Annotated in this window: 101 protein-coding genes, 1 other RNA gene, 2 pseudogenes and 1 riboswitch (2 of these 105 running past the window's edge); of the genes and pseudogenes, 37 read left to right on the top strand and 67 right to left on the bottom strand. The window is 66.7% G+C overall.

Going from position 1 to position 113941, the window contains the following annotated elements; translation table 11 throughout:
* Positions 1 to 622, bottom strand: partial view of a preprotein translocase subunit SecA gene (gene secA, locus ACYVGE_RS01045; protein ID WP_460726268.1) — the 5' portion only. It extends 2108 nt beyond the left edge of the window; the window shows 622 of its 2730 coding nt (coding positions 1-622); the start codon lies at positions 620 to 622; the stop codon falls past the left edge of the window.
* A gap of 250 nt (positions 623 to 872) precedes the next feature.
* Entirely contained in the window at positions 873 to 1790 is a 918-nt protein-coding gene (locus tag ACYVGE_RS01040) for a peptidoglycan DD-metalloendopeptidase family protein (RefSeq protein WP_430537904.1), read from the bottom strand.
* Between ACYVGE_RS01040 and ACYVGE_RS01035 the strand changes: the two genes are divergently transcribed.
* Positions 1782 to 2264: a DciA family protein gene (locus ACYVGE_RS01035; protein WP_460726265.1), complete on the top strand. Its 483-nt coding sequence runs from the start codon at positions 1782 to 1784 to the stop codon at positions 2262 to 2264. The two genes, ACYVGE_RS01040 and ACYVGE_RS01035, sit on opposite strands and share 9 nt — an antisense overlap.
* Before the next feature lie 316 nt (positions 2265 to 2580).
* On the opposite strand, the gene lpxC is transcribed toward ACYVGE_RS01035, so the two are convergent.
* The 17 genes from lpxC to rsmI all read right to left on the bottom strand — a co-directional run bounded on the left by lpxC (position 2581) and on the right by rsmI (position 21569).
* A complete protein-coding gene (lpxC, locus tag ACYVGE_RS01030; protein WP_460726264.1) occupies positions 2581 to 3492 on the bottom strand; it encodes a UDP-3-O-acyl-N-acetylglucosamine deacetylase in 912 nt (303 codons plus the stop codon).
* Between the two features lie 397 nt (positions 3493 to 3889).
* On the bottom strand, positions 3890 to 5134 hold the full coding sequence (gene ftsZ, locus ACYVGE_RS01025) for a cell division protein FtsZ (RefSeq protein WP_460726262.1): 1245 nt from the start codon (positions 5132 to 5134) through the stop codon (positions 3890 to 3892).
* Between the two features lie 122 nt (positions 5135 to 5256).
* Positions 5257 to 6507 (bottom strand): cell division protein FtsA, encoded by a 1251-nt coding sequence (gene ftsA, locus ACYVGE_RS01020; RefSeq protein ID WP_310050816.1) that lies wholly within the window; start codon positions 6505 to 6507, stop codon positions 5257 to 5259.
* On the bottom strand, positions 6504 to 7247 hold the full coding sequence (locus tag ACYVGE_RS01015; protein ID WP_460726259.1) for a cell division protein FtsQ/DivIB: 744 nt from the start codon (positions 7245 to 7247) through the stop codon (positions 6504 to 6506). Before ACYVGE_RS01015 ends, ftsA begins: the two co-directional genes overlap by 4 nt.
* Positions 7244 to 8227, bottom strand: coding sequence for a D-alanine--D-alanine ligase (locus tag ACYVGE_RS01010; RefSeq protein WP_460727255.1), 984 nt, complete (start codon positions 8225 to 8227; stop codon positions 7244 to 7246). The genes ACYVGE_RS01015 and ACYVGE_RS01010 overlap by 4 nt, the downstream gene beginning before the upstream one ends.
* 2 nt (positions 8228 to 8229) lie before the next feature.
* A complete protein-coding gene (gene murC / locus ACYVGE_RS01005; protein WP_460726257.1) occupies positions 8230 to 9684 on the bottom strand; it encodes a UDP-N-acetylmuramate--L-alanine ligase in 1455 nt (484 codons plus the stop codon).
* Positions 9681 to 10796 carry an undecaprenyldiphospho-muramoylpentapeptide beta-N-acetylglucosaminyltransferase gene (murG, locus tag ACYVGE_RS01000; protein ID WP_460726255.1) on the bottom strand — a complete coding sequence of 372 codons (1116 nt, stop codon included), beginning with the start codon at positions 10794 to 10796 and terminating at the stop codon, positions 9681 to 9683. The genes murC and murG overlap by 4 nt, the downstream gene beginning before the upstream one ends.
* On the bottom strand, positions 10793 to 12100 hold the full coding sequence (ftsW, locus tag ACYVGE_RS00995; RefSeq protein WP_460726253.1) for a putative lipid II flippase FtsW: 1308 nt from the start codon (positions 12098 to 12100) through the stop codon (positions 10793 to 10795). Before ftsW ends, murG begins: the two co-directional genes overlap by 4 nt.
* Positions 12100 to 13185, bottom strand: coding sequence for a phospho-N-acetylmuramoyl-pentapeptide-transferase (gene mraY / locus ACYVGE_RS00990; RefSeq protein ID WP_460726251.1), 1086 nt, complete (start codon positions 13183 to 13185; stop codon positions 12100 to 12102). The genes ftsW and mraY overlap by 1 nt, the downstream gene beginning before the upstream one ends.
* Positions 13175 to 14587 (bottom strand): UDP-N-acetylmuramoyl-tripeptide--D-alanyl-D-alanine ligase, encoded by a 1413-nt coding sequence (locus ACYVGE_RS00985; RefSeq protein WP_460726249.1) that lies wholly within the window; start codon positions 14585 to 14587, stop codon positions 13175 to 13177. Before ACYVGE_RS00985 ends, mraY begins: the two co-directional genes overlap by 11 nt.
* Positions 14584 to 16071 (bottom strand): UDP-N-acetylmuramoyl-L-alanyl-D-glutamate--2,6-diaminopimelate ligase, encoded by a 1488-nt coding sequence (locus ACYVGE_RS00980; RefSeq protein WP_460726247.1) that lies wholly within the window; start codon positions 16069 to 16071, stop codon positions 14584 to 14586. The genes ACYVGE_RS00985 and ACYVGE_RS00980 overlap by 4 nt, the downstream gene beginning before the upstream one ends.
* Positions 16068 to 17837 carry a peptidoglycan D,D-transpeptidase FtsI family protein gene (locus ACYVGE_RS00975; RefSeq protein ID WP_460727254.1) on the bottom strand — a complete coding sequence of 590 codons (1770 nt, stop codon included), beginning with the start codon at positions 17835 to 17837 and terminating at the stop codon, positions 16068 to 16070. The genes ACYVGE_RS00980 and ACYVGE_RS00975 overlap by 4 nt, the downstream gene beginning before the upstream one ends.
* A 166-nt stretch (positions 17838 to 18003) precedes the next feature.
* A complete protein-coding gene (gene ftsL, locus ACYVGE_RS00970) occupies positions 18004 to 18270 on the bottom strand; it encodes a cell division protein FtsL (protein WP_460726245.1) in 267 nt (88 codons plus the stop codon).
* The gene (gene rsmH / locus ACYVGE_RS00965) at positions 18267 to 19184 is read right to left on the bottom strand and encodes a 16S rRNA (cytosine(1402)-N(4))-methyltransferase RsmH (protein ID WP_460726243.1); all 918 of its coding nucleotides are present in this window, start codon (positions 19182 to 19184) and stop codon (positions 18267 to 18269) included. Before rsmH ends, ftsL begins: the two co-directional genes overlap by 4 nt.
* Before the next feature lie 47 nt (positions 19185 to 19231).
* Positions 19232 to 19678, bottom strand: a complete 447-nt coding sequence (gene mraZ / locus ACYVGE_RS00960; protein WP_310050797.1) for a division/cell wall cluster transcriptional repressor MraZ — start codon at positions 19676 to 19678, stop codon at positions 19232 to 19234.
* A gap of 541 nt (positions 19679 to 20219) precedes the next feature.
* Positions 20220 to 20568: RNase P RNA component class A (gene rnpB / locus ACYVGE_RS00955), an RNA gene on the bottom strand.
* Between the two features lie 176 nt (positions 20569 to 20744).
* The gene (gene rsmI / locus ACYVGE_RS00950) at positions 20745 to 21569 is read right to left on the bottom strand and encodes a 16S rRNA (cytidine(1402)-2'-O)-methyltransferase (protein ID WP_460726241.1); all 825 of its coding nucleotides are present in this window, start codon (positions 21567 to 21569) and stop codon (positions 20745 to 20747) included.
* A gap of 60 nt (positions 21570 to 21629) precedes the next feature.
* Between rsmI and ACYVGE_RS00945 the strand changes: the two genes are divergently transcribed.
* The 5 genes from ACYVGE_RS00945 to ACYVGE_RS00925 all read left to right on the top strand — a co-directional run bounded on the left by ACYVGE_RS00945 (position 21630) and on the right by ACYVGE_RS00925 (position 27018).
* A complete protein-coding gene (locus ACYVGE_RS00945; RefSeq protein ID WP_460726239.1) occupies positions 21630 to 23024 on the top strand; it encodes a penicillin-binding protein activator in 1395 nt (464 codons plus the stop codon).
* Between the two features lie 77 nt (positions 23025 to 23101).
* Positions 23102 to 23500: a YraN family protein gene (locus ACYVGE_RS00940; protein ID WP_460726237.1), complete on the top strand. Its 399-nt coding sequence runs from the start codon at positions 23102 to 23104 to the stop codon at positions 23498 to 23500.
* 47 nt (positions 23501 to 23547) lie between these two features.
* Positions 23548 to 24966, top strand: coding sequence for an FAD-binding oxidoreductase (locus ACYVGE_RS00935; protein ID WP_460726235.1), 1419 nt, complete (start codon positions 23548 to 23550; stop codon positions 24964 to 24966).
* Between the two features lie 174 nt (positions 24967 to 25140).
* Positions 25141 to 25854, top strand: coding sequence for a hypothetical protein (locus ACYVGE_RS00930; RefSeq protein ID WP_460726233.1), 714 nt, complete (start codon positions 25141 to 25143; stop codon positions 25852 to 25854).
* 132 nt (positions 25855 to 25986) lie between these two features.
* The gene (locus ACYVGE_RS00925) at positions 25987 to 27018 is read left to right on the top strand and encodes a patatin-like phospholipase family protein (RefSeq protein WP_460726231.1); all 1032 of its coding nucleotides are present in this window, start codon (positions 25987 to 25989) and stop codon (positions 27016 to 27018) included.
* A gap of 47 nt (positions 27019 to 27065) precedes the next feature.
* Here ACYVGE_RS00925 and thiL read toward each other — a convergent pair whose 3' ends face one another.
* The 10 genes from thiL to glyA form a co-directional block, all read right to left on the bottom strand.
* On the bottom strand, positions 27066 to 28034 hold the full coding sequence (gene thiL, locus ACYVGE_RS00920; protein WP_460726229.1) for a thiamine-phosphate kinase: 969 nt from the start codon (positions 28032 to 28034) through the stop codon (positions 27066 to 27068).
* Between the two features lie 29 nt (positions 28035 to 28063).
* Positions 28064 to 28525 carry a transcription antitermination factor NusB gene (nusB, locus tag ACYVGE_RS00915; protein WP_310050777.1) on the bottom strand — a complete coding sequence of 154 codons (462 nt, stop codon included), beginning with the start codon at positions 28523 to 28525 and terminating at the stop codon, positions 28064 to 28066.
* The gene (ribH, locus tag ACYVGE_RS00910; protein ID WP_457095415.1) at positions 28522 to 28989 is read right to left on the bottom strand and encodes a 6,7-dimethyl-8-ribityllumazine synthase; all 468 of its coding nucleotides are present in this window, start codon (positions 28987 to 28989) and stop codon (positions 28522 to 28524) included. The genes nusB and ribH overlap by 4 nt, the downstream gene beginning before the upstream one ends.
* 73 nt (positions 28990 to 29062) lie before the next feature.
* Positions 29063 to 30190, bottom strand: coding sequence for a 3,4-dihydroxy-2-butanone-4-phosphate synthase (ribB, locus tag ACYVGE_RS00905; protein ID WP_460726227.1), 1128 nt, complete (start codon positions 30188 to 30190; stop codon positions 29063 to 29065).
* Positions 30191 to 30314: 124 nt separating this feature from the next.
* The gene (locus ACYVGE_RS00900; protein WP_460726225.1) at positions 30315 to 30920 is read right to left on the bottom strand and encodes a riboflavin synthase; all 606 of its coding nucleotides are present in this window, start codon (positions 30918 to 30920) and stop codon (positions 30315 to 30317) included.
* A gap of 157 nt (positions 30921 to 31077) precedes the next feature.
* A riboswitch (FMN riboswitch) is annotated at positions 31078 to 31238 on the bottom strand.
* 137 nt (positions 31239 to 31375) lie between these two features.
* Complete coding sequence (locus ACYVGE_RS00895) at positions 31376 to 32137, bottom strand: class I SAM-dependent methyltransferase (protein ID WP_460726223.1); 762 nt, start codon at positions 32135 to 32137, stop codon at positions 31376 to 31378.
* Complete coding sequence (gene ribD / locus ACYVGE_RS00890; RefSeq protein WP_460726221.1) at positions 32134 to 33237, bottom strand: bifunctional diaminohydroxyphosphoribosylaminopyrimidine deaminase/5-amino-6-(5-phosphoribosylamino)uracil reductase RibD; 1104 nt, start codon at positions 33235 to 33237, stop codon at positions 32134 to 32136. Before ribD ends, ACYVGE_RS00895 begins: the two co-directional genes overlap by 4 nt.
* A 17-nt stretch (positions 33238 to 33254) precedes the next feature.
* Positions 33255 to 33695, bottom strand: coding sequence for a hypothetical protein (locus tag ACYVGE_RS00885; protein WP_460726219.1), 441 nt, complete (start codon positions 33693 to 33695; stop codon positions 33255 to 33257).
* Entirely contained in the window at positions 33692 to 34210 is a 519-nt protein-coding gene (gene nrdR / locus ACYVGE_RS00880; RefSeq protein ID WP_457095410.1) for a transcriptional regulator NrdR, read from the bottom strand. The genes ACYVGE_RS00885 and nrdR overlap by 4 nt, the downstream gene beginning before the upstream one ends.
* Before the next feature lie 32 nt (positions 34211 to 34242).
* Entirely contained in the window at positions 34243 to 35508 is a 1266-nt protein-coding gene (gene glyA, locus ACYVGE_RS00875) for a serine hydroxymethyltransferase (RefSeq protein WP_460726217.1), read from the bottom strand.
* Positions 35509 to 35702: 194 nt separating this feature from the next.
* Between glyA and ettA the strand changes: the two genes are divergently transcribed.
* The 3 genes from ettA (at position 35703) to pyrF (ending at position 38886) form a co-directional block, all read left to right on the top strand.
* The gene (gene ettA / locus ACYVGE_RS00870; protein ID WP_460726215.1) at positions 35703 to 37364 is read left to right on the top strand and encodes an energy-dependent translational throttle protein EttA; all 1662 of its coding nucleotides are present in this window, start codon (positions 35703 to 35705) and stop codon (positions 37362 to 37364) included.
* Positions 37365 to 37560: 196 nt separating this feature from the next.
* Positions 37561 to 38040, top strand: coding sequence for a cupin domain-containing protein (locus tag ACYVGE_RS00865; RefSeq protein WP_460726213.1), 480 nt, complete (start codon positions 37561 to 37563; stop codon positions 38038 to 38040).
* Between the two features lie 33 nt (positions 38041 to 38073).
* Positions 38074 to 38886 (top strand): orotidine-5'-phosphate decarboxylase, encoded by an 813-nt coding sequence (gene pyrF / locus ACYVGE_RS00860; RefSeq protein WP_460726211.1) that lies wholly within the window; start codon positions 38074 to 38076, stop codon positions 38884 to 38886.
* 44 nt (positions 38887 to 38930) lie between these two features.
* On the opposite strand, the gene ACYVGE_RS00855 is transcribed toward pyrF, so the two are convergent.
* The 13 genes from ACYVGE_RS00855 to gspE all read right to left on the bottom strand — a co-directional run bounded on the left by ACYVGE_RS00855 (position 38931) and on the right by gspE (position 51734).
* Positions 38931 to 39809 (bottom strand): glycosyltransferase family 2 protein, encoded by an 879-nt coding sequence (locus ACYVGE_RS00855; protein WP_460726209.1) that lies wholly within the window; start codon positions 39807 to 39809, stop codon positions 38931 to 38933.
* A 19-nt stretch (positions 39810 to 39828) separates the two neighbouring features.
* Complete coding sequence (locus ACYVGE_RS00850; protein WP_460726207.1) at positions 39829 to 40674, bottom strand: glycosyltransferase; 846 nt, start codon at positions 40672 to 40674, stop codon at positions 39829 to 39831.
* Positions 40675 to 40683: 9 nt separating this feature from the next.
* Entirely contained in the window at positions 40684 to 42984 is a 2301-nt protein-coding gene (gene gspD / locus ACYVGE_RS00845; protein ID WP_460726205.1) for a type II secretion system secretin GspD, read from the bottom strand.
* Between the two features lie 9 nt (positions 42985 to 42993).
* The gene (locus ACYVGE_RS00840; protein WP_460726203.1) at positions 42994 to 43785 is read right to left on the bottom strand and encodes a type II secretion system protein XpsN; all 792 of its coding nucleotides are present in this window, start codon (positions 43783 to 43785) and stop codon (positions 42994 to 42996) included.
* Positions 43775 to 44425: a type II secretion system protein GspM gene (gspM, locus tag ACYVGE_RS00835; protein ID WP_460726201.1), complete on the bottom strand. Its 651-nt coding sequence runs from the start codon at positions 44423 to 44425 to the stop codon at positions 43775 to 43777. Before gspM ends, ACYVGE_RS00840 begins: the two co-directional genes overlap by 11 nt.
* Complete coding sequence (locus tag ACYVGE_RS00830) at positions 44409 to 45578, bottom strand: PilN domain-containing protein (protein ID WP_460726199.1); 1170 nt, start codon at positions 45576 to 45578, stop codon at positions 44409 to 44411. Before ACYVGE_RS00830 ends, gspM begins: the two co-directional genes overlap by 17 nt.
* A gap of 46 nt (positions 45579 to 45624) precedes the next feature.
* Positions 45625 to 46491: a type II secretion system minor pseudopilin gene (locus ACYVGE_RS00825; protein WP_460727252.1), complete on the bottom strand. Its 867-nt coding sequence runs from the start codon at positions 46489 to 46491 to the stop codon at positions 45625 to 45627.
* Positions 46492 to 46511: 20 nt separating this feature from the next.
* Entirely contained in the window at positions 46512 to 47171 is a 660-nt protein-coding gene (locus ACYVGE_RS00820; protein ID WP_460726197.1) for a prepilin-type N-terminal cleavage/methylation domain-containing protein, read from the bottom strand.
* Positions 47168 to 47599: a type II secretion system protein XpsI gene (xpsI, locus tag ACYVGE_RS00815; protein ID WP_460726195.1), complete on the bottom strand. Its 432-nt coding sequence runs from the start codon at positions 47597 to 47599 to the stop codon at positions 47168 to 47170. The genes ACYVGE_RS00820 and xpsI overlap by 4 nt, the downstream gene beginning before the upstream one ends.
* Positions 47596 to 48051, bottom strand: coding sequence for a type II secretion system protein XpsH (gene xpsH / locus ACYVGE_RS00810; protein ID WP_460726193.1), 456 nt, complete (start codon positions 48049 to 48051; stop codon positions 47596 to 47598). Before xpsH ends, xpsI begins: the two co-directional genes overlap by 4 nt.
* A 29-nt stretch (positions 48052 to 48080) precedes the next feature.
* Positions 48081 to 48530, bottom strand: a complete 450-nt coding sequence (gene gspG, locus ACYVGE_RS00805; RefSeq protein ID WP_460726191.1) for a type II secretion system major pseudopilin GspG — start codon at positions 48528 to 48530, stop codon at positions 48081 to 48083.
* Positions 48531 to 48793: 263 nt separating this feature from the next.
* Positions 48794 to 50011 carry a type II secretion system protein XpsF gene (xpsF, locus tag ACYVGE_RS00800; RefSeq protein ID WP_460726189.1) on the bottom strand — a complete coding sequence of 406 codons (1218 nt, stop codon included), beginning with the start codon at positions 50009 to 50011 and terminating at the stop codon, positions 48794 to 48796.
* A 4-nt stretch (positions 50012 to 50015) separates the two neighbouring features.
* Positions 50016 to 51734 (bottom strand): type II secretion system ATPase GspE, encoded by a 1719-nt coding sequence (gspE, locus tag ACYVGE_RS00795; RefSeq protein ID WP_460726187.1) that lies wholly within the window; start codon positions 51732 to 51734, stop codon positions 50016 to 50018.
* Between the two features lie 209 nt (positions 51735 to 51943).
* Here gspE and ACYVGE_RS00790 point away from each other — a divergent pair, with 209 nt between their 5' ends.
* Positions 51944 to 52600: a helix-turn-helix transcriptional regulator gene (locus ACYVGE_RS00790; protein WP_460726185.1), complete on the top strand. Its 657-nt coding sequence runs from the start codon at positions 51944 to 51946 to the stop codon at positions 52598 to 52600.
* A gap of 110 nt (positions 52601 to 52710) precedes the next feature.
* Positions 52711 to 56529, top strand: coding sequence for an HYR domain-containing protein (locus tag ACYVGE_RS00785; RefSeq protein WP_460726183.1), 3819 nt, complete (start codon positions 52711 to 52713; stop codon positions 56527 to 56529).
* Positions 56530 to 56602: 73 nt separating this feature from the next.
* Here ACYVGE_RS00785 and purL read toward each other — a convergent pair whose 3' ends face one another.
* The 4 genes and pseudogenes from purL to xerD form a co-directional block, all read right to left on the bottom strand.
* Positions 56603 to 60535 carry a phosphoribosylformylglycinamidine synthase gene (gene purL, locus ACYVGE_RS00780; protein ID WP_460726181.1) on the bottom strand — a complete coding sequence of 1311 codons (3933 nt, stop codon included), beginning with the start codon at positions 60533 to 60535 and terminating at the stop codon, positions 56603 to 56605.
* 189 nt (positions 60536 to 60724) lie between these two features.
* Positions 60725 to 61189 (bottom strand): annotated as a pseudogene (locus ACYVGE_RS00775) (thioredoxin fold domain-containing protein); the annotation flags it as partial.
* 108 nt (positions 61190 to 61297) lie between these two features.
* A pseudogene (locus ACYVGE_RS00770) lies at positions 61298 to 61411 on the bottom strand (disulfide isomerase DsbC N-terminal domain-containing protein); the annotation flags it as partial.
* 631 nt (positions 61412 to 62042) lie between these two features.
* A complete protein-coding gene (gene xerD / locus ACYVGE_RS00765; RefSeq protein WP_460726179.1) occupies positions 62043 to 62996 on the bottom strand; it encodes a site-specific tyrosine recombinase XerD in 954 nt (317 codons plus the stop codon).
* Positions 62997 to 63020: 24 nt separating this feature from the next.
* On the opposite strand from xerD, the gene ACYVGE_RS00760 reads away from it, so the two are divergent.
* The 4 genes from ACYVGE_RS00760 (at position 63021) to ACYVGE_RS00745 (ending at position 67964) form a co-directional block, all read left to right on the top strand.
* A complete protein-coding gene (locus tag ACYVGE_RS00760) occupies positions 63021 to 63485 on the top strand; it encodes an RDD family protein (RefSeq protein ID WP_460726177.1) in 465 nt (154 codons plus the stop codon).
* A gap of 143 nt (positions 63486 to 63628) precedes the next feature.
* Entirely contained in the window at positions 63629 to 65323 is a 1695-nt protein-coding gene (locus tag ACYVGE_RS00755; protein ID WP_460726175.1) for a hypothetical protein, read from the top strand.
* Between the two features lie 83 nt (positions 65324 to 65406).
* Complete coding sequence (locus ACYVGE_RS00750) at positions 65407 to 67485, top strand: toll/interleukin-1 receptor domain-containing protein (protein ID WP_460726173.1); 2079 nt, start codon at positions 65407 to 65409, stop codon at positions 67483 to 67485.
* Between the two features lie 86 nt (positions 67486 to 67571).
* Positions 67572 to 67964, top strand: coding sequence for a hypothetical protein (locus tag ACYVGE_RS00745; RefSeq protein WP_460726171.1), 393 nt, complete (start codon positions 67572 to 67574; stop codon positions 67962 to 67964).
* 66 nt (positions 67965 to 68030) lie between these two features.
* On the opposite strand, the gene lptG is transcribed toward ACYVGE_RS00745, so the two are convergent.
* Together lptG and lptF are read right to left on the bottom strand one after the other, a co-directional pair.
* Entirely contained in the window at positions 68031 to 69131 is a 1101-nt protein-coding gene (lptG, locus tag ACYVGE_RS00740) for an LPS export ABC transporter permease LptG (RefSeq protein ID WP_460726169.1), read from the bottom strand.
* A 13-nt stretch (positions 69132 to 69144) separates the two neighbouring features.
* Positions 69145 to 70221 carry an LPS export ABC transporter permease LptF gene (gene lptF, locus ACYVGE_RS00735; protein ID WP_460726167.1) on the bottom strand — a complete coding sequence of 359 codons (1077 nt, stop codon included), beginning with the start codon at positions 70219 to 70221 and terminating at the stop codon, positions 69145 to 69147.
* Between the two features lie 212 nt (positions 70222 to 70433).
* Here lptF and ACYVGE_RS00730 point away from each other — a divergent pair, with 212 nt between their 5' ends.
* From ACYVGE_RS00730 to ACYVGE_RS00720, 3 genes are all read left to right on the top strand, one after another.
* On the top strand, positions 70434 to 71912 hold the full coding sequence (locus ACYVGE_RS00730; protein ID WP_460726165.1) for a leucyl aminopeptidase: 1479 nt from the start codon (positions 70434 to 70436) through the stop codon (positions 71910 to 71912).
* A 13-nt stretch (positions 71913 to 71925) separates the two neighbouring features.
* A complete protein-coding gene (locus ACYVGE_RS00725; protein WP_310050691.1) occupies positions 71926 to 72351 on the top strand; it encodes a DNA polymerase III subunit chi in 426 nt (141 codons plus the stop codon).
* 204 nt (positions 72352 to 72555) lie between these two features.
* Positions 72556 to 75333 (top strand): valine--tRNA ligase, encoded by a 2778-nt coding sequence (locus ACYVGE_RS00720; protein ID WP_460726162.1) that lies wholly within the window; start codon positions 72556 to 72558, stop codon positions 75331 to 75333.
* Between the two features lie 37 nt (positions 75334 to 75370).
* Here ACYVGE_RS00720 and ACYVGE_RS00715 read toward each other — a convergent pair whose 3' ends face one another.
* The 4 genes from ACYVGE_RS00715 to pssA are packed head-to-tail and all read right to left on the bottom strand — an operon-like array spanning position 75371 to position 77487.
* The gene (locus ACYVGE_RS00715; protein WP_460726160.1) at positions 75371 to 75853 is read right to left on the bottom strand and encodes a hypothetical protein; all 483 of its coding nucleotides are present in this window, start codon (positions 75851 to 75853) and stop codon (positions 75371 to 75373) included.
* 25 nt (positions 75854 to 75878) lie between these two features.
* Positions 75879 to 76361 carry a ribosomal protein S18-alanine N-acetyltransferase gene (gene rimI / locus ACYVGE_RS00710; protein WP_460726158.1) on the bottom strand — a complete coding sequence of 161 codons (483 nt, stop codon included), beginning with the start codon at positions 76359 to 76361 and terminating at the stop codon, positions 75879 to 75881.
* Positions 76358 to 76717: a hypothetical protein gene (locus ACYVGE_RS00705; protein WP_460726156.1), complete on the bottom strand. Its 360-nt coding sequence runs from the start codon at positions 76715 to 76717 to the stop codon at positions 76358 to 76360. The genes rimI and ACYVGE_RS00705 overlap by 4 nt, the downstream gene beginning before the upstream one ends.
* Positions 76717 to 77487 carry a CDP-diacylglycerol--serine O-phosphatidyltransferase gene (pssA, locus tag ACYVGE_RS00700; RefSeq protein ID WP_460726154.1) on the bottom strand — a complete coding sequence of 257 codons (771 nt, stop codon included), beginning with the start codon at positions 77485 to 77487 and terminating at the stop codon, positions 76717 to 76719. The genes ACYVGE_RS00705 and pssA overlap by 1 nt, the downstream gene beginning before the upstream one ends.
* Before the next feature lie 76 nt (positions 77488 to 77563).
* On the opposite strand from pssA, the gene ACYVGE_RS00695 reads away from it, so the two are divergent.
* The 4 genes from ACYVGE_RS00695 (at position 77564) to ACYVGE_RS00680 (ending at position 80562) form a co-directional block, all read left to right on the top strand.
* The gene (locus tag ACYVGE_RS00695) at positions 77564 to 77971 is read left to right on the top strand and encodes a DUF4124 domain-containing protein (protein ID WP_460726152.1); all 408 of its coding nucleotides are present in this window, start codon (positions 77564 to 77566) and stop codon (positions 77969 to 77971) included.
* Between the two features lies 1 nt (position 77972).
* On the top strand, positions 77973 to 78266 hold the full coding sequence (locus tag ACYVGE_RS00690; RefSeq protein ID WP_460726150.1) for a DUF4124 domain-containing protein: 294 nt from the start codon (positions 77973 to 77975) through the stop codon (positions 78264 to 78266).
* A gap of 118 nt (positions 78267 to 78384) precedes the next feature.
* Complete coding sequence (locus ACYVGE_RS00685) at positions 78385 to 80130, top strand: proline--tRNA ligase (protein ID WP_460727250.1); 1746 nt, start codon at positions 78385 to 78387, stop codon at positions 80128 to 80130.
* A gap of 51 nt (positions 80131 to 80181) precedes the next feature.
* A complete protein-coding gene (locus ACYVGE_RS00680; protein ID WP_460726148.1) occupies positions 80182 to 80562 on the top strand; it encodes an H-NS histone family protein in 381 nt (126 codons plus the stop codon).
* Positions 80563 to 80654: 92 nt separating this feature from the next.
* Here ACYVGE_RS00680 and ACYVGE_RS00675 read toward each other — a convergent pair whose 3' ends face one another.
* Complete coding sequence (locus ACYVGE_RS00675; RefSeq protein ID WP_460726146.1) at positions 80655 to 81944, bottom strand: threonine/serine exporter family protein; 1290 nt, start codon at positions 81942 to 81944, stop codon at positions 80655 to 80657.
* A 190-nt stretch (positions 81945 to 82134) separates the two neighbouring features.
* Between ACYVGE_RS00675 and ACYVGE_RS00670 the strand changes: the two genes are divergently transcribed.
* Genes ACYVGE_RS00670 through ACYVGE_RS00655 form a run of 4 tightly spaced genes read left to right on the top strand, consistent with a single transcriptional unit; the run spans position 82135 to position 85661 of the window.
* Positions 82135 to 83250 carry an ABC transporter permease gene (locus tag ACYVGE_RS00670; protein ID WP_460726144.1) on the top strand — a complete coding sequence of 372 codons (1116 nt, stop codon included), beginning with the start codon at positions 82135 to 82137 and terminating at the stop codon, positions 83248 to 83250.
* Positions 83247 to 84059, top strand: a complete 813-nt coding sequence (locus ACYVGE_RS00665; RefSeq protein ID WP_460726142.1) for an ABC transporter ATP-binding protein — start codon at positions 83247 to 83249, stop codon at positions 84057 to 84059. Before ACYVGE_RS00670 ends, ACYVGE_RS00665 begins: the two co-directional genes overlap by 4 nt.
* A 1-nt stretch (position 84060) precedes the next feature.
* Positions 84061 to 84987 carry an MlaD family protein gene (locus ACYVGE_RS00660; protein WP_460726139.1) on the top strand — a complete coding sequence of 309 codons (927 nt, stop codon included), beginning with the start codon at positions 84061 to 84063 and terminating at the stop codon, positions 84985 to 84987.
* A gap of 41 nt (positions 84988 to 85028) precedes the next feature.
* Positions 85029 to 85661: an ABC-type transport auxiliary lipoprotein family protein gene (locus ACYVGE_RS00655; RefSeq protein ID WP_460726137.1), complete on the top strand. Its 633-nt coding sequence runs from the start codon at positions 85029 to 85031 to the stop codon at positions 85659 to 85661.
* 24 nt (positions 85662 to 85685) lie between these two features.
* Here ACYVGE_RS00655 and ACYVGE_RS00650 read toward each other — a convergent pair whose 3' ends face one another.
* On the bottom strand, positions 85686 to 86273 hold the full coding sequence (locus tag ACYVGE_RS00650; protein WP_460726135.1) for an alpha-ketoglutarate-dependent dioxygenase AlkB family protein: 588 nt from the start codon (positions 86271 to 86273) through the stop codon (positions 85686 to 85688).
* 116 nt (positions 86274 to 86389) lie between these two features.
* On the opposite strand from ACYVGE_RS00650, the gene ACYVGE_RS00645 reads away from it, so the two are divergent.
* The gene (locus ACYVGE_RS00645) at positions 86390 to 88033 is read left to right on the top strand and encodes an electron transfer flavoprotein-ubiquinone oxidoreductase (protein WP_460726133.1); all 1644 of its coding nucleotides are present in this window, start codon (positions 86390 to 86392) and stop codon (positions 88031 to 88033) included.
* Positions 88034 to 88042: 9 nt separating this feature from the next.
* On the top strand, positions 88043 to 90106 hold the full coding sequence (locus tag ACYVGE_RS00640; protein WP_460726131.1) for a glycoside hydrolase family 99-like domain-containing protein: 2064 nt from the start codon (positions 88043 to 88045) through the stop codon (positions 90104 to 90106).
* A 125-nt stretch (positions 90107 to 90231) separates the two neighbouring features.
* Here ACYVGE_RS00640 and ACYVGE_RS00635 read toward each other — a convergent pair whose 3' ends face one another.
* From ACYVGE_RS00635 to ACYVGE_RS00625, 3 genes are all read right to left on the bottom strand, one after another.
* A complete protein-coding gene (locus tag ACYVGE_RS00635) occupies positions 90232 to 92592 on the bottom strand; it encodes an FG-GAP-like repeat-containing protein (protein WP_460726129.1) in 2361 nt (786 codons plus the stop codon).
* 127 nt (positions 92593 to 92719) lie between these two features.
* Positions 92720 to 93349, bottom strand: coding sequence for a CoA transferase subunit B (locus ACYVGE_RS00630; RefSeq protein ID WP_457095363.1), 630 nt, complete (start codon positions 93347 to 93349; stop codon positions 92720 to 92722).
* Between the two features lie 20 nt (positions 93350 to 93369).
* Positions 93370 to 94089 (bottom strand): CoA transferase subunit A, encoded by a 720-nt coding sequence (locus tag ACYVGE_RS00625; RefSeq protein ID WP_460726127.1) that lies wholly within the window; start codon positions 94087 to 94089, stop codon positions 93370 to 93372.
* Between the two features lie 177 nt (positions 94090 to 94266).
* Between ACYVGE_RS00625 and ACYVGE_RS00620 the strand changes: the two genes are divergently transcribed.
* The 9 genes from ACYVGE_RS00620 to ACYVGE_RS00580 all read left to right on the top strand — a co-directional run bounded on the left by ACYVGE_RS00620 (position 94267) and on the right by ACYVGE_RS00580 (position 101660).
* The gene (locus tag ACYVGE_RS00620; protein ID WP_460726125.1) at positions 94267 to 95013 is read left to right on the top strand and encodes an electron transfer flavoprotein subunit beta/FixA family protein; all 747 of its coding nucleotides are present in this window, start codon (positions 94267 to 94269) and stop codon (positions 95011 to 95013) included.
* The gene (locus ACYVGE_RS00615) at positions 95013 to 95960 is read left to right on the top strand and encodes an electron transfer flavoprotein subunit alpha/FixB family protein (RefSeq protein ID WP_460726123.1); all 948 of its coding nucleotides are present in this window, start codon (positions 95013 to 95015) and stop codon (positions 95958 to 95960) included. The genes ACYVGE_RS00620 and ACYVGE_RS00615 overlap by 1 nt, the downstream gene beginning before the upstream one ends.
* Positions 95961 to 96035: 75 nt before the next feature.
* Positions 96036 to 96482, top strand: coding sequence for a hypothetical protein (locus ACYVGE_RS00610; RefSeq protein WP_460726121.1), 447 nt, complete (start codon positions 96036 to 96038; stop codon positions 96480 to 96482).
* Between the two features lie 27 nt (positions 96483 to 96509).
* On the top strand, positions 96510 to 97655 hold the full coding sequence (locus tag ACYVGE_RS00605; protein WP_460726119.1) for a DegT/DnrJ/EryC1/StrS family aminotransferase: 1146 nt from the start codon (positions 96510 to 96512) through the stop codon (positions 97653 to 97655).
* A complete protein-coding gene (locus ACYVGE_RS00600) occupies positions 97640 to 98617 on the top strand; it encodes a glycosyltransferase family 2 protein (protein WP_460726117.1) in 978 nt (325 codons plus the stop codon). Before ACYVGE_RS00605 ends, ACYVGE_RS00600 begins: the two co-directional genes overlap by 16 nt.
* Entirely contained in the window at positions 98614 to 99423 is an 810-nt protein-coding gene (locus ACYVGE_RS00595; protein ID WP_460726115.1) for a WxcM-like domain-containing protein, read from the top strand. Before ACYVGE_RS00600 ends, ACYVGE_RS00595 begins: the two co-directional genes overlap by 4 nt.
* 1 nt (position 99424) lies before the next feature.
* On the top strand, positions 99425 to 100396 hold the full coding sequence (locus tag ACYVGE_RS00590) for a GNAT family protein (RefSeq protein ID WP_460726113.1): 972 nt from the start codon (positions 99425 to 99427) through the stop codon (positions 100394 to 100396).
* A 4-nt stretch (positions 100397 to 100400) separates the two neighbouring features.
* Positions 100401 to 101273 carry a MaoC/PaaZ C-terminal domain-containing protein gene (locus tag ACYVGE_RS00585; RefSeq protein WP_460726111.1) on the top strand — a complete coding sequence of 291 codons (873 nt, stop codon included), beginning with the start codon at positions 100401 to 100403 and terminating at the stop codon, positions 101271 to 101273.
* 9 nt (positions 101274 to 101282) lie between these two features.
* Positions 101283 to 101660: a GtrA family protein gene (locus tag ACYVGE_RS00580; protein WP_460726109.1), complete on the top strand. Its 378-nt coding sequence runs from the start codon at positions 101283 to 101285 to the stop codon at positions 101658 to 101660.
* 23 nt (positions 101661 to 101683) lie between these two features.
* Here ACYVGE_RS00580 and ACYVGE_RS00575 read toward each other — a convergent pair whose 3' ends face one another.
* The 10 genes from ACYVGE_RS00575 to ACYVGE_RS00530 all read right to left on the bottom strand — a co-directional run.
* Positions 101684 to 102499 (bottom strand): class I SAM-dependent methyltransferase, encoded by an 816-nt coding sequence (locus ACYVGE_RS00575; RefSeq protein WP_460726107.1) that lies wholly within the window; start codon positions 102497 to 102499, stop codon positions 101684 to 101686.
* 169 nt (positions 102500 to 102668) lie between these two features.
* Positions 102669 to 104570, bottom strand: a complete 1902-nt coding sequence (locus ACYVGE_RS00570) for a hypothetical protein (RefSeq protein ID WP_460726105.1) — start codon at positions 104568 to 104570, stop codon at positions 102669 to 102671.
* Between the two features lie 86 nt (positions 104571 to 104656).
* Positions 104657 to 105235, bottom strand: coding sequence for a D-glycero-alpha-D-manno-heptose-1,7-bisphosphate 7-phosphatase (locus tag ACYVGE_RS00565; protein WP_460726103.1), 579 nt, complete (start codon positions 105233 to 105235; stop codon positions 104657 to 104659).
* Positions 105232 to 105930, bottom strand: a complete 699-nt coding sequence (locus ACYVGE_RS00560) for a nucleotidyltransferase family protein (protein WP_460726101.1) — start codon at positions 105928 to 105930, stop codon at positions 105232 to 105234. The genes ACYVGE_RS00565 and ACYVGE_RS00560 overlap by 4 nt, the downstream gene beginning before the upstream one ends.
* The gene (locus ACYVGE_RS00555) at positions 105927 to 106508 is read right to left on the bottom strand and encodes a D-sedoheptulose-7-phosphate isomerase (RefSeq protein WP_460726099.1); all 582 of its coding nucleotides are present in this window, start codon (positions 106506 to 106508) and stop codon (positions 105927 to 105929) included. The genes ACYVGE_RS00560 and ACYVGE_RS00555 overlap by 4 nt, the downstream gene beginning before the upstream one ends.
* Positions 106505 to 107536: a GHMP family kinase ATP-binding protein gene (locus ACYVGE_RS00550; RefSeq protein ID WP_460726097.1), complete on the bottom strand. Its 1032-nt coding sequence runs from the start codon at positions 107534 to 107536 to the stop codon at positions 106505 to 106507. Before ACYVGE_RS00550 ends, ACYVGE_RS00555 begins: the two co-directional genes overlap by 4 nt.
* Positions 107533 to 110940 carry a methyltransferase domain-containing protein gene (locus tag ACYVGE_RS00545; RefSeq protein WP_460726095.1) on the bottom strand — a complete coding sequence of 1136 codons (3408 nt, stop codon included), beginning with the start codon at positions 110938 to 110940 and terminating at the stop codon, positions 107533 to 107535. The genes ACYVGE_RS00550 and ACYVGE_RS00545 overlap by 4 nt, the downstream gene beginning before the upstream one ends.
* Positions 110940 to 112358, bottom strand: a complete 1419-nt coding sequence (locus tag ACYVGE_RS00540; protein ID WP_460726093.1) for an ABC transporter ATP-binding protein — start codon at positions 112356 to 112358, stop codon at positions 110940 to 110942. The genes ACYVGE_RS00545 and ACYVGE_RS00540 overlap by 1 nt, the downstream gene beginning before the upstream one ends.
* The gene (locus ACYVGE_RS00535; protein WP_460726091.1) at positions 112348 to 113142 is read right to left on the bottom strand and encodes an ABC transporter permease; all 795 of its coding nucleotides are present in this window, start codon (positions 113140 to 113142) and stop codon (positions 112348 to 112350) included. The genes ACYVGE_RS00540 and ACYVGE_RS00535 overlap by 11 nt, the downstream gene beginning before the upstream one ends.
* A gap of 18 nt (positions 113143 to 113160) precedes the next feature.
* Positions 113161 to 113941: the 3' portion of a cystathionine gamma-synthase gene (locus tag ACYVGE_RS00530; protein WP_460726089.1), read on the bottom strand. It continues 398 nt past the right edge of the window; only the last 781 of its 1179 coding nucleotides appear in the window; the start codon falls outside the window, past its right edge; it ends in the stop codon at positions 113161 to 113163.

The raw sequence follows: 113941 nt of genomic DNA, 5'->3' as shown, positions 1-113941 counted from the left end.
CGATCGCGTAATGCAGGCCGCGCTGGAAGCGGTCTTCCTTCGACAGCGCCATGTTGTCGCGCAGGTAGTCGAAGCCGAATTCGTTGTTGGTGCCGTAGGTGATGTCTGCTGCGTAGGCGGCATGCTTGTCCGAGTGCGGCATGTTGGGGTACACGACGCCGACGCTCAGGCCCAGCCAGTTGTAGAGCTTGCCCATCCAGGCCGCGTCGCGGCGGGCCAGGTAATCGTTCACGGTGATGACGTGGACGCCCTTGCCTTCCAACGCATTGAGATAGGTCGGCAACGTGGCGACGAGCGTCTTGCCCTCGCCGGTGCGCATTTCGGAGATCTTGCCCAGGTGCAGGACCATGCCGCCGATCAGCTGCACGTCGTAGTGGCGCATGCCGAGCACGCGCTGTGCGGCTTCGCGGCAGACCGCGAAAGCCTCGGGCAGGACCTTGTCGAGCGACTCGCCAGACTGGATGCGCTGCTGGAACTCGGGCGTCTTGGCCTTCAGCTCGTCATCGGACAGCTTCTGCATCTCCGCCTCGAGGGCGTTGATCTTGTTGACCGAGCGTTGCAACTGGCGGAGCAGGCGTTCGTTACGGCTACCGAAGACGCGGGTAAGCAGGCTGTTGAGCATGGTTGGGCCGGGAGGACTCGTTAAAAGCGGAATTCTGGGTCGGGTTTCGATGCGGCGTGCGCCGTTCGATCCCGGAAAAGGAAAAAGGGCGCCGGGCGCCCTTTTCTGGCACGTCAATTGTAGCTGGTGGCGACCCTGGACGCTTGCAAGGGTACGGCCGTCACCAATTTGAACCGGCGCACACGGGCGCGGAAGGCCCCAAAGAAAAACGGCGCACCCTGGGGCGCGCCGTTCGAGAAATTGGTTGGCCTCAGCCGTTGACCAGCGGCGAATGCTGGCTCAGGAAATTGCGCGGATTGACCGCCTGACCGTTCTTCCATACTTCCAGGTGCACGTGGGCGCCGGTCGAACGCCCGGTGGAACCGGCCTTGGCGATTTCCTGGCCGGCGCGAATCAGCTCGCCGACGTGGTGTTCCAGGCGCGAGTTGTGCGCGTAACGGGTGACGTAGCCGTTGCCGTGGTCGATCTCGATCACGTTGCCATAACCCGAGCGCACGCCGGCAAAGCTGACGACGCCATCGGCCACGGCCAGCACCGGATCGCCGACGTCGGCTTCGAAATCGATGCCTTTGTGGAACTGGCTGCCGCCGACGATCGGATCGACGCGGCGGCCGAAGCCCGAGGTGATGTAGCTGTCGGCGATCGGTTCGCGCGACGGCACGGAGTTCATGTCGAGCTGGCGGTTGAACAGCATCGATTCCAGCACCGACAGCTGCTCGCCCGACTGGACGAACTGGCGGCTGAGGGTATCGAGCCCTTCGTGCAGTTCCGGCCGGGAAATGTCGCGGACCGGACCGGTACCACCGACGCCGACCGGCTTGTCGAAGTTGAATTCACCGTCCTGCAGCTGGCCGATGCGGGTCAGGCGCTCGCCCAGGGCGTTGAGACGGTTGGCTTCGGCCTGCAGTTCGCCGAGGCGGGCAGCCAGGGCATTGATCTCGCGCTGCGATTCGCGGCGCGACGCGGCCAGCTGCGCCTGCTGGTTGCCCACCTGCATGCGCAGACCGGCCGTACCGAGCAGGCCGGAGGCGCCGCCGGCAATGAAGCCCACACCCAGCAACGCGCAGACGGCCACGGCCGGTCGGCGAGCGCCGAGGCTGCTGATCGAGTCAACGAGCCGAGCAAGGGGCTTCTTGCGGAATTTGTTTACGATAAGTGGATGGGTCATCTGTCCGATTCGGTTCTTGACGTGTCCAAATCTCCAACACCGCGTCGCCCCTCCACCCCGCAGGCCGCGCTCGAAGCGCTGCTTGCGGAACCGGCTGGTGACCCGATCCGTAGAGCCCTCTGGCTCGACGGGTTGGACCGTCAGTTGCGTCCCCTCCTGCCACCGACGCTGGCCCCGCATGCGCGGTTGGCCAACTTCGAGCGCGGCAGGCTCGTTTTTGTCGTCGATGCTCCGGTGTGGCGGGCCAAACTGCGGCTCGCTGCTCCTGAGCTTCTCGACGCAGCCCGATCCCTCGGACTTGAAGCGACCGAACTCGTGGTCAAGACGACCTTGAGTCCGTCGGCCGGTGCGGTCCCGCCACCCCTGGCGAGTGCCAAAACGCGACCGATGTCGAAGACGGCGCACGATGCCCTGCAAGCCGCCCTGGCGTCCCTTCAACAGCCCGACCCTTCGGGCTCCGATGACGCCGATTGACCGGTTCTTTACCCAAACTGCGTTTTAGTGCTGCCTGGGCCAATCATTCGGTCGGGCGCATCCTATCGGCCCACCCCCCTGATTTTGTTAAGAATCAGGAAGCGAGTTGGCAGAAAAACGTTAAGGTTCGGTTAGTCGGGCCGCCAAGGTTCATCTCTGTGACCAAGGTCGCGCTAGGGGGAATCCCCCGGATGGGGCATCGCCGCGGCGATCGCCGCTAGAACGGATTCAGAAGGATGGCCAAGGAGCCGGTTGCTGCATTGCGCCACGGCTCTGGCGAGGATTCGCCAACCCAGCCCTTTCGAAACGGGGCCGATCAGACGATCTGCGGGGAGCCGTAGACCACAGGAGCCGGCTGGCTTTCGTCGGCGAAGCTCACTTCTTCCCAAGCCGAGCGTTCGGCCAGCAGGGCGCGGACCAGCTTGTTATTGAGGGCGTGGCCCGACTTGTAGCCCTCGAAGGCACCGATGATCGGGCGGCCGGCCAGGTACAGGTCGCCCACCGCATCGAGGATCTTGTGGCGGACGAACTCGTCCGCGTAACGCAGCCCGTCGTCGTTGAGGACGCGGAATTCGTCGAGCACGATCGCATTGTCCATCGACCCGCCCAGGCCGAGGTTGCGTTCGCGCATGTATTCGAGGTCGCGCATGAAGCCGAAGGTACGGGCGCGGCTGACTTCCTTTACATAGGAGGCCGTGGAGAACTCGACTTCGGCACGCGACTGCGTGGCCGGGATGGCCGGGTGGTCGAAGACCACGGTGAAACCGATGCGGAAGCCGTCGTGCGGTTCGAAGCGGGCGATCTTGTCGCCGTCGCGCACTTCCACCGGGCGCTTCACGCGGATGAAACGCTTGGGCGCTTCCTGCTCGCGGATGCCTGCCGATTGCAGCAGGAACACGAAGGGACCGGCCGAGCCATCCATGATCGGCACTTCCGGGGCAGACAGATCGATATAGCAGTTGTCGATGCCCAGGCCGGCGAGCGCCGAGAGCAGGTGCTCGACCGTCATCACCTTGCCGGCACCGCTACTCAGGCCGGTGCACAGCACGGTCTCGGTGACGAGGTCCGCACGCGCGGGCACCTCGACGACGGGGTCGAGGTCGATGCGGCGGAATACGATGCCGGCATCCACCGGGGCCGGACGCAAGGTGAGGAAAACTTTCTCACCACTGTGCAGGCCCACGCCGGTGGCGCGGATCACATTCTTGAGGGTGCGCTGGCGAAGCATCGGTCGGTGTCAGCCCTGGGATCGGGGGATCGGGACTTTGTTCTTGTCGGACGTTCCCGAGCGCACAGGGCGCCCTGAAAACGGGGCGGCAAGGTTAACACGCAGCTGGCTGAACCTTAACGAAAAAGACATATCACAAAACCCGTTTTGCGGGGGTGTCGTCACGTTTCCCGCCGACCCGGACCGGACGCCGGGGATGGAAAAAGCCGGTCGGCAGATGCCGACCGGCGCAAGATCTCCGGGCACAGGCGGCCAGGAGCCCAGGGTTCAAGCCGGCCGGGGACGAGTCCGGCCGACCCGGGACCGATTCCTCGGTCCCCTGACACTGAAGCCGCGTCGGTGGCAAACCACCGACGCTTTCGCGGGTACAACAGCGGGTCACAGGCCCGCCTATCAATCAGTCGGCCTGGCGGCGCAGGAACGCCGGGATGTCCAGGTAGCTATCACTGCCGCCGAAGTCGGCCACGGCGGGCGCCGCCGGCTCGCTCACGCGGCTGCCGCCACGCAGGCTGCCGGCGAACGACGGCGGGCCACCCAGGAAGCCATCGGACACCGCATCGATCGGCAGGCCGGTGGTGCCATCGCGCTTGACCTGGGTGCGGACGAGTTCGACCTGCGGACGCTGGCGGGCATCGCTGAAGTCGGCACGCTCGCCATGGCGGATCGGCTGGCGGACCACGGCGCGGTTGAGGCCGGTGGCGACCACGGTGACCTTGACCTCGTCCTGCATGTCCGGATCGAGCACGGTGCCGATGACCACCGTGGCGTCCTCGGAGGCGAAGTTCTCGATCGTGCGGCCGACTTCATCGAACTCGGCCATGGTGAAGTCCGGACCGGCGGTGATGTTGACCAGGATGCCGTTGGCGCCGGACAGGTTGACGTCGTCGAGCAGCGGATTCTGGATCGCGGATTCCGCCGCGGCCTGGGCGCGATCGTCGCCGCGTGCCGAGCCGGTGCCCATCATCGCCAGGCCCATCTCGGACATCACGGTGCGCACGTCGGCGAAGTCGACGTTGATCAGGCCCGGACGCACGATCAGGTCGGCGATGCCCTGCACGGCGCCGAGCAGCACGTCGTTGGCGGCGCGGAAGGCCTGGATCATGGTGGCGTTGCGGCCGAGCACGGTGATCAGCTTCTCGTTCGGGATCGTGATCAGCGAATCGCAGTGGTGCGACAGCTCCTCGATGCCCTTGAGCGCGACCTGCATGCGGCGGCGGCCTTCGAACGGGAACGGCTTGGTGACCACGGCCACGGTCAGGATGCCCATCTCCTTGGCGAGCTGCGCCACGACCGGTGCTGCGCCGGTGCCGGTGCCGCCACCCATGCCGGCGGTGATGAACACCATGTCGGCGCCGGTCAGCGCATCCATGATGCGTTCGCGGTCTTCCAGGGCTGCCTGACGACCAACCTCCGGATTGGCGCCTGCACCCAGGCCCTTGGTGACATTGCTGCCGAGCTGCAACTGCAGCTTCGCGCCGCAGTTCTTGATTGCCTGCGCGTCGGTATTGGCGGTGATGAACTCCACGCCGTCGACGCTGCCGTTGACCATGTGCGCGACGGCGTTGCCACCGCCACCGCCGACGCCGACGACCTTGATCACCGCGTTCGGGGCCATCTTCTCCAACAATTCGAAATGTGCCATGTCCTCGTCCTCTTGTTATGTGTTGCTAGTGATTGATCGGGGGATGCCAAGTTGCTCTCAAGAACTGCAAGTCGCCCTTCCACCTGCCACCGCACCGCCGCGCCTTCGCGGCAGCGCTCGAATCAGAATTCGCCCCGGTACCAGCTCTTCAGCCGGTTGAAGAGGCTGCCGGCACGACCCGCGGAAATCGTCGGGCGCCGCGGGTTTTCGATCTGGCTGCCCATCAGCAGCAGGCCGACGCCGGTGGCATGCACCGGGTTGCCGACCACCTCGCCCAGGCCGGTGACGTGCTGCGGGATGCCCACGCGCACCGGCATCTGCAGCATTTCCTCGGCCAGCTCGACCACGCCTTCCATCTTCGCGGCGCCGCCGGTGAGCACCATGCCCGCACGCACGTGCTGCTCGAAGCCGCTGCGACGCAGTTCGGCCTGGATCATTTCGAAGATTTCCTCGTAGCGGGCCTGCACCGCCTGCGCCAGCGACGCGCGCGGCATGCGCCGCGGCGGGCGGTCGCCCACGCTCGGCACCTGGATCGATTCTTCCGCGGTCGCCATCTGCGCCAGCGCGCAGGCGTAACGGACCTTGATCTGTTCGGCTTCGGGCGTGGGCGTGCGCAGCATGTGCGCGATGTCCTCGGTGACCTTGTCGCCGGCGATCGGCAGGCTCGCGCTGTGCGCGATCGCGCCCTGCACGAACACCGCGATGTCGGTGGTGCCGGCGCCGATGTCGACCAGGACCACGCCGAGCTCGCGCTCGTCGCTGGTGAGCACCGCAGTGCTCGATGCGAGCACGCTGAGCACGAGGTCGTCGACCTGCAGGCCGCAGCGCTGCACGCACTTGCTGATGTTGGCGGCGGCCGACTGCGCGCACACGACCAGGTGCGCATGCACCTCCAGGCGCACGCCGGTCATGCCGACGGGATTGCGGATGCCCTCCTGAGAATCGTCGAGCACGTAATCGCGCGGGATCGCGTGCAGGATCTTCTGGTCGGCGGGGATCGCCACGGCCTTGGCCGCTTCGAGGACCCGGTCGAGGTCGCCGTAGGTCACCTCGCCATCGCGGATCGGCGCGATGCCCTGCGAGTTGCGGCACTGGATGTGGCTGCCTGAGATCGAGGCGTAGACCGAACGGATCTCGCAGCCGGCCATCAGCTCGGCTTCCTCGATCGCGCGCTGGATCGACTGCACCGTCGATTCGATGTCGACCACCACGCCACGCTTGAGTCCGCGCGATTCGTGCGAGCCGATGCCGATGACTTCGATCGGTGCGCCGGGGCGGCCTTCATTGGGCGAATACTCGCCCACCAGCGCCACCACCTTGGAGGTGCCGATGTCGAGTCCCACGATCAGCGATTTGTCGCCCTTGCGATTCATGTATTTCCCTGAACTTGCGGCGCGTCGATGTAGGCCTGGGCCGGAGCCGGCTTCCACGTCAGCGCGAAACCATTGGTGTAACGGAGGTCGGCGCGCGCGAGCTGCTGCGTGTTCTGCGTCAGCAACTGGGGCAGCAGGCGCACGAATCGATCGAGACGGGCGCGCGCTTCGCTGCGGCCGACGATGACGACGGCGCCGTTGGTCAGCCCCAGCGTCCAGCTGCCGCGCGGATCCAGTGCGACTTCGCGCACGTCGATGCCGACCTTGGCGAACAACTCGCGCGACTCGTTGTAGAGCTCGACCACCTCGGCGCTGCGCGCTTCCGGGCCGGAGAATTGCGGCAGGCCGTCCGGCACCACGATCCCCTTGGCGGGAAACAGGCGGCCATGCTCGGAGAGCACGCGGTCGGTGCCCCAGCGTGCGAACGGCTTGTGTTCGACCACGCGCACTTCGAGCACGTCGGGCCAGCGCTTGCGCACTTCGGCGGTTTCGACCCACGGCAGCCTGGCGACGGCATCCTGCGCGGATTCGAGATCGACCGCGAAGAAGCCGCGCTTCGCATAGGGCAGCAGCGTCTTCCGCAACAGCGCACCGTCGACGCGGTGGAATTCGCCCGTGGCCTGCAGTCGCGTCAACGGCCAGTGGCCCGCGCCGACCCAGCCGTTGAGCACGGCCACGACCGGCAGCACGACCAGGGCGACCGCGAGGATCCAACCGGCGATGCGCAGCAGCGCGTTCACTTCGGCGCGGCCTCCGTGGTCGGAGCTTCGACGGCCTGCTCGAGGATCCGCCAGCACAGGTCCTCGAATCCGATGCCGACCTGGCGCGCGGCCTTGGGCACCAGCGAATGGCTGGTCATGCCCGGCGCGGTGTTCACTTCCAGCAGGTAGAACTTGCCGCTATTACGATCCCGCATCACGTCGACGCGGGCCCAGCCCGTGCAGCCGGCGGCGAGGAACGCCGCCAGTGCGATGCGGCGGATTTCCGCTTCGGCATCGCCTTCCAGGCCGGGACACAGGTACTGCGTGTCCTCGGCAATGTACTTGGCGTTGTAGTCGTACCACTCGCCCTTGGGCACGATCCGGATCGACGGCAGCGCCTGGTGCGCCGTGCCATCGCCGAGGATGCCGACGGTGAGTTCGTCGCCGACCACCATCTGCTCCATCAACAACTCGCCGGGATAGCGCGTGGCCAGTTCCACCGCGGAGTCGAGGTCGGCATCGTTGAACACGCGCGAGACGCCGACGCTCGAGCCTTCGCACGAGGGCTTCACGATCACCGGCAGGCCGAGCTCGCGCGCGGCGGCGTGCACGTCGGCACCCTTCTCGAGGCGCACGTAGCGCGGCGTCGGCAGGCCCAGCGACAACCACACCTGCTTGGTGCGGATCTTGTCCATCGCCAGCGCCGAGCCGAGCACGTCCGAACCGGTGTACGGCACGCCCAGTGCTTCGAGCAGGCCCTGCAGCACGCCGTCTTCGCCACCGCCCTTGTTGCCATGGAGGATGTTGAAGACGCGATCGACCCGATCCGCACGGATCGCATCGATCAGCGCGGGTATCCCGTCGACCGCGAACGCGTCGACACCGCGCGAACGCAGCGCTTCCAGCACGTTGCGGCCGGAATCGAGCGAGACCTCGCGCTCGGAACTGGTGCCGCCCATCAGCACGGCGACGCGGCCGAAGACGGCCGGATCGGTGACGCGCGCGGCGGCGAAATTCATGCTCACTTCGTTTCTCCCGCGAATCCATTGGCAGCCAGCTGCTGCGCGGCATGGCCGATGTCGCCCGCCCCCATCATCAGCAGCAGGTCGCCGTCGTTGAGGACATCGGGCAGCACGCCTGCGAGCTCGCCCGCACTGCTCACGACGATCGGATCGATGCGGCCACGCGTGCGGATGGCGCGCGCCAGCGACTTCGCATCGGCGCCGGCGATCGGCGCTTCGCCAGCCGGATAGATTTCCGTCAGCACCAGCGTATCCACCGTCGACAGCACCGCGGCGAACTCGTCGAACAGGTCGCGGGTGCGGCTGTAGCGATGCGGTTGGAAGGCGACGACGAGGCGGCGATCCGGCCAGCCGCCGCGCGCGGCGGCGAACACGGCCTCGAGTTCCTTCGGGTGATGGCCGTAGTCGTCGACCAGCTGCACCGTCGCGCCCTTGGCCGTGGTGAGCTGGGCGAGCAGGTTGAAGCGGCGGCCGATGCCTTCGAATTTCTGCAACGCGCGGGCAATGGCGTTGCTGTCGACGCCCAGTTGCCAGGCCACCGCGGCGGCGGCGAGCGAGTTCTGCACGTTGTGGCGACCCGGCAAGGCGAGCTCGACGGGCGTGCGGGTGCCATCGGGGAGGCACAGCATGTAGCGCATGGCCGGGCCATGCTGGGTCACGTCTTCGGCGCGCACGTCGGCGTTCTCGGCGAAGCCGTACGTCATTACGTGGCGCGTGGTGTTGCTGGCCAGCGCCGCCACTTCGGCGTCGTCGATGCACAGCACGGCCAGGCCGTAGAACGGCAGGTGGTGCAGGAATTCGTCGAACGCGGCCTGGACCTTGGCGAAGTCGCCGCCGTAGTTCTCCAGGTGGTCGGCATCGATGTTGGTGACGATGGCGATCTGCGGATTGAGGCGCAGGAAGCTGCCGTCGCTCTCGTCGGCCTCGGCCACCAGCCAGTCGCCCTTGCCCAGGCGCGCATTGGCGCCGGCGGCGAGCAGCTTGCCGCCGATCACGAACGTCGGATCGATGCCACCCTCGGCCAGCACACTGGCGAGCAGCGACGTAGTGGTGGTCTTGCCATGCGTGCCGGCCACGGCGATGCCGCGCTTGAAGCGCATCAGTTCGGCCAGCATTTCCGCGCGCGGCACGATCGGGATGCGCTGGGAGCGGGCCTCCATCAGTTCCGGGTTGTCGCGGCGGATCGCCGAGGACACGACGACGCAGTCGGCGCCCAGGACGTTGGCGGCGGCATGGCCGCGCATCACGTTGATGCCGAGCGAGGACAGGCGGCGCGTCACGGCGTTGTCGGCCATGTCGGAACCCGATACCACGTAACCCAGCGTGGACAGCACTTCGGCGATGCCGCTCATGCCGACACCGCCGATGCCGACGAAGTGCACGCGCGCGCCGGCACCACCACTGGCGACGAGGTCGCCGGTGTGCTGCATGCGGTGGCGGTTCTGCGGGGTCATGAATGTTCCTTGTTCGATTGTTCGAGCACGATGGTCGCCACGCGCTCGGCGGCATCGGGCCTGGCCAGCGCACGCGCGGCCCGGGCCATCGGCAACAGCAGGTCGCGCTCGCCGAGGATCTCCAGCGTCGCGGACAAGCGCTGCGCGAGTTCGCCGACATCACTGCCCTGCGGCAGCAGCTGCGCGGCATTGCGGTCGACCAGGAACTGCGCGTTCTTGGTCTGGTGGTCGTCGACGGCCTGCGGGAACGGCACCAGCACGCTGCCCACGCCGACCGCGCACAACTCGGCGAGCGTGAGCGCGCCGGCACGGCAGATCACGATGTCGGCCCACGCGTAGGCCGCGGCCATGTCGGCAATGAAGGGTTCGACCGACGCGTGTACGCCGGCCTGTGCGTAGGCCTGCACGGCCTCGTCGCGCATCTTCTCGCCGCACTGGTGGCGCACGTCGAAGCGGAGGTTGCGCGGCAACGAGGCAATGGCCCTGGGCACGGCGCCGTTGAGGGCGCGTGCGCCTTGGCTGCCACCGAGCACGAGCAGGCGCAGCGGGCCTTCGCGGCCGGCGAAGCGCGCTTCCGGCGGCGCGATGGCGGCGATCTCGGCCCGCACCGGGTTGCCTACCACTTCCTCATTCGCAAACGTCTGCGGGAACCCGGTGAGGATGCGGCGCGCGAGCTTCGCCAGCACGCGGTTGGTCATGCCCGGTGCACGGTTCTGCTCATGCACGATCAACGGAATGCCGGCGAGCCGCGCGGCGAGGCCGCCCGGGCCCGCGGCGAAGCCGCCAAAGCTCACCACCGCGCGCGGCTGCCGCTCGCGCAGGGTCTGGCGCGCGGCACTCACCGCGCTGAGCAGCTTGAACGGCGCGGCGAACAGCGTCGCGATGCCCTTGCCGCGCACGCCACGCACCGCGATGGTGTCGATCGCGATGCCGTGCTGCGGAACCAGGCGGGTTTCCATGCCGCCTTCGCTGCCGAGCCAGAGCACGGGAACGTCGCGCGCACGCAACGCCTTCGCGACGGCGAGGCCGGGGAAGATGTGCCCGCCCGTGCCGCCGGCGAGGATCATCACCGGATGCAGGTCGGAGTCGGTGGCGGCGGCTTCGTGGCTCATGCCGTCCTCCCGTAGGCCTTGTCCAACACCGGCTCGACGCGCTGACGCAGGCGGCTGGTGCCACGCGCTTCCGCGGTGACCACGGGCAGCGGTTGCGTGGTCGCGGGCATCGCCGCCGCGGGCGCCTGCGCATCGCCGCGCAGGCGCGCGACCTGGCGCTGCGCGCGGTCCAGTTCGAACGACACGCGCAGCAACACACCGAGCGCGGCACAGGTGAGCAGGACGCTGGAACCGCCCGAGGAAATCAGCGGCAGGGTCAGGCCCTTGGTCGGCAGCAGGCCGAGGTTCACGCCGATCGAGACGAAACTCTGCAGCGACATCCACAGCGCGATGCCGAACGCGCAGTAGCCGGCGAAGTGGCGGCGCATCTCCACGCACTTCAGGCCGATCCAGAATGCGCGGCCGGCCAGGCCCGCGTACAGCGCGATGATCGCGAACACGCCGACGAAGCCCAGCTCTTCGGCGATGACGGCGAGGATGAAGTCGGTGTGCGCTTCGGGCAGGTACGACAGCTTCTGCACCGAAGCACCGAGGCCGACGCCGAACCATTCGCCGCGCCCCACCGCCATCAGCGCGTTGGTGAGCTGGTAACCGCTGCCGAACGGATCGGCCCACGGGTCGCGATAGGAGACCAGTCGCTGCACGCGGTACGGCTCCATCAGGATCATGCCGGCCAGCAGCGGCAGCGCGCACAACACCGGAAAAAGCATGCGCGGCAGGTTCACGCCACCGAGGACGAGCATGCCGGCGGTGATCGCGAGGATCAGCGCGGACGAACCGAAGTCCTTGTGCACGACCAGCAGGATGCCGACCAGCAGCCCGGCGACGCCGAGTGCCTTGATCATCGCGCGCCACGTGGCGCTGACCTCGTCGCGGAAGCGCGCGAGGAAGCTCGAAAGCCACACGATCAGCATCAGCTTGACCGCTTCCACCGGCTGGAACGTGAGCACGCCGAGGTTCAACCAGCGGCGCGCGCCCTTCGCAGTGACGCCGATGCCCGGGACGACGACGAGGATCAGCAGCAGCAGGCACACCAGCGGCAGCCACTGGCTGTGCTGTTCGATGGTCTTCATTTCGGTGCGCATCGCCGCGTACGCGAGGCCGAGGCCGAAACCGAGGAAGACCAGGTGGCGGAACAGATAGTGGAAGGGACCGGCATCGCGGCCCTCGGCAATGGCGATCGAAGCCGAACCCACCATCACCACGCCCAGGCATGCGAGCGTGCAGGCGATACCGAGCAGCCACGGATCGAAGCGGCCCCCAATGTCGTCCAGTCGCGTTGCCTGGCGTGAGAGGTCGTTCATCAGCGCACCTTCAAGGTCGCCAGGCCGACGAGGACGAGGATCACCGAGATGATCCAGAAGCGCACGATCACGCGCGGCTCCGGCCAGCCCTTCAACTCGAAGTGGTGGTGGATCGGCGCCATCCGGAACACGCGCTTGCCGGTGAGCTTGAACGAGGCGACCTGGATCATCACCGACAGCGTTTCGATGACGAAGATGCCGCCCATGATCACCAGCACCAGTTCCTGGCGCACGATGACGGCGATGCAGCCGAGCACCGCACCCAGTGCCAGTGCGCCGATGTCGCCCATGAACACCATCGCCGGATAGGTGTTGAACCACAGGAAGCCCAGGCCGGCGCCGGCGATCGCCGCGCAGATGATCACCAGTTCGCCCGCACCCGGCACCTGCGGGATCTGCAGGTAGTTGGAGAACACCGCATTGCCCGAGGCATAGGCGAACACGCCCAGCGCGCAGGCCACCAGCACGGTCGGCATGATCGCGAGGCCATCCAGGCCGTCGGTGAGGTTCACCGCGTTGGAGAACCCGACGACCCACAGGTAGGCGAGGAAGACGAAGCTGATGCTGACCAGCGGCAGCGCCACCGTCTTGAAGAACGGGATGTAGAAGGTCGTCGCCGCCGGCGCGTCGGCGGTGTAGTACAGGAACAGGCCGACAGCGAGTCCGAACACCGACTGCAGGAAGTACTTGGTGCGCGACTTCATGCCGTTGGGATCGCGCTTGACGATCTTGATCCAGTCGTCCCACCAGCCGATGCAGCCGAACGCGACCATCACCGCCATCACCAGCCACACATAGCGGTTGCGCAGGTCGCCCCACAGCAGCACGGAGGCGAGGATGGTCAGCAGGATCAGCGCGCCGCCCATGGTCGGCGTGCCCGCCTTGGAGAAGTGCGACTGCGGGCCTTCCTTGCGGATCGGCTGGCCACCCTTGAGCTGGGCGAGGCGGCGGATGACCGCCGGCCCCCACCACAGCGACAGGAACAGCGCAGTCAGTGCCGCGAGGATGCCGCGGAAGGTGAGGTAGCCGAACAGGCCGAAGAGGCTTTGCAGCTGTTCGAGCCAGCGGAAGAGTTCAAGCAGCATCGGTAGTCCCCTTAGGCCCTGCCGGGCGTTCTTCGCCGAGCACCGCCTTCACGATCTTGTCCATCGCGCTGCCGCGCGATCCCTTTACCAGGACGCGCACGCCTTCGCGCAGGTCGCCGCGCAGCGAGGCGATGAGCGCATCGTGGCTGTCGAATTGGTAAGCGCCTTCGCCGAAAGCCTTGCCGGCCTCAGCGCTGAGTTCGCCGAGGGCGTACAGGCGCCTGATGCCCGCGGCCTTGGCCCGCCGGCCCATTTCAGCGTGCATCGGGCCGGCATCGACACCGAGCTCGCGCATGTCGCCGAGCACGAGCCAGCCTTCGCCATTGCGGCTCGCTTCCGCGAGCGTGTCGATGGCGGCCGCGAGCGAGCCCGGATTGGCGTTGTAGCTGTCATCGATCAAGACGGCGCCGTCGCGCAGGCGATGGACGATGAGGCGGCCGGCGACGGGCTCGGCGGCGTTGAGGCCCGCGCCGATGATGTCGAGTGGCACGCCCAGGCCCAGCGCGATCGAGGCCGCTGCCAGTGCGTTGCTTACGTTGTGGCGACCGGGCATCGCCAGGTCGATCGCGGTTTCGCCCTGCGGCGCGACCAGCACGAAGCGCGAACCGTTTTCGGTGGGTTGGATGTCGCGCGCGGTGACGTCGGCGCTGGCATCGAGGCCGAAGCGGATCAGGCGGTGGCCATGCGCGCGCTCGGCGAAGAACGGCGCGAAGGCTTCATCGGCGTTGATCACCGCGACGCCGTCCTCGGGCAGCGCGTCATAGACCGCGCCCTTGGTGTCGGCGACGCCGAGCAGGCTGCCCATGCGCTCCAGGTGCGCCGGTGCGATGTTGTTGACGAGCGCCACGTCGGGACGCGCGACCGCGGTCAGGTAGGCGATGTCGCCCGGCTTGCCTGCGCCCATCTCGTACACGGCGAACTGTGCGTCCTCCGGCGCGTCGAGCACTGCCAGCGGCAGGCCGATCTCGTTGTTGCGGTTGCCGGGATTGGCGTAGGCATGGCCAGCCCGCGACAGGATCGCCATGGCGAGCGTCTTCACGCTGGTCTTGCCATTGCTGCCGGTGATGCCGATGACCTTGACGTTGCTGCGGTCGCGCTGCATGGCGCCGGCGAGATCGGCCAGCGCGCGCTCGGTGTCGGCGACGACGATCTGCGGCAGCGGACCGCTGGCGCCGGACGCATCCACCACGCGCGACACCAGTGCGGCGGCAACCCCGCCCTGCGCCGCGACGGCAACATGGTCATGGCCGTCAAAGCGCTCGCCCTTCAGCGCAACGAACAGCGTGCGGCCGCCGGCCGGCAATGCGCGCGTATCGGTCGCGATGGCGTCGATCAGGGTGTTCTCGCCGTGCAGGCGGCCGCCAGTCATGCGGGCGATGTCGGAAAGTTGCAGCGGCTTCATGTACGCACCTCCAGTTGTGCCCGGGCGACTTCCGTGTCATCGAAGGGATGCTGCACGCCGTTGATTTCCTGGTAAGGCTCATGGCCCTTGCCGGCGATGAGCACGATGTCGTTGGGCCCGGCTTCGCCGATCGCGCGCGCGATGGCCGCGGCGCGGTCGCGCTGCACGACCACGGCACCCGGACGGGCGAAACCGGCAAGGATGTCCGCCACGATCTGGTCGCCGTCTTCGCTGCGCGGGTTGTCGTCGGTGACGATCACGGCATCGGCATTGGCTTCGGCGATCGCGGCCATCTGCGGGCGCTTGCCGCGATCGCGCTCGCCACCACAACCGAACACGCAGACCAGGCGCGCCTGCGCATGGGCGCGCAGCGACTTCAGCGCCTGTTCCAGGGCGTCGGGTGTGTGGGCGTAATCGATGACCACCAGCGGCCGGCTCTTGCCCTCGATCCCGCCATCGCCGCCGAGGCGGTTCATGCGGCCATGGATCGGCTGCAACTGCGACAGGGTCGCGGCGATCTGCGCGGGCGTATCGCCCGACGCGTACAAGGCACCGGCCACCGCCAGCAGGTTGTCGACATTGAAGCGGCCAAGCAGCTTCGATCGCACCGGATGCGCCTGCGTGCCCTCGACCAGATCGAAAGCGATACCGGCGCTGTCCAGTTTCAGCGCGTCGGCGCGCAGGGTCGCGCCGGCGGCACCGCGCGAGCTCAGCCCGATCACCTTCACGCCGGTGGGCAAGCGCGTGTGCAGATGAGCACCGTACTCGTCATCGAGGTTGACCGCCGCGGCCTGCAGGCCCGGCCACGCGAACAGGCGCGCCTTCGCGGCGCCGTAGGTGTCCATGTCGCCGTGGTAATCGAGGTGGTCGCGGGTGAGGTTGGTGAACACCGCGACATCGAAGTGCACGCCATCGACGCGGCCTTGGTCGAGCGCGTGCGAACTCACTTCCATCGCCACCGCCTGCGCGCCCGCGTCGTGCATCTGCGCCAGCAGTTCATGCAGCTTGAGCACCAGCGGCGTGGTGAAGCCGGTCGGCGTCACTTGTCCGTACAGGCCCGCGCCGAGCGTGCCGACCGTGCCGCAGCGCAGGCCGCGCAGCGTCCACGCCTGCGCGAGCAACTGCACGGTCGAGGTCTTGCCGTTGGTGCCGGTGACGCCGACCACCGTCATCGCGTCGGTGACGCGACCGTGGAAGCGGTCGGCGAGTTCGCCCAGGCGCGCGCGCAGGTTCGGCACGGCGATGGCATCCGCGGGCGCGGGCAGGTCGACCGGCGCCGGCGCTTCGAACAGGATCGCGCTGGCGCCGCCAGCGCGTGCCTGCTCGACGAACTTCAATCCGTGCGCACCGAAGCCGGCGATGGCGACGAACGCGTGGCCGGGCCTGACCTCGCGACTGTCCATCACCAGGCCGGTGATGCGCAGATCGCCGGGGATGCCGGCGACGTCGGGGAGCAGTTCGCGCAGGAGCATGGCGCGGCTCATTGCGTGCCCCCGTTGACGGGTGCAGGCAGGGTTGCGTCGGCCAGGGGCGCCGCGGCGGAGGCGTCGGGCAGGACCGGACCTTCTTCGCCGCGCAGCTCGTTGGCGTGCTGTGCGTTGTTCTGCGCGGCTATCCAGGTATCGATGTCGTCCGGCGGCACGTCCATCAGGCGCAGTGCGCCGTCCATGACCGTGCGGAACACCGGGGCGGAGACGAGGCCGCCGAAGTAGCCGCGCTCCGGATCGGGATCGTTGACGACCACGACCATCGAGAAGCGCGGGTTCTGCACCGGCACCACGCCGGCGAAGTAGGACAGGTAGCGGCGCGTGTAGCCGCCGGTCTCGCTGTACTTGCGCGCGGTGCCGGTCTTGCCGGCGACGTGGTAACCGAGGATCGCCGCCTGCGTCGCCGTGCCGCCGGTTTCGGTCACCGTCTGCATCATGCGCATGACTTCGTGCGCGACCTGCGGATCCAGTACCTGCCTGGGTTCGTTGCGCTCGCCCTTGACGAAGGTCGGCGTGATCAGCTTTCCGCCGTTGCCCAGGGATGCGTACACCATCGCGATCTGCAGCGGCGTCGCCGACATGCCGTAACCGTAGGCCATGGTGGCCTTGGTCGTGCCGCTCCAGCGCGAGGGCATGGCGAGCACGCCGGCGGACTCGCCAGGGAAGCCGCTGCCCGGCTTCTGGCCGTAGCCGAACTGGCGGATGAAGTCGTAGAAGTACTGGTCCTTCATCCGCGCCGCGAGCTTGGCCGCGCCGATGTTGGAACTCTTGGTGATCACCCCGGTGATCGTCTGTACGCCGTAGTTGCTGTGGTCGCGGATGGTGTAGCGCCCCAACTGCATGTAGCCCGGGTTGAGGTCGATGCGGGTGTCCGGCGTAACGATGTGGGCATTGAGTGCCGCCGCCACCGTGATCGGCTTCATCGTCGAACCCGGCTCGAACACGTCGGTCACCGCGCGATTGCGGTGCGTGTCGGCGTTGCCCATGGCCACGGCGTTCGGGTTGTAGCTGGGCAGGTTCACCATCGCCAGCACTTCGCCGGTGGCGATGTCGAGCACGACCGCCGAACCGCTGCTCGCGCCCGTCTTCACCAGCTGGTTGCGCAGCTCCCGATAGGCGAGGAACTGGATGCGGCGATCGATGGTGAGGGTCAGGTCCTGGCCCGGCTCGGCCGCCTTGATCAGGTCCACGCTTTCGACGATGCGGCCCTGGCCATCGCGGATGACGCGCTTGGAGCCGGGCTTGCCGCTGAGAATGTGGTCGAAGGACAGCTCGAGTCCTTCCTGTCCGCGGTCGTCGACGTTGGTGAAACCGAGCACGTGCGCCATCGCCTCACCCTGCGGGTAGAAGCGGCGAAATTCGCGCTGCGAGAACACACCCGGGATGTTGTGGGCGAGGATGCGGCGCGCCTGCTCGGGACTGATGCGGCGCTTGAGGTAGAGGAATTCCTTGTTCGCGCGCTGGGTGAGCTTGCGCGTGAGCACGTCGGCGGGAACTTCAAGCGCCACGGCGAGTTCCGGGATGCGCGCGGGATTCTCCAGCAGCTCCTTCGGATTGCCCCACACCGATTCGACCGGCGTCGACACCGCGAGCGGCTCGCCGTTGCGGTCGGTGATCATCCCGCGCGAGGTCGGAATGGGAATCTCGCGCAGCGATCGCGCCTGGCCCTGCTGCAGGTAGAAGTCGTTGTTCACGACCTGTACGTCGAAGGCGCGCACGACCAGCGCCACCGAGCCCAACGCCAGCGCGCCACCGACGATCATGAGCCGCTTGCGCAGGTCCAGGCCGCCGCGCTGGTGGCGCGCGCGCGCACTGCTCGCCGAAGGTTGGGCGGCGATGCGGGCGCGCAGCGCGTCGGCGACCTTGCTGACGAGGTGCTGGCGGCGGTCGTTGCGGGCGCTCATGGGCCCAGCCTCGGTGTGAACGCGCTCATGGCCTGATCACCACGGTTTCGGCGCCTTCGGGAAATTTCATGCCAAGCCGGTCGCGGGCGACCTGATCGATGCGATTGCTCTCGGCCCAGGTGGCCTGCTCCAGTTGCAGGCGACCGAACTCGATATTGAGCTCATCACGCGCTTTTTCCAGCCGCGTGGCCTGCACGAACAACTGGCGGTGCTGGTGGCGCGCCAGGACGACCGCGAGCGCGGAGGCCAGGCTCGCCACGACCAGCACGGTGAGCAGGAGGCGCCAGGTCATGCGGCCTCCGCGAGCTTTTCGGCCACGCGCAGGACGGCACTGCGGGAGCGCGGGTTGGCGGCGATCTCGGCCGAGTCGGCCTTGCGCGCAGCGCCAATCGCCATGAGCGTCGGCGTGAAGGCGACTTCCACCGGCATGCGGCGGTTGGCGGGCGGCGCCTTGGCGTGGCGGGCGATGAACTGCTTGACGATGCGATCTTCCAGCGAATGGAAGCTGATCACGGCGAGGCGACCGCCCGGCTTGAGGCGTGCAAGGGCGGCGTCCAGGCCGGCTTCGAGGTCCGCGAGCTCGCGATTGATGAAGATGCGGATGCCCTGGAAGCTGCGGGTCGCGGGATGGATCTTCTGCTCGCCGCGCGGCACGACCGACGCGATGAGGTCGGCCAGTTGCGCCGTGCGCAGCAGCGGTTGTTCCACGCGCCGCGCGACGATGGCGCGCGCGATGCGGCGGCTCATGCGCTCCTCGCCATAGGTCCACAGCACGTCGGCGATGTCCTTCTCGGACGCGCTTGCGAGCCACTGCGCGGCGCTGTCGCCGGTCTCGGGGTCCATGCGCATGTCGAGCGGACCGTCCTTGCCGAAACTGAAGCCGCGCTCGGCGACATCCAGCTGCGGCGACGACACACCGAGGTCGAGCAGCACGCCATCGAGGCCGGCCGCGGTCGCATCCCACTGCGCAAGTTCGGCGAAGCTGCCGCGGAAGATCGCCACGCGCGCATCCGCGCCGAACTCGCGTTCAGCCACGGCGATCGCTTCGGGATCCTTGTCCATCAGCAGCAGCCGACCCCCGGCCCCCAGTAGTTGCAGCACGCCGCGCGCATGGCCGCCGCGCCCGAACGTGCCGTCCAGATACGTTCCATCCGCCTTGACCTGCAGGCCTTCCAGGCACTGCGCGTACATCACCGGTACGTGCATGACGGGAAGGTGGCCGGACGTCCCTTCCCGTCCGCTGCCACCGGCCGTCACAGCTGCAGCTCGAGCAGTTCGTCGCTCAGATCGTCGTCGGTCACCGTCTGACGGATCTGGGCGTGGTGCGCCTGCTCGCTCCACAACTCGAATTTCTCGCCCATGCCCAGCAGCACCGCCTTCTTCTCGATCGCCACCGCCGCGCGATGGCTGGCGGGAATGCTGATGCGGCCGTTGCCGTCGAGTTCGACGAACTCGGCGGCACCGACCAGCTTCAGCTGCATCGAGCGATTGACCTTCTTCGCCTTGGGCAGGGCGTTGACCTGGTCGCGCACGCGCTCCCAGACCGCCAGCGGGTACAGCCAGAGGGAACCGGATTCGAAGGGGTTGTAGGTGATGACCAGGCGGTTGCCGCACTCACGCGCGACGAGGTCACGGTAGGCGGTGGGCACCGCCAGCCGGCCCTTGTCGTCGATCGTAATGGCGGTCTCGCCCTGGAACATTCGCCTGCCTTGCCGCGTTTTCCGCCTCTTCGGGCGGCTTTGGGGTCACCTTCGCATGGAAAAACCACAAAAAACCCGGTTTTCCCTCCGATGCCCACCTTAGCATCGCGCTAGGGCTTGTCAACGCTTTTCTGGAGGCAATTTCACTTTGCGTTTCAATGGCTTGCAGCGAACTTCAGAGTCTTTATGAACAGTTGTTCCCTAAGCTTTGTTTCGTCTCATTTTTTGAGATGGAAGGGCACCTGAAATTGGGGAAACCACCCAAGCGGCAAAGCCCGTCGCCAATGCTGCGCTGCAACACGTGATGAGTGAATCGCCATGGCCGGTCAGCCTCGAGCGGGCAAGCAGGGCCTTCATGAAGTCGGGTTGGCGAAATAGTCGCCACAATGCAGATCGCACCGATCCATCTGGAGAAAAGCCCCCTTGGTAAGGGGGCGCGGCGACAGCCGCGGGGATTGGAAGGACATAGTGGGCCCACGATTTTTATTCGCGCGCGAATAAAAATCGTGGGCCGCCCTTTTCATCGCGGAGCGATGAAAAGGGGCGGAGCCGGCCTGTAAGCCGGGTTCTGTCGTGGACAGTCATTCCTCTAGGCGCATCGTCACCGATACGCTCAAGCAACCTACCCGGAGACACCGCGGGCCGCGGCATTGCCTCCCTATTTGGTCTTGCTCCCGGTGGGGTTTGCCGTGCCGGCCTGTTACCAGGCTCGCGGTGCGCTCTTACCGCACCATTTCACCCTTGCCTGATCTCCGAAGAGCCATCGGCGGTATCTTTCTGTTGCACTTTCCGTCGACTCGCGCCGCCCAGGCGTTACCTGGCACCGTGCCCTGTGGAGCCCGGACTTTCCTCGGCATCCTTTCGAATGACGCGACTGTCCGGCCGACTCCGCCGTGGCGCATTCTACGGCTTCGCCTTCGAATACCCCAAAGTTTGCTGTGCAAACTTCGGGCTACGCACTTCCAATCCCCGCCCCTTCGGGGCGCCCCCTTACCAAGGGGGCTTCACCACCCAGACATTTCCGGCACTGATTGGACCAGCGCACGGGAATCGAAGCTGCTGGGAGCTACTCGCCGCCGTACAGGGCTTTGCGTGGGGCGCCGCTGAGTTCGGCCGCCAACTTCGCGGCCTGGGAAGGCTTCAGGTATTCGCTGAGCTTCGCGTACAGGCGCTGGCCCTCGGCGATCTTCGCGTCGGCATCGTCACCCACGCCTTCGACGATCACCACGAACTCGCCCTTGCGCTGATCGGCTTCGGTGGCAACGCGCAGGTGCAGCGCCGACAGCGGGCCATCCAGGACGGTTTCGAACAGCTTGGTCAACTCCCTCGCGACCACGGCACGGCGCGACGCGCCCAGGACAGTCGCCATGTCGGCCAGTGTTTCTTCGATGCGGTGCGCCGATTCGTAGAACATCAGCGTGCGTGTCTCGCTCGCCAGCCGCGCCAGCCGCTCGCGCCGCGCCGCGGCTTTCACCGGCAGGAAGCCTTCGAACACGAAGCGATCGCTGGGCAGGCCCGCCACGCTCAACGCGGCGATCGCCGCACACGCGCCCGGTACCGGCGACACGCGTACGCCCGCGGCCCGCGCCGCGCTGACCAGGCGGAAACCGGGATCGCTCACCAGCGGCGTCCCCGCGTCGGACACCAGCGCCAGCGAGTCGCCCGCAAGCAGGCGCGCCACCAGTTGCGCCGCCTGTGCATCCTCGTTGTGCTGGTGCAGCGCCAGCAGTGGGCGCTCCAGGCCGAAATGGGACAGCAGTTGCCGCGTATGCCGGGTGTCCTCGGCGCAGACGGCGGCGACATTACGCAGCGTGTCGAGCGCGCGCGGTGAAAGGTCGCCAAGGTTGCCTATCGGCGTCGCGACGACATGAAGGGTGCCGGGAGTGTGCATCGTGAGGAAATCAGCGGGACGGTTAGAATCCTACCCGGTCCCCCAAGGAAAGCCGCGCCGATGCCCCTGCCGATGCCCTCGCCCGCCCGCCCATGGCCCGTTGTTGCCCGGGCGCTGGCCGCATCGTTGCTGCTGGCCACGCTGGCCGGCTGCAGCTCGATGCAGACCACGGGAGGCGCGCCGGCCGGTCGCGGACCGCGCAGTGAAGCGATGGTCCAGGCCGATGCGCTGGCGCGGCAGGCCATGGCACAGGGCGGTGCCGAGCGTGCGCAGACGGACAAGCAGATCGAGACGCTGCTGGCCGCGCTCGACGACCCCACGCTGCAGCGCGAAGCCGCTGCGTTGCCCGCGGGTGACCCGCTGTACAACTACGCCGGCCGCGCGCTGCTGCGTCGTGGCCTGCCGCTACCGCGTCCGTTCGATCGCACTGCGTGGAAGTTCGATGCCGGCAACCGGCCGCCCGCCGAAAGCGACGGCTATCGCCCGCCAATGAAGCTGGCCGTGCTGCTGCCGTTGTCGGGCAATCTCGCCACGGCCGCGGCACCTGTGCGCGACGGTCTCCTGACCGGCTATTACGGTGAAACGCGCCGCCGTCCAGAGGTCAGCTTCTACGACACCTCCACCGGCGCGTCCGCCGCGTACGACCGCGCCGTGTCCGAGGGCAACGATTTCGTCGTCGGCCCGCTCGGCCGCGATGAAGTCGGCACGCTGTTCAACCGCGCCACCCTGCCGGTGCCGGTACTCGCGCTCAACCGCAGCCAACTGCTGCCACCGCCTGGCAATGCGAGCTTCTCGCTGTCGCCGGAGGACGAAGGCATCGCCGCCGCCGATTACCTGGTCGAACGCGGTGCACACCGCGTGCTCGTGGTCAGCGCCGAAGACGACACGCAACGCCGCGCCGTCACCTCGCTGCGCGAACGCCTGGCCGAACGCGGCGGCACCATCACCGACGTCGCAAGCGAGGGCGTCGCCGACTTCGCGCCATTCGCGGCCAAGGAAGGCGGTGTCGACGCGGTGTTCCTCGCCGTCAAGGGCACCGCGGCACGCCAGCTGATGCCGCGCCTCGCCCTGGCGGGCTTGGCCGGCAAGCCGCGCGTGGCGACGTCGCAACTGCTGTCCGGCACCGGCAAGCCCGAGGACGATCGCGTGCTCGACGGCATCGCCTTCCCCAGCGAAAGCTGGACCACGCGCGGGGCGCGTGGCCTGCCGTCGCCCGCGAGCGCAGCGGCGATGCTGCCGAATGCGAAAGGTCCGGCGGCGCGCCTGTTCGCCTTCGGTTTCGACGCCTGGCTGATCACCGCCTACCTCGAGCGCCTGGCCACCTCGTCCGAAGGCATCAATGGCGCTACCGGCGTCCTGCGCATCGACGGCTTCGGCAATGTGCAGCGCACGCCGGCCTGGTCGACCTTCAGCAGCGGCATCGCGGTGCCGCTGGCGGACGCGGCGCGGCGCTGATCTCAACAGCGACGTCTCGACAGGCGCGTCTCAACAGGCGACGTCTCGACAGGCGACACGCGATACGCGACCGGCTTATGGACAAGCCAATCCCACAGCGACGTACCACCGGTGCATCGGTCGAGGCCGCCGCGCTCGCCTATCTGACCCGCGCGGGGCTGCGCGAAGTCGCGACGAATGCCAACTACCGCTTCGGCGAACTCGACCTCGTCATGTTCGACACCGGCACGGGCGCCGAGCCGACGCTCGTTTTCGTCGAAGTCCGCTACCGCCGCGACCCGCGCTTCGGTGGCGGTGCGGCCTCGGTGGATGCGAACAAGCGCCGCAAGCTCGTGCGTGCCGCGCAGGCTTTCCTCGCCGCACATCCGCGCCTCGCCAACGCCGCCTGCCGCTTCGACGTGGTCGAAGCCGACGGCGATCCGCGTTCGCCGCGGCTGCACTGGCTGCGCGACGCGTTCCGTGCCGATGACTGTTGATTCGCCCCTGCCGCCATGATCGCGGGCGTGGCGGATAATCAGCCGGCATGAATGCCCTGCCTGCCGAGCTGCATCGCGAACTCGCCGACCTGCTCGGCGAACGCGGCTGGCTCACCGATCCGGGCGAACGCCTCGCCTACGCCTACGACAACTCGCGCCGCGAATCGCTGCCCGACGCGGTCGCCCTGCCGGTCGCGCGCGAACAGGTACAGGCGCTCGTGCGCGCCTGTTTCCGCCATCGCGTCCCGGTGATCGCGCGTGGTCGCGGCACCAATACCACCGGCGCATCGGTGCCGGTGCAGGGCGGCGTGGTGGTGTCGTTCGAACGCATGGACCACATCCTCGAGGTGCGACCGGGTGATCGCTGCGCGGTGGTCGAACCCGGCGTGCTCAATGGCGACCTGCAAGCCGTCCTGCAGGGGCACGGCCTGTTCTGGCCGCCCGACCCCACCAGCGCCGCGTTCAGCACTGTCGGCGGCAACCTGGCCTGCAATGCAGGCGGACCGCGCGCGGTGAAATACGGCGCGAGCCGCGACAACGTACTGGCGCTGACCGCCGTCACCGGCACGGGCGAGCTGATCCAGTGCGGCACCGCGACGACCAAGGGGGCGACCGGCTACGACCTGCAGCGCCTGCTCGTGGGCAGCGAGGGCACCCTGGCGCTGATCGTGGAAGCCACCCTCAAACTCACGCCACTGCCCCCGCAACGGCGTGTGATACGGGCGCTGTATCGCGATGTCGCGTCGGCCGCGCAGGCCGTGGCGCGGCTGATGGCACAGCCGGTAACGCCATCGATGCTGGAATTCATGGATGGCGACTGCGTGCGGCTGGCGCGCGACGTCCTTCGACAGGCTCAGGATGAGCGGAATGCAGGCCTACCCCACGATGCCGGGGCCTTGCTGATGATCGAAGCCGACGGCGATGCGGAAACTCTGCCGCATGCCATCGAGGCCCTGATGCGCGTGGCCGAAGGCGAAGGCCTGGTCTCGCTCGATGATGCCGCCGACGAAGCGGCGCGTGAAAGGCTCTGGGCCGCGCGCAAGGCGTTGTCGCCGGCATTGCGCACGCTCGCTCCGGGCAAGATCAACGAAGACGTTGTCGTTCCGGTCTCACGCATCCCGCAACTGGTCCAGGGCGTACGCGACCTCGCGTCGGAGTTCGCGCTGCCCATCGTCAGCTTCGGCCATGCGGGCAACGGCAACCTGCACGTCAACATCCTCTTCGACCCCGCCGACGCCGGCCAGAACGGACGGGCGCAGGCCGCTCTCGCCCGCGTGTTCGCGCTGACGTTGTCGCTGGGCGGCACCCTGTCGGGCGAACACGGCATCGGCCTGGCCAAGCGCGAGTTCATGCCGCAGGCGATCGATCCGGCGACGCTCGCCCTGATGCGCCAAGTCAAGGCCGCGTTCGATCCCGCCGGCATCCTCAATCCCGGCAAGCTGCTGCCGCGCCCCGACCAAATCTAGGCGATGAATTTCATCGAAGCCGCCGCAGCGGCTGGCTCGGGCAAACCACGAGCTTTGCGCTTCCAGCCACTTTTAAGTGGCATGTGCAGCCTCGGCAGCGACACCGCCTTGCGCTATCGTGAATGCACTGGACCTGGGAAATGAAAGGCAATGTCGATCCACCGGGTCGTTTGCATGAAATGGGGCGACAAGTTCGCCGCGGATGACGTCAACCGCCTGTACCGCAGGGTGCGCAGCCACCTCGAAGGCGACCTGCGGATGCTGTGCTTCACCGACGACGCGCGCGGTATCGATCCCGAAGTGGAATGCCATCCCCTGCCTGCCGTACCGGTGGTCGGGGACCGCCACGATCGGGGCTGGCGCAAGCTCGGCCTGTTCGGAGCGGAGCTGGCCGCGCTGCTCGAGGGGCCCGTCCTGTACCTCGATCTCGACATCGCCATCGTGCAGCGACTGGAACCGTTCTTCGATTGGCCCGGCAAGTTCCTGATCATCAAGGACTACAAGCCACTGCGTTACCGCCATCGTTTCAGCGGCAACTCATCCGTGATCCGATTCCATGCCGGCGCCCACCAGGGACTGATCGCGGAACTGCTGCAGCGGGGCGCGCGCATCCGCGAGGATTTCCGCGACGAACAGGAATTCGTTTCGGACTACATGCGCCGCCAGGGAGTCCTGCAGTACTGGCCGTCCGGCTGGTGCGCCAGCTTCAAGCACGACTGCGTGCGGCCGCTTCCTCTGGGACTGTGGCAAGAGCCGCAGTTGCCTGACGGGGCCAAGGTGCTGGTCTTCCACGGGCGCCCCAAGCCCGACGAAGCGATCATCGGGATCGGCTCGAAGTGGTATCGGCCGTTGCGGCCGGCCCCGTGGCTGCGGCGCTACCTGGATTGAGGCCGGCACGGCTCGCCAAGGCCCGCCGTCCGCGCCCGCCAGCACACTCCCTGATGACCGGATGCGACCCAGGTAGGCGAAATACCGCCACGCCGACGCTATCCTGCGCGCCTCGCGTTCCTGCCCGTTGCCATGCCCACCCGCGTCCGCCTGCTGTCCTCCCTCGCTACTTTTTCGCTGACTCTCCTGCTGGCCGCCTGCGCCAGCGGCGGTGACGCCCTGCCCACGCCCGAACCCGTGGCGCCCAAGCCCATCCCGGCGCCGGTGAAACCGATCCGCGTCGGCATCGCGCTCGGCGGCGGCGCGGCCAAGGGCTTCGCCCACATCGGCGTGATCAAGATGATCGAAGCCAACGGCATCCGCATCGATGTCGTGTCCGGCACCAGCGCGGGCAGCGTGGTCGGCGCGCTCTACGCCAGCGGCATGGATGCGTTCCAGATGCAGAAGACGGCGTTCGGCCTCGACGAAACGCAGATCCGCGACGTCAGCCTGTTCTCCGGCGGTGTGGTGAAGGGCCAGAAGCTGCAGGACTACGTCAACCAGCTGGTTGGCGGGCGCCCGATCGAGCGCATGAAGAAACCCTTCGCCGCGGTGTCGACGCAGCTGGAAACGGGCGAGCGCACCGTGTTCGTGCGCGGCAACACCGGCCAGGCGGTGCGCGCGTCCAGCAGCATTCCCGGCGTGTTCGAACCCGTCGTGATCGGCCAGATGCATTACGTCGACGGCGGCGTGGTCAGCCCGGTCCCGGTCGACGCGGCGCGCCAACTCGGCGCCGACTTCGTCATCGCCGTGGACATCTCCACCAAGGCCAGCGGCAAGAATCCCGGCAGCCTGCTCGGCACGGTGAACCAGTCGATCACGATCATGGGGCAGAAACTCGGCCAGCAGGAATTGGCGCGCGCCAACGTGATCATCCGTCCGGGCGTCAGCGACATCGGTCCGGCCGACTTCGAGCAACGCAACAACGCGATCCTCGAGGGCGAGCGCGCCGCGCTGGCGGTCATGCCGCAGATCCGCGCGCAGCTGGCCAGGCTGCGTGCCGAACGCGAGGCGGCGGCGCGGCCGCCCGTTCCGGTCACGGCGCCCGTGGAAGCATGCAAGGAAGGCCGCCTGGGCCGCCTGTTCGGCGACAAGTGCGACGACGGCAAGGGCGCGAAGCAGTAGCGCTAATTAGTAGCGCCAATCAGTAGCGCGACTGCGCTTCGTCCGCCTCAGGCGAAGTGGACGAACCCCGTAGTCGGCCCGGACCACTCGCTGCCATCGGCGCGCAGCGCGCGGACGCCGCGCCCGGCGACGATGCGGCCGATGCGCATGATCGGCGTGCGCGTTTCGATCGCGATGTCCTCGACGGCATAGCGCATCGCCGGGGGCGCGGTGAAACACAGTTCGTAGTCGTCGCCGCCCGTGGCCTGCGCCGCCAGCCGGCGTTGCGCATCGAACGCGGCGATGAGCTGCGGCGAAGCCGGCAAGGATTCCAGTTCGACCTCGCCGCCCACTTCGCTGGCGACGCAGATGTGCTGCAGGTCCGCGAGCAGTCCATCCGAGATGTCGATGCACGCATGCGCGACGGCGCCGAGGCGCATGCCCACGGCTACGCGCGGCGTGGGACGGTCGAGGCGCGCGCGCAGGGCCGGATCGACCAACGCGCCACCCCGCCATTGCAGCAACGCGGCCGCTGCTTCGCCGAGCGTTCCCGTCACCCAGACATCGTCGCCGACGCAGGCACCGCCGCGGCGCAGGGCGCGCCCCGGTGCGACGAAGCCGTGCACGGTGACGCTGACCGACAACGGTCCGCGCGTGGTGTCGCCACCGATCAGCGCGATCCGATGCTGCGTGGCGAGTTCGAGGAATCCATCCAGGAACGCGTCCACCCACTCCATGTCGCCCGCCGGCAGCGACAACGACAGCGTGCACCACGCGGGTTCGGCGCCCATGGCGGCGAGATCGGACAGGTTCACCGCCAGCGCCTTCCAGCCGATGTCGGCCGGCGCGGTGTTGTCGGGAAAATGGATGCCGCGGTTGAGGGTATCCGCCGCGATCACCAGCTGCTTGCCAGCGGGGACCTGCACGATGGCGGCATCGTCGCCGATACCGAGGACCACGTCGTCGCGGACCGCGGCGCGGCGGCGGATGCGCTCGATCAGGTCGAACTCGGCGGCGACACGGGATCGTTCGGTCACGATGCGCTCCAGCGCGCCACCGGCTGTGTTCAGCGCGGCCGCGCGGCCTGCACTTCCACCGGACGCCACGCCACGGCGGCATGGTCGAGCACGCCGTTGACGTAGGTGTGGCCGTGCTCGGAGCCGAAGCGTTTCACGGTCTCGATCGCCTCGTTGATCACCACGCGATACGGCACGTCGCGGCGTTCGCGCAGTTCGTATGCTGCGATGCGCAGCACGGCGCGTTCGATCGGATCGACCTGCTCGATGTCGCGATCGAGGAACGGCGCGAGGGCGACGTCCAGCTCCTCGCAATGCTTGTCGACGCCGAGCACGAGGTCCTCGAAATACTCCAGGTCGGCAACTTCGTGCGCCTGCTCGTGGGCGAACTGTGCGATCACCTCGCGCGCGCTGGCGCCGGACATCTGCCAGGCGTACACGGCCTGCAGCGCGCGACGGCGCGAGCGCGAGCGCGCAACGGGATCGATGCCATCGGAACGGCGACGGTTCATGCGAGTTGCTCCAGCAGTTGCGCCATTTCCAGGACCACCAGTGCGGCCTCCTCGCCCTTGTTGCCGTGGCTGCCACCGGCACGGGCCTCGGCATCCTGGAAGCGGTCGACGGCGAGCACGCCGTTGGCCACCGGAATGCCATGGTCGAGGGCGACGCGCATCAGGCCGTCGGAACAGCCATCGGCGACCTGCTCGTAATGGCGGGTATCGCCGCGCACCACGCAACCCAGCGCCACGATCGCGGCATGCGAGCCCTTGCGCGCCAGGCTCGCGGCGGCGAGCGGCAGCTCCCATGCGCCCGGCACGCGGATCACGTCCACCGCATCCTCGGCGACGCCATGGTCGGCGAAGGTGCGGCGTGCACCGGCGACCAGCGCATCGGTGATGCGCGGATTCCAGCGGCTGGCGATGATCGCGAAGCGGGCGCCGGGGGCGGCACGCATATCGCCTTCGTAATGGGGCATGGGCGGGGGTCTCGAAGGGGGGCGCAGTTTACCGCGTCGTGGGGGCCGGGGCCGTCTGCGGTCCCGCGGCCGTTCAGTGCGGCGGTTCGACGTACTCGACCACCTCCAGGCCGAAACCGGCGAGGCCGACCTGCCGGCGCGGCGTGCCCAGCACGCGCAGCTTGCCCAGGCCCAGGTCGGCCAGGATCTGCGCGCCGGCGCCGTTGCGCCGCCACTCCGCCAGTGCGTGGCCGCGGCTGGGGCGTTGCGCCGGCTCCTCGTGGGAAGCCGCTTCAGGATGCGCACGGACGCGGGCGAGCAGTGCGTCGGCATCGGCATGGTCGCCCAGCAGCACCAGCGCACCGCGGCCTTCGCGCGCGATCGCGGCGAGCACGTCGCCCACGGCGGGTCCGAAGTCGGTGCGGCGCCAGTGCAAAGCGTCGGCCAGCGGGTTCTGCACGTGCACGCGCACCAGCGTCGGCGTCGCCGCGTCGACATTGCCGCGCACCAGCGCGAAGTGCAGGCCGTGGCTGAGGCGGTCGCGATAGCTCACCAGGCGGAAGCCGCCGTGTTCGGTGTCGATGTCGCGTTCGTCGACGCGCTCGATCGTGTGCTCGGTGGCGAGGCGGTAGCGGATCAGGTCCTCGATCGAGCCCATCTTCAGGCCGTGCTCGCGGGCGAACGCTTCCAGCTGCGGCCGGCGTGCCATCGAGCCGTCGGGATTGAGGATCTCCACCAGCACGCCCGCCGGCTCCATGCCCGCTAGCAGGGCGAGATCGCTCGCGGCCTCGGTATGCCCGGCGCGGTTGAGCACACCGCCGGGCTGCGCCATCAGCGGGAAGATGTGGCCGGGCTGGCTCAGGTCGGCGGCGCTCGCGTCGGGACGGACCGCGGTGCGCACGGTGTGCGCGCGGTCGTAGGCGGAAATGCCGGTGGTCACGCCCTCGGCCGCCTCGATCGAGACGGTGAAGTTGGTGTGGTGCGGCGAGGTGTTGTCGCGGACCATCGGCGGCAAGCCGAGCTGCTTGCAGCGCTCGCGCGTGAGCGACAGGCACACCAGGCCGCGCGCGTGCGTGACCATGAAGTTGATGTCCTGCGGACGCACCAGTTCGGCGGCCATGATCAGGTCGCCTTCGTTCTCGCGGTCCTCGTCGTCGACGATCACGACCATGCGGCCGGCGCGGATTTCTTCGAGCAGTTCGGGGATGGGGGAAAAGGACATGGTTTTCTGCCTCGGCGTCATTTCTTGCTCGTCACTCCGGCGCACGCCGGGGTCCAGCGGTTGCCCTTGCACGTTGAGGTCAAAGGCTGGATCCCGGCGTACGCCGGGATGACGAAGTGGTTGTTCAGTTGTTGTCGCTACGACCTGTCAGCAATCGCTCGACATAACGCGCGACCAGATCGATCTCGAGATTGACCGTATCGCCGACGCGGGTCTGCGCGAAGGCGGTATGGGAAACGGTGTGCGGGATCAACGCGACCTCGAACCCGTCCGCGTCGACTTCGTTGACGGTGAGGCTGACGCCGTCGACGCAGATCGATCCCTTCTTCGCGACGTAGCGCAGCAGCGCCGCGGGGGCGGCGAAGCGCCAGCGCTGCGCGCGGGCGTCCTCGACGATCGCCAGCACGCGGCCGACGCCATCGACGTGGCCACTGACCAGATGGCCGCCGAGGCGGTCGGTCGGACGCATCGCGCGCTCGAGATTGACCGGCGCGCCGACCTGCAGCCTGCCCAGGGTGGTGAGCGATAGCGTTTCGTTGGAGGCATCGGCCGCGAACGAGCCGGCATCGAATTCGACCACGGTGAGGCACACGCCATTGACGGCGATGCTTTCGCCAGGCTGCACGGCCTCGAAGGGAAGCGTTCCTACTTCTACGCGCAGGCGGACATCGCCGCCACGCGCCTCGAGGACCGCTATCCGGCCGACGCCTTCGATGATGCCGGTGAACATCAGCGCACCTCCGGGACGGAGGCGGCAGGGGCGTCGAACCGGGACGCATGGATCTGGAACTGGGACATGTGAACGTTTCCCGCAGGTAGCTGGCGAACCAGCTGGCGAAAAGCGTCCCCAAGGCATGAGGCACGCGCACGGCTTGGCGCCATGCGGTAGCCGTCTTCTTTCATCCGGACTGTGACCGTCGGCTCCGGCATCGGACCGGATCTGCTGACCCTCCGGTGCACTGGAGGCGCTCGCGGGCTCGTGCGTGCGGTCCGTGGGACCGTCGCACCTACCGCCGGTGGGGAATTGCACCCCGCCCTGAAGACGTTACAAGTTGTGGTGCCGGCGGACCGGCGGCGCATTCTAACACCCGGGTTTCCGGGCTCCGGGCCGCTGTGGGTGCCGGAATTGGAACGCTGCGTCGGGGACCCTCGTGGAATCAGGTCCGAAGCGGATTCGCGACCGCCCTACGGCTTCCTGCGCAGGTGCAGGAACAGCGGCCAGCGGATCGTGCGCAGCTCTTCGGCTTCGCCCCAGGCCGCGGCCAGCGCGGGCGCATGCCGCGCCACCGGGTCTGCGCCGGTATCGGCACGGCACCGCGCCGTTGCCGACATGCTCGAGAGATAACGCAGGAAATGCGGCAGGGTCCACTCCGCCTCCAGCCACAGGGGCGGCGCGGGCAAGGCGGGGAACCGCCAGGCGAAGCCGGCGTAGTGCGTATCGACCAGCACGCGCTCGGGCGGCCAGTACGGATCGATCAGGGCGCGGAAATCTTCCACGGCCTCGACCATCCCCTCGGGCGCGATGAAGTCGCCATAGCCCCACGCCGCCAGCAGGCCGCCGGGTGCGAGCACGCGGTCGCATTCGGCAAAGAACGCGTCGCGGTCGAACCAGTGCAACGCCTGCGCGACCGCGACCAGTTGCACGCTCGCGTCGGCCAATGTCGTGCGCTCGCCGGGTTCGACGGCAACGCTGACGTTGGCCGCGCCCGAGTGCGCCCAATGCTGGGCGATCTGCTGTGCACTCGGATCGGTCGCATGCACATGGGCGAAGCGCATCGCCAGCCCGCGCGTAGCCTGGCCGCTGCCGCAGCCGGGCTCCCACACCCTCGCCTCGCGCGGAACGCACGCGGCGATGAGGTCGAACAGTTCGTCGGCATATTCCGGGCGCGATGCCGCGTACGCGTCGGCGACGCCGGAGAAGTGGTCCTTGAAGCCCGGCGTGGTCACGCCGTGCCCGCGTCCGCCGGCTCGGGACGCAACAGCAGGCGCACGTCATTGCCGATGCGGCGCGATTCCACGATCGACAGGTTCAGGCGCTGGGTCATCTCATCGATATGCAGGCCGTCGAACAACGGCCGCGCGCGATCGCCCAGAATCACCGGAGCGACGTACAACAAGATCTCGTCGACCAGGCCCTGGGCGAGGAAGGCACCGGCCAAGGTCGCACCGGCTTCGATCTGCACTTCATTGATCTCGCGCGCCGCCAGCAGTTTGAGGACTGCCTCGAGGTCGAAGCGGCCTTCATGCACGGGGGCCGCCGCGGTCTGGGCATCGATGCCGCGCGGCGGCTTGGCGTCTGGCGCATGCACGTACAAGGTGGGTGCATCGCCCTCGCGCACGCGGCCGCGGGCGATCGTCGCCAACCCCGGGTCCAGCACCACGCGCAGCGGCGGGACGAAGGCGGCACCGTCGTCGAGTCGCACGGTGAGGCTGGGATCGTCGATCAGCACGGTGCCGGCGCCGGTGAGGATCGCGCCCGCCCGCGCACGCCAGCGCTGCACGTCCTGGCGCGAAGCCTCGCCGCTGATCCACTTCGATTCGCCGCTGGCGAGCGCGCTGCGGCCGTCCAGGCTGGTCGCAAGTTTCACCCGCAGCCAAGGCCGGCCGCGCTCGATGCGCGACAGCCAGCCGCGATTGAGCGCGCGTGCCTGCGCCTCCATCAGGCCGCCTTCCACCGCGATGCCCGCGGCCTGCAGCGTCTTGAATCCTTCCCCGTCGACCTGCGGGAACGGATCGCGCATCGCCGCGACCACGCGCGCCACGCCCGCGGCGACCAGCGCATTGGCGCAAGGCCCCGTCTTGCCGACGTGCGCACAGGGTTCGAGCGTGACGTAGACGGTCGCGCCCTTGGCCCGCTCGCCCGCCGCCTGCAGCGCCAGGACTTCCGCATGCGGCTCGCCGGCCCTGGCATGGAAGCCCTCGCCCACCACTTCATCGCCTTGCGTGATCACGCAGCCGACCATGGGATTGGGCCGGGTGGTATAGGCGCCGCGTTCGGCGAGCCGCAGCGCGCGGGCCATCATCAGATGATCGGTGGAACTGAACATGCCTGTCTCTCGTTTGTCTATTCGGCGACGTAGCGGCCGCGCTCGGCACCGTCTTCCCACGGCCACGCGGGCACGAGGTCCTTGCCGTCGACGCGCAACTGCATGCGCTTGAATGCCAGCCGCGAATAATCCGGCGGCGAACGGAAATCATCCGGCACCAGCACGACCCGATCGCCTTCGCGATGCCAGCGGCCCTTGGCGAGCAGATCCAGCGCGCCATAGCTGAAATACCACTGGAACTGGCCATCGCCGCCCAGCATCAGCTCGGAGCCGGTCTCCATCACGCCCTGCAGGTAGTAGTGCCCCGACAGGGCGGGCTCACTGGCCACGGCCGTCACGGGCTCCTGCTGCGCTTTCGCGGTCTGCGCTTTCGCGGTCTGCGCTTTCGCTGTCTGCGCCTGCACCACCCACGGCACCAGCAGTGCACAGAGGAGTAGCCAGGCGCGCAGCGGGTTCACCGCTTGCGGCTCTTGGTCGGTGGTGGTTCGTCTTCGATGAGCGCCAGCTGGCCTTCGGTGGCGTTGTCGTGTTCGAGGCGGTCGAGCACCTCGCGGAAATCGGCGACGTCCTCGAAGGCGCGATACACCGAGGCGAAGCGCACATAAGCCACGTGGTCGAGCTTGCGCAGTTCCGCCATCACGTATTCACCGACCCGGCGCGAATCCAGCTCACGCTCGGCGGTCATGCGCAGGTGGTGGACCACGGCGCGCACGGCGGCCTCGATCTGTTCCTCCGATACCGGCCGCTTCTGCAGCGCGCGGTCGAAACCGGAGCGCAGCTTGCGCGCATCGAACGCCTCGCGGCGGCCGTCGCTCTTGATGATCAGCGGCAACTTCAGCTCGATGGTTTCCAGCGTGCTGAAACGCTCGCCGCAAGCTTCGCAGACGCGACGACGGCGGATGGTGGCGCCGTCGTCGGACACGCGCGAATCGATCACGCGGGTGTCGAGGTGCTGGCAGAAAGGACAATGCATCGGGTGGCGATCTCCTTTCCGGTGTCGTCAGTTCAACCGTAGACGGGGAACTGCTTGCACTGCTTGGTCACGTTCTCGCGCACCCCGGCGATGACCTTGTCGTCGTTCGGGTGGTCGAGCACGTCGCAGATCCAGTTGGCCAGCGCGACGCAGTCGGCTTCCTTGTAGCCGCGCGTGGTGACCGCCGGGGTACCGATGCGCAGGCCCGAGGTGACGAACGGCTTCTGCGGATCGTTGGGTACCGCGTTCTTGTTCACCGTGATGTGGGCGCGGCCGAGCGCGGCTTCCGCGTCCTTGCCGGTGATGCCCTTGCCGATCATGTCGACCAGCATCAGGTGGTTCTGCGTGCCGCCGGAGACGATCTTGTAGCCGCGGGAAATGATCGTCTTGGCCATCGCCTGCGCGTTCTTCACCACCTGCTGCTGGTAGGCGGTGAATTCGGGCTCCAGCGCTTCCTTGAACGCGACCGCCTTGGCGGCGATCACGTGCATCAGCGGACCGCCCTGGATGCCGGGGAACACGATCGACTGCAGCTTCTTCTCGATCTCGGCGTCGGCCTTGGCCACGATGATGCCGCCGCGCGGGCCGCGCAGGGTCTTGTGCGTGGTCGAGGTGACGACGTGGGCGTGCGGCACCGGGTTCGGGTACACGCCGGCGGCGATCAGGCCGGCGACGTGGGCCATGTCCACGAACAGGTACGCGCCGACCTTGTCGGCGATGGCGCGGAAGCGCGCCCAGTCGATGACCTGCGAGTAGGCGGAGAAGCCGGCGACGACCATCTTCGGCTTGTGCTCGACGGCGAGGCGCTCGACTTCGTCGTAGTCGATCAGGCCCTGCTCGTTGACGCCGTACTGGACGGCGTTGAAGAGTTTTCCGGAGATGTTGACCTTGGCGCCGTGGGTCAGGTGGCCGCCGTGCGCGAGCGACATGCCGAGGATGGTGTCGCCCGGATTCAGCAACGCGAAATACACGGCCTGGTTGGCCTGCGAACCCGAATGCGGCTGCACGTTGGCGTACATCCCTTCCGTGGAGCCTGCGCCGAACAGCTGCTTGCAGCGGTCGATCGCCAGCTGCTCGGCGATGTCGACGTATTCGCAGCCGCCGTAGTAGCGCTTGCCCGGATAGCCTTCGGCGTACTTGTTGGTGAGCTGGCTGCCCTGCGCCTCCATCACGCGCGGGCTGGCGTAGTTCTCCGACGCGATGAGCTCGACGTGGTCTTCCTGGCGGCGGTTCTCGTTGGCAATGGCCTGGGCGAGTTCGGGGTCGAAACCTTCGATACGGGCGTCACGCGGGAACATCGGCTCTCCGGCGGGGTGGTAAGAGGGGAAGAGGCGGCAAGTTTACCCGGCCGGTCGCCTCCCAAGGGCGAAGCGGCCGGTCCGGCCCGCTATAATTGCCCGATCCCGATTCTCCCCGGCCCTGCCCTGCGCAGGTCGCCGCCGCCTGCCCCCGCGGCGCCCCTCCAATGGGCGCCGTTCGAACGAGAGCCCCGATGCAATACATCTACACCATGAACGGCGTCAGCAAGGTCGTGCCGCCGAAACGCCAGATCATCAAGGACATCTCGCTGTCCTTCTTCCCGGGCGCGAAGATCGGCCTGCTCGGCCTCAACGGCGCCGGCAAGTCGACGGTGCTGAAGATCATGGCCGGCGTCGACACCGATTTCGTCGGCGAAGCGCGCCCGCAGGCCGGGATCAAGGTCGGTTACCTGGCGCAGGAACCGCAGCTCGACCCGGCCCACACCGTGCGCCAGGCAGTCGAAGTGGGCCTGGGTGAAATCATCAATGCACAGGCCGCGCTGGACGCGGTATACGCCGCCTATGCGGAAGAAGGCGCCGACTTCGACAAGCTCGCCGCCGAACAGCAGCGCCTGGAAGCCATCCTCGCCGCCGGCGACGCGCACACCCTGGAAAACCAGCTCGAAGTCGCCGCCGACGCGCTGCGCCTGCCGCCGTGGGAGGCCGTGATCGGCAACCTGTCCGGTGGCGAGAAGCGCCGCGTCGCGCTGTGCCAGCTGCTGCTGCAGAAGCCGGACATGCTGCTGCTCGACGAACCGACCAACCACCTCGACGCCGAATCGGTCGAATGGCTGGAGCAGTTCCTCGCGCGCTACACCGGCACCGTGGTGGCCGTCACCCACGATCGCTACTTCCTCGACAACGCCGCCGAGTGGATCCTCGAGCTCGACCGCGGCCGCGGCATTCCGTGGAAGGGCAACTACACCGACTGGCTGGTGCAGAAGGACGAGCGCCTGAAGCAGGAAGAAGGCCAGGAAAAGGCGCGCCAGAAGGCGATCCACAAGGAACTCGAATGGGCGCGCCAGAACGCCAAGGGCGGCCGCTCCAAGGGCAAGGCCCGCCTCGCGCGCATCGAGGAACTGCAGTCGGTCGACTACCAGCGCCGCCAGGAAACCAATGAGATCTTCATTCCGCCGGGCGAGCGCCTGGGCAACAAGGTCATCGAGTTCAAGAACGTCAGCAAGAAGTTCGGCGACCGCCTGCTGATCGACGACCTCAGCTTCAGCGTGCCCGCGGGCGCCATCGTCGGCATCATCGGCCCCAACGGCGCCGGCAAGTCGACCCTGTTCAAGATGATCATCGGCAAGGAGAAGCCGGATTCGGGAACGATCGAATCCGGGCAGACCGTGAAGCTCGCCTACGTCGACCAGAGCCGCGATGCGCTGACCGGCAACCACAACGTGTTCCAGGAAGTCTCCGGCGGCCTCGACATCCTCAACATCAACGGCATCGAGATCCAGTCGCGCGCCTACATCGGCCGCTTCAACTTCAAGGGCCAGGACCAGCAGAAGATGGTCGGTACGCTGTCCGGTGGTGAACGCGGCCGCCTGCACATGGCCAAGACCCTGCTCCAGGGCGGCAACGTGCTGCTGCTCGACGAACCATCCAACGACCTCGACATCGAAACCCTGCGCGCGCTCGAAGACGCGCTCCTCGAATTCCCGGGCAACACCTTCGTCATCTCGCACGACCGCTGGTTCCTGGACCGCATCGCCACGCACATCCTCGCCTTCGAAGGCGACTCGCACGTGGAGTTCTTCCAGGGCAACTACCGCGAGTACGAGGAAGACAAGAAGCGCCGCCTCGGCGCAGAAGGCGCGCAGCCGCACCGCCTGCGGTTCAAGGCGTTGAAGTGACGCATCGGCCCGCACGCGCTTCGGCGCGTGCGGCTTTGCCGATGCGTCATCCCGGCGCGCTTTTAGCCGGGATCCAGCTGTTGCTGTTGCTGTTGTAGTGCCGGGCCCGTCCGGCATGCTTCTCGAATCAAAAGCAAAAGCAAAATGGTTCCCGGCGTTCGCCGGGATGACGAGCAAAAGCAAGGGCAAATCGCCGATGACCGAATCCCGTCCTCGCCCCGCCGCCATCGATGCCAACGCAGTCACGCCGCGCATCGGCTCCGGTTATCCCGAGCCATTCGCGTCACGGGTCGGCGGGCGCGCCAAGCGCGTGCTTGGCGATGCCTTCGGGCTGACCGCGTTCGGCGTCAACCTGACCCGCCTGCCGCCGGGCGCCTGTTCGTCGATGCGCCACGCGCATTCGCACGAGGATGAATTCGTCTACATCCTCGAGGGCACGCCCACGCTGGTGACCGACAAGGGCGAGACCCTGCTGCAACCGGGCATGTGCGCCGGCTTCGCCGCCGGCAGCGGCGACGCGCACCAGCTGGTCAACCACGGCGCGACCGACGTGGTCTATGTCGAGATCGGCAGCCGCCACGGCGACGACAGCGTCGTCTATGCCGACGACGACCTGGCCCTTCGTCGCATCGACGGCCAGTTCCGTTACTTCCACAAGGACGGCCAACCGTACTGACGGTCGTCCACGCGTCTTGAACAAGGATCGACGATGAGTTTCATGCAGGCGTTGCGTACCCGCTGGGAACAGGCCGATTCGCTGGTCTGCGTCGGCCTCGACCCCGAGCCGGCGAAGTTCCCCGCGCAGTTCACGGGCGACCCGGACGCGGTGTTCAACTTCTGCCGCGCCATCGTCGATGCCACCGCACCCTACGTGTGCAGCTTCAAGCCGCAGATCGCGCACTTCGCCGCGCTTGGCACCGAAGACGCACTGCAGCGGTTGATCGCGCACATCCATGCCGCGCATCCCGGCACCCCGGTGATCCTCGACAGCAAGCGCGGCGACATCGGCAGCACGGCGCAGCACTATGCGACCGAAGCCTTCGATCGCTACGGCGCCGATGCGGTGACGGCCAATCCCTATCTCGGCCGCGACTCGGTGCAGCCGTTCCTCGACCGCGCCGACCGTGGCGTGGTGATCCTGTGCCGCACATCGAATCCCGGCGCCGGCGACCTGCAGGACCTGGAGATCGGAGGCCGGCCCCTCTACCAGCACGTCGCCGAGAAGGTGGCGCGCGAATGGAATGGCCACGGCAACTGCGCGCTCGTCGTCGGCGCGACCTGGCCGGAGCAGTTGCGCGAAGTCCGCGCGATTGTCGGCGACGTGCCGTTCCTCGTTCCCGGCGTCGGCGCGCAGGGTGGCGACGTCGAAGCCGTGGTGACGAATGCGAAGACCGCCGACGGCACCGGCCTGGTCGTCAGTTCGTCGCGGGCGGTCCTGTACGCGTCGAACGGCGCCGATTTCGCCACGGCCGCCGCCAATGCGGCGAAAGCACTGCGCGACGAAATAAATCGCTTTCGCTGATCCAGTGGCAGCGCGCGCGAAGGTGCGCGCCCGACGTTACGGATTCAACCGCGCAGCCACGCCTTCATCGTGGCGAGCGGAAAGCGCAACCAGATCGCCGCGAATACCCCAAGCCGCGTGAGCGCGCCGCGCCGCGGCGCTTCGAACCTGCGGAAATAGCGCCACAGGCCGCGATGCTTGTGCCATTCCACGAACAGCGGGCGCGAGCGGGACGACACGCCGCGGATATGCACGACGCGCACGTCGTTGGCGACCGCGACCAGGGCATTGGCCTGGCGCGCGCGGCGGCACAGGTCCAGGTCTTCGGCATGCAGCCGGTAGCCGGCATCGAAGCCGCCTAGCCGTTCGAACAGATCGCGCGAGACCAGCATCAACGCCCCCGACACCGCATCCACCGCCTGCAGGGTCCGCGTTTCGTCGACGGCAACGCCCAGTTGGGTGCCAGCGGCCGCCGTGGACCCGAGCAGGGAAGCCAGCATCGAACCGAAATCCGGATCGCGTCGACGCGCGGCGACATCTCGCACACCGGTCTCATCCACCAGATCCGCACCCAGCACCACCTCGCGATTGCTGGCGACCGCATGGGCGCGCAGGCGCGCGAGCGTGTCCGCCTCGACCAGGCAATCGGGATTGACGAAGGCCAACCAGTGCACGCCATTGGACCGCGGCAGGTCCGCGGCGCCCTGGTTGCAGGCCACGGCGAACCCCGGGTTGTCGGGATTGGCGATGAAATGCACGCGCGTGTCGCGGGTGGCATGGCGCTGCACGATTTCCATCGTGCCGTCGTCCGAGCCGTTGTCGATCACGCGGATCGCGCCCACGCCGTCGGTGCCGCGGAGGCGCAGCAGGCAGTCGTCGATGGTCTCGGCACTGCGGTAGCTGACGACGATGGCGGCGATGTCGGTGATGTCGGCGGGGGTCATGCGCAACTCGGTGTGGATCTCATGCGAACAGGTCGCCCTGCGCGTCCGGCGGACCGATGCTGGCAAGCAGGCTTTCCAGCTGGCTGCGCGGCTCGCGCAATGGGTCCTGCATCAGGAAATGGGCGACGCGCGCATGCCACGCGGGCCAGCGCGCGGCGATCGCGTCGAGATCGCCGTCGTGCGGAACCCCTTCGCTGCGGCGCGCGACCACCGCGGTCTCGCACAGCACGTTGCGCCAGCCGAGCCCGGAGAGGCGCAGCGACAAATCGATCAATGCCGCGTACCAGGAGCCGTAGCTGGAGGCATCGAGGCCACCGGCGCGACGGCGCGCGCTACCGCGCAGGAGCACGGCATGACTCAGCGCGGTCGGCAGTTCAGGGGATGCGCCCGGCATGGCGGCCGCGGCGCGTGCGAGCCGCTCGGGATCGGCAGGCGCCTCGTTGACCTCGCCGATTCGCGGAAACGACGCGGTTTCGCCGGCATTGCTCCAGGGCGTCGCCGAGCCGACCGCGGCGTCGGCCCGCAGGCAGGTGGACAGGCGCGTGAGCCAGCCCGGCAGCGGCATGGCATCGCAGGCGAGCACCGCGACGTCGGCATCGCCGCAGGCACCGAATACTTCCTCCAGGTGCGCGACTTCCCCCACGCTGCGGTGGCGGCGCGTGTAGTGCGCCTCCAGCCTGCAGCCTGCGATCCAGCGTTCGATGATGGCCTGGCCGCGCGGGCCGGCCTGCGCGTCGTCGGCCAGCCACACGCGCGTTGCCGGCGGTGTGTTGGCCGCAAGCGCGGCGAGGCAGGCGTCGAGCGCTTCGTCGTCGACGCCTACCGGCACGACCACGATGGGGAGCACGTCCGGAGTGGCTGGCATGCCCCGCGATTACCGCCCCGGCTGGCGATGCAGCGGCTCGAGGGCGCGGAAGCGGGAGCCGTATTCGTCGGTGAGGTCGCGTGCTTCCTGCGGATTGCGGATGATGCTCGGGGTCAGCAGCACCACCACCTCGTTGCGCTCGTTGCGCGACGTCTGGGTGCCGAACAGGCCGCCGATGATCGGGATCCGGCTCAGCCCCGGGAACCCGTTGGAGCCGCGCGAGGTGGTATCGCTGATCAGGCCAGCCAGCATCACCGTATCGCCGCTCTGTACCGCGGCTTCGGTCTTGAGCTTGCGCGTGTTGACCGGCGGGTTGCATGGCGAGGTGTTGAGCGCGTTGACGCTGTTGCAACGCGCGGGCAGCGCCCCGGGCGAGCTGACTTCCTGCACCAGGTCGAGGAACACCATGCCGTCCTTGCTCACGCGCGGACGCACCTTGAGGATCACGCCGGTATCGAGGTACTGCACCTGCCCGTACGAAGTGGCGTTGCCGGTGCCCGAATTGACCGTCACCGATTCGATCGGAATGCGCGTGCCGACGTTGAGCGTGGCCTCGGCGTTGTTGCGCACGATCACGGACGGCGTCTGCAGCAGCGTCAGGTCGGTGACCGAATCCAGCGCGTTGATGATCGCGGCGGCGTTCTTGCCGAGGAAGGTCCAGGACACGCCACTGTCGGTCACGGTGCCGGCGATATCGCCCCAGATGTCCCGGCCGAGCGCGCTCGGCAGGCCTGCGCCGCCGGCGCTCGTCGGGGCATTGACCGCCTGCTCGAAGAACCAGTTGACGCCGTACTTGAGGTCGCCGGTCAGCTGGACCTCGACTATCTGCGCCTCGATCTGCACCTGCAGCGGCATCACGTCGAGGCGCTCGATCACGTCGCGGATCGACTTCCAGGCGGCCGGGTTGGAGCGCACCAGCAGCGAGTTGGTCTCCTGGACTGCCGACACGCCGACCTTGGCGCCTTCCACCTCGAGCATGACCGCGCCATTGCCGTTGTCATTGCTCGGATTGAGCGCCATGCCCTCGCCGAGGCCGCTGGTGGTTCCGGTCCCGCTGGTCCCGGTGTCGGTGTAGTTCCCGCCGGTCATCTGCGCGGTGCTGCCGCCGGTATCGCTGTTGTCGTTGAGCTCCACCGACTGCAGGCCCGGCATCAGCGACGGTGAACCGTTGCCATTGGCGGAGCTGCTGGTGCCGTGACCGAACACCTCCGACAGGCGATCGGCGAGATCCTTGGCCTTTATGTACTTGAGCTCGTACGAATAGAGCTGCACCCCGCCAGCGGCGCTGTCGATGCGATCGAGCCACTGCTTGATGTCGTCGAGGTAGTTGGGCTGCGAAGTGATCACCAGTACCGCGTTGGCCCCCTCCAGCGGCATGAAGCGGAACATGCCGGCGACCGGCGACTTGCTGTTCTCGCCGAACACCTTTTCGAGATCGGCAACGACCTTGCTTGCCTGGCCCGTGCCCAGCGGGAACACGCCGACCGACATCCCCGAAAGCCAGTCGACGTCGAAGATCTGGATCGTGCGCAGGTAGTTCTCGAGCTCGGTGCGCGTGCCCGCCACGCTGATGATGTTGCGTGCGTTGTCGACGTTGACCACGGCATTGGGACGCGCGTACGGCTTGAGCACCTTCTCCATCTCGGTGGCGGAGATGTAGCGCAGCGGGACGGTGCGCACTTCATAACCCCGCGCGAGCGCTGCCGAACCCGTGCGCGGCGCGACGGCGCCGCTGGCGAGTGCCTGGTCGGCGGCGACGATGTTGTAGCGGCCGCCGCTGTAGATCAGGCGGGCGTTGTTCCAGCCCAGCACCATTTCCAGCAGGTTCAGCGCTTCGGCCGGACTGACCGGCTTGGGCGTGCCCAGCGTGACGGTGCCCTGGACCCCCGGGGCGATCACGTAGTTCTGCCCGAGCATGTCGCCCAGGATGGCCTTGACCACCGCTTGCAGCGATTCGCCCTCGAAGTTGAAGGTTGCGCCGCCACCGGTGGCCGGCAACGCGGGTGGCGCGGCGGCGGCGGCTTCGCGATTGATGACCTGGCCGCTGCCTCGGCGGATCTGCGGACGTGGCGTGGCTTGATCCTCGGGCAATGGCTGCGCGCCGCTGACTACGGTGTCGCCGGTGGCTGGCGTGGTCGCTGGCGTGGTCGTGGCGGGTGCGCCGCCCGCCAGGATGTGCAGCGTGCGCGGGTCGGCGTCGCGGCGGATGTTGGCCACCGGTGTCGCCGTGCATGCGGTCAGGGCGAGCGCGACCGCGGTAGCGATCAGGGATTGGCCGGACCAGAGCGAGGAATGCGGGAGACGATTCATGCGGGCACTCTATTTGACCGGCGGTTTCTGTTGTTGCTGCTGCAGGGCTTCCTGCCGCAGTTGAGCACGGCGCGCTTCGATGCGCTTGCGGATGGCTTCCATCTGCGACTGTTCCGTCAACGCCGACTGGTTGGGCGTGGTGGCGGCTGGCGTGGCAGGTGCAGGCGATGCGACGACCGCGGGACCCTGCGGTCCCGGAGTTTCACCGCTGGCCGTGGCTGGCCCCTGCGGCGCGGCAGACTGGCCTTCGGGTCGCGCATTGTCCGGCTTGGTCGTCGCCGTGGGCGCTTCGCCGCCCACGCCATTGAAGACGCGCAGCTCAAGCCGTCGCTCGCCCTCGGGACCCACGAACACAGCGGCGCGGGCGTCCAGCGATTGCAGCCGCCAGTTCGGCAACGATTCGTGCGCTTCGCCCAGCTTGATGCGCAGCGGTGCGCTCCTGCCGTCGGGCGGCTGGATGATCGCCATCTTGAAGGTCGGCGTGATCATCACGCTGGTGAGCACGTAGTCGAACGCCTTGGCCTGATCCTCGCCGCCCTGTGGCTGCAGCGAGAACGCGTGTGGGCGGCGGTCATCGGCGAACAGCGGCCGATTGGTGATTTCGCCGTACTGCACAAGGGCGCCCAGGCGTTCCGGCGAGGCTTTCGGCAAGACCGGCAACGCGCGCACCAGCGCGGAATCCTCGGGCAGCTTCGCGATGCGCGCGCCCATGCCGAACAGCGCCAGCAACAGGGACGCGACGGCCCATGCCGCGGTCGCCGCGAGCAGCCAGGTGCGCGGGCTGGCACTGTCAAAGCGCATCGTCGCCCCCCGTGCGCGCTGCCGCGCCGCCAGGTTGCCTTGCAACGGGCACCGATCCCGGCGGCAGGTAGCCGTACAGGTCGAAACTGATGTCCAGTCCGCCCTGCATCCCGCTCTGGCCCGGGTTGAAGAACACACGCTGGCCAAGGACGTTGAGGTTGTTGACAAACACCCGTGGCGAGCCGCCTTCCAACGAATGCAGCACGCTGGCCAGTTCGGGCGTGCCGCAGCGCAGGCGTACCTGCACGGTCACGCGCGCGTACTTCTCGCGCGAGGGCTCCTGCAGCGGCGAACGGTTGGTGATCTCGCAGGCGCGGCGGCCGGGGCTGGCCTGCGACACCACGGCTTCCAGCCTCTGTACCAGCGCGGCGGTCGCAAGCTCGGGGCTGCGCTCGGGCAGGAAGCCGGGCGTGCGTGCGAGCTGCGTACGCGCCTGTTGCAGGCGCTGCTGGACCTGCGGCGCCTGCTTCATCTGCATGCGCAGGCGCAGTTCGCGCTCGCGCGCGCCATCGATGCGATTGTCGACCTCGCGCATCGGCACGGTGAACCAGGGATGGATCAGCACGGCATACGCCAGCGCCAGCGCGGCGGCGAGCAGGCCGAGCGCCAACCAGCGATCGCGGTCATTCACCGGCTGCACTGGGTGCCTCCTTGCTGGCGTTGGCGGGGCCGAGTTCGGCGGTGAGGGTGAAGCGGTCCTTGTGCGTGACCGGGTCGGTCTGCAGCGCGCCGGCCAGCGCGGGCGAATGCCAAAGCTTCGAGTCCTGCAGGCGGCCGATCAATGCCGGCGCCTCGTTGCTGAGTCCTATCAGCGTGAGACGGTCGTCTTCGATGGCGAGTTTTTCCAGATAGCTGCCATCAGGCAGGCGACGGCTGAGTTCGTCCATGACTTCCACGGCGGTAGGGCGTGCTGCCCGTGTGCGCTGCAGGAAGGCCTGCCCCTCGATCAGGTTGACGAGCTCCTGCTGCTGGGCAGCGGCACGACGGGCGGGGACAGCTTCGCGCTCCACCTGCGCATCGAATGCGTCCGCGGCGGCACGGCGATTTTCCAGCACCTGCCACAGCGCCAGGCCGGCGGCGATCACCGCGACGGCGGCGAAGGCCAGGTTCCAGCTCTGCCACGGGTCGCGAATGTTCTGTCGCTGCGACAGCGGCAGCAGATTGACCTGCAGCGGCACGCCATCGGGACCGGCGACATCGATACCGGCCAGGGCCGGTGCGACGGGTCCCAACGCGGCCAGCTGCGGATCGAGTGCCGCGCGCGGCACCGCAATCAGTTCGGCATCGATGGGGCCTTCGCCTTCGCGCCGCGCGATCACGCGGGCGTCGTAGGCGACGGCGTCGAGCGCGAAGGGCGTCTGCCGCTCGATCTCGAACCCGACCACATCGCGCAGGCGGTCCGCCGCGGCCGCCGGCAAGGGCAGACGCCGCCGCAGCGCGCTGCCAGCAGGCAGCAGCAGCCAGCGCGGAAGATCGGAAAGTCGCAGCCCGAGCACGCTCGCCAGGGGATCCCGGGGGGCCTCGAAGCCGTCCAGCCGCGGCACGTTGCCGAGATCGCGGATCTCGGCGCCACGCTGCAGGCGCAGGCGCAACGCCTCGCCTTCCACGACCAGCAACAGGCGGCCGCGATCCATGCCCAGCACCTGGCGCACGCGCGGCGGCAGCCAGGAGGCCAGTGCCTTTCCCCACCATGAGACGAAGCCGCCGGTGCCGATCCTGAGCGTGGATCCGCTCAGCCGGGCGCCGAAACGACCTAGGCGGTCCTGCAACCGACCTGCGGCAGGTGTGCTCATCCCGGCGAAGCTCCTCCCTCAAATGACTGCTGGAAACAGCAGGCCATCAATCCCCTGCCTGCCAACGCAACGGCGTATAGGCTGCGCCGGGCATCGCCCCACCCGCGCGCACCACCGCCCGCAACACCGCCTGGCGCCGATCGGCCAGAACCGCACGGCTCTCAATACTATACGTGCCGCTACTGCCACCCACGAGCGAACCGCCATCGGGCAGTGTCGGCGCCGGCAGGCCGGACGCGGGATTCCATCCCTCGCGCCGTGCCACCACGTCGGCGCCGTCCATCCCCATCGCATCGAGTACCTCGGCTGAGGCAAACGCTGGATCCGGACGGCCACGGCCACTGAACACGGTCAGGTGCGGGGCCATCTTCGCGTACAGCTTGCTCGTCATGCCGAGTACCTGTTCGAGCTCGGCAACGCTTTCGAACTCCGCATCCTTGGCGCCGTAGGGCAGTCCTGCGGCCGCATAGTCGTCGTCCTCGCCGCCACCAATGGGCTGGCTGAGGCTGTCGGGGTCGCGCCAGTCGATGATCGCCGCGGCAAGCTGCGTCGCCTGCTGCTGCTCGACGCCAAGGTGGCGGATGAATTCGGTCAGCAGGGTGAGGTCGGCCTGGTTGAGGTCGATCTTGCCGTTCTCGTCGACGATCTCCACCACGACCTCGGCATCATCGTAGTGCCAGCGGTGCGGACGGCCATCGGGCAGCCAGCGCTGCCGCGGATCGGGTGCGGCGACGCGGATCATCGCGTATTCGATACCGGCCCGGGCCGCGTTCTCCGCCACCAGGCCGCGTACCAGCACGCGGCCCTGCAGGTGCTCGGTACGCGCGATCAGCGCGAACGCCCCGACCAGTGCGGCGAGCAGCGCTACCAGCCACATCACCAGCAGCAGCGCCACGCCGCGCTGGCCCGACAAGCGTTTCATGGCCACGGCCGTCATTGCGTCACCGGCACGATTGAACTCGCCGTGGTCATCGCTGCGAGCGGCAAGGCCACGACCAGTGGCGGCCATGCTTCGCCCTTCTGGTCGGTCAGGGTGACTTCCACCATCAGCGGCAACTGATCGGCGTTGTCCCATCGCTCCACCCAGCCGCCCAGCCCGCCTTCCGGCGCGTACGTGCGGTACCGGAAGCGCGCGGACTCCAGGCCTTCGACCAGCACTTCCGGTGGGCGTGCATCGTCTTCCTCGACGGTCTTGCCTGCCAGCACCATCGTGAGCGCCAGCGTGATGCGCGCCCCGGACTCCCCGCTTCCTTGTTCGATCGCGAAATCATGCAGGTAGGGACCGCCGCGACCGAGGTAATCCGGCAGGTCGGCGACGAAGCGCATGCGATCCGGCCCGCCGATGAAGCGCTGGGGTGCGCCGGTCTCCGCATCCACGTTGAACGGCACCGCGCGCGCGGCTTCGAGCCGCCGGCGCAGGAAGCCTTCCACCGCGCGCATGCGTTCACTGCGTGAGGCCATGCCCTCGCCGCGCTGCGTGGTCCGGGTGGCCGCGCCAATCGTGGCGAAGGCCAGGGTGAGTCCGGCGGCCAGCAGGACGGTCGCAATCAGCACCTCGATCAGGGTGAAGCCGCGTACGCCGCGCGTGGTCACAGGCTCGCCTCGGCGCCCGGCGGCATCAGCCGGAGCGTGCGCAGCTGCAGGCGCTGGCGGGGGCCACCGTCGCCCCACTCGATGCCCAGGCGCACCTCGACCAGCTGCGGCGCACCCGGAGCGCGCAACGCATCCGCCGATTGCGCGGGATCCTGCCAGCGCTGGATGTCCACGGACCAGCGGTATCGCCCGTCCTCGAGTTCGCCGTTGGTGGTGCCGGGCTTGAGCGGTTCGCCCACGCCCAACTGCGCCATCAGCGACTGGGCGTGCAGCGCGGCGCGCCCGGCATCCGCGGCGTCGCGTACCTGTCGCGCCGCGCCGGACAGCGTGCCCAGCAGCAGCGTCAGCGCTGCCGCGAGCAGCGCAAAGGCGACGATGACTTCGATCAGCGTGTAGCCGCGCTGGCGGTGGACGGGAGCGAACCTCATCGCGAAACCTCGCCGCGCCGCAGGCGTACCTCGCCGGTGAGCCAGGTCACGTCGATGTCCATCGCGGACTTCTTCGCGCTCAGCTGCACGCGGCCGCCGGTCGACGCGCCATCGGGAAAGAACACGATCGCGCCCTCGCCACGCTGCGGCTGCACCTCGCGGGCACCGGTGAAACTGATGCCCAGCTTCGTCGGGATCTCGCCATGGCGGTTGTCCGGTGCCGTCCAGGTGCGTGCCTGCGGATCGATGGTGAACCGTTGCGGCACGCCGGTCGCGATGGCGCGGGTACGCGTGAAGCGCAATTGCGCCGTGATCTGCTTGGCCTCGCTGCGCAACTGCATGCCGGTGAAGCCACCGCTCATCGCGCCCGCGGCCAGCACGCTGATGGCCGCCAGCAGCGCGATCACCAGCAGCATTTCCAGCAATGAGACGCCACGGACCTTGCGCTGCATGTATCCCTCTGCACCAGAGAGCGTGGGTTTTACTCGAACTTGAAGTCGGCGTCGGTGCTGGTGCCGCCCGGCTTGCCGTCCTTGCCAAGGAAGACCAGGTCGAAGTCGCCATTCTCGCCGGGCACGCGGTATTCATACGGATGGCCGAACGGATCCTTCAGCTCCGCGGCCTTCGCATACGGACCGAGCCAGCCGTTGGCATCACTGGGCGCCGTGACCAGTTCATCGAGCGAGTTCGGCAGGCGGCCGGTGTCCATGCGGAAGGATTCGATCTTGCCGGCGAGGGTCTGCACCGCCGACTTGCCGAGGTTGTAATCGCCGCGGTCCTTGCCGCCGATCACGCGGCTGCCGACGAAGGTCAGCACTGCGCCGATCAGCACGATCACGATGATGATTTCGATCAGGCTCATGCCGCGCTGTTTGGCGGCGGTGGCGAGTCGGGGTTGGGCGAGTCGGGGTTTGGAGCGCAGGTTACGCATGGTGGATTCCAGGAATGAAGGTGTCTGGGAGCCGGGCCCGCGGCTGTTGGTTCAATAGTACGCGCAGCATGTTGCGTTGTTTCAATTGTGCGCTCGTAGCTCATGCGACAAGTCGATCTGTGGCTGCTTGGCGGAGACAACAAGCCATCGTTTTTCATTGTCGCGCCGCGCGCGTTCATTCCCACATTGCACTATCACCTCGCGGCGCGGCCGGGCGTTCGGCGATGCGCGAACCAGTGGTTCGCAAACGCATCGCCTCACCCTCACCCGATCGCATTGGTCAGGTCGTACAGCGGCAACAGCACCGACATCACCACGACGCCGATGACCGCCGCCAGTATCACGGTGACCACAGGCACCAGCGCCGCGAGCATGCGATCCAGGCTCAGCGCGGTTTCCTGCTCGAAGGTCTCGGCGGTCTTCACCAGCATTACATCGAGCGCACCGGATTCCTCGCCCACCGAAATCATCTGCAGGGCCAGCCGCGGGAAGCGCTTGCCACGCGCCAGCGCCGTGGACAGGGCGATGCCGTTCTTCACCTCATCCGCAGCAGTTTCGACATCGGCGGCCAGCACGCGGTTCCCCAGCACGTTGCGGCCGATGCCCAGTGCGGTCAGCAAGGGCACGCCGTTGCGCACCAGCGTGCCCAGCGTGCGCGCGAGGCGGGCCGTTTCGACCTTGGCCACCAGCGCGCCGGCAAAACGGCGCTTCAGCAGCCAGGCATCGAACTTCTCCCTGAACGCGGGATCACGGCGTTTGCGATCGAACCACCATATCCCGGCGGCGGGAATCGCCAGCAGCAGGAACCACCAGTCGCGCACGAACAGGCCGATGCCGAGCACGATCTTGGTGAACAGGGGCAGCTCGGCATCGAGGCTTTCGTACATCTGCGCGAACTGCGGCACGACATAGCCGAGCAGGAACAACAGACTCAGGCCCACCATCGTCATCAGGATCGCCGGATAGATCAGCGCATTGACGATCCGGCCCTGCATCTCGCGCGAGCGTTCGAGGTATTCGGCCAGGCGCGTCAGCGTTTCGTGCAGGCTGCCGCCCGCCTCACCCGCGCGGACCATGTTGACGTACAGGCGCGAGAAGGCGCCATGCTGCCGATCGAGCGCGGTCGACAGCGAGCTGCCACCACGCACCGCATCGCGGATGTCGGAAATGGTGCGCTTGGCGACTTCGTCTTCCGGCAGCTCCAGCAGGATGCTCAGCGCACGATCCAGCGGCTGCCCGGCGCCGAGCAGCGTGGCCAGCTGCTGGGTGAACTGCACCAGGCGCGGGCCGGCGAACGGCTTGGGCTTGAACAAGCCTTTCCAGATCGACGCCCCACGCGCCTCGCTGGCGAGCTTGGCCTCGACCGGCAGGTGTCCTTGCTCCTGCAGGCGCGCGATCACCTCGGCATTGCTCGCGGCTTCCATCTGGCCGTCGAGCAGCTCACCGCGGGAGTTCAGCGCCTGGTAGTGGTAGAGGGGCATGCGATCAGGCGTCCTCGGTTACGCGCAGCACTTCCTCGATCGTGGTCTCGCCCGCCAACGCCTTGACGATGCCGTCCTCGTACATGGTGCGCATGCCGGACTGGCGCGCGAGCTGTTCGATTTCGCCCATGCCGGCGTGGCGCATCACCGCGCGACGCAGTTCGTCGTTCATGACGAGGAATTCCAGGATCGTGGTGCGCCCCAGGTAACCGGTCGGTGCGATCGCGGAACCGCGCGGGTGATACAGGTGGATCGTGCCTTCGGGCTGGTAGCGGCGCAGGCCGAACTTCTCGATCTCCTCGGGCGAAGCCGGGTAACGCTCGGCGTGCGTCGGTTCCAGGCGACGCACCAGCCGTTGCGCGAGGATGCCGTTGATCGTGGAGGTGAGCAGGTAATCCTCGACACCCATGTCGAGCAGGCGGGTAATGCCGCCCGCGGCGTTGTTGGTGTGCAGCGTGGACAGCACCAGGTGGCCGGTGAGCGCGGACTGGATCGCGATGCGCGCGGTTTCCAGGTCGCGCATTTCGCCGATCATGATGATGTCCGGGTCCTGGCGGACGATGGACCGCAATGCGTGGGCGAAATCGAGGCCGATCTGCGGCTTGGCCTGGATCTGGTTGATGCCTTCGATCTGGTACTCGACCGGATCCTCGACGGTGATGATCTTGACGTCGGGCGTGTTGAGCTTGGACAGCGCGGTGTACAGCGTGGTCGTCTTGCCCGAACCGGTCGGGCCGGTGACCAGCAGGATGCCGTGCGGCTGGTCCAGCACGTGCTGGAACTGCGGCAGGAAGTGGTCGGTGAAGCCGAGCTTCTTGAAGTCGAAGACGACGGTTTCGCGGTCCAGCAGGCGCATCACCACCGATTCGCCGTGCGAGGTCGGCATGGTGCTCACGCGCAGGTCGAGCTCCTTGCCCTGCACGCGCAGCATGATGCGGCCGTCCTGCGGCAGGCGGCGCTCGGCGATGTTGAGCTTGGCCATGATCTTGACGCGCGAGATCACCGCGGCGGTGAGGTTGGCTGGCGGCGACTCGCCTTCCTCGAGCACGCCGTCGATGCGATACCGCACCTTCAGCCGGTTCTCGAACGGTTCGATGTGGATGTCCGACGCGCGCAGTTCGACCGCGCGCTGGATGACCAGGTTGACCAGGCGGATGACGGGCGCTTCCGACGCGAGGTCGCGCAGATGCTCGACGTCTTCGAGGTCGCCGGCGCCTTCGCCTTCCGCGGTTTCGATGATCGCGCCCATCGCGCTGCGGCCCTGGCCGTGCCAGCGCTCCACCAGGTCGTCGATCTCCGAACGCAGCGCCACCAGCGGCCGCACTTCGCGCTGGGTCGCCAGGCGCACGGCATCGAGCAGGTAGGTGTCCTGCGGATCGGCCATCAGCACGTCCACGCTGCGCTCGGTTTCGGCCACCGGGCAGACATGGAACTGCTTCATGAACTTGTTCGTGAGCACAACGCCTTCCGGCGGCAGCTCCGGCGCGTCCTTGGCGCTGACCAGCGGCAGGTCGAGGACGCTGGCCACGGTTTCGGCATGATCGCGCTCGGAGACCAGGCCCAGCCGCGACAGCAGCGACAGCAGGCTGCCGCCGGCTTCTTCCTGCAGGCGCCGCGCCCGCGCGAGGTCGGCATCCTTCAAGCGGCCTTTCTCCAGCAGCGAGGCGACGATGCGCTCGTCGATGCCGGGGTCGATGGTGGTGTCGTTGGCAACCGCGTTCACGTCAAGTCCCTCGCAGGCCCCGTACAGGGGGCTCCGACTTTAACAGCTACGCGGTAATGCCCCTGACGAGGACGAACTCCCTCTCCGCCGCTGCAACGCTTGCCCACTCACCGGCCATAGACGGCCATTCGTCCTTTTCCGCGGTCTCGCGCCGGTTTCATGCGAACGAGGAGCGCTATGGTTTCGCCATCCGGGGAGGGGATCCGTTCATGGCGGGTGACAGCGGGCGACAGCCGGCCGAGCGCCGGGTACGGCGCGAGGATCGACCCGAGCAGTTGCGCTGGATCGCGCAGGCGCGTTGCCTGGCGGCGACGCTCGACCTGCTGCGGCACCCGATCGCGCTGCTGCTGCCGGGTGAGCCGATCCGCGTGTGGCATGCCAACGCGGCAGCGCGCAACCGCTTGAGCAGCCATGCCGACCTGCTGATCCGCGACGGCATGTTGGTGGCCGCGCCTGCGACCGCGCACGCGCTGGCGCAGGCAATCCTGCACGCCCGCGTGCTTGGGCCCGGGCACCCGCAACAAGTCGTGCTGCCGTCCGGCAGCGGAGCCGTGGCCACCGTGCAGGTCCTGGACTTCGGCGCCAGCGCCGATCTCCCGGTCTCCACCGTGCTGATGTTCGAAGTGCGCGAGTCGGCCTCCACCGAGCACGGCCTGCAGCGCTTGTGCGGCGAATTCCAGCTCACCCGCAAGGAAGCCGAAATCGCCCTCGGCCTGTATTCGATGGGCTCCATCGAGGAACTGGCGCGCTGTGCCGGCAAGTCCGTGCACACCGTGCGCACCCAGCTCAAGGCGGCGATGCAGAAGACCGGCACGCACACCCAGGCCAGCCTGGTGGCGATGGTCGCGAACCGGTTGACCCGCTGATCCGACCGCCGGCCGGCGCTTACCCCAGATGGGCGATGACGCTGGCCGGCTGCCGCGCCTAGCGTCGTTCGGACAGTAGACGCGAAATGCGTGGGGACAGGGGAAACATCATGAAACGCTTAGGGACACTCGCGCCACGAGTGTGGCGGGGCATCGTCGTCGCCATCAGCCTGATGTGGGTTGCACCGTCCGCGATGGCGGCACCGGGAGGTGGGGGCTGCGACGCACCCGATGCGCGCATCAACATGGGCTCGGCCCAGGTCCCCGATTTCCGGCTGTCCAACGGCGTCTGGATCCCCAACGCGATCCAGATCAACGGCCAGTCCTCCAAGCCCAATCCGAACCAGGGCGGCCAGTACCAGTGGAGCTTCGTCGGCACCCCGCTGGGCACGCTGACCAACACCACGGATCCGCAGCCGACCTTCACGCCACCGGACGTGACTACCAGCCGGCAGGTCACGCTGCGTCTGACCGTCACGGCATCTGGCTGCCCTGGCAGTGATTCCGAAGACATCACCCTGACCATCACCAATGTCCACGACGTCGTCGTGAATACGGCCCCGCATTCGGTCCCGACAGCGTCCCCCGCCTCGGTGACCGAAGGCATGACGGTCACACTCGACGGCAGCCAGTCCTGGGACGCTGAAACGGCGGCCAACAACCTGACCTACACCTGGTCGCAAACCGGCGGCCCACCGGTGACCCTCGCCACGACAGCGAATCCGGCGATCAAGACCTTCGTCGCCCCGAACTTCACCGGCAACACGCTGCTGACCTTCCAGTTGACCGTGTCGGACGGCGCACTCAACAACGCCAATACAACCAACGTCAACATTTCGTGGACCAACGACGGGCCGGTCGCGGCTCTGAATTGCCCTTCGGGCGTGTTCGACGTCAACGAAGGCCAGCTCTTCACCTTCGACGGCAGCGCCTCGGCCGACGCCGACGACGGCATCGCCAGCTACGAATGGAAGCAGCTCGAAGGCCTGCCGGAAGTGCCCGGCGTCGGCGACTGGAACACCGCGACCGTCGCCTTCACCGTGCCGCAACTGGGGCTGCAGCAGACCGGCCTAATCCCGTTCAAGCTGACGGTAACCGACCACAACAATGCCAAGTCGAGCGCCACCTGCTCGATCTTCATCCACGACATCAGCAAACCGATCATCTCGGTTCCGGCCAGCTTCATCGCGGAGGCTGATTCGCCGCTCGGCGGGATCATCGGCCCGGATCGCGGCTACCTCGTCTCCGCCGCTGACGCCGTCGATGGCCCCCTGCCGCTGGTCAACGCGAGCGCCTACTTCACCTGCGCACCGCCACCGGGCGCCCTGTTCAAGCTCGACCAGACCACCCCGGTGGCGTGCATCGCGCACGATTCGGCCGGCAACGCGGCGACCGCGGGCTTTTCCATCACCGTGCTGGACAAGACCGCACCGGTGATCGACGTGCCACTCTCGTTCGCGGTCGAGGCCGAAGGCCCGGACGGCGCCCATGCCGCCTACGTGGCCACCTCGCATGACGTCGTGGATGGCGACCAGGCCGCCACGTGCATCCCCGCCCCGGGCTCGGTGTTCCCCATCGATGTGCCGGGGCCGACCACGACCGTGGCCTGCAACGCCACCGACAGCCACGGCAACGCGGCGGTCGGGAAGACATTCGAAGTCGCGGTGCACGACACCACGCCTCCGGCGCTCACCGTGCCGGCCGGCGTCACGGTCGAAGCGACGAGCGCCCAGGGCGCGATCGCGACCTACATCGCCACGGCGACCGACCTCGTCGACGGGATCATCGGCCCGGATTGCAATTTCAACTCCGGCACGACCTTCCCGCTCGGCGATAGGACCGTCACCTGCAGCGCTACCGACGCACATGGCAACAAGGCCGAAAAGTCCTTCATTGTCAGCGTGGTCGACACCACGCCGCCGACGCTCACCGTGCCGGCCGGCGTCACGGTCGAAGCGACGAGCGCGCAGGGCGCGATCGCGACCTACATCGCCACGGCGGTGGACGTCGTTGACGGCATCGTCGGTCCGGACTGCGACTTCAACTCCGGCACTACCTTCCCGCTCGGCGATACCACCGTCACCTGCACCGCGACGGATGCACATGGCAACAAGTCGGGCGCGCAGTCCTTCGTGGTCAGCGTGGTCGACACCACGCCACCGGCGCTCACCGTGCCTGACGACTTCAAGGTCGAGGCGACGAGCGCGCAGGGCGCGATCGCGACCTACATCGCCACGGCAGTCGACCTCGTCGACGGGATCATCGGCCCGGATTGCAATTTCAAATCCGGCACGACCCTCCCGCTCGGCGATACGACCGTCACCTGCAGCGCTACCGACGCGCATGGCAACAAGGCCGAAAAGTCCTTCATGGTCAGCGTGATCGACACGACACCCCCGGAGCTCACCGTGCCGGCCAACCTCACGGTTGAGGCGACGGGCGCGCAGGGCGCGATCGCGACCTACATCGCCACGGCGGTCGACGTTGTTGACGGCATCGTCGGTCCGGACTGCAACTTCAACTCCGGCGTAACCTTCCCGCTCGGCGATACGACCGTCACCTGCAGCGCTACCGACAAGCATGGCAACAAGGCCGAAAAGTCCTTCATGGTCAGCGTGGTCGACACCACGCCGCCTGCGCTCACCGTGCCGGCCGGCTTCACGGTCGAGGCGACGAGCGCGCAGGGCGCGATCGCGACCTACGTCGCCACGGCGGTCGATGTCGTTGACGGCATCGTCGGTCCGGATTGCAACTTCAGCTCCGGCGCCACCTTCCCGCTCGGCGATACGACCGTCATCTGCACCGCGACGGACACGCGTGGCAACAAGTCGGGCGCGAAGTCGTTCGTGGTCAGCGTGGTCGACACCACGCCGCCGGCGCTCACCGTGCCGGCCGGCTTCACGGTCGAGGCAACGAGCGCCCAGGGCGCGATCGCGACCTACATCGCTACGGCGATCGACCTCGTCGATGGGATCATCGGCCCGGATTGCAACTTCAACTCCGGCACCACCTTCCCGCTCGGCAATACGACCGTCACCTGCACCGCGACGGACACGCATGGCAACAAGTCGGGCGCGAAGTCCTTCGTGATCAGCGTGGTCGACAGCACTTCGCCGGTGATCGCCGCGCACTCCAACCTGGTGGCGGAGGCCACCGGGCATGCGGGCGCCGCGGTGACTTACGTCGCGCCGACGACGTCGGACGCGGTCGACGGCGCCGGCAGCGCCAGCTGCCTGCCGGCTTCTGGCAGCACGTTCTCGCTCGGGACGCACACCGTCACCTGCAGCGCGCAGGATGCGCACGGTAACGTAGCGACGGCGACCAGCTTCACCATCACGGTGCAGGACACCACGGCCCCGGTGGTCTATTACAGCGGCGACGTCACCGCGACGGCGGGCAGCAACTCGTCCGCCACGGTGAACTACACGCAGCCGACCGCGTGGGACATCGTCGACGGCACGGTGCCGGTCAATTGCACGCCGGCCTCGGGGAGTACGTTCCCGGTCGGCACCAATACCGTGTATTGCAGTGCCACCGACCAGCACAACAACACCGCCAGCGGTTCGTTCAAGGTCACCGTGAGCTATGGCTGGACCGGGTTCTTCCGCCCGGTCGACATGGCGCCCATCGTCAACTCGTCCAAGGCAGGCAGCGCGATCCCGATCAAGTTCAGCCTGGGCGGCAACCAGGGCATGGGGATCATGGCGGCGGGCTATCCGAAGTCGGCACCGATGTCCTGCGGCGGTGCGGTGGAAGATCCGATGCTGGAAACGGTCACCGCCGGCGCGAGCAGCCTGCAGTACGACTCCGGCGCCGGCCAGTACATCTACGTGTGGAAGAGCGAGAAGTCGTGGGCCGGAACCTGCCGGCAGATCCAGGTGAAGCTGGCCGACGGCACGCTGCACACCGCCAACTTCTCCTTCAAGTAAACGGCGGCGCGAAAAAGAAAAGCCGGGCCTCGAGCCCGGCTTTTCCATTTCAACTTCTTCAACTTCGCACCGCCTAGCCCACCCACACCCGCGCATTGCGGAACATGCGCTGCCACGGCGAGTCGTCCCGCCAGTCGCGCGGTGCCCAGCTGAAGTTGGCGGCGCGCAGGGTGCGCTCGGGGTGCGGCATCAGGATGGTGGCGCGGCCGTCGGCGCTGCACAGGCCGGCGATGGCGTTCGCCGAACCGTTCGGGTTGGCCGGGTAACTCGTCGCGAGGCTGCCATCGCCATTAATGTAGTTGAGCGCGACGGCAACGCGCGCGTTGTCGCCGGTCGCCTCGAACGACGCACGACCTTCGCCGTGCGCCACCGCGACCGGGATGCGCGAACCCTGCATGTCGCGCAGGAACAGCGACGGCGAATCCGCCACTTCCAGCAGGGCCACGCGGCCTTCGTACTGCTCGCTGGCGTTGCGCAGGAACTGCGGGAAGTGCTCCGCGCCCGGGATCAGGTCCTTGAGCTGCGACAGCATCTGGCAGCCGTTGCAGACGCCCAGGGCGAAGGTGTCGTTGCGGTTGAAGAAGGCGCTGAACGCATCGCGCAAGGCCGAACGCTCCAGCACCGACGTCGCCCAGCCGCGGCCGGCACCGAGCACGTCGCCGTAGCTGAAGCCGCCACAGGCGACGAAGCCGATGAAGTCATCGAGCCTGAAGCGACCCTGGATCAGGTCGCTCATGTGCACGTCGTAGGCTTCGAAACCGGCACGGTCGAAGGCGTACGCGGTTTCGACCTGGCTGTTGACGCCCTGCTCGCGCAGGATCGCGACCTTCGGCCGCGCGCCGACGTTGAGGTAGGGCGCGGCGATGTCCTCGCTGGCGTCGAAGGTCAGCTTCGGCTTCAGACCGGGCGCATTGAAGTCGCGCGCGGCGGCGCGTTCCTGGTCGGCCGATTCCGGGTTGTCGCGCAGCTTCTGCATCGCGTGCGTGACCGACCACCAGGCGTCGAACAGTTCTTCCCAGCGCCACTCGGCCAGGGTATCGCCGTCCTGGCGCACGCGGATCGACGGTGCCGTGGTCGGCCTGGCAATGCGCTGCGCGCAATCGATCAGGCCATGGCGGGCAACGAGGTCGGCGAACTCGGCGCGGTCCTCGGTCGCGATCTGCACGACGGCGCCGAGTTCCTCGTTGAACAGGGTGCGCAACGGGTCGCTGCCGCGATCGTCGCCCCAGCCGTCGAGGTCGATGTCGAGGCCGACGTGCGAGGCGAACGCCATTTCGCACAGCGTGGCGAACGCGCCGCCGTCGCTGCGGTCGTGGTAGGCGCGCAGCAGGCCATGCGTGCGCGCATCACGGATCAGTTCGAAGAAGGCACGCAGGCGCTGCGGATCGTCGAGGTCCGGCACCGCGGGATCGTCGCGATCCTGCGAACGTCCGGCGAAGGCCGGCAGGTCATTGCCCCCCGCTTCGGGGAAGCATTGCGCCAGGATCGAACCGCCCATGCGCTGCTTGCCGGCACCCAGGCCGATCAGCCACAGCTCTGACTCGTCCTCGCGCGAAAGCAGTGGCGTGAGCTGCTCGCGCACGTCGGTCACCGGCGCGAAGGCACTGACGATCAGCGACACCGGCGACACGGACTTGTGCGCCTCGCCGTCGTTGTGCCACTGCGCCTGCATCGACAGGGAGTCCTTGCCGACCGGGATGCTCAGATCGAGCTCCGGGCACAACTCCATGCCCACGGCCTTGACCGCGTCGAACAGCAGCGCGTCTTCGCCCGGATGGCTGGCGGCGGCCATCCAGTTCGCCGACAGCTTGATGCGGTCCAGCGATTCCACCGGCGCGGCGGCGAGGTTGGTGATGGCCTCGCCTACCGCCATGCGCGCGGCGGCGGCGGCATCGAGCAGGGCCAGCGGCGTGCGCTCGCCGATCGCCATGACCTCGCCGACGTGGCTGTCGAAACCGGACAGGGTGATGGCGCAGTCGGCCACCGGCATCTGCCACGGGCCCACCAACTGGTCGCGTGCGGTCAGGCCGCCGACGGTGCGATCGCCGATGGTGACGAGGAACTGCTTGGACGCGACGGTGGGATGCGCAAGCACGCGCAAGGCTGCATCGCGCAGGGCAATGCCGCTCCAGTCGAGCGCGGGCCATGGCGCGGCGGCGGGCTGCCGCGTGTCGCGGTGCATCTTCGGCGCCTTGCCGAACAGCACGTCCATGGGAAAATCAATCGGCCAGTCACGACCGGCCTCGTGCGCATTGTCGACCGTCGCGCCGTAACCGACGACGAGGCGTTCTTCCGCCGTCGCGTAGCCGACCACTGCGAACGGGCAGCGCTCGCGTTCGCACAGCGCGGCGAATTCGGCGACACGGTCGGCCGGCAAGCCGAGCACATAGCGCTCCTGCGATTCGTTGCACCACAGCTGCATCGGCGACAGCGACGGGTCGTCCGCGGGCACGCGGGCCAGGTCGATCACGCCGCCGACGCTGGAGTCGTGCAGCAGTTCGGGGATCGCATTGGACAGGCCGCCGGCGCCGACGTCGTGCGCAGTGACGATCGGGTTGTCCTCGCCCATGGCAACGCAGCGGTCCAACACTTCCTGGCAGCGCCGCTCCATCTCAGGGTTGTCGCGCTGCACGCTGGCGAAGTCGAGATGCTCGGCGCTCTCGCCCGACGCGACCGAACTGGCGGCACCGCCGCCGAGGCCGATCAGCATCGCCGGGCCACCGAGCACGATGACCGCATCGCCCGGGCGCAGCGAATGCTTCTGCACCTGCACGCGGTCCATCGCGCCGAGGCCGCCGGCGAGCATGATCGGCTTGTCGTAGGCGCGGGTGTGGGCGCCTTCGTTCAACTCGAAACTGCGGAAGTAGCCGGTGAGGTTCGGCCGGCCGAATTCGTTGTTGAACGCGGCGCCGCCGAGCGGGCCGTCGAGCATGATTTCCAGCGCCGGCGCCATGCGCGGATTGAGCGAACGCGGCGCCTCCCACGGCTGCGGCAGCGTCGGAATGCGCAGGTGCGACACGGAGAAGCCGCACAGGCCCGCCTTCGGGCGGCCACCACGGCCGGTCGCGCCTTCGTCGCGGATCTCGCCGCCGTTGCCGGTGCTGGCGCCCGGGAACGGAGCGATCGCGGTGGGATGGTTGTGGGTCTCGACCTTGATGCAGAACGCCGACGGCAACTCGGCTTCGCTCGCGTACGCCTGCGTGCCCGGCTGCGGGCGGAAGCGGCGCGCGCCGTAGCCTTCGACCACCGCGGCGTTGTCGCTGTACGCCGACAGCGTGTACTGCGGCGTGGTCGCGTGGGTGTTCTTGATCATCTTGAACAGCGACAGTGGCTGCTCACGCCCGTCGATGGTCCACGACGCGTTGAAGATCTTGTGGCGGCAATGTTCGGAGTTCGCCTGCGCGAACATCATCAGCTCGACGTCGGACGGATTGCGGCCCAGGGCGGCGTAGCGCTCGCGCAGGTAGGCGATCTCGTCGTCGGCGAGGGCGAGGCCGAGCCGCGCATTGGCGTCCTCGAGCGAGGCCAGCGCGATGCGTTCGAGTTCGCCACGGGCGGGCACGGCGAACAGCGCGGCGGCATCGTCGCGCGCCTCCAGCAGCGACTGGGTCATCGGGTCGTGCAGCAGCTTCGCCAGCGCGCCCTGCGTCGGCGCATCCGCGGGCCAGCCCGCCACGTCGTAGCGCAGGCCGCGCTCGACCCGCTTCACCGGTTGCCCGGCGCCCTGCAGCAGCTCGGTCGCCTTGCTCGCCCACGGCGACAGCGTGCCCAGGCGCGGGGTGACATAGCGGGAGATCGCGCCGGCGTCGCGCGGCGCCTCGTCGAAACCACCCTGCAGGATGCGCGCGAGCGTGGCCCGGTCCGGCTCGGCCCCGGTTTCGGGGACGACCCAGTAGGTCCACCTGGCGCCGAGCAGGCGCAGGTCGGGATGGACGGCTTGGAGGCGGGCTTGCAGGCGTTCGCGGCGGAACGAAGACAGGGCGGAAGCGCCCTCGAGGACCATCATGTCCGGGGAACCGTGGGGTACGGGCCGGCTATTGTAGCCGCCCGCGATGGACCCAAACCACGGCATGGTTGAAGCCGCGCGCGCGGCTAGCCATGGCAGGCCATGGGCTGTAGATGGCGACCGTGACCCGATCGAAACCAAAACGGAGGCCGAAGCCTCCGTTTCTGCCTTTGTCCGGCCGGATCCGGATCAGCCGCCGGTCGACGCCACCGGATCGGTCGCTCCGCTGGCGGAGGTCTTGCCGCCCTGGGCCAGGCGATCCAGCGCCTCGCGCAACTGCTGCGGCGGCAGGTAGCCGCCGACGGTGGTGCCGTCTTCGGCGATGATCATCGGCGTGCCGGTCAGGCCCGCGCGCTGGCCGATGTCGTACTGCATCGACACGGTGTTCTTGCAGTCACGCACCTGTATCGGGCGATCGTTCTTGGCATCGGTGAGGGCCTTCTTGCGGTCGGGCGCACACCACACCGAAATCATCTTCTTGTGGTCCGGACTGCCAATGCCCATGCGCGGGAAGGCCATGTACTGCACGGCGATTCCCTGCTTGTTGTACTCGGCGATCTCGCTGTGGAACTTGCGGCAATACGCGCATTCGACGTCGGTGAAGATCGCCACCGTGTACTTCGGATTCGGCGGAGCGAAGACGATGCGTTCGCTGACCGGGATGGCCTTGATCAGGTCCTTGCGCACGGCTGCGAGCGACTGCTCGCTCAGGTCCTTCTTTGCGGTGACGTCATACAGCGCACCTTGCGGACCAGGCAGGAACAGGTAACGGCCATCGTCGCTGACATAGACGACCTGGCCCTGGACGATGGCTTCGCGGAAGCCGGCAATCGGCGCGGCCTTGACCTTCTCGATGGTGACGCGCGGATTGAGCATGTGGACGGCAGCGACTGCACGCGCTTCCGGCGTGTTCGCGCCGACCTTGGGTGCATTGCCCAGTGGGGCCGTGGCGCCCGCTGTGGTCGCCTGTGCGCCCGGCGCCTTGCCGGCGGCCGCGCCAGACTGGGGACCCTGGGCGCAGGCCGAGAGGCTGATCACGCCCAACAGGGCAAAGAAAATTTGCTTCATGAACGGTCCTTGCATGGGGGTGACCGGTGTTGGAACGCCGGAAAAGCCGGGAGTTTCGCGATTGTCGCATGAGTGCGACGGACGGCGTGCCCGGAGGGGCCAGTGGCGGGTGCGCTGGGTCACGCATTGGGATCCTTCCGCCCATTCGTGCTGGTGTTCGCGATGCCGCTGATCGCGACTGAGGCCTGCAACCCGCAAGTAAAGGACCGCCGTTCCCCGCTACAACGCGCTGCGGCGCGTTCGACCCCGCCATTGCGCAAGCTCCCCGCGGCGCGGCCGGGCGTTCGGCAGGCCGCGCGGCAGTGCCGCGCCGTGTTCGCTTCGATCGCGTAATGCGGCCATCCATGGCGCAACGCCGCGAGCTTCGGATCGCCCGGCCCGGCCATCCATGGCCGGGCGTTCGGCAGGCCGCGCGGCAGTGCCGCGCAAGCGGCCTGCCTCACCCTCTCGGATGGTGCTTCGCATGCAACTGCTTCAATTGCTCCCGCGCCACCAGCGTGTAGATCTGCGTGGTCGACAGCGAGCTGTGCCCCAGCAGCATCTGCAGCGCGCGCAGGTCGGCGCCGTGATTGAGCAGGTGGGTGGCGAAGCTGTGGCGCAAGCCATGCGGGCTGATCTTCGCCGGGTCGATGCCCGCAACGCCGGCATAGCGCTTCACCAGTTGCCAGAACTGCTGGCGCGAAGGCGCATCGCCACTCGCCTCCAGGAACAACGGCGCCAGCGCGTGCTTGCCGGCGAGCTGCGGACGCGCGTTCGCGAGGTAGCGCTCGAGCCAGTGCTGCGCCTCTTCGCCTAGCGGCACCAGCCGCTCCTTGCTGCCCTTGCCGGTCACGCGCAATACGCCCTGGCGCAGGTTGACCGCCGTAGCGGGAAGGTTGACCAGTTCGCTCACCCGCAGGCCGCAGGCATACATCAGTTCGAGCATCGCGCGATCGCGCAGCCCCAGTGGCGAGTCGACTGCCGGCGCGGCCAGCAAGGCGTCGATCTGGCTTTCGCCCAGCGCCTTGGGCAAGGACCGCGGTTGCCTGGGCGGGTCCAGCAATGCGGTAGGGTCATCGGCGCGCGCACCGCTGCGCACGCGATGGGCAAAGAAGGCCCGCAACGCCGACAGCAGGCGCGCGTTGCTGCGCGGCGAATATCCGCTGCGGCTGCGCCACGCCAGGTAATCGAACAGCGTGGCGCGATCGGCGGACGGCAGCCCGCCGCCCCGGCCTTCATGCCAACGCGCGATGCCTTCCAGGTCGCGTCGATAGCTGTCGAGGGTCTGCCGCGACAGCCCACTCTCGGCCCAGATCGCATCAAGGAAAGCACTGATCGCGATCGCATCGGCATCGGTCAATGGCGGCAGGGCCATCGCCTGCGTGCGGCGTTCGGCCGGCGTGTGCGGTCTCATGGACAAAGCTTATATGCTGGTGCGATGACTTCGTCCGATACCACTTCCCAATCCGCTACACCGCCCCGGCCCGCGGCCCTGGTCGGTTGGCGCCTGTTCGCGCTGCTGTATGACTTTTTCCCCGTGCTGGGCCTGTGGTTCGCGACCGGCGCGGTCGCGATGCTGGTGCACGGCGGTGAACCGATCTATGGCGACACGCTCGCGGGCTGGCTCGAACTGTGCGCGCTGTGGCTCGTCACGGGCCTGTACGCGACGTTGAGCTGGCGGCGTGGCGGACAGACGCTGGGAATGCGGCCATGGCGCCTGCACCTGGCCGCGCGTGATGGCGGCGAGCCCTCGTGGTCGCAATTGTGGACGCGTTACGCCGTCGGCACGCTGTCGCTGCTGCTGGGCGGAATCGGGTTCTGGTGGGCGTGGGTTGACCGGGAAAAGTTGACCTGGCATGACCGTGCCAGCAGAACTCGCTTGATCCGATTGCCCAAGCAGTAGTCCGGAGTTCCCCCGCGCGCTGCGGCGCGTTCGTCTTCGTCGCCACGTCAGTGGATCGCAGCGCTGCAGTGGCCTTCCCCTTCCGGATCCCACGTTGGGGCTAGAGGATCCGCGGCGCGCGTGCCGTCGGTGAGGGACATCGCATGCCCGCTCTCGAGGCGACTTCCCTGGTGGTTGGCATCACGGGTCACCGCAACCTGCACGCTGCCGCCATCCCCGCCCTGAAGACGCAGCTGCGGACATTCTTCCTCGACCTTGCCGAGCGCTATCCGCACCTGCCGGTGGTGCTGCTGTCGTCGCTGGCCGAGGGCAGCGACCAGTTGGCCGCGCAGGTCGCCTTCGACCTTGGCCTGCGTGTGGTGGCGCCGCTGCCGCTGCCGGTGGCGCTGTATCGCGATGACTTCGAGAGCGCGGGCAGCCTGGTGGTGTTCGAACAGCAGTTGCAACGCGCCGAAGTACTGCAGCTGCCGTTGCGGCACGGCGTCGACATCGAAGAGGTGTCGCGCCCGGGACCGGCCCGCGACCGGCAATATGCCCAGGCCGGCATCTTTGTTTCCAGCCATTGCCAGGTACTGCTGGCCCTCTGGGACGGACGCGAATCCGATCGCCTCGGCGGCACCGCGCAGGTAGTCCGGTTCCACCTTCATGGCGAGCTGCCCGGCGCGATCGAGCGTCGCCGCGATACCACGCTCGCGCTGCTCGGTCTGGACGAGGAGACGGTGGTCCATCACCTGCCCGTGCGCCGCACCGAGGATGAGGAAGGACCTCCCGAGGCCGGCCGATGGATCACCGCCGAGGACGAAGTCGTCGCCCATGCCGACATGCCCGCGGTATTCGACCGGATGTTCCAGCGACAGGCGGAATTCAACCGCGACTGCCGCACCTACGCCGAGGCCATTGCCGCCGATGGCACGGACCCGGCCGGGGCGGCGATGCCCGCCTGCCCGATCCACCAGTTGTTCGTCAGCGCCGACTGGCTGGCGCGCACCTACCAGCGCCGCGTCAACCAGGTGCTGCGCATCGTCTACCTGCTCGCTGCCGCGACGGGCTTCGCGTTCTTCCTGTACACGCACATCGCCGCGCACTCCCTGATCATCAACCTCTTCCTGGTGTTCTTCCTCGCCGGCATGGGCGTGGTGCTGCTGTCGCGCCGCCGCGAATGGCAGCGCAAGTACCTCGACTACCGCGCGCTCGCCGAAGGCCTGCGCGTGCAGTCGTACTGGCGGCGCGCAGGCATCACCGACCTGCACTCGCCCGCCTTCGCCCACGACAATTTCATGCACAAGCAGGACGTGGAACTGGGCTGGATCCGCAACGTGATGCGCAGCGCCAGCCTCGAAGGCCTGCTGGTGCCGGTCCAGTCCGATGCACCGGCCGTCGATGCGGTGGTGCGGGAGTGGATCGGCACCAACGACGGCGGCGGCCAGCTCCAGTACTTCTCCGCCGCCGCGGCACGGCGCGAGCGGCAGCACCGTCGCGCCGAACTCGCGGGCATGGTCTGCCTGTGGATCGGCGTGGGCATCAGCGCCGTGCTCGCGGTGTTCTCGCGCCGGTTCGACCCGCAAGTGCAGCACGTGCTCGTGTCGTCGATGGGCATCCTCTCGGTGGCCGCGGCCGTGCACGAGGCGTACGCCTACAAGAAGGCCGACAAGGAACTGATCAAGCAGTACCGCTACATGCAACGCATCTTCGGCGCGGCGCGGCGGCGCCTCAACGGCTGCCAGGGCGTGCACGAGCAACAACAGATCCTGCGCACGCTGGGCGAGGCGGCGCTGACCGAACATGCCGAATGGACGCTCATGCATCGCGAGCGCCCGCTGGAACATTCGCACCTGTGACCCCCATCAGGGGGTGCCTGCGGATGTCCTGAATGCAGGTAGGCAGGCGTTAAACCGGATGCACCGGCGACACTCGGGCTCCAATGCGATTCCGCGCCTTCCTCAGCTACAGCCATGCCGACGCCGAGTGGGCACGCTGGCTGCTGCGTCGCCTGGAAACCTATCGGGTGCCGTCGCGGCTGGTCGGCACGCGCGGCACGCACGGTGAGATCGGGCCGCGGCTGGGCACCTTCTTCCGCGATCGCGATGAATTGCCGAGCTCGGGCGACCTGGGCACCACCATCCGCGAGGCCCTGGGCGAATCCGCCGCGCTCATCGTGGTGTGCTCGCCCGCCGCCGCGCAGTCGCGTTGGGTCAATGCCGAAGTCGAGGCGTTCCGCGCCGAGGGGCGCGACGATCGCGTGCTGTGTTTCGTCGTCGCCGGCGAACCAGGCAGCCACGATCCCGCGCAGCAATGCTTCCCCGCTGCCGTGCTCGCGCATGCAGGCGACGGCAGCGCGATCGAACCGCTTGCCGCCGATGCGCGCCGCGAAGGCGACGGGCGCGAACGCGCCTTCCTCAAGCTCGTCGCCGGACTGCTCGGCGTCGGCTACGACACGCTTGCCCGGCGCGAAGCGCAGCGACGCCAGCGCAAGTGGGCTGTGGTAGCCGCCGCCTCGCTGGCGGGCATGGCGATCGCGCTGGCCCTGGCCGCGACCGCCTGGGTCGCGCGCAACGATGCGCAACGCCGGCAAGCCCAGGCCGAGGACATCCTCGGCTTCATGCTGGGCGACCTGCGCAAAAAGCTGGACACCGTCGGCCGGCTCGACCTGATGGGCGCGGTCGACGACAAGGCCATGGCCTACTTCGCCACGCTCGACCCACGCGACCTCAGCGACCGCGCCCTCGAGGAACAGGCGCGCGCGCTGACCGGCATCGGCCAGGTGCGTCTCAACGAAGGCAAGCACGACCCCGCGATGGCGGCGTTCCGCGAGGCGCACGCGCGCAGCACCGCATTGCACCAGCGCGCGCCGGACAACGGCCAACGCCTGTTCGACCTGGCCCAGGCCGAATACTGGATCGGGTTTGTCGCGCTGGAGCAGGGGCGCTATGACGAATCGGCCGTGTGGTTCCGCAAGTATCGGGACAGCGGAATCCGGCTCGCAGCGATGGACCGCAAGAACTTCGACTGGCAACGCGAAGTCGCCTACGGCCACCAGACTTTGGCGGTACTCGACGAGCGGCGCGGGCGCTATCCGGAAGCCGAGCGCGCCGTGCGCGAAGAGCTGGCGCTGTATCGGACCTGGACGGCGCAGCACCCGGATGACACGGCGCTGCGCTTCGAGGCCGCCAACGTCCTGTCATGGCTGGGTACCCTATCCGCCCAGCAGGGCAAGCTGGCGGACGCGGAAGCATTCTTCACCGAGCAACTCGCCGGCATGCAGCGCAATCTCGCGGCGGAACCGGCGAACGCCAAATGGCAGGACCTGCGTGTAAATGCCTTGTATCTGCTGGTGGAAGCACAGGCCCAACGCGGCCGACGCAACGAGGCTCTCGCCAACATCCTTGCGGCGACCACGTCCGCGGACGCGTTGGCCAAGCAGGATCCGGCCAACAACCTGTGGCAGTCGCCACCTGCGATCTGTCGCTGGTGGCATGCGCAGTTGATTGCCACCTCCGACAGTGCGATGGCCATCAAGCTCGCGGACGAGGCCGCCGCCATCGCGACCAGGGCGCGGACAGCCGAGCCCAAGAACGAACGCGTACTGCGCTGGCTGGTCATGGCGCGCAACCTGCAGGCCCAGCTTGCACTGGCGCAGGGTGACAGCCGTGGGGCGCAAGCGCATGCCGCCGAAGCGTTGGCGCTGTTGGAACCGGCCTGGAGGGACGCTCCGAACGAAACCCTGCGCCTGGTCCTGGCCAACAGCCGGATCCTCGCCGGAGAGGGCGCACAGGCGGCAGGAGACGACATTGCGGCGCGGGCGGATTGGCAACAGGCCGAGCGACTTCTGACGACCGACGCAGGCGACGCGTTGCCATTCGAACGGCTCGATCCCCTGGTGCGGACCTTGCTGCACCTCGGCCGCGCCGCCGAGGCACGGCTGCACCAGCAACGGCTCACCGCCGCGGGCTACGTCCCGCTGCGGCCATTCCCCCCGGCCGATCGAATCGCCGCGCAATAAGGCCACGCCCCCAGCCACTGAATCCGTCGGGCTTTACGCCCACGTCCCGGCCCGAGCGGCCATCCCCCCGAAGAGGAGCCACGACCATGCCCAACACTCCGAACATCAATCTCGACCTGCGCTTGAACGGCTCCACCGACCCCGGCTGGCACAACGTCCTCGCCTCCAACGGCCAGACGACCTATGGCTACCGCTACACCGGTGGCGACGATGGCGCCGGCGGCCTGGAACAGACCTCGGGCCAGGGCCGCGATACGGCACCGCTGCAGCTGATTGCCGACCAGCGTTACCAGATCAGCGGTCACAACTTCTTCAACGACACCAACAACCAGCTGAGCTGGAACGGCAACAGCGGTCGCGCAGCCACGATCATCGACGCCAACAGCCACGTCGAGACCGCCGAATACAACGTCATCGTGACCGACACCGGCAACGGCAACTGCACGATCCAGTGCGATCCGCCGATCATCAACCGGTAGCCGTCGGCCTGGCCCCGGACGCGGCGCACACACGTGCGCCGCAGGCGGCCGGAATGCCGCTCGTGCTTATCCCGAGCGGCGCCTGAAGAAGAAGAACGACACCGTGAGCATCACCAGCGTCGGCAACAGGTACGCGATGCGGTAGTCGAAATGGTAGACCTGCGCCAGTCGCACGCACTGCTGCTGCAGCAGCCAGAAGCCGAGCGAGAACACGATGCCGATGAACAACCGCTTGCCCATGCCGCCGCTGCGCAAGGTGCCGAAGGCGAACGGCACCGCCGCCAGGCACAGGGCGAGGATGTTCAGCGGATAGAACCAACGCCCCCAATAGATCGCCTCGAACTCCGAGGCATCCAGGTCATTGCGCTGGCGGTAGGCGATCGCTTTGCGCAACTCGCCCGCGGCGAGGTAACGCGGTTTGTCGGTGCCGGCGGTGAGCGCGACCGCATCCAGTTTCGACGCCCAGCGTTCTTCCGGGACCTTGGTCTGCGTCACCGACTTGGCCTGGAAGTTGGTGCGGGTGACATCGCGCAGCAGCCAGCCACCGGGGCGGTGCTCGGCGACTTTCACCAGCGCCAGTGACTTGAGCCGTCCGTCGCCGGCGAATTCGTAGAGGCGCACGTCGCGCAGTTCGAGCCAGCGATCGGTGCCGTTGTCGCGCTCCTCGCCACCGTTGGCATTGAGGATGACGTCGCCTTCGCGTGCCCACAGCCCGGAGTAGCGCGCCACGATCATGTCCTTCGACTTCGCGGTGGTCTTCAGGGCGTTGGAGCGACGCTCGCCCCACGGCCCCGCGGTTTCGCCGCTGAACACCATCAGCAGGGTCAGCACCGCCAGGGCGCCGGCGACCGCGACGCTCAGGCGGCGGCGGGACAGGCCGAGGGCACGCAGTGCGGTGAGTTCCGAGGACGCGGCCAGTTGGCCCAGGGCCATCAGCGAACCCACCACCGCGGCGTAGGGGAACAATTCGTACAGGCGGCGCGGCACCGTATAGGCCATGTAGGCGATCGCCGTCGTCATCTCGTAGTTGCCGCGGCCGATGTCGCTGAACTCGCCGACGAACCCCAGCATGAGGTCGAGTCCGATCAGCACCGCCCACACCAGCAGGATGGTGGTGAAGACGACGCGGCCGACATACAGGTCGTGGATCCTGGGGAATGGTTTCATCGACGCTCCCCCTTCACGACCGCGCCGGCCGGCGCATGCGGCCGTCGAAGAAGTACAGCCACAAGGCGATCACCAGCAGCGGCACGATCAGCCACCACAGGCCCAGATCGGCGGGAATCTTGCCCTTCTCGAGCCACTTGGTCCCCATCAGCATGAGGTTCATGCCAATCATGTAGCCGAGGAACCCGGTCATCACCCGGCCATAGCGGGCCTGGCGGGGCATGCTGCGCGCCAGCGGGATCGCCATCAGCGCAAAGGCGAGCGTCAGCAGAGGCGGCGCGATGCGCGCATGCAGCTGCGCATTGGCCTCCTTGCGCTTGTCTCCGATCAGGCGGGAGGTCGGCAGGTACTCGGGATCGTTGGGATCGAACTTCCGCTCGACCGCCGGCATGGTCACTTCGTTGCGCTTGTAGCCGAGCAGGCGATAGTCGAGCCCGGCCTCGCGCGGGCCTTCCACCTCGAAGCCATCATTGAGGGTGAGGAAGCGCTCGCCGTTGTCGGCGACGGTGACCTCGCCGTCGTTGGAAGTGGTGACGTCGAGGCGGTCCTCCTTCTGCCTGTACACGAAGACGCGACTGAAGCGGCTCCCATCGGGACTCATCGCCCCGACGAAGATCACGCCGCCCCCGGCGATTTCGGTGAAGGCCCCCGGCTCCAGTCCCGCCACGATCAGGTTGCGGTTGGCCTCGCTCACCATCTGCCGGGACACGCGCTCGGCCCACGGCCCCAACCACAGGGAACAGGTACCGACCACGGCCACCATCGGCAGCACCAGCAACAGCAGCGGCTTCAGGATGCGGGTCGGTCCCACCCCGATCGCGGAAATCACCGGCATTTCCGAATCCCGGTACAGCCGCCCCATCCCGAGCATCAGCCCCAGCATCAGCGCCAGGGGCAGGATCAGCGGCAACCAGTTCAGCATCACCAGCCCCAGCTGGGGCAACAGCATGCCCACCGGGATGCGGCCGGTGGCCATGTCGCGCAGGACGTCGGTGAAGACACCGCCGAAGGCCACGATCATCAGCACGACGCCGGCGGCGAAGGTGGACTGGACGAATTCGCCGAAGAGGTATCGATCGAGCTTGCGCATCAGGGGGGCGGGCTTCCAGTGGGCTGCTAGACTTGAGGTTTGGTCGGGCCGGCGTCGCCGGGGTGGCTGCACCCGCGCCTCGCCGACCGGCCGGTCGCGACCGATCCGCGATTGTACTGGTAGTACCGGAGTGGTTCGGTGCGCCGGTTTCACCGCGCACGCCGAACGCTCCCACCCCACCGCATCTCTTTACTTCCCCCGGAATCTGTTGGATGGCCCTCGAATTCGACCTGAACAATGCCGCTCCCGCGACCATCACCACCGATTGCGTGGTCGTGGCCGCCTTCGCCGACAAGAGCCTGAGCCCGTCGGGCCAGACGCTGGATGAAGCCAGCGGCGGCCGCCTGCGCGCCCTGCTGGAACGCGGCGACATCAGCGGCAAGACCGGCAAGACCGCCCTGCTGCACGACCTGCCCGGCGTCACCGCGCCGCGCGTGCTGGTGATCGGCCTGGGCGATGCCGGCAAGTTCGGCGTGCCGCAGTACATCAAGGCGCTGGGCGATGCCGCCCGCGCGCTCAAGACCGGCCCGGTCGCCCATGCCCTGCTCACCCTGAGCGAGCTGGATGTGAAGGGCCGCGACCAGGCCTGGAACCTGCGCCAGGCCGCGATCGTCTGCGACCACGCCTGCTACGCCTATACCGCCACGCTCGGCGCCAAGAACAAGAAGCGCGACGAAACCGGCCTCAAGCACCTCTCGATCCGCGGCGAGGACAAGACCGCCCTCGCCAACGGCAAGGCCATCGCCGCCGGCGTCGCCTTCACCCGCGAACTGGGCAACCTGCCGCCGAACATCTGCAACCCGGGCTACCTCGCCGAGCAGGCGCAGGAATTCACCGCCCGCTTCGACAAGGCCAGCTGCGACGTGCTCGACCGCGCGCAGATGCAGGAACTGGGCATGGGCTCGCTGCTCGCCGTCGCGCGCGGCTCGGCCAACCCGCCCAAGCTGATCGTGATGAAGTGGAACAACGGCGGCGACGCCAAGCCCTTCGTCCTCGTCGGCAAGGGCATCACCTTCGATACCGGCGGCATCAACCTGAAGACGCAGGGCGGCATCGAGGAGATGAAGTACGACATGTGCGGCGCCGCCAGCGTGATGGGCGCGTTCGTGGCCGCGGTCGGCATGCACCTGCCGATCAACCTGGTCGTCATCGTCCCGGCGGTCGAGAACATGCCCGACGCCGACAGCTACCGGCCGTCCGACGTCCTCACGTCGATGTCGGGCAAGACCATCGAGGTCGGCAACACCGACGCCGAGGGCCGCCTGATCCTGTGCGATGCACTGACCTACGCGCAGCGCTTCGAGCCGCAGGCCCTGCTCGACGTCGCCACCCTCACCGGCGCTTGCGTGATCGCGCTGGGCAAGTACGCGACCGGCCTGATGTCGAAGGACGACGACCTCGCCAACGAACTCATCGCCGCCGGCGAGAACGTGTTCGACCGCAGCTGGCGCCTGCCGCTCTGGGACGAATACCAGTCGCTGCTCGATTCCACCTTCGCCGACGTCTACAACATCGGCGGCCGCTGGGCCGGTGCGATCACCGCGGGTTGCTTCCTTGCGCGCTTCACCGAAGGCCAGCGCTGGGCGCACCTCGACATCGCCGGCGTGGCCAACGACGAAGGCAAGCGCGGCATGGCAACCGGCCGTCCGGTCGGCCTGCTGAGCCAGTGGCTGCTCGACCGCGCCGCCTGACGCCGACCGCACCGTGGCGCGCGCCGACTTCTACCTGATCGCCAAGGAACGGTTCAAGGCCGAACCGCTGCGCCTGGTGTGCGAGCTCGCACGCAAGGCGCACGACGCCGGGTTGTGGACGCTGGTGCTCGCGCGCGATGCGGCGCAGGCCGAACAGCTCGACGATCTGTTGTGGGACATGGGCGAGGACGTCTACATCCCGCACCAGATCGCCGGTGCGGACGTCGACGAGGAAGAAGCCGCGGTCCTGATCGCCTCGCCCGATGTCGACGCACCGCTGCGACCGCTGGTGATCAACCTGCGCGACGCGGCGGTCGACGGCAGCTTCGAGCGCGTGCTGGAAGTCGTCCCCGCCGACGAGTCCGCGCGCGGCCCGCTGCGCGAGCGCTGGAAGCACTACCAGGCGCGCGGACTGGAGTTGAAGAAGTACGACATGTAAGAGATGTCCGGTGCGTCCGGGATGCCGGGCGCGCCGACTTCGTCATCCCGGCGCAAGCCGGGATCCATTTTGACTTTGCTCTATTCGCGCGTAGTACGCGATGCAACAGCAACAGCAACAGCAAAAATGGATCCCGGCTTACGCCGGGATGACGAGCACAAGCAACAGCGACAGCAACAGCAACAGCACCAATAAGCGCAAGCCATGACCCAGACGCTCTCCTCCAGCTACGACCCCACCCAGTTCGAAACCCGCCTGTACCAGCAGTGGGAGAGCAGCGGCGTGTTCCAACCACGGGGAGAGGGCGAGCCCTACACCATCCTGCTGCCGCCGCCAAACGTGACCGGCACGCTGCACATGGGCCACGCGTTCCAGCACACGCTGCAGGACGCACTGGTGCGCTATCAGCGCATGCGCGGCTTCGACGTGCTGTGGCAGATGGGCACCGACCACGCCGGCATCGCCACGGAAATGGTGGTGTCGCGCAACCTCACCGCCGAAGGCAAGGGCGAAACGCGCGACTCGCTCGGCCGCGACGGCTTCATCGCCAAGGTGTGGGAGTGGAAGCAGCAGTCCGGCGACACTATCGAGCGGCAGATGCGCCGCCTCGGCACGTCCGGCGACTGGACCCGCAGCGTGTTCACCATGGACCCGATGGCCGCGGAAGCCGTCGTCGAAGCCTTCGTGAAGCTGCACGAGCAGGGCCTGGTCTATCGCGGCCAGCGCCTGGTCAACTGGGATCCGGTGCTGAAGACCGCGATCTCCGATCTCGAAGTGGTCAACGAGGAAGAAGACGGCCACCTGTGGTCGATCGCCTATCCGCTCGGCGACGGCAGCGGCACGCTCACCGTCGCCACCACCCGCCCGGAAACCATGCTCGGCGACACCGCCGTGATGGTGCATCCGGAAGACGAGCGCTATGCGCACCTGATCGGCAAGACGGTGAAACTGCCGCTGACCGGTCGCGAGATCCCGGTCATCGCCGACGCCTACGTCGATCGCGAATTCGGCACCGGCGTGGTCAAGGTCACGCCCGCGCACGACTTCAACGACTACCAGGTCGGCCAGCGCCACAAGCTGCCGATGATCAACATCTTTACCCCGGACGCCGTCACCAACGACAACGTCCCGGAGAAATACCGCGACCTCGATCGTTACGTCGCGCGCAAGGCCGTGCTCGCCGATCTCGAAGCCGAAGGCCTGCTCATCGAGACCAGGCCGCACAAGCTGCAGGTGCCGCGTGGCGACCGCACCAACCAGGTGATCGAGCCCTACCTGACCGACCAGTGGTTCGTGCAGATGGACGGCTTCGCCAAGCGCGGGCTGGACCTCGTCGAGCAGGGCGACATCCAGTTCGTCCCGGCGAACTGGATCAGCACGTACCGCCACTGGATGGAGAACATCCAGGACTGGTGCATCAGCCGCCAGCTCTGGTGGGGCCATCGCATCCCGGCCTGGTACGACGCCACCGGCAACTTCTACGTCGGCCGTAGCGAAGCGGAAGTCCGCGCGAAGCATTCGCTCGGCACCGAGGTCGTGCTGACGCAGGACAACGACGTGCTGGAGACCTGGTTCTCCTCGGCGCTATGGCCGTTCAGCACCATGGGTTGGCCGAACGCGGAACTGATGCAGGAACGCGGCTTCGACAAGTACCTGCCGTCGTCGGTGCTCGTCACCGGCTTCGACATCATCTTTTTCTGGGTCGCGCGCATGATCTTCATGACCGACCACTTCACCGGTCGCGTCCCGTTCAAGGACGTCTACATCACCGGCCTGGTGCGCGATGCGCACGGGCAGAAGATGTCGAAGTCCAAGGGCAACATCCTCGACCCGATCGACATCATCGACGGCATCTCGCTCGACGACCTGGTCGCCAAGCGCACCACCGGCCTGATGCAGCCGAAGATGGCCGAGAAGATCGAGAAGGCCACGCGCAAGGAATTCCCCGACGGCATCCCCGCCTTCGGCGCCGACGCGCTGCGTTTCACCATCAGCGCCCTCGCCGGCCACGGCCGCGACATCAAGTTCGACCTCGGCCGCGCCGAGGGTTACAAGAACTTCTGCAACAAGCTGTGGAACGCCTCGCGCTTCGTGTTGATGAATACTGAAGGCGCGAGCTTCACCGGCGTGCCGCAGCCTAAGACCGATGCCGAACGCTGGATCCTCGCGCAGTTGGCGAAGACCGCGGCCGAGGCCGAACAGCACTTCGCGTCCTACCGCTTCGACCTGCTCGCGCAGGCGCTGTACGAGTTCGCCTGGAACAACTTCTGCGACTGGTTCGTGGAACTCGCCAAGCCGGCACTCAACGGCGCCGATGCGGCCGCGGCGGACAGCACACGCCACACGCTGCTGTACGTGCTCGAGCGCCTGCTGTCGCTGCTGCACCCGCTGGTGCCGTTCGTGACCGAAGAGCTGTGGCAGGCGGTCGCGCCGCGGCTTGGCATCGCGGAGACGACGGTCATGCTGCGACCCTATCCGCAAGCCGCGGATTTCGCCGGCGCCGATCAAGCGCGGGCCGAAGCCGACATCGAGTGGCTCAAGGCCATGGTCTCGGCATTGCGCCGCGTGCGCAGCGAACTCAATGTCGCGCCGTCGAAGCTGGTGCCGCTGCTGCTCGCGGAAGGCAACGAGGCCGATCGGGCGCGCGCGCAGCGCTTCGACTCGCAGTTGCGCTTCCTCACCAAGCTGGAACGCATCGATTTCATCGCCGATGCCAAGTCCGCGCCGGCTTCGGCCGCAGCCGTGGTGGGCGAACTGCACCTGCTCGTGCCGCTGGAAGGCCTGGTCGACCTGTCGGCCGAGCGCGCGCGCGTTGAAAAGGAAATCGCGCGGGTCGCCGGCGAAAAGGAAAAGAGCGAAGCCAAGCTCGCCAAGTTCACCGACAAGGTGCCGGCTGCGGTGATCGAGCAGGAGCGTCAGCGCCTGGTCGACTGGACCACGCAGCTCGAGGGCCTGGCGGCGCAACGGGCGAAACTGGGCTGATCGCAACCGGGTGCCGCCGCTCGCCGGCGGCGCCTGGTCAGAAGCTCTTGCCGGTGTCGATACGGACATCCTCGCGCACGGCGGCGCTGGCACGGCGCTCGAACTCCGCGGGGTCGATGATGACCAGGTGGCAGGACTGCACCGGAGGCTTCAGCCGGACCGCGGCCCCTTCCAGGTAGAGCCAGGTCGGGCGCCTGGGTTGCCTGGCGCCCTTGCCCACGTAGTCGGCCTCATGGCTGCGCAGCACCACGGCATCCGCGCCCTTCGCCTCGGCTGCCTGCACGAGTTCGGCAAATGCCTTGTGGTAACTGACACTCGCCGGCGCCATGCCCGTGCGATTGTTGGGCTCCCGGCTCCCAAGCTGCACTGATACCCGCCCCAGGCGCGCCTGCACGCAGCTCGGCGATTCCTCCAGCAGCAGCGCGGTCGCGGGCTCGTTGGCCATGACCCTGGCCACGGCGAGGGCCAGCCCCAGCGACCCGCACCCGCCCAGCAGCAGCGTTCGAAGCGGCTTCTTCATCCACCCTCCCGAGTGGCTTGTGGGCTCACTCGACAGGGAGTAGCTCCATCGCCATCACCAGCGCATCCTCGCGTCCGTCCTTCGCTGGGTAGTAGCGCGGCCGGCGGCCAATCTCGTTGAAGCCCTCGTCGTGGTACAGCGCGATCGCATTCGCGTTCGACGGCCGCACCTCGAGGAAGACACGGGCCACGCTACGGGCACGCGCCATCTTCAGCAGCGCATGCAGCAGGCGGCGGCCATGCCCCTGCCCCTGCAGTTCCGGTGCGATGCAGATGTTGAGCACGTGCGCCTCGCCTGCCGCGATCGACATCAGGAAGTAACCGACGATGCGCTCGTCGTTGGACAGCACCCACGCCGGATAATCGGCACGCAGGCAGTCGCGGAAGATCCCCAGGGTCCAGGGGAACTCATAAGCGCGCGCCTCGATCAGCTGTACGGCGGCGAGGTCGTCCTCGCGCATCGCCCGCAAGGCCAGCGGCAGGGCCTGATCTTGCGCGCGTGCGTTCATTGCGGCGTCCGCCTGCGCAGTGCGCGCAGGCGCGGCCACAGCGCGCGGCGCGCGGCGACGTCGCCCAGCGTGGCGAGATCGGGCAATGCCGCCAGGAGCTCGGAGTCTTGCGGGTTCCGGTTCGCCGCCCGCGCCAGCGCGGCCAGCAGCGGCGACAGCGGGGCCGCCGGTTTTGTCGGCGCGTCTTTTGTCGGCACGTCTGCTTTCGCAGCGCGCGGCGCCGAGCCGGCGCGATCCCCGGGCGGCTCCGGCGCGGCGACACCGCCGCCTGCCGAAGCCGGCATCAGCACCTCATGGCCCAGTGCCTGCAACCATTCACGCTGCTGCGCACTCCACGGCGTGTCGTGCGCGGACATCACGTTGCAGGCTCCGGCGGCAGGCGGCGCATGCGGCGCCACAGCGCCCGCCCCGGCCCCGACAATGCGTAGAGCACGCCGATCGACAGCAGTACCGATGGCGGATCGATGGCGACCGCCACCAGCACCGCGAGCACCACGACCCCGACCAGGAATGGCATGCGGTCGCTGCGTGGTCCGCCGCCCTTGAAACTGAAATAGCGGAACCGGCTCACCATCAACAACGCGGCCGCCACGGTCACGCCCAGCGCGACGTAGCGCAGCTCCTCGCCGGTGAAACCGTTGTCGTGGCAGGTCCATACGAAACTCACGACCAGTCCCGCCGACGCCGGGCTCGCCAGTCCGATGAACCAGCGCTTGTCGACCTGCCCCACCTGCGAGTTGAAGCGCGCCAGGCGGATCGCCGCGCACGCGGCATAGAGGAAGGCCGCGATCCAGCCGAGCTTGCCCGGCACCACGCCATCCAGGCGTGTCGATGACAGGGCCCAGTGGTACATCACCAGCGCCGGTGCCAGGCCGAAGCTGATCAGGTCGGCGAGCGAGTCGTACTGCACGCCGAATTCGCTCTGGGTGTTGGTCAGGCGCGCGACCCGGCCATCGAGGCCATCGAGGATGGCGGCGATGAAAACGGCGATGCAGGCATTCTCGAAATGCCCCTGCGTCGCCGCGATGATCGCGTAGAAGCCGGCGAACATGCCGCCGGTGGTGAACAGGTTGGGCAGCAGGTAGATGCCGCGGCCGCGCGGCCGTGGGATGTGCGATGGGTCCATGTCCACGAGTTTAACCCTTGCCTGCGCGCGGGCACGGTGCTGCAATCCAGCTTCCGCCGCTGATCCGAGCATTCCCATGCGCAGCCGCATGATCCGCCCGCTCTCGCCCCGCCTGCTCCTGGCGCTCGCCACCGTGCTGTTCGCCCCGGGCGCCTTCGCCGGAACGGTCTACCAGTGGAAGGACGCCAAGGGCGTGACCCATTACGCCGATGCCCCGCCACCCGGGCAGCAGGGCGTGAAGAACCGCGAACTGCAGGACGCCCCCGCAGCGCCGCAGCAAGCCGCCCTGACGCCGGAAGAGGCCAACTGCGCCACGGCGCGCAAGAACCTGGAACAACTGAAGAGCTCCCAGCCCGTCGGCCTCGACGCCAACGGCGATGGCAAGCCCGACGCAACCATGACCGCGGAAGAACGCGCGAAGCAAGTCCAGCGCACCGAGTGGGTGCTGACCAACCACTGCAAGCAGCCCGCTGCGGCGCCCTGACATGCGCCTGGGCTGGGCCCTCGTCGGCGGCATCGCGATCGGTGCCGCGTTGTGGTGGTGGACCACGCGCGACGAACGCGAGCACGCCCGCGCCGAACACGAACGCAAGGCCGCCGCCGCGGCCGAAGCGGCCCGTCCCGTGCTCTACCGCTGGCACGATGCCAACGGCGTGCTGCAGATCACCGAGCAGCCGCCGAAGGGGCGCAAGTACGTACGCATAGACCGCGAACCCTACGACGGCATCGAGGTCCACGGCGACCGCAGCGCCGACCTGCCCGAAACGCCTGGGAAATGAAGCCCGGGAGAGCGCCTCCGGCCCGCAACGGGCCGAAGCTGCTCCATTACGGCGAAGCCGGTAAACCCGCGAAACGCATGGCAAAATGCCCGCTTCCCTTCGCGTGAACCCCCCGCCGATGCGCCTGTCGCAGTTCCACCTCCACACCAGCAAGGAAACCCCCGCCGAGGCCGAGATCGTCAGCCACAAGCTGATGCTCAAGGCCGGCATGATCCGCAAGCTCGCCGCTGGCCTGTACACGTGGAGCCCGCTGGGCCTGCGCGTGCTGCGCAAGGTCGAGCGCGCGGTGCGCGAGGAGATGGACGCCGCCGGCGCGGTCGAACTGCTGATGCCGACGATCCAGCCGCAGGAACTGTGGGAGGAGACCGGGCGCTGGGAGAAGTTCGGCGGCCAGTTGCTCAAGATCCAGGACCGCAAGGAGGCCGGCTACTGCTACGGACCGACCGCCGAGGAAGTCATCACCGACTTCGCCCGCAGCGAGTTGTCCAGCTACAAGCAGCTCCCGGTCAATTTCTACAACATCCAGACCAAGTTCCGCGACGAGATCCGCCCGCGCTTCGGCGTGATGCGCGCGCGCGAGTTCCTGATGAAGGACGCCTACTCCTTCCACGTCGACGACGAATCGCTCGCCGCCGAATACAAGAACATGTACGACACCTACGGCCGCATCTTCACCCGCCTGGGACTGAAGTTCCGCGCCGTGTTCGCCGACACCGGCGCGATCGGCGGCAGCGCTTCGCACGAATTCCATGTGCTGGCCGACTCCGGCGAGGATGCGCTGGCCTTCTCCAGCGACTCCGACTATGCCGCCAACGTCGAACTGGCCGAAGCAGTCGCACCGGGTCCGCGTCCCGCCGCTGCCGAGGCGATGCGCAAGGTCGACACGCCCACGCAGAAGACCTGCGAAGACGTCGCCGCGCTGATGGGCATCGACCTCAAGCGCACGGTGAAGTCGGTCGCGGTGATGGGCGCGGATGCCGATGGCAACCCGCAGTTCGTGCTGGCGCTGGTGCGCGGCGACCACGTCGTCAACGAGATCAAGCTGGCCAAGCTGGCGGGCCTGGGCGAATACCGCCTGGCCAACGAAGGCGAGATCGATACGCACCTGGGCAGCGAGCCGGGCTTCCTGGGACCCGTGCTTGTCGGCGGTGCCAAGAGCACCGCCGGGTCCCCCAAGCGGAAGATCCGCATCGTCGCCGACCGCAGCGTCGCCGCGATGGCCGACTTCGTCGTCGGCGCCAACGAGAAGGGCTTCCACATCGCGGGCGTGAACTGGGGCCGCGACCTCCCCGAACCCGACGACGTCGCCGACATCCGCAACGTCGCCGAAGGCGATCCCTCGCCGGACGGCAAGGGCACCCTCGGCTTCGCGCGCGGCATCGAGGTCGGCCATGTGTTCGCACTGGGCCGCAAGTATTCCGAGGCGATGCAGTGCACCGTGCTCGACGCCAACGGCAAGGCTGTCATGCCGGCGATGGGCTGCTACGGCATCGGCGTGTCGCGGATCGTGGCAGCCGCCATCGAGCAGAACCACGACGCCAACGGCATCGTCTGGCCCGACGCGATGGCGCCGTGGCAGGTCGCGGTGTGCATGATCAACCCGAAGAACGACGCCAGCGTCAGTGCGGCGGCCGAAGCGCTGTATCGCGAACTCAATGCCGCCGGCATCGAAGCCGTGCTCGACGACCGCGGCCTGCGTCCGGGCGCGATGTTCGCCGACATCGAGCTGATCGGCATCCCGCATCGCGTGGTGGTGTCCGAGCGCGGCATCGCCGCCGGCTCGTTCGAATACCGCCACCGCCGCGCCAGCGAGGCCGAGAATCTCGATCGCGCGGCGTTGCTCGCGCGGCTGGGCGCGGCATAATCGATGGCAAGGCCGGCCACGGTCGCATATCCATCGCAATCCGGAGGTTCCATGTCGATCGACATCACCGGCCTGTCCACGAAGGAACTGGACGCGCTGATCAACCAGGCGAAGAAGCGCAAGACCACGCTCAGCAAGCGCAAGCCGATCGCCGTGGTGCGCAGGAAGCTCACCGACCTGGCACGGGCCGAGGGCTTCACTATCGCGGAACTCTTCGGCGGCGCGCCGGCGGCGAAGGCCGCCTCCGCACCCAAGGCCCCCAAGGCGCGCAAGACCACCAAGGGCTACAAGCTGGGCAAGGTTGAGCCCAAGTACCGCAATCCGGCCAATGCCGGGGAAACCTGGGCGGGCCGCGGCAAGCCGCCGCGCTGGCTGGCGACCTATCTGGACAACGGCCGCAGGATCGAGGAATTCCTGATCGCGGCGCAGTAAGGCTCAAGCCGCGGCGCGTCGCGGCATGAAAAAGCCGGTCTATTGGCCGGCTTTTTTCATTGCGTCACTCGCGGCGGATTCGCTCGAGCACGCTACAGATTGCGCCCCGGTGGCAACAACAGGTTGCCGAACAGCAATCCCGCCACCAGCGCCAGCAGGACATTCAGCACCGCCAGCAGCGCGTCCTGCCCCACCACCGCATCCTGCTGCTGGATCATCGACAGCAGGCCGCGCAGGCTGGTGCTGCCCGGCACGAGCAGGATGATGCCCGGCAGGCGGATGATCGCGCCGGGCCGCTTCCACCAGCGCGCGTAGGCGTTTCCGGCGGCGGTCAGCAGCAATGCGGCGAGGAAGATGCCGGACGGACTGCCGAGGCTCTCGCCCGCGTAGCGTGCGATCAGGTACCCCGAAGCGGCGGCCACCATGACCAGCAGGTAGTCGCGGCGGCTGGCGCGGAACAGCACCGCGAACGCAAATGCGGCCAGCACCAGCGAGCAGGTCTCCACCCAGGCCGGCTGCGGCCGCGACGCATGTACCCAGGGGTGCAGTCCAAGCAGGTTCGTGATGTACAGCGCGATCACCGCACCGACGGTCAGCTTGAGCACCGTGGTCACCGCGCCGGCAAAACGCGCCGTCCCGGACGCTAGGTGCTGGCTGGTGAGCTCGTTGACCGCATTGGTCAGGGCCAGGCCGGGGAGCAGCACGATCAACGAGGCGATGATCACCGTGTTCTGGTTGAGCGGGGCAATCAGGCTCGCCACCAGCGCGGTGATCAAGCCAGCGAGCATCGCCGCGACCGCTTCGGTGGCTTCGCGCAACCGCGGCCGGTGCGTCGCATAGTCGCTCAGGGCGCCAATGATCAGTCCGTTGAACCCGGCCACCGCGATGTCCACCCAGGGCAGGCGCAGCAGTCCGGCGACGGCGAGGGCGGCGAGGCTGTAGCCGAGCACCTGCATGATCCGCCAGCGCCAGGTCGGCGGCCGGTCGAGCGCGCTCATCTGCTCGCGCGCTTGCCTGAGGTCCAGCGTGCCCGACATCACTTCCTCGGCGATGCGGTCGGTCTCGGCGAGCCGGTGGAGATCGGTTTCGCCTACCGGCAGGCGCAGCACGCGCGTGATCTCTGTCTCCTCCGGTCGCGAAGGATCATTGAAGGTGAGGATCATCCCGGTCGGGTTCGACCACGGCTCGCACTCGACGTGCAGCTTGCGCGACACCGCGATCATCGCGCCCTCGAGACGCTGCGCGGTGGTGCCGTAGCGGTGCAAACGGGCGGCCAAGTCCACCAGGAACGCCGCGCGGTCGGCGAAGCTGATCGAGGCGAAGAAGGTGGCGGGAGTGAACAAGAGTGCGGAGGCCGTTGCGTGACGTGCGAAGGATCGCATGCCCCAGCGCCTGCGGCACGCCCATGCAGCGCTTGCGGCATGCCATGCAGCGCCCGCGGGGCGGCGGCCCGCGCAAGGCTGCCGGGTGCAGGCCGGGCCGGTACCACTGCGCGATGTCGAATCCCCTGCCCGCGGTACTCACCCGCGGCATGGACCATTCGACCACTTGCGCCTGTATCCTCAAGAGGCCATGACCGCTTCGACCGCGTCCCGACCGCAGCTAGTTGCCGAAGGTAGTCCGCCGCGCCTGCGCCTGAGCGGGCAATGGACGCTGGAGTACGCCGAGGCCATCAGCCAGGCCCTCTCGACGGCGCCCCGCACGATCGACTCCATCGACGCCAGCGCTGTCGATCGCCTCGACTCGCTGGGCGTCCTGCAACTGTTGCGATTCTCCCGACGCCACGGTTTCGGCTTCGACAGCATCCGCTTCCGCGATGACCACCGCGACCTGGTCTGCGCGATCGAGGACGTGGCCGATGACCGCCCCAAGAAGAAGCGCGAGTACGGCGTCGCCGCCGCGCTGGCGCGCCTGGGCTTCGCGATCCACGACAACGGCAAGGAAATCCTCGCGCTGATCGGCTTCTTCGGCGAGACGCTGGTGAAGCTCGTGCGCACGTTCAAGGAACCCAGCCGCTTCCGCCCCACCGCTACCGTGTACCACATGGAGCAGGTCGGCCTCGACGCCGTGCCGTTGGTGGCCCTGCTGTGTTACCTCGTCGGCGCGGTCATCGCCTTCCTGGGCTCGAACATCCTGCGCGACTTCGGCGCGACGATCTATGTCGTCGAGCTGGTGAGCATCGCCTTCCTGCGCGAGTTCGGCGTGCTGCTCACGGCGATCATCCTCGCCGGCCGTACCGCCAGTGCCTTCACCGCGCAGATCGGCGCGATGAAGAGCCGCGAGGAGATCGACGCGATCCGCACGCTCGGGATGGATCCGATCGACCTGCTGGTGATCCCGCGCGTGCTGGCGCTGCTGGTGATGCTGCCGCTGCTGACCTTCGTCGCGAATGTGTTCGGCCTGCTCGGTGGCCTCACCGTGGGCGCCTACGGCCTGGACATCCCGCCGATGCAGTACCTCGCGCGCATGCACGACACGATGGAGCTGCGCCACTTCGTCGTAGGCCTGGTCAAGGCGCCGATCTTCGCCCTGGTGATCTCCCTGATCGGCTGCCTGGAAGGCCTGCAGGTCGAAGGCACGGCCGAATCGGTCGGCGAACGCACCACATCCAGCGTGGTGCAGGCGATCTCGCTGGTCATCGTGCTCGATGCGGCGGCCGCGATCTGGTTCATGGAGATGGGCTATTGAACGCCGTGATCGTCCCTGACGCCGCCGAACCGATCGTGCGCGTGCGCGGTCTCGTCAACCGTTTCGGCGAACAGCTCGTGCACGATGGGCTCGACCTCGACGTGCGTCCCGGCGAAATCCTCGGCGTGGTCGGTGGCTCGGGTAGCGGCAAGTCGGTGCTGATGCGCTCGATCCTGGGCCTGCACGAACCGGACGCCGGCGCGATCGAAGTGCTCGGGATCGATGCGCGCAGTCAGACCGCGAACGCGCATCGCGAGATCGAACGCAATACCGGCGTGCTGTTCCAGGACGGCGCGCTGTTCTCCTCGCTCACGGTCGGCGAGAACGTGCAGGTCCCGTTGAAGGAGTACCACCCCGAGCTGCCCGATTCGCTGCGCTACGAACTCGCACTGCTCAAGGTGAAGCTCTCCGGCCTGCCCGCCGATGCCATCAACAAGCTGCCCTCGCAGCTGTCGGGCGGCATGCGCAAGCGCGCCGGCCTGGCGCGGGCGCTGGCGCTGGATCCGCCGCTGCTGTTCCTCGACGAGCCCACCGCGGGCCTGGATCCGATCGGCGCCGCCGCCTTCGACCGCCTGATCCGCACCCTGCAGGAGGCGCTGGGCCTCACCGTCTTCCTTGTCACCCACGACCTCGACACGCTCTACGCCATCTGCGACCGCGTCGCGGTGCTGGCCGACCACAAGGTCGTGGTGTGCGCGCCGATCGAGGAAGTGGAACGCTACGATCACCCTTGGGTGCAGGACTATTTCCACGGTCCGCGTGCCCGCGCCGCGCAGTCCGGATACGCGCGGCAAAGCCAGGAAAACTGACATGGAAACCAAGGCCAACTACGTCCTGATCGGCGCCTTCACCATCGTGGTGACGCTGTTCCTGCTGCTGTTCGCCCTGTGGGCGGCGAAGTATTCGTCCGAGAAGGACTGGAAGCAGTACGCGGTGATCTTCGAAGAACCGGTCACCGGCCTGAGCGAAGGCAGCCCGGTGCTCTACAACGGCATCTCCGTCGGCACCATCGAATCGCTGCGCCTGTCGCCCCAGGACCCGCGCCGTGTGCTCGCCACCCTGCGCATCCAGGCGCGGACGCCGGTGAAGACCGACACCCGCGCGAAGATCTCCACGCCCAGCCTCACCGCGCCGCCGATCATCCAGCTCACCGGCGGCAGCCCGCAGGCGCGCCTGCTCATGGATGTCGACCACAGCGACGTCCCGGTCATCCGCGCCGAGGCCTCCGCGCTGCAGAACATCGCCGACACGGCCAACAAACTCGTTGCACGCATGGACGAGCTGCTGAGCGAGGAGAACATCAAGCGCATCTCCAATTCGCTGGCGAGCATCGAGGCCATGACCGGCGCGATCGGCGACCAGCACGAGGACGTGCGCGCGATGATCGTCAGCGCGCGCCGCTCCAGCGAGCAGCTCGAAAAGACCCTTACCCGCACCGACGCGGCCGTCAGCGACATCGACCGTGAACTGGTGCAGAAGCTGCCGGCCCTGATCACCAAGCTCGATGGCACGCTGGCGAAACTGGATTCGGCGGCCGGTGGCGTCAACGGCATCGTCAGCGACAATCGCGCCGCGATCAGCAGCTTCGCCAATGACGGGCTCAGCCAGCTCGGGCCGACGCTGGCCGAGCTGCGCGGCCTGGTGCGCGACCTGCGCCGCATCAGCGGTCGCCTCGACAGCGGCCCCACGCAGTACTTGCTGGGACGCGACCGACCCAAGGAGTTCGAGCCGAAATGAGCACAGGAATGGGGAATCACAGGTCCGGATCGGCAAGGGCGATGCGCACCGGCGCATGGCTGGCGACGCTCGTGGCGATGGTGTTGCTTGCGGGCTGCACGCGACTGCTGGCGGGTGGCAGCAGTGGGCCTCCGACGATCTATGCGCCTGACGTCCACGTGCAGGCCACGCAAGCCTGGCCGCAGGTGCGCTGGGCGCTCGCCATTGGCCACGCCAGCGGCGCGCGCAGCGCCGACAGCCTGCGCATCGCGGTCCGGCCGACGCCGAGCGAGCTGCAGATCTACAAGGGCGCGCAATGGGCGAAGTCGCCCGGCGACATGATCGAGGACGGCGTGCTGCATGCACTGGAGGACTCCGGCCGCATCGCCAGCGTGGGCCGCCAGGGCAGCGGCATCGCCTACGATTACCGCCTGCTGCTGGACGTGCGCCGGTTCGAGTCCGATTACGCCGGTGGCGCGACGCCGACCGCAACCATCGAAATCACTGCCAAGCTGCTGCACGTCAAGGACCAGCAGCTCGCCGGTTCGCGTACGTTCCTGCAGACGCAGGCGGCGTCGTCGCCCGCCGTGCCGGACGTGGTGGCTGCGTTCGAACAGGCACTGACCTCGGTCAGCGGCGAGCTTGCAGGCTGGAGCCTGACCACCGGCGAACAGTACGAGCGCACGCGCCGCTAGACCGGTCGTTGTCCTGGCGTCCGGTCAGCCCAGGATTTGCCGGAATGTCAGGTTGATCCGCTCGCCCACTGCCTTCGCCGTCCGCGGCAACGCGTGCCGGTAGTGGCGCTGCGTTGCGCCCGCCATCACCAGCAGGCTGCCGTGCGGCAGTTCGATCGCCAGTTTCTCCTGCGGCTGGCCGCGATGCTTCAGCACGAATCGCCGCGCCGCCCCCAGGCTGACGGACGCGATCACCGGCGCCGGGCCGAGTTCGGGCTCGCTGTCGCTGTGCCAGCCCATGCAGTCCCGGCCGTCGCGGTAGCGATTGGCGAGCACGCTGTTGAAGCCGGCGTCGAGTTCGGAACATAGGCGCTCGCGCAGGCGCTGCAGCGACGACGGCCACGGCCGCGGCTCGAACGGGGTGCCGGAATAGCGATAGGCCGTCCCGGGATCGCCGATCCAGCAACTCAGGCGCGGCGAGGCGTGCTCGCGCCCGAACAGGCGGACGTGATGGGTTTCCCAGGCGACTTCGTCGCGCAGGCCCCGAAACAGCCGCTCCGCCTCGTCGTCCGCCAGCCAATGCGGGTCGAACGAGACGTCGGCATCGACCAGCGGCAATCGCTGCAGGCTCATGGCCAGACGCTAGCACGGTGCTCCTGGCACACAATCCGGACAGCCGATTTGCCCGTACCGTCCGCAACCGCGAAAATCCCCGGATTCAAAGCCATGCGGCCCCCGCGGAGCCACCAATGACCGACGCCCCCGAAAACACCATGCCGATCGAGCGCGATGTCATGGAGTACGACGTCGTCACCGTCGGCGCAGGGCCGTCCGGCCTGGCGTTCGCGATCCGGCTCAAGCAGCTCAATCCCGATATCTCGGTGTGCGTCATCGAGAAGGCCTCGACCATCGGCGCCCAGATCGTGTCCGGCGCGGTGATCGAGACCGGGCCGCTCGATGCGTTGCTGCCGAACTGGCGCGACAACCCGCCGCCGATCTGCGTGCCGGCGGTCAAGGACGAGTTCTGGCTGCTGAGCAAGACCGGCCATATCCCACTGCCAATCCCGCCGGGCATGCACAACAAGGGCAACGTGATCGTCAGCCTCGGCGCCCTGTGCGCGTGGCTGGCGCCGCAGGCGGAAGCCCTTGGCGTGGAGATCTACCCCGGCTTCGCCGCCTCCGAAACGCTGCACGATGCCGACGGCACCGTTATCGGCGTGCGCATCGGCGACATGGGCGTGGCAAAGGATGGTACGCACAAGCCCGGCTTCACCGCGGGTATCGACATCCGCGCCAAGGTCACCGTGCTCGCCGAAGGTGCGCGCGGCCACCTGACCAAGCGCCTGGTCAAGCAGTTCAAGCTCGATGCCGACAGCGATCCGCAAAGCTACTCGATCGGCCTGAAGGAGCTGTGGCAGGTTCCCGAAGACCGCGTCGAGCCCGGAAAGATCGTCCACAGCTTCGGCTGGCCGGCCGATACCAAGACCTACGGCGGCAGCTTCCTGTATCACCTGGACAAGGGCCGCATCGCCCTGGGCTACGTCAGCGGGCTCGACTACCAGGACCCCGAATACAAGCCGTGGGAAGCCTTCCAGCAATGGAAGAACCATCCCTCGGTCAAGCCGCTGCTGGAAGGCGGCAGCATCCTCTCGGCCGGCGCGCGCGCGATCGTCTGCGGCGGCTGGCAGTCGCTGCCCAAGGTCGAAATGCCGGGCGCCCTGCTGATCGGCGATACCGCCGGCCTGCTCAACGTCCCCAAGATCAAGGGCACTCACCAGGCGATCCGCTCGGGCATGCTCGCCGCCGAGCACCTGGTGGCATCGCAACTCGCGCCGCAAGGGTTCGACGCAAAGCTGCGTGCGTCCGAGGCGATGGCCGAGCTGAAGAAGGTCCGCAACATCAAGCCCGGCTTCAAGCGCGGGCTCTGGTTCGGCATCCTCAACTCCGCCTGGGAAACCATTACCGCTGGCCTGTCTCCCTGGACGCTGAAGGTCAAGGCCGACTGGTCGACGCTGGACAAGGTCGGCGCGCAGGAGTCGCCCAAGCGCGATTACGTCGACCGCGACCTCGCGCCGCGCGACCGCCTGCAGAGCGTGTACTACGCCGCGACCGAGCACGACGAGGACCAGCCCGTGCACCTGAAGGTGCTGGACACCAACATCTGTGTCACCCGCTGCGCCGAGGAATACGACAACCCGTGCACGCGCTTCTGCCCAGCGAACGTCTACGAGATCGTCGACGAGGCGAAGCCGGATGGCAGCAGCGGCAAGCGCCTGCAGATAAATGCCGCCAACTGCGTGCACTGCAAGACCTGCGACATCAAGGACCCGTACGAGATCATCAACTGGGTGACGCCGGAAGGCGGATCCGGGCCGAACTACCAGAACCTCTGACGCCGCGCGATGAGTTCCATTACCCCCGCGCGACTGCGCAGCGCTCTATTCCATGCGCTGCGCGCCGCGTTTCGCGCGTTGCCGATCGGTGAAGCGAAGCGTGACGCTTTGCGCCAGCGCTTCCTCGATCAGTTTCCTTCGATCCGTCCCGCTGCCGCGCGCGGAATGTCCGGGGCGGGCGCAGGCCGTCGCCCGTATGTGCACGCAGGTGGACGCGCGCTGGGTTACGTTGAACGCAGCGTCGAACCGCTGCCCGATCCCCTGGCGGCTACCCTGGTGGCCTTCTACCTGCCGCAGTTCCATGCCATTCCGGAGAACGACGCGTGGTGGGGCCAGGGTTTCACAGAGTGGCGCAGCGTCGCGCGTGCGCTACCGCAGTTCGAAGGCCATGCCCAGCCACGCCTGCCGGGCGACCTTGGGTTCTACGACCTGTGCAATCCGCAGGTGATGCGCGATCAGGCCCGCCTCGCCCGCGAGTACGGTATAGGCGCGTTCTGTTTCTACTTCTATTGGTTCGGTGGCAACACCCTGCTGGAGTCGCCCCTGCAACAGTGGCTGGAAGATGAGTCGATCGACCTGCCGTTCTGCCTGTGTTGGGCGAACGAGAACTGGTCGCGCCGCTGGGACGGTCGCGCGGAAGACATCCTGATCGCGCAGGCGCACAGCACCGAGGACGACCTCGCCTTCATTGCGCATGTCGCCCGTTACATGCGCGACCCACGCTATCTGCGTGTTGATGGCAAACCGTTGCTGCTGGTCTACCGGCCTGGATTGCTGCCCGACGCCACCGCCACCGCGCAACGCTGGCGGACGTGGTGTCGCGACAACGGCGTGGGCGACATCTTCATCGCCTACGTCCAAGGCTTCGAGCGCCCGGATCCACGCGACATCGGCTTCGATGCCGCGGTGGAATTCCCGCCCAACCTGAGTACGCCACCCCAGCTGACTGCGCAGCAGTACCTGATAAATTCCAACTACTCGGGCCAAGTGCTCGACTGGCGCGTCGTCGCCAACGACTACTGCGAACGAAACACGCCGCAGTACCTGCTATTTCCGGGCGTCAATTGCGGCTGGGACAACGAGCCGCGGCGCGCCGGCCAGGGACGCACGTACCTGCACGCTTCACCCCAGGCCTATTGCGACTGGTTGCGCCATGCAGCCACGCACCGCCTTCAGGCCATGGCGCCGGCCCAGCGCCTGGTGTTCATCAACGCCTGGAACGAATGGGCCGAGGGCGCCGTACTCGAGCCTGACGCGCGCCTGGGCCACGCATGGCTGCACGCAACACGGCAAGCGCTGCAAACAAGCGCTTCATCGACGACTCGCCCCTGTGTAGTGATCCATGCCTGGTACCCGGAGACGTTCGACGAGATTCTCGCGACGTTGACGGCTTCTGGCATACAGCACCGCTTGGTTGTCACCACCTCGCCGGAACGATTCGCGCAGATCAAAGCCGTGCTTGAGCGCCGGGGCCTGCCGGCGGAAATCGAAGTCACGGAAAACCGTGGACGCGACATCCTGCCCTTCCTGCGAGTCGCCTACCGGCTGCGGCGTGAGGGGGAAACAGTCCTGCTGAAGCTGCACACCAAACATTCGCCGCATCGCAGCGACGGCGACCACTGGCGTGCGGAGCTGCTGGAACGGCTGTTGCCTCCAGCACGTTCAGACCGGATAGCTGCTGCCCTTGCCGATGGCGCCGGCCCAGGCCTGGTGTACCCCGATGGCCACCTGCAACCGCTAGGTTTCTACTGGGGGGCCAACGAAGCGAACGTCCGGTATGTTGCTCGCCGCTGCGGCATCGCGTCACCGCGCGTGGAAACCGACATCTTTGTCTCGGGCAGCATGTTCTGGGTGCGCATGGATGCCCTCGCGCCCCTGCTCGATGCCCACTTCGATGAATGCGAATTCGAAGCCGAAGCCGGACAACTGGACGGCACGTTCGCGCATGCGATCGAGCGCGTGTTTGCTTTGAGCGCGCGTGCGCAAGGACGGGACGTAGTGGCTGCCTCGACGGTCAGCGGGGCATCATCCCCCACGACATCCCGGGATTACCCCTACGCGCGGCGGGGCTAGGTCCCGCCCCGCTCCTGGCCGCCTTCCAGCATCTGGCTCGCGATAAAGGCGATCTGGCCATCCGGAAAATTCGCTTCCGGAAGCATGCTCTCAGTGCGCATGGCAGCGCTTGAGCCGTTGATCGACTAAGGAGTAATCCTCCAATTCATATCCGACACGGCAAGCACCTCGCCGGATCCCGGCTGTATCGATGCGCCATCCATCAGGTGCAACCAGTTCTGGCCCGTGACGCTGTTTCTCCAGAAGATGTCCGCGCGTCCATCGCCATTGAAGTCGCCGCTCAGGGCGATTTCCCAGGAAAGCGCCGCGATGTGGACCGGCTGTAGCGAGCTGATCGACAGGCCGTTCATCAGCCACAGATAGCATTCCCCCGTCGCGCCGTTCCGCCAATAGATGTCGGCTCGGCCATCGCCGTTGAAATCGTCGACGGCTGCCACCTTCCATTGGGTGTCCGCCACGGTCATCAGTGGTCCGGACGACGCCAGTATCGAGGTGCCCGACATCAGGTGGACGTAGTTCTGGCCCGATGTCGAATTGCGCCACAGAACATCGGAAAAGCCATCGTGGTTGAAGTCACCCGTGCCTGCGACTTGCCAGGACTGATCGGGTTCCAGATGGACGGCCTGCATGACCTTGGGCTCCGCACCGTTCATCAGCCAGATGTAGGTAAGCCCGGTGGCGACGTTGCGCCAATACAGGTCGGTGATGGCATCGCCATCGAAGTCCCCCAAGCCGACGATCCGCCAGTTGAGGTCACTCACGGTCGGGGCGAAGCGCGATTCCGGCAGGATCGCCGGTCCATTCATGAAATGGATGTAGACCTGCCCGGAGCTCGAATTGCGCCAAAGCACGTCCGCACGACCATCGCCGTTGAAATCGCCGGAGCCGATCACCGCCCACGACATGTCCGGTTCCCGGTACGGGTTCCATGTGCTGGCCACCGTCGTCCCGCTCATTCTCCACAGCCCGGTATCGCCCGTGATCGAGTTCCGCCAATAGAGATCCGCCCGTCCATCCCCGTCGAAGTCATGGCGGACCGGTCCGATCCCCGCCACCATGGTTGCGCGGAACGCCGCGATCAGCGGCATCGTCTGCGCCATGCTGCGTGCATTGTCGGAGACATTCGCTACACCCGTCGGCCGCCCCGTGGCCACATCCCTGACGTTGGGATTGGCGAAGTAACGGATCCCGCGCTGGGCGCTGTTTGGCAGGCGATAAGCCATCACCGTATAGAAACCGGACGTCGACGCTTCGCGGTAACCGTACGAGTACGCGTGTGCGCCGGGTTCGGTGCTGTCCTCGGTGTTGTGCGTCTGGCCCATGTTGTGGCCAAACTCGTGCGCCAGCGACTCCATGCGGCAGCCGTAGGTCTTGCCGTCGGACTCGTCGTAGTCGCCCACATCGAGATCGTCGCTCACTACCGAGTAGCCGAACGGGGCATCGGAATTGTTGATGGACGACTTGCCGCCACCGATGAGCCAGGCGATGCCGCAACCGTCGTTCTCGGGGGTCCGGAATCGACGGACCAGCGACACCAGGTCGGCACCGTACTGGTCGCGAGCCGCGCGCAAGCCCGCAAAAGCGGGGTCAGTGGGCACGGTGCCCGCGCCTGCCTGATATCCGCTCAGTTTGCTGAGGGCGTCGCCATTGTCGGTGGCATCGGCATATGCCACTGAAAGCGTCCGTACGAGCCGGACCTGTGCGCTGATCTGACTGTTGGCGTAGGCCTGGTTGGTGATGTCCACCAGGTTCTGCAATCGCGTCACGGCCTGCGAGTCACCGCCGAGCTCGGCCGCATAGGTAGTCGTATAGCCCAGGGCGACGTCGACGGTCACGGCAGCAGTGGCCGCCGCTGCAGCCTGGGGTTGCGCCGATGCGGCAAGGGACTCGCTCGAAGCCAGCGATGCGGCCAGGCTCGGCGGCACCAGGAAGTCAGGCTTCGATGCCTCCGGCGAATGCAGCCTGGCGGGGTCGATCTGGACGACCCAGGCGCGTCCACCGCGGGTGGACAACCGCAACTCCTCGCGGCCGTGCTGCGGAATGCTGCCGAACACGGCCTTCTCGCCGAACGTCAGGACCGCATCCTCGCCATAGGCGTCGCGGCCAATCCACGTCCAGTTGCCGTTGGGATGTTCGACATGCCGCTGGTACTGCAGGCGGACCGGCTGCCCGTTCGGCGCAGTGATGGTCATGTGACCGGTCGCGATCGCCCTGAACGCATGCGCTTCGCTGATGTCGGCGGGATACCAGGTGGATGCATTTTCGTGGCGCGCCGGCTGCGCGGAATAGCGCAGCAGGTCGCCACGATCCGGCAATGCGGCGAATGCGCCCGCGTTGCGGACGGGCGCCAGCGCAGAGGGTGCCGGGAACGACTGTGGCCTACTCGCGCGGCTCGCCGGGGGCGGATCGGACGTCCTGAAACAACTCAGGCCAACCAGCGTGGCGGCCAGCACGAGGGAAGTGGTCAGTAGGACTGTACGGCGCATGGCGGACGATCCAGTGGGATGCCCGCATCGTGTGGCTTTCGGCGCCCGCAATCAATGCCGTCCTGGCGCGTTACAGGTATTCACCGCGGCTTGGGGGCATCCATGCCGCGGTCCGTTATGCCATTGCTCAGCCGGCGAGGGCGACGCCCGTTTTTTCGCGGAGTTCGTCCAGGGTGACGCCGGGCGCTAGTTCACGGACCTGAAGTCCGCGCTCGCCCACGTCCATCACCGCCAGGTCCGTGATGATGCGGTTGACGACTCCCACGCCAGTCAACGGCAGCGTGCACTCGGGCAGGATCTTGTGCTCGCCGCCCTTCGCGGTGTGCTCCATCAGCACGACGACGCGTTTCACGCCGGCAACCAGGTCCATGGCGCCGCCCATGCCCTTCACCATCTTGCCGGGCACCATCCAGTTGGCGAGGTCGCCCTTCTCGGTGACCTGCATCGCGCCGAGGATCGCCAGGTCGATATGGCCGCCGCGAATCATCGCGAAGGAATCGTGGCTGCCGAAGTAGCTCGCGCCGCGACGCGCGGTCACGGTCTGCTTGCCGGCATTGATGAGGTCGGCGTCGACTTCCGATTCCAGCGGGAAGGGCCCGATACCGAGCAGGCCATTCTCGCTCTGCAGCCATACGTCCATCCCCTCGGGAATGAAGTTGGCCACGAGCGTCGGCAGGCCGATGCCGAGGTTGACGTAAGCACCGTCGGTGAGTTCCTGCGCGGCGCGCTGCGCCATCTCGTCGCGGGTCCAGGGCATGTTGGTTTGTCCTCGTTTCGTTACGCGGCGCGCACGGTGCGCTGTTCGATGCGCTTTTCCGGCGCCGGGTTGTGGACGATGCGGTCCACGTAGATGCCGGGAAGATGCACGTGATCGGGATCGATCGCGCCGACCTCGACGATTTCCTCCACTTCGGCCACGCACACCTTGCCGGCCATGGCGCAGGCCGGGTTGAAGTTGCGCGCCGTCTTGCGGAACACGAGGTTGCCGGCCTTGTCCGCCTTCCACGCCTTCACCAGCGACACGTCGGCCTTGAGCGCGGTTTCCATCACGTACCAATGGCCGTCGTCGAACTGGCGCGTTTCCTTGCCTTCGGCGACCACGGTGCCGTAGCCCGTGCGCGTGTAGAAGGCGGGAATACCGGCGCCGCCGGCGCGCAGGCGCTCGGCAAGCGTGCCCTGCGGGTTGAACTCGAGTTCGAGCTCGCCCGACAGGAACTGGCGTTCGAATTCCTTGTTCTCGCCGACGTACGACGAGATCATTTTCCGGATCTGCCGCGTGGCCAGCAGCAGGCCGAGGCCGAAACCGTCCACGCCGGCGTTGTTGGAGATCGCCGTGAGGTCCTTCGCGCCGGAGTCGCGCAACGCCTCGATCAGCGCCTCGGGGATGCCACATAGGCCGAAACCTCCCACGGCCAAGGTCTGGCCGTCTGCGACCAGCCCTTCCAGCGCCGCGGCGGCGTTCGGGTAAACCTTGCTCCTGGCGGTGGCCACGGCCATCGTGCGACTCCGAGTGGGGAGGCGCGAGTTTAACGCGGGCCATGGCGGCGCCATACCGTACTTTCGGGCATGCCAGCGGATTTTTACCGGCGGCGGGGCCGGCTCCGTTAGAATTACCGACCCGGCCGCCCTACGGCCGTGCACCTTTTCGGAACCTCCCCACAGGAACCCCGCACGATGAAAATCCTCGTCGGCTACAAGCGCGTGGTGGACTTCAATGTCCGCATCCAGGTCAAGCCGGACGGCTCCGGCGTGGTCACCGACGGCGTCAAGCTGTCGGCCAACCCCTTCGATGAAATCGCGCTGGAAGAGGCCCTGCGCCTGCGCGACAAGGGCATCGCCACCGAAGTCGTGGTCGCCACCATCGCCCCGGCCGACGCCCAGGCGCATCTGCGCAACGGCCTGGCCATGGGCGCCAATCGCGCCATCCACGTGGTCAGCGACCAGCCCATCCAGCCGCTGACCGCCGCGCGCACCCTGCTCAAGCTGATCGAGAAAGAACAGCCGGACCTGGTGATCCTGGGCAAGCAGGCCATCGACGACGACGCCAACCAGACCGGACAGATGCTGGCCACGCTGTGGGGCCGCCCGCAGGCGACGTTTGCTTCGAAGCTTGAGGTTGCCGGTGGCAAGGCCACGGTGACCCGCGAGGTCGATGCCGGCCTCGAAACACTGGAAGTCGACCTGCCGGCGGTGGTGACCACCGACCTGCGCCTGAACGAGCCGCGCTTCATCAAGCTGCCGGACATCATGAAGGCCAAGAGCAAGCCGCTGGAAACGATCGCCTTCGCCGACCTCGGTGTCGACACCGGCGACACCCTCAAGACCACGCATTACGCCGCGCCGGCAAAGCGCAGCAAGGGCGTGATGGTGAAGGACGCGGCCGAACTGGTCGCCGCACTCAAGGCAAAGGGGCTGCTGTGATGAGCAAGGTACTGATCGTCGCCGAACACCTGGACGGCAAGCTCAACGCGGCCACCGCCAAGTGCGTGTCCGCCGCGCAGGCATTGAAGCCCGAGTCCATCGATATCGTCGTGCTGGCCGCCGACCCGGCGGGTATCGCCGCGGAAGCCGCGCAGATCGCCGGTGTCGCCAAGGTCCTCACCGTCGCCAACCCGGCCAATGCCAACGCCATCGCGCAGGTGCTGGCACCGCAGATCGCCAAGGCCGCCGCGGGCTACTCGCATGTGTTCGGTCCCTCGACCACCTTCGGCAAGGACCTGATGCCGTGCGTCGCTGCCCTGCTTGGCGTCGCGCAGGTCTCCGACGTGATGGCGGTCGAAGGCAGCCATACCTTCAAGCGCCCGATCTACGCGGGCAACGCAATCATCACGGTCGAAGCGCCGAAGGACCATGCCGTGGTCGCCACCGTGCGCACCGCCTCGTGGCCGGAAGCCGCGCGCGGCGGCAATGCCGCGGTCGAAGCCAGCAACGTCGATGCCGCCCTGCCGGCGCACACGCGTTACGTCGGCCTCGCCGCCGGCAAGTCGGACCGTCCCGACCTGCAGAGCGCCAGGCGCGTCGTTTCGGGCGGCCGCGGCGTGGGTTCGGCCGAGAACTTCAAGATCATCTACGACCTCGCCGACAAACTCGGTGCCGCCGTGGGCGCCTCGCGCGCCGCGGTCGATGCGGGTTACGTGCCGAACGAACTGCAGGTCGGCCAGACCGGCAAGATCATCGCGCCGGAGTTGTACATCGCCGTGGGCATTTCCGGTGCGATCCAGCACCTGACGGGAATCAAGGATGCGGGCACGATCGTCGCGATCAACAAAGATGGGGATGCGCCGATTTTTGAGATTGCGGATATTGGGTTGGTAGGCGACCTGTTCGCGCTGCTTCCGGAGCTGCGCGCCCATCTGGGTTCCAACTAAAGACATACTTTCTTTCCCCCTCAAGCGGACCTGCACAAGAGGGCTCTCTTCAATCCACTTTCAGGATGGTTCACCGTGGGCAAATATTTGTACTCGCTCTCCCTTATTGCACTGGTCGGTATCACCGGCTGTTCGAAGCCTGCCAATACCGCAGAAGGCGACGCTTCTGCGCCGCCGCAGCCGACGACTCCCGCCAGTCCTGTTGCCCAACCTGCAAAGGGCACAAACCTGCTATTGACCGCCACCCCCGGCACAGCCGGTTGCGACGTGGGTACGGTCGCCAAGTTCAACTGGGACCTGTCCTCGAATCCCGCAATTTCGGAAGTCGAACTGTTGGTCGGAGACGGCCCGGAAGCCAAACTCTTCGCGGCAGGCGGTCGCACCGGTGAAGCCGAGACCGGGCCTTGGGTGTATTCGGGAACAACTTTCGTCCTTCGCAACAAGGCCGACCAGGCGGAACTCGATCGTGTGGTGATCTCGGGTCCGACCTGCCCGCCGCCCGTCGCGTCTGCGGCCAAGTAACTCCGTATCCGCCGGGTCACTGGAAGAGTGACCCGCTCTCATCTTCGCCAGGAACGCCACGTTTACTCCATGTCCACTTCCGTCATCCCCGTCAACTCCCTCATCCGGCACATCGCCCCTCTGAAGGACGCTTTGTCCACCGATGCGATCCAGGTGATCGGCAGTGGCCATTACGTACTCGGCCCCGGCGTGGCCGCATTCGAGCAGGCGTTCGCCGACTATTGTGGTGTCGCCCATTGCATCAGCGTGGCCAATGGCACCGATGCATTGGAACTGGCGCTGAAGTCCGTCGGCGTGCAAGCCGGTGATCGCGTCGCGGTGGCTGCCAACGCCGCCATGTATGGCACCAGCGCAGTGCTTGCCTGCGGCGCGACTCCGCTGTTCGTCGACGTCGAAGAGTCTGGAGCAACGATGGATCCCGCCCGGCTCGCTGAAGCTTTTGCGGCGGGCGCGCCGCGTGCCGTCATCGTGACGCACCTGTATGGCCGCCTCGCGCGGATCGAGGAGATCCTCGAACTGTGCCGCGCTCATGGAGTGGCCGTCGTCGAAGACTGCGCCCAGGCCCACGGCGCCAGGACAGGCGAACGCGCCGCGGGCAGTTTCGGCGACGTGGCTGCATTCAGCTTCTATCCGACCAAGAATCTCGGCGCGCTGGGCGATGGCGGTGCCATCGTGACGTCCGATGCCGGGATCGGACAGCGAGCCCGCCAGCTGCGCCAATACGGCTGGACCGCCAAGTACACCAACACCTTCGCTGGTGGCCGCAACAGCCGTCTGGACGAAATCCAGGCCAGGATGTTGCTGACCATGCTGCCGCTGCTCGATAGCTGGAACGCGCGCCGCCGCGCAATTGCCAACCGCTACTCCGAGGAGATCCGCAACCCTGCGATCGCCGTCCCCGCACCGGCCGGAGAGGAATATGTCGGCCACCTGTACGTTGTGCACTGCGAACGCCGCGACGACATGCGCGCGCATCTGGAGACGCTGGGCGTGCAAACCGATATCCACTACCCGGTGCCCGACCACCGCCAGCCCTGCCACCAGGGGGGCTTTGACGATGTCCGTTTGCCCGTCACGGAAAAGCAGGCGACTACTGCGCTGACCCTGCCTTGCTTCCCGGAACTGACCGATCAAGAAATCGAGCGGGTGATCGCGGCATGCAATCAGTTCTGAATCCGCGTTACTCGCTGGTCATCCCGGTCTATCGCAACTCCGACAACATCGACGAGCTGCTGCCGGCTTGCCGTGCGCTGCATGACGCGCTGGCCGAGCGCCTCGAGGTCATCTTTGTCGTCGACGGCAGTCCGGACGATTCCCATGCCCAGCTGCTGAGCAAGCTGCCCGCCAGCGGGCTGCGAGCGCAACTGATCTCGCTTTCTCGCAACTTCGGTTCATTCGCCGCCATCCGCGAAGGCCTGCAGCAGGCGCGCGGCGAGTTCGCTGCGGTGATGGCAGCCGACCTGCAGGAACCGCCGGAACTGGTGCTGGACTTCTTCGCCAGGCTGGAACGCGACGAGGGAGACATCGCATTCGGTCTGCGCGAGGCACGCAATGACCCACCAATGTCCAAGCTGTTCTCGACAATGTTCTGGTGGGTGTATCGCAGCTTCGTACAGCGCGACGTCCCCGTCGGCGGTGTGGACGTATTCGCGACCAATCGCCCTTTCCTCGATCGCGTGATCGGCTTCTCCGAGGCCAACAGCAGCCTGCTAGGCCTGCTGTTCTGGATGGGCGGCCGCCGCATCTTCGTACCCTATGCCCGCCGCGAACGACGCCATGGCAAGAGCGCCTGGACGTTCCGGAAGAAGTTCACCTACCTGCTCGACAGCATCTTTGCCTTCACAGATGCGCCGATCCGGCTGTTGCTTGCTTGCGGCATTCTGGGCATGGGCCTGGCGCTGACGATGGGCGTCGCCGTGCTGTTGGCCCGGCTGCTCGGCGAAGTGGACGTGCCCGGTTACGCCGGCACGATGCTGACCGTCCTGTTTTTTGGCGGGCTCAATGCGCTCGGTCTCGGGCTGGTAGGCAACTACGCTTGGCGCGCCTACGAGAACACCAAGCACAGACCCCTGAGCATCCCGATGATGCTCGACCGGTTCGGTGAACCGGATAACGATTCGCAGGACGCCCAATGACTGGCTTTATTTCCGAACAGGCCCTGATTTCCCCCGAGGCACGCGTCGCCGCGAGCGCCAATGTTTCCCCCGGCGCCGTGCTCAATCGTGCGTGCGAGGTGGGCGAGCACTGCGAGATCGATGCCGGCGCGATACTCGACCCGGGACTGGGCGGCAGGATCGTACTGGAGCAGGGAGCGCGCATCCAGACCGGCGCCGTGGTCGCCGGGCCCGTCATTGTCGCTCGAGGTGCCTTGGTGCAGGCCGGTGCGGTAGTCACCCGCGATGTTCCGCCCTACGCAGTAGTCGCGGGCAACCCCGCGCAGATCGTCGGCTATACCAACGGTGGCACCGGCAGCCTGCAGGTCCCGTTGCGACAAGCGCAGGCGACGCCCGGGGCAATGCCGTCTAGCGTGCGCGGAGTCACCCTGCACCGCCTGCCGAAGGTCCTCGACCTGCGGGGCAACCTGACTGTTGGCGAGTTCGGACGCTCTATCCCGTTCGAAGCCAAGCGCTATTTCATGGTCTTCGGCGTACCCAACGCCGAAGTACGCGGCGAGCACGCGCATCGCACCTGCCACCAGTTCCTGATTTGCGCGCGCGGCAGCTTGGCCGTGGTTGCAGACGACGGCAGCACGCGCGAGGAATTCCAGCTCGACGATCCGTCCGTCGGCATCCACTTGCCGCCGCTGACGTGGGGCGTGCAGTACAAGTATTCGCCTGACGCAGTCCTGCTGGTCTTCGCCTCCGAGTTTTACGACACGGAGGAGTACATCCGCGACTATGCCGAGTTCACCCAGATCGTATCCCGACACGGAGTCGCCTGAAGTGCCCGCACCTTCATTGCTGCTGGAGACCCACGACACTCCTGTGCTGTACGCCGGCGCCACCGGCAGTGGGGTTGAAGGCCCGCACGCCTTCATCCGCGGGATCGACACCGACTATGACCGCAAGGTCATGCTCGAGCAGTGGTTCCGTCCGCTGGACGGCACCGATGACCTGCGCTTCGGCGTCGATATCGGCGGCGAGGAGTTCTGGGTGCTGATGGAGCGTTTGCCCTGGGATTCGGAATTCTTCGCCACCCAGACGGCACGTCTGAACGCGGTACTACGCCCGCACAAGTCACCTGGCTTGCGGGAAGACAGCGCTGGCGGCGCCCAAGCTCTCGCGCGCGCGCTGGATGAAGCCGCGCGCCGCGGCATCGCCTACATCTTCGCACCGGTATCGCCCAACGACCTGTATTCGATGCGCGTGCTGGCGGACAATGGATTCGAACTGATCGAAACACGGTGCCAATACCACCGTCCGCTGTCCGGGCCGCCGGCAGAGCGGCACGCGGTACGCTTGGCCGGGCCGGCGGACATACCCTCGCTGGCGCGTGCCGCACGCACGATGATCAACCCCTATGACCGCTTCCATGCCGACCTGGCCATCAGCGACCGCGACGCTGATCGCATGATGGAGCGCTGGGTGGAAGCCTCGATCCTCAACGGCTTCGCCGACGCGACGATCGTGCCCGATGTCGACGCGCCCGAGGCGTTCTGCACCGCCAAGTACCATCGTTCGCACTGGGAAGGTTGGGGCCTGAAGCTGGCCCAACCCGTCCTCAGCGCGGTATCGCCGCGACACAAGGGCTGGTATGTACGCATCATCTCCGAACTGGACGAGCACCTGCGCAGTATCGGGGCCGAGCACAGCTTCCTGATTACCCAGCTAACCAATAACGCGGTAATCCGTTGTTGGGAAAAGCTGGGCTACCAGTTCGGCAAGGGCGAACACATCTTCCGCAAGGTGCTTTGAACAGATGACTTCCGAAGCAGCCCAAGTAGCGGTCTTGGCAGGCGGAAGCCGCGCGATCGACTGGCTGGACGATTCCGGCAGCGAGCGCGACCTGGTGAAGACGATCCTTACTCAGCGGTTGGACGAAGTAAGGGTGACCTCGCTCTCGCTGGAACGGATCGAGCGCTGCCACAGACTCGGCTTTCCGTCGACCACTGCCGAACCGTTGTTGCAGCTGCACGCGCCGCGAGACGGCGGTGACGAGGCGGCGAACGCTCCCGGCGAAGGGCCGGTCAGCCTCGATACAAATGCCTGGACGATGACGGCCGAGCCGCAAGACGAGGCCAGCACGCGCGCAATCGCCCGGCGACTGCGCGCCAAGGGCGACGACGTCCAGATCCCGCTCGGCCAGACCACGCTGCTCCGCATGCTTATGGACGCGGGTTTTAGGCACGAAGGCACGCTATGGGCCGCGCGCCTCCTGCCCGCGCTCAGCCAAAGCGTGCTACCCGCGTTCGAACACGAGTTCTCGGTCTCCGAGGAAGACGTCCAGACCTATGGCCAGCAAAGCGGCGATCTCAACCCTCTGCACTTCGACGACGCGTTCGCCCGCAGTCACGGTTTCGAACGGCGCATCTCGCACGGCATGCTGTTCAATGGCTGGCTGACCCGGCTACTCGGCACCGAACACCCGGGCCCAGGCACCATTTTTCTGCGCAATTCGGCCAATTTCTTCGCCCCCGTATACGCGGACCTTCCGTATCGGGTGCGCATCTCGACGCCGAAGCACGACGACCAAAAGGGAATCTTCCTGGTGGTTGCCCAGTTGTTCGACGCTTCTGGGCGGCACTGCGCGGTTTCCTACAACGAAGTCATGCTCAGGCAGCCTAAGGCCTAGGACCACCCGATGCGCAAGCTTCTTGCCGGGCAAGGACTCCGCTTCCTGATAGGTGGCGGGCTCAATACTCTGCTGTCTTATGCGATCTACTGGATGCTGTTGCCGGGGATGCCCTTTGCCTGGGCCTATACCGCCAGCTACGCGCTGGCGATCCTGTCCGGCTTCGCCATCAACACCTGGTTCGTCTTCCGTATGACATGGAGCTGGCGACGCCTGGCGGCATTCCCGTTGGTCCATCTGGCCAACTATCTCGCCTCGCTGCTGGTCGTCTGGGTCGCGGTCAGCCTACTTGGCGTCCCCACACCGGTCGCCCCCATAGTGGCGACCTTGGTGGTCTTGCCGCTGAACTTCGCGCTGACGCGCAAGCTGATCCACAGGCCGGGCTGAACGCATCCGTTGCGCGCGGAGGGTCAGCGTCTGGCGATCAATGTCCAGTTGCCATAGTAGATGCCGGCATCCGGCGCCCAGGGCATCACCATCTCAGCCTCTCGGAATCCGGCAAGGCGAACCTCCTCAAGGAGGTCCCAGCCAAAATGATAGAAACACAGTACGCCGCCGCTGATCGGGTCGCCGTGGTATTCCGCCGGCAATAGATGCTCGACTTCGCCCAAGGCGTTGAGTCTTGCTCGCACGATCGTAGGCTCGGCGTCCGTGAATGGGAACGTCGCCACCAACACGCCATCCGGGCGCAGCACGCGGCCAAACTCCGAGAGCGCCTGCCGATAGTCCGGCACGTGCTCCAGGACATCGCCCGACAAAACAGCATCGAAGCAGGCGTCTTCCCATGTGAGCCGAGTGACGTCTTGGAACGTGATATCGCCATGGCCACCGAGGCGGCCCAGGTACTGCGCCAGTGCTTTCCGCTGCTCCCGACTGTGGGCGAACTCCGAGCCCTGCACATTGGAAAACTGGCTCTGCATCCATGCGTACAGTGCCGTGGCCTGCTCGGTGACGTATACCTGTGCATCGGGCTTGCAGAAGCGCCGCAGGAAACCGATAGATGCCCGCATGCGTGCGGAAAACTTGCAACGTTTGCAGGCGATCCCTTCGCGCCAATCGGAAAAATGGGCGAAGGGCCCGAAGCGATCGCACACGTCGCAGTACAACACCGCGGAGCCCGATGCCGTCTGCAGGCGCTCCACCAGGCCGCCGGATTCAAGCCAGCACTGGCGGAGCGAGTCGTCGTCGCGCCTTTCACCATACTCCGAGAACGAGAATGCAATCACAATTGCCGGCCTCTGCTTCTGTGAACGAGCGAATTTTTACAACGTCAGGCGGCCGATCATCGGAGATCTGCCCCACTCGCCGCAATGCCCGTCACTGGACCGGACATGCGCATCCCAGTAACCAGCCCAAGCAACGGCACGCAGGCAGCGGCACCGCCGACAGCACGCTCTATTGCTCGACGCCGACAAACTCCACATGCACAGGATTCTGCCCCGGCGAGGCCAGAGTCACATATACGAGTCCGTCCGTCGCTTCGAGCGGCGCAGTCAGGAACATCGAATAGTCTTTGGCCTGGTCCGTTACATCGACCACTTGGATGGCGGCTGCCAGGAACTTGTCGCTGCCTTCCATCCAGTTGACCTGCAAGCGCGCCTGGACAGGCGTATTCGTCGATGTACGCATTCTGTACACAACCCTGCGACCCTCAAGCTCCTGCACGGGGACGCGCAGGAACCCGTCGCCGCTGCCCTTTAGATTCAGCGCGCCATCCCCGTCAGGCACCAGTCCACGGAGCGACCAAGCGTCCCAGGCGCCGTCGCCGCCAAGCTTGCGTAGCTGGTCCAGCGGGACAGCCTCGCCGGATATCGCGGACTGCAGTTCGCGCTGCGTCAACAAGGCATAGGTACCGGCGCCGACCGGCATTACGCCGAAGTCCGGCGCCCTGCCGACCTGCCCCATGGCGTCGGAGGGCGAGCGGTACACATGAAGGCCCGCTGGCAAATTCAACTTACTGAACTGTACCCCGGGAGTGGCAGACAGCCCTGGGCCGAAGGCGCCACCGCCTAGCATCCAGCTCACATCCGGCTCCCTCGCGCCAACGATCAAGCCGACCTTGCCAGGCGCCTTGACATGATTCAAGGCCATGGACAGGTCGCGAGCCTGGCTCGAGGCAACCACGTTGTAGATCTGCAGGTCCCCCTTGTAGAGGAAGAGCAGGTTCCCCATCAGCAGCGCGAGCAACATGCCCATTCGCGCCCACTGGATGCCATGAGTCGCAACCAGAATTGCGAACACGACGAAAACCGGGAACAGCCACCTGGCTTCCTGCCTGGACGTGCCGGGAAGGCAGGCAATCAGCAGAAGCGCGAACATGGACGCTAGCAGATACAGGGAGCCCTCCGACCAGTTCCGGATTCGGAACACCCCGAACAACCACACCAGCAGGGCCAGCACGGACACGACGACCAGCAAGTGCGACGTCATCCCTGGCGCGAGCTTCACGAAGAACCATTCGTGGCCGAGACTGGTGGAGGCGAACAGATTGCTTAGATAGATGCCCGCTGCCTCGAGCGTATCGTGGCCGATCGCCACTGACAGTCCCGCGGTACCGGTAGCAAGCGGGACCACGGAGATCAGCTTGCTAAACAGGATGAACGACAATGGAGCAGCACCGCCCAATATCGCGCCCCACGCGACCACGACCGGTCGACGACGCACCAGTCCGCCGATGGCGATGATGCTGCCCACGGCGAACACGGGGGCCACGTACCGCTCATGCGAAAAGATGGCGGCGGCGAAGAGCGCCAGCACGGCCAGCCCGACCTTCAACCCGGGACACTCCAGGAATTCACTCTTCGTGAGGAGGTAGATCCCGAACAAGAAGAAGGCAAGAGACGAGTATTCGATGATCGACGCCACATAGTCGAAAGGCAGCATCGCCGAGAAGCGGCACGTGGTGATCACCGCGGCCACGAGAATCTGCAGCAGTATCGCCCTCTTGTCTCTCAAACCGACCAACAAGCATGCGGCAACCAGTGTGCCCGCGAGGAAGAACGACGAGATCAACATGGGCACGACCCGCGGCCATTGGGCCGTGGCGATCAGCGCCCACCATCCATTGAAGAAAATGCGCGGCTTGTAGGAGTTCAGCTTGGAGAACGTCGCCAGGAAGTCCCTTCCAGTCGATTCAGCCATAGCGAAGTTGAAGAGCTCATCCCCGAAATAGAACGGGTGGAACACGAGCAGATGAACCACCGCGGAGACGAGTAGCGCCACTCCGAACAACCCGCACGGCGCTGCGGCATTCGAGGCCATCTTGGCCCACCGATTCTCAACCTCAACGCTGATCATCAATCATCTCTGTTGTCATCAAATAGATAGTACATGCCGCGACCGTGCCGATCCGTGCGCCACGCTTTGCAACCAAGCCCACCCCGTCAGTCGCGCCACAGCTGCAGATGATCGCTCGGCTCGATTCGGCCACGATCCAGCAGGCATGCCACTCCGACGCCTGCGCGCTTCGCTGCTTCGATGTCGCTGGCTTTGTCGCCCACGAGCGCCGACGATGCGACGTCGATGTCCAGCTCGCTCGCGGCTGCCAGCAACATCCCTGGCCGAGGCTTGCGGAAGGCGCAATCGCACTTCAAAACACCCAACCCCGCGTCGGGATGGTGCGGGCAATAGAAGGTGGCGGCCAATGATGCGCCGCGGCGACGGAACTCATCGTGCACCCATGCCGTGTAGGACAAGAACTCCGCCTCGTCGTAGTATCCGCGCGCAATGCCGGCCTGATTGGTCACAACAACGGGCAAGTAACCGAAGGCATTGGCCTTTGCGACCAACTCAAAGATGCCTGGCACCCACTCGGTCTGCGCTGGCGTATGCACGTATCCATGATCTACGTTGATCACGCCGTCGCGGTCGAGGAACAGCGCTCGCCGCGGGGTGGGCAACGCGGCGAGCCGCACCGGCAGCCCCGGATCCAGATAGGGTGGGTGTGCTGCGACCACGTTCATGTCGCGCTGAACAGGGTCTGCGCGCGGCTGTAGTCCTCGGGCACACCAATGTCGATGAAGTCACTGGTATCCAACAGGCCGCATACTCGGCCAGCAGCAATCATTGGCGCCAGCACTGCCTCCTCAAATGAATAGCTTGTATCAGTAGGCAACGATGCAATCGCTGAGGCAGTCAGGTAATAGCACCCTGCATTGATGTAACCCGCCCCACCCTGTCCCTTTTCACGGAAGCCGACAATGCGCTCACCAACGCACTCCACAGCACCGTATCGCGCCACGTCGGGCACGGGGGCCAGCGCAACGCCGATCTCTGCGCCGGTCTTATTGACGACATCTGCCAACGCTGCGGGCTGATACCTCAGGAAGGTGTCACCGTTCAAAACATGAGCACTACTCCCATGCAAAAGGCCACACGCCTGACGCACACCACCACCAGTACCCAATGGAGAAGCTTCAATCGAGTAACTAATCCTCATGCTCGACCACTGCCCACCAATCTCATGTTGCACTTTGTCAGCCATATAACCAGCCGCGAGGACAACATGACGCATGCCTTCATTGGCAAGTCGATCCAGCACCCATGCAAGAAACGGCCTTCCCGCCACCGGTGCGAGCGGCTTTGGAACGTCACTGACTACGCTGCGCAAACGCGTCCCCAGTCCACCCACAAGGATGATGGCTTCTTCGGTCCTCATTGGCGCGGAAACATCTCGGCTTCGATGAGCGCGCACAGAAGGTGGCCGATGAACTCGTGCCCTTCCTGGATGCGCGGCGTTTCAGTCGATGGAACGCGGAAACAGATATCGCATTCGCCTGCAAGCTTTCCGCCAGTCTCACCCGTAAATCCGATCACCCTGAGCCCTTGCTTACGGCAGATCTCTGCCGCGCGCAGAATGTTGGGCGAGTTTCCGGAGGTAGAAATGGCGATGAAAACATCATCTGCCCGCCCTAACGCCTCTATCTGACGTGCAAAGGTGTAGTCGTACCCGTAGTCATTACCAATCGCCGTAAGGATGCTGGTATCCGTAGTCAGAGCAACGGCTGCTAGTCCCGGACGATCGTAATAGAACCTACTGACCAACTCTCCCGCCCAGTGCTGGGCGTCCGCCGCGCTTCCGCCGTTACCCGCAAACAGCAGTTTATTTCCGGCCTTCAAGGCATCCGCGCACAGCGACACCGCCTTGACCAGGTCCTCGGCGAGCGCCGCATCACCAGCCATGCACTGGAAGTTGGCCAGCGCCTTGGAAAATTCGGAAGTTATGAAACCTTTCATCGGCCGCCCCTCCACGCCACTGCGCCTTGCGGGTTGAAATGGAAATCAAGAAGGCTCCCACCCTGCGCTTTCAAGGCGTTGGAAAGCCGCACACGATCCGTCGGATCGCAGACGAACATCATGAAGCCGCCACCACCTGCACCCGAAACCTTGGTTGCGCGGGCGCCGTGCGCCACGGCCACCTGTTCAAGTGCGTCGATCATGGGATTGCTGACGCTGCTGGCCATGCGCTTTTTCGCTTCCCAGCCACGCTGGAAGATGCGCGAAAAGGACGTCAAGTCGCCTTTGAGCAATGCTTCCTTCATCTGAACGGCTTCCTCCTTCAATTCATGCATTGCATCGACGGATTTCTGTACGCCCACCGTCGCGTTCCGCACCTGCTCATCGATGATATTTGCGGACTCGCGCGATACGCCCGTGAAGTACAACAGGAGTGATGCTTCGAGTTCGGCCAACACCCAATCCTTGATGCGCAGCGGGTTGACGATGACCCGATCCTCAGCGTGAAATTCCATGAAGTTGAAGCCACCAAACGCAGCCGCATACTGGTCCTGCTTGCCACCGGCCAAGGCAAGGTCCTCACGCTCGATCTGGTAAGCCAAGTGCGCGGTCTCGTACTCGCCAAGGGGCAAGGAGAAGTACTCGGTAAGCGCCGTCACGATCGCTACAACCATCGTCGAAGATGACCCCAGGCCAGAGCCGGGGGGTGCGTCCGAATACGTCCGGATACGGACCGCAGGGCGTCTCCCATCGAGGAAGTTCGTGCTGATGCGTTGGTATGCGCCAACCAGCAACCTGAGCGAGCTGTTCACTTGGTCGATGGGCATGTCGCCCAGAGACCACTGGGAGGCGTGATCGAGCGACTCAAATACAGCAACGCCTGTTGGCGATGCGTCGACCATTGCGTACGCGTACTTGTCGATGGCGGCGTTCATCACGAAGCCGCCATGCTGGTCGCAGAATGGCGAGACATCAGTGCCACCGCCCGCCAGACCAAGGCGAAGGGGTGCACGGGCACGAACGATCATGGAGTCACCCCAGAGGAAAGACCCAGCGCGTCTTGCAGCGTGCGCGACATCGCCTGCTTGGAGAAGATATTGGCCACGTAATCCGCCCCGGCCTGCGCGTTATGCAGCCAGCGCTTGTCATCGAGCATCAATTCCACGATGCGCTCGGCGATCGAATCTGCCTGGTTCGCAACGTCGCAGACACGGTCCACTGCAGGCAATCCCTGCGCACCGATGCCGGTCGTCACCAGGGGCAGGCCCTGCTGCAGGGCCTCCACGACCTTGCTCTTGATTCCAGCCCCAAAACGCAGCGGCACTACCGCGACTCGCGCGCCGGAATAGCGACGGGCAAGTTCAGCATCGCTCACATAACCGGTCACTTCCACGCGATCGCCGGCCAGGGCAAGCACTTCGGAAGTTGGATGCGACCCGACAAGCGACAGCTCGACGCTGGGCAGCCGTTGCCAAACCTTCGGCATGATTTCTTCTACCAGCCACTTGGCCGCATCCACATTGGGCGTGTGAGCGAATCCGGCCACGAAAATCAGGTTCCTGCGACCGCCGACTCCCGACGGACGCACAAAGGATTCGAATGCGTAGGGAGAAATCGCGTGCGCGGTCACCTGCGGCTCAAGGCTCAGGACTTCATCCACCTCGTCCTGCGATGGGTAGAGCACGATATCCACCTTCCGCCAAAGATCGCGCTCCTGTCTTTCCACACGTGCCGCTTCCGCGCCCTCCGACACGTCGCCAAGAATGCGTCCCTCGAGCTCGACTCTCCTGAAATGCAGGTCATGCCCGTAGTACGCGATCCGGGCGGATGTCGCGGCCCTGATTTCTTCGACGTACTTCTCGCTGATATGCGGGCGCGAAAGCAGGACCGCATGGAACTCCGGTCCATTCTCCTCGATGTATTCCCGGAAGCGTCCGGCCCACTTCGGGCCATAAAGCACTTCGACGCCAAGCTTTTGCAGGACGGGGGTATAAGTCGGATCGTAATGCAGATTGTCCGGCCAGAATTTGACCACGCAGCCGGCTTCGATCAGACGCGTGATGAACGCGATCATCGTGCGCGATCCGGCATCGCGATCGGGCTGCGGCACATAATGATCGACTACCAATACGATCGGCTTTTCGAAAGCCCGGTCGCGTGCCCGCATGACGCGTTGACCGTTCTCGAAGTGCTGGGCCAGCTCGTTCCTCCAGCGATCGGCGAGCTTCTGCTGGTTGATCGGCTGATAGGCCTTAATCCCGCTTGCCGTATCTGTTCCGTGAGAAACGCCTTCGTGGTGGATGACCTCGGAAAACGGAGTGTAAAAGACCTTCAGACCCTGCGCACGAACCCTGAAAGCGAGGTCTGAATCCTCGCAATAGGCGGGTACAAAGGCCGGGTCAAACCCACCCAGGGAGCGGAAAAGCCCGGCATTGACCAGCAGACTGGCGCCCGAACAGTAATCGACTTGTCGGACGTAATTGAATTCTGGCGCGGCGGGATTTTGCAGTCGCCCATAGTTCCATGCTGACGCATCGCGCCACATGATGCCGCCGGCTTCCTGCAGCCGGCCATCCGAATAGATCAGTTTGGATCCAGCCAAGCCGGCATCGGGATGGCGCTCGAAGACCTCAACCAGGGCATCAAGCCAACCTGGCGTCACTTCGGTGTCGTTGTTGAGGAAGCAGATGTATTCGCCGCGCGCCAACTCCAATGCCTGGTTACAGGAGAGAAGGAAGCCCAGATTGGTCTCGTTCTCGTGATACCTCAGCCCGGGCACTTCTCGGAGCTGCGCGATTTCCGCGTCGCCAGAACGATCTTCCAACACCAGCACTTCAAAGGAGCATTCCGCGCCAGCAAGCTGGATCGAGCGCAGGCAAGCAGTCGTGTAGGCCAACTTGCCGTAGGTGGGAATGACTATGGTGACGCGAGGATTGTCGACTTCCTCGAAGAAGAGATCCGCGGTCGTCACATCGGTCGATGTGGCGCCGATACGGATGGGGGATTGCGGAATGACCAGGTCGCTGTAGTGCCTGCCGCGCAGGCGGGACACGATACGCCGCAGGAAGCTCATCAGCCGCCACGAGCGTGTCTGCATCTGCTCTTCGAGGAGGGCTCTCAATTCGGACGCGTGGCCCTGCTGAGCCAGGCCCTGCCGCTGCAACACTTCACGCACACCACGTTCGGCCTGGTAAGCCGCCGTCAGATGGGCAAGTCTCGATCTCTTGGCTTTCCGACGCGCATTTGCAGCAGCCAGCTCGCGCTCCAGGTCATCGCGCTCTTGCAGAACGGTCCTTGTCATTTCCAGTTGCTGTTCCAATTGTGAATTCAAACTCAAGACCGACGCAGCGCGCTCGTCTCGCTCGGCTTCGATGGTTCGGACCCGCGCCCTTTCCTGATCGAGCTCCTCCTGGGTTCGGAGGGCCCACTGCGTCTTTTCTTCGCGATCCTTGTCCGCAGCCCTTAGCCTCTCGGACTCCTGCTCAAGCGCCTTATTCAGGCTTAGTGCCCACTGCGTCTTTTCTTCGCGATCCTTGTCCGTGGCCCTTAGCGTCTCAGACGCCTGTTCAAGCGCCTTGTTCAGGCTTAGCGCCCATTCCGCCCGCTCGTCGAATTCCGTGGCAAGAGCCTGATAGCGCTGCCTCTCGCTATCGATTTCGGTATCCAGTGATTGTGCCCACCGCGCAATCTCCTCGTGGCGTTCGTACAGATCAACGCGTTCATCGGAGAACAGGGAAGCCGGAATTACCGGGATGCAAGCCCGTTCGGCTGCGCAGACGGCAAGGAAGTACTTGCTGTCACCCGCCCCTTCAGTCCGGCCCTCGACGCCCTGGGTCGTGCCCGTGTAGGCCTGGTAGGAAGAATCATGGCCATCCAGCGGAACAAGCATCGACCCCGTGGCCATTCGCTGCCCAAAATAGCTGACGACCTGGAAATGACGCCGCAACAGCGCGTCGAGCTCGTCGAAATAAAGTTCCTTTACGTGGAACTCGTTTACAAACTGATGACGGTCCGAATAGATGGCCTTGTTCGGCGACGAAATGACCAGGAAGCCGCCGGGCTTGAGGACCCGTCGAAGCTCGCAAAGCATTTCCTCCTGGGCAGTCAGATGTTCCAGCGTTTCAAAGGAAACGACTGCATCGAAACTTGCCTCGGGAAACGGCAGTGCGGCTGCGCTCGCCCGGACGAAATCGATATTGGTGCTGGATGCATAGGTCGCTGTGGCATGCACGATCGCTTCGGCGGATATATCCGCCCCGACAACTTCCGATGCATGGCGCGCCAGAAGAGCCGAGCCGTATCCTTCGCCGCAGGCGACGTCCAGCACGCGCAACCCACTCAACGCCGGAGCGCACCAGGCATAGCGATGCCAGTGCTCCAGACTGAGCTCCCCCATTTCGGTGGGGACGAAACGCTCGCCGGTGAATTCCATCAACCGGCTCCTTCGTTGATTACGTCGATGTGAAGCATCGGCAAGCCGACCAGGCCAAAACGCATCGTTTCGTCGACGGCCCGGAACTCAAGGGCATCATGAATCCAGTGCTGTTGGGTATGGCTTTCCTGATTACCTGTCGCAACCGCCGCGTCGATCATGTAGGAACCTGCAGGGAGTACTGGCATCCGGAACTGGAAGGTCGCTCGCAGGGTGTCCCCGGATGCACCACCCGGCGGGGCCTTCCGACACGCGAAGTAAGTATTGTCCCCAAACAGCCGTTGGCCCAGACGATCCTTCACGTAGAAGCCGATGATCACTTCGCCCAGCGCGTCATGAAGGCGGACGGTAATCTGCAACTCGACAATCTCTCCGCCGTGGAGCAGTCGAACGCCCTCCCCCTGGGAACGAAGATCGACACCCGTAATGACGGCATTGCGCGCACCGAATTGAATGCCCACATCGTCAGGATTGAACTCGAAGACCTGAATGCGGTTTTCGACTCCGGTCTTGCTCCAATCCGCCTTCCGGAAATCGGGAGTGCCGGGGGACTGCTCTGCGTCATTCGCGGGCGAACGCTTGCTGCTACCGATCACGCCAACGGACTCGCCTGTCGCATCATGTCTGCTGGCGGCGTGCTGCTGAGCCATGTAGGACTCAATGACTTCCTGCGCGCTCCCGAGCATTTGGGGCGTCCCGTTCTGCAACCACAGCGCGCGGGCACACAGATTGGTCACTGCAGCCGCATCGTGACTGACGAACAACAGTGTTCCGCGCTTCTGGAAGTCCCGAAGGAATCGCATGCATTTTTGGGAAAAGAACGCATCGCCGACCGACAGCGCCTCGTCGACAATGAGCACGTCCGCATCAACGTGTGCGATCACTGCGAATGCCAGCCTCACCGCCATGCCGCTGGAGTAGCTCCTCACCGGCTGGTCGATGAACTCGCCGATGTCGGCGAAGTCCAGGATGCTCTGCAGCCGCGCCTCAATCTGGTCGCGCTTCAGGCCGAGAATCGCTGCATTCAGATAGACGTTTTCGCGCCCCGTGAAGTCCTGATTGAAGCCGCTACCAAGCTCGAGCAACGCGGCCACGCGCCCTCGAACCTCCACGCTACCCTCGGTAGGCGAGAGAGTTCCTGCAATCATCTGCAACAGCGTCGACTTGCCAGACCCGTTTCGCCCAACGATGCCGACGGTTTCGCCGCGGCGAATCTCCAGGTCGACACCGCGCAAAGCCCAGAACTCGCGATAAAGCCTCTTGCGCCCGCCGAGCAGGCCTTGCCACAGACGGTGCGCCGGGGTGCTGTACATCGCGTACGACTTGCCGACGTTGCGCACTGAGATAACCACGTCCGCCTCGGCTTCCGGTGATGCAACCGCGGAGAGAACAGTGTAGGAATCGAGTTCAGAGGACATCGGCGAAACCGCGGTGCAATTTCTTGAAGAACGCATGGCCCGCCACCGCGACTACGACGGCAACGGCGCTGTATATCACCAGTCCGCGCCAGTCCGGAGCGTGACCCCAGATAACCACTTCGCGCGCCTGATTGATGATGAAAGTGAGCGGATTGGCAATGAAGAGCCAGCGGTAATGTTCCGGCACGGACTCGATGGGAACGATGGCCGAAGACAGGAACAACATCGCCGCCGAGATCACGCCGACGACCTGACCGATGTCTCTCAGAAAGACGCCCAATGCAGACAGAATCCAACCGATCCCGACCGTGAGGATGATGAGTGGCAACAACACCACAGGCAGCAGCAGCGTCGTGGCGTGGATCTCGCCGTTTTGAAACAGCTGCAGCAGGAGCAGCACCACTGTATTCATGGCGAAGTGGAATAGTGCGGAAAAGGTCATGCTCCACACCAGCACATCCAGCGGAAAGACCACCCGTTTTACATAGTTGGTATTTCCAACGATGAGAACAGGGGCCCTGTTGATGCACTCCGAAAAAAAGCCGTGAACCGTCAGTCCTACGAAGAGGATGAGCGCAAAGCCCGCGGTAGAACCCGTCGCGCCGGGCCAGCGGCTCTTCATGATGAAGCCGAAGGCCAGGGTGTAGACCAGCAACATCAGGAATGGACTGATCAGCGACCACAGCAGACCGAAGCTCGCGCCACGATAACGACCAAGAATCTCGCGTCGGGTCAGCTCGAAAACCAGCGATCTGTTTTGCCGAAAGGCCGAAAAAATGTTCATCGTGAATAACGCGCCAAACTAGACACCAAGCGCCTCATCCAGGTCGTCGCGAAGATCGGATACCGCTTCGATGCCGACGCTCAGACGCACGAGTGAATCGCTGATACCCAGGGCAGCGCGGCGATCAGGCGGAATCGATGCGTGGGTCATTACCGCCGGATGGTTGACGAGGCTTTCCACCCCGCCCAAGGATTCGGCCAGGGTGAACAGCTCGGTGCGTTCGCACAGCCGCTTCGCAGCAGCCATGCCCCCCTTCAGATAGATGCTCACCATGCCGCCGAACCCGTCCATCTGCTTCCTAGCCAGGTCGTGCTGGGGGTGCGATGTCAGGCCGGGATAGATCACCTTCTCGATCGCGGCGTGAGTGCGCAGCCACTCCGCGAGCAGCTGCGCGTTTTCACAATGAGCCTTCATTCGCAGGTGGAGAGTCTTCAGGCCTCGCAATGCCAGGAAGCTGTCGAAGGGCCCCTGCACGCCACCGACGGCATTCTGAAGAAAGGTCATCTGCTCCGCGATCTCCGCGTCATCGCCGACGACGACGATGCCGCCCACCATGTCGGAATGGCCGTTGAGGTACTTGGTGGCCGAGTGCATGACCAGATGCGCGCCCAGTTCCAGCGGGCGCTGCAGGATCGGCGAGCTGAAGGTGTTGTCGACGGCGACGATCAGCCCGTGTTTGCGGGCGATCGATGCGATCTTTTCGATGTCGACGAGTTTCAGCAATGGGTTGGTCGGGGTTTCGATCCAGACCAGCCGGGTGTTGGGGCGGATCGCGGCTTCGAAGGCCGCGGCGTCACTC

It is taken from the genome of Lysobacter rhizosphaerae (assembly GCF_054779795.1).
Note: the sequence above shows the minus strand (reverse complement) of the source record. Positions and strands in the feature narration are given on the sequence as shown.

Excerpts from the sequence above, each read along its gene's own strand:
- ftsZ (WP_460726262.1), bottom strand. The coding sequence starts at position 5,134 with ATGGCACATTTCGAATTGTTGGAGAAGATGGCCCCGAACGCGGTGATC.
- murG (WP_460726255.1), bottom strand. The coding sequence starts at position 10,796 with ATGAGCCACGAAGCCGCCGCCACCGACTCCGACCTGCATCCGGTGATG.
- ACYVGE_RS00600 (WP_460726117.1), top strand. The coding sequence starts at position 97,640 with ATGCAATCAGTTCTGAATCCGCGTTACTCGCTGGTCATCCCGGTCTAT.
- ACYVGE_RS00850 (WP_460726207.1), bottom strand. The coding sequence starts at position 40,674 with ATGCCAGCCACTCCGGACGTGCTCCCCATCGTGGTCGTGCCGGTAGGC.
- ACYVGE_RS00985 (WP_460726249.1), bottom strand. The coding sequence starts at position 14,587 with ATGAAGCCGCTGCAACTTTCCGACATCGCCCGCATGACTGGCGGCCGC.
- murC (WP_460726257.1), bottom strand. The coding sequence starts at position 9,684 with ATGACCCCGCAGAACCGCCACCGCATGCAGCACACCGGCGACCTCGTC.
- ACYVGE_RS01035 (WP_460726265.1), top strand. The coding sequence starts at position 1,782 with ATGGGTCATCTGTCCGATTCGGTTCTTGACGTGTCCAAATCTCCAACA.
- ACYVGE_RS00625 (WP_460726127.1), bottom strand. The coding sequence starts at position 94,089 with ATGGCCGTGGCCACCGCCAGGAGCAAGGTTTACCCGAACGCCGCCGCG.
- ACYVGE_RS00755 (WP_460726175.1), top strand. The coding sequence starts at position 63,629 with ATGCCCGCTCTCGAGGCGACTTCCCTGGTGGTTGGCATCACGGGTCAC.
- ACYVGE_RS00635 (WP_460726129.1), bottom strand. The coding sequence starts at position 92,592 with ATGCGCCGTACAGTCCTACTGACCACTTCCCTCGTGCTGGCCGCCACG.
- ACYVGE_RS00555 (WP_460726099.1), bottom strand. The coding sequence starts at position 106,508 with ATGAAAGGTTTCATAACTTCCGAATTTTCCAAGGCGCTGGCCAACTTC.
- ACYVGE_RS00680 (WP_460726148.1), top strand. The coding sequence starts at position 80,182 with ATGTCGATCGACATCACCGGCCTGTCCACGAAGGAACTGGACGCGCTG.
- ACYVGE_RS00570 (WP_460726105.1), bottom strand. The coding sequence starts at position 104,570 with ATGATCAGCGTTGAGGTTGAGAATCGGTGGGCCAAGATGGCCTCGAAT.
- gspG (WP_460726191.1), bottom strand. The coding sequence starts at position 48,530 with ATGCGTAACCTGCGCTCCAAACCCCGACTCGCCCAACCCCGACTCGCC.
- ACYVGE_RS00715 (WP_460726160.1), bottom strand. The coding sequence starts at position 75,853 with ATGAAGAAGCCGCTTCGAACGCTGCTGCTGGGCGGGTGCGGGTCGCTG.
- ACYVGE_RS00595 (WP_460726115.1), top strand. The coding sequence starts at position 98,614 with ATGACTGGCTTTATTTCCGAACAGGCCCTGATTTCCCCCGAGGCACGC.
- ACYVGE_RS00620 (WP_460726125.1), top strand. The coding sequence starts at position 94,267 with ATGAAAATCCTCGTCGGCTACAAGCGCGTGGTGGACTTCAATGTCCGC.
- ACYVGE_RS00565 (WP_460726103.1), bottom strand. The coding sequence starts at position 105,235 with ATGAACGTGGTCGCAGCACACCCACCCTATCTGGATCCGGGGCTGCCG.
- xerD (WP_460726179.1), bottom strand. The coding sequence starts at position 62,996 with ATGAGACCGCACACGCCGGCCGAACGCCGCACGCAGGCGATGGCCCTG.
- lptF (WP_460726167.1), bottom strand. The coding sequence starts at position 70,221 with ATGCGCAAGCTCGATCGATACCTCTTCGGCGAATTCGTCCAGTCCACC.
- ACYVGE_RS00690 (WP_460726150.1), top strand. The coding sequence starts at position 77,973 with ATGCGCCTGGGCTGGGCCCTCGTCGGCGGCATCGCGATCGGTGCCGCG.
- ACYVGE_RS01010 (WP_460727255.1), bottom strand. The coding sequence starts at position 8,227 with ATGAATTTCGCCGCCGCGCGCGTCACCGATCCGGCCGTCTTCGGCCGC.
- ettA (WP_460726215.1), top strand. The coding sequence starts at position 35,703 with ATGCAATACATCTACACCATGAACGGCGTCAGCAAGGTCGTGCCGCCG.
- ACYVGE_RS00830 (WP_460726199.1), bottom strand. The coding sequence starts at position 45,578 with ATGAGCACACCTGCCGCAGGTCGGTTGCAGGACCGCCTAGGTCGTTTC.
- ACYVGE_RS00550 (WP_460726097.1), bottom strand. The coding sequence starts at position 107,536 with ATGATCGTTCGTGCCCGTGCACCCCTTCGCCTTGGTCTGGCGGGCGGT.
- lpxC (WP_460726264.1), bottom strand. The coding sequence starts at position 3,492 with ATGCTTCGCCAGCGCACCCTCAAGAATGTGATCCGCGCCACCGGCGTG.
- ACYVGE_RS00615 (WP_460726123.1), top strand. The coding sequence starts at position 95,013 with ATGAGCAAGGTACTGATCGTCGCCGAACACCTGGACGGCAAGCTCAAC.
- rsmH (WP_460726243.1), bottom strand. The coding sequence starts at position 19,184 with ATGCACGTACCGGTGATGTACGCGCAGTGCCTGGAAGGCCTGCAGGTC.
- ACYVGE_RS00930 (WP_460726233.1), top strand. The coding sequence starts at position 25,141 with ATGAAATGGGGCGACAAGTTCGCCGCGGATGACGTCAACCGCCTGTAC.
- ACYVGE_RS00790 (WP_460726185.1), top strand. The coding sequence starts at position 51,944 with ATGGCGGGTGACAGCGGGCGACAGCCGGCCGAGCGCCGGGTACGGCGC.
- ribB (WP_460726227.1), bottom strand. The coding sequence starts at position 30,190 with ATGTCCTTTTCCCCCATCCCCGAACTGCTCGAAGAAATCCGCGCCGGC.
- ACYVGE_RS00785 (WP_460726183.1), top strand. The coding sequence starts at position 52,711 with ATGAAACGCTTAGGGACACTCGCGCCACGAGTGTGGCGGGGCATCGTC.
- ACYVGE_RS00670 (WP_460726144.1), top strand. The coding sequence starts at position 82,135 with ATGACCGCTTCGACCGCGTCCCGACCGCAGCTAGTTGCCGAAGGTAGT.
- ACYVGE_RS00975 (WP_460727254.1), bottom strand. The coding sequence starts at position 17,837 with ATGATCGTCGGTGGCGCGCTGGCGTTGGGCTCGGTGGCGCTGGTCGTG.
- ACYVGE_RS00545 (WP_460726095.1), bottom strand. The coding sequence starts at position 110,940 with ATGGAATTCACCGGCGAGCGTTTCGTCCCCACCGAAATGGGGGAGCTC.
- ftsL (WP_460726245.1), bottom strand. The coding sequence starts at position 18,270 with ATGACCTGGCGCCTCCTGCTCACCGTGCTGGTCGTGGCGAGCCTGGCC.
- ACYVGE_RS00650 (WP_460726135.1), bottom strand. The coding sequence starts at position 86,273 with ATGAGCCTGCAGCGATTGCCGCTGGTCGATGCCGACGTCTCGTTCGAC.
- ftsA (WP_310050816.1), bottom strand. The coding sequence starts at position 6,507 with ATGAATCGCAAGGGCGACAAATCGCTGATCGTGGGACTCGACATCGGC.
- pssA (WP_460726154.1), bottom strand. The coding sequence starts at position 77,487 with ATGGACCCATCGCACATCCCACGGCCGCGCGGCCGCGGCATCTACCTG.
- ACYVGE_RS00585 (WP_460726111.1), top strand. The coding sequence starts at position 100,401 with ATGACTTCCGAAGCAGCCCAAGTAGCGGTCTTGGCAGGCGGAAGCCGC.
- ACYVGE_RS00560 (WP_460726101.1), bottom strand. The coding sequence starts at position 105,930 with ATGAGGACCGAAGAAGCCATCATCCTTGTGGGTGGACTGGGGACGCGT.
- ftsW (WP_460726253.1), bottom strand. The coding sequence starts at position 12,100 with ATGAACGACCTCTCACGCCAGGCAACGCGACTGGACGACATTGGGGGC.
- ACYVGE_RS00840 (WP_460726203.1), bottom strand. The coding sequence starts at position 43,785 with ATGCGCTTTGACAGTGCCAGCCCGCGCACCTGGCTGCTCGCGGCGACC.
- xpsF (WP_460726189.1), bottom strand. The coding sequence starts at position 50,011 with ATGCCCCTCTACCACTACCAGGCGCTGAACTCCCGCGGTGAGCTGCTC.
- ACYVGE_RS00940 (WP_460726237.1), top strand. The coding sequence starts at position 23,102 with ATGGACAAGCCAATCCCACAGCGACGTACCACCGGTGCATCGGTCGAG.
- nusB (WP_310050777.1), bottom strand. The coding sequence starts at position 28,525 with ATGAACCGTCGCCGTTCCGATGGCATCGATCCCGTTGCGCGCTCGCGC.
- ACYVGE_RS00865 (WP_460726213.1), top strand. The coding sequence starts at position 37,561 with ATGACCGAATCCCGTCCTCGCCCCGCCGCCATCGATGCCAACGCAGTC.
- ACYVGE_RS00640 (WP_460726131.1), top strand. The coding sequence starts at position 88,043 with ATGAGTTCCATTACCCCCGCGCGACTGCGCAGCGCTCTATTCCATGCG.
- ACYVGE_RS00760 (WP_460726177.1), top strand. The coding sequence starts at position 63,021 with ATGACTTCGTCCGATACCACTTCCCAATCCGCTACACCGCCCCGGCCC.
- ACYVGE_RS00855 (WP_460726209.1), bottom strand. The coding sequence starts at position 39,809 with ATGACCCCCGCCGACATCACCGACATCGCCGCCATCGTCGTCAGCTAC.
- nrdR (WP_457095410.1), bottom strand. The coding sequence starts at position 34,210 with ATGCATTGTCCTTTCTGCCAGCACCTCGACACCCGCGTGATCGATTCG.
- ACYVGE_RS00730 (WP_460726165.1), top strand. The coding sequence starts at position 70,434 with ATGGCCCTCGAATTCGACCTGAACAATGCCGCTCCCGCGACCATCACC.
- pyrF (WP_460726211.1), top strand. The coding sequence starts at position 38,074 with ATGAGTTTCATGCAGGCGTTGCGTACCCGCTGGGAACAGGCCGATTCG.
- ribH (WP_457095415.1), bottom strand. The coding sequence starts at position 28,989 with ATGCCCCATTACGAAGGCGATATGCGTGCCGCCCCCGGCGCCCGCTTC.
- rsmI (WP_460726241.1), bottom strand. The coding sequence starts at position 21,569 with ATGCACACTCCCGGCACCCTTCATGTCGTCGCGACGCCGATAGGCAAC.
- ACYVGE_RS00945 (WP_460726239.1), top strand. The coding sequence starts at position 21,630 with ATGCCCCTGCCGATGCCCTCGCCCGCCCGCCCATGGCCCGTTGTTGCC.
- ribD (WP_460726221.1), bottom strand. The coding sequence starts at position 33,237 with ATGTTCAGTTCCACCGATCATCTGATGATGGCCCGCGCGCTGCGGCTC.
- mraY (WP_460726251.1), bottom strand. The coding sequence starts at position 13,185 with ATGCTGCTTGAACTCTTCCGCTGGCTCGAACAGCTGCAAAGCCTCTTC.
- ACYVGE_RS00750 (WP_460726173.1), top strand. The coding sequence starts at position 65,407 with ATGCGATTCCGCGCCTTCCTCAGCTACAGCCATGCCGACGCCGAGTGG.
- ACYVGE_RS00705 (WP_460726156.1), bottom strand. The coding sequence starts at position 76,717 with ATGTCCGCGCACGACACGCCGTGGAGTGCGCAGCAGCGTGAATGGTTG.
- glyA (WP_460726217.1), bottom strand. The coding sequence starts at position 35,508 with ATGTTCCCGCGTGACGCCCGTATCGAAGGTTTCGACCCCGAACTCGCC.
- ACYVGE_RS00675 (WP_460726146.1), bottom strand. The coding sequence starts at position 81,944 with ATGCGATCCTTCGCACGTCACGCAACGGCCTCCGCACTCTTGTTCACT.
- ACYVGE_RS00900 (WP_460726225.1), bottom strand. The coding sequence starts at position 30,920 with ATGTTCACCGGCATCATCGAAGGCGTCGGCCGGATAGCGGTCCTCGAG.
- ACYVGE_RS00745 (WP_460726171.1), top strand. The coding sequence starts at position 67,572 with ATGCCCAACACTCCGAACATCAATCTCGACCTGCGCTTGAACGGCTCC.
- xpsH (WP_460726193.1), bottom strand. The coding sequence starts at position 48,051 with ATGCAGCGCAAGGTCCGTGGCGTCTCATTGCTGGAAATGCTGCTGGTG.
- ACYVGE_RS00535 (WP_460726091.1), bottom strand. The coding sequence starts at position 113,142 with ATGAACATTTTTTCGGCCTTTCGGCAAAACAGATCGCTGGTTTTCGAG.
- ACYVGE_RS00580 (WP_460726109.1), top strand. The coding sequence starts at position 101,283 with ATGCGCAAGCTTCTTGCCGGGCAAGGACTCCGCTTCCTGATAGGTGGC.
- ACYVGE_RS01040 (WP_430537904.1), bottom strand. The coding sequence starts at position 1,790 with ATGACCCATCCACTTATCGTAAACAAATTCCGCAAGAAGCCCCTTGCT.
- lptG (WP_460726169.1), bottom strand. The coding sequence starts at position 69,131 with ATGAAACCATTCCCCAGGATCCACGACCTGTATGTCGGCCGCGTCGTC.
- ACYVGE_RS00630 (WP_457095363.1), bottom strand. The coding sequence starts at position 93,349 with ATGCCCTGGACCCGCGACGAGATGGCGCAGCGCGCCGCGCAGGAACTC.
- ACYVGE_RS00685 (WP_460727250.1), top strand. The coding sequence starts at position 78,385 with ATGCGCCTGTCGCAGTTCCACCTCCACACCAGCAAGGAAACCCCCGCC.
- ACYVGE_RS00655 (WP_460726137.1), top strand. The coding sequence starts at position 85,029 with ATGCGCACCGGCGCATGGCTGGCGACGCTCGTGGCGATGGTGTTGCTT.
- ACYVGE_RS00935 (WP_460726235.1), top strand. The coding sequence starts at position 23,548 with ATGAATGCCCTGCCTGCCGAGCTGCATCGCGAACTCGCCGACCTGCTC.
- rimI (WP_460726158.1), bottom strand. The coding sequence starts at position 76,361 with ATGAACGCACGCGCGCAAGATCAGGCCCTGCCGCTGGCCTTGCGGGCG.
- gspD (WP_460726205.1), bottom strand. The coding sequence starts at position 42,984 with ATGAATCGTCTCCCGCATTCCTCGCTCTGGTCCGGCCAATCCCTGATC.
- ACYVGE_RS00645 (WP_460726133.1), top strand. The coding sequence starts at position 86,390 with ATGACCGACGCCCCCGAAAACACCATGCCGATCGAGCGCGATGTCATG.
- ACYVGE_RS00925 (WP_460726231.1), top strand. The coding sequence starts at position 25,987 with ATGCCCACCCGCGTCCGCCTGCTGTCCTCCCTCGCTACTTTTTCGCTG.
- purL (WP_460726181.1), bottom strand. The coding sequence starts at position 60,535 with ATGATGGTCCTCGAGGGCGCTTCCGCCCTGTCTTCGTTCCGCCGCGAA.
- ACYVGE_RS00720 (WP_460726162.1), top strand. The coding sequence starts at position 72,556 with ATGACCCAGACGCTCTCCTCCAGCTACGACCCCACCCAGTTCGAAACC.
- mraZ (WP_310050797.1), bottom strand. The coding sequence starts at position 19,678 with ATGTTCCAGGGCGAGACCGCCATTACGATCGACGACAAGGGCCGGCTG.
- ACYVGE_RS00695 (WP_460726152.1), top strand. The coding sequence starts at position 77,564 with ATGCGCAGCCGCATGATCCGCCCGCTCTCGCCCCGCCTGCTCCTGGCG.
- ACYVGE_RS00660 (WP_460726139.1), top strand. The coding sequence starts at position 84,061 with ATGGAAACCAAGGCCAACTACGTCCTGATCGGCGCCTTCACCATCGTG.
- xpsI (WP_460726195.1), bottom strand. The coding sequence starts at position 47,599 with ATGAGGTTCGCTCCCGTCCACCGCCAGCGCGGCTACACGCTGATCGAA.
- ACYVGE_RS00540 (WP_460726093.1), bottom strand. The coding sequence starts at position 112,358 with ATGTCCTCTGAACTCGATTCCTACACTGTTCTCTCCGCGGTTGCATCA.
- ACYVGE_RS00980 (WP_460726247.1), bottom strand. The coding sequence starts at position 16,071 with ATGAGCCGCGCCATGCTCCTGCGCGAACTGCTCCCCGACGTCGCCGGC.